This is a genomic window from Ornithinibacillus gellani (assembly GCF_003730295.1).
Lineage (GTDB): Bacteria > Bacillota > Bacilli > Bacillales > Amphibacillaceae > Ornithinibacillus_A > Ornithinibacillus_A gellani.
Genome location: NZ_QTSZ01000051.1, coordinates 57,672 through 173,014, shown reverse-complemented (window position 1 = coordinate 173,014; position 115,343 = coordinate 57,672). Strand labels below are relative to the sequence as shown.

Annotated in this window: 99 protein-coding genes and 1 pseudogene (2 of these 100 cut by a window edge); 77 read left to right on the top strand and 23 right to left on the bottom strand. The window is 41.3% G+C overall.

The window, feature by feature from the left end:
• The 5 genes from DX933_RS16570 to DX933_RS16550 form a co-directional block, all read left to right on the top strand.
• Positions 1–779, top strand: partial view of a sensor histidine kinase gene (locus DX933_RS16570; protein ID WP_123317538.1) — the 3' portion only. It extends 637 nt beyond the left edge of the window; only the last 779 of its 1,416 coding nucleotides appear in the window; the start codon falls outside the window, past its left edge; the stop codon is at positions 777–779.
• A gap of 42 nt (positions 780–821) precedes the next feature.
• Positions 822–2,246, top strand: coding sequence for a response regulator transcription factor (locus DX933_RS16565; protein WP_123317537.1), 1,425 nt, complete (start codon positions 822–824; stop codon positions 2,244–2,246).
• A gap of 200 nt (positions 2,247–2,446) precedes the next feature.
• Positions 2,447–3,712 carry an ABC transporter substrate-binding protein gene (locus DX933_RS16560; RefSeq protein ID WP_123317573.1) on the top strand — a complete coding sequence of 422 codons (1,266 nt, stop codon included), beginning with the start codon at positions 2,447–2,449 and terminating at the stop codon, positions 3,710–3,712.
• Positions 3,713–3,797: 85 nt separating this feature from the next.
• The gene (locus DX933_RS16555) at positions 3,798–4,739 is read left to right on the top strand and encodes a carbohydrate ABC transporter permease (RefSeq protein WP_123317536.1); all 942 of its coding nucleotides are present in this window, start codon (positions 3,798–3,800) and stop codon (positions 4,737–4,739) included.
• Complete coding sequence (locus DX933_RS16550) at positions 4,736–5,557, top strand: carbohydrate ABC transporter permease (protein WP_123317535.1); 822 nt, start codon at positions 4,736–4,738, stop codon at positions 5,555–5,557. Before DX933_RS16555 ends, DX933_RS16550 begins: the two co-directional genes overlap by 4 nt.
• A 116-nt stretch (positions 5,558–5,673) precedes the next feature.
• Here the strand turns inward: DX933_RS16550 and DX933_RS16545 are convergent, their stop codons facing one another.
• Positions 5,674–6,024, bottom strand: a complete 351-nt coding sequence (locus DX933_RS16545) for a DUF4181 domain-containing protein (RefSeq protein ID WP_190279570.1) — start codon at positions 6,022–6,024, stop codon at positions 5,674–5,676.
• Positions 6,017–6,511, bottom strand: a complete 495-nt coding sequence (locus DX933_RS16540) for a GNAT family N-acetyltransferase (protein ID WP_190279569.1) — start codon at positions 6,509–6,511, stop codon at positions 6,017–6,019. The genes DX933_RS16545 and DX933_RS16540 overlap by 8 nt, the downstream gene beginning before the upstream one ends.
• A 343-nt stretch (positions 6,512–6,854) precedes the next feature.
• On the opposite strand from DX933_RS16540, the gene DX933_RS16535 reads away from it, so the two are divergent.
• Complete coding sequence (locus tag DX933_RS16535; protein WP_123317533.1) at positions 6,855–7,535, top strand: phosphatase PAP2 family protein; 681 nt, start codon at positions 6,855–6,857, stop codon at positions 7,533–7,535.
• Positions 7,536–7,939: 404 nt separating this feature from the next.
• Here the strand turns inward: DX933_RS16535 and DX933_RS18275 are convergent, their stop codons facing one another.
• Positions 7,940–8,233, bottom strand: coding sequence for a hypothetical protein (locus tag DX933_RS18275; RefSeq protein WP_145962292.1), 294 nt, complete (start codon positions 8,231–8,233; stop codon positions 7,940–7,942).
• A 376-nt stretch (positions 8,234–8,609) separates the two neighbouring features.
• Here DX933_RS18275 and DX933_RS18830 point away from each other — a divergent pair, with 376 nt between their 5' ends.
• The 3 genes from DX933_RS18830 (at position 8,610) to DX933_RS16520 (ending at position 9,816) form a co-directional block, all read left to right on the top strand.
• The gene (locus tag DX933_RS18830; RefSeq protein WP_317843100.1) at positions 8,610–8,849 is read left to right on the top strand and encodes a P-loop NTPase family protein; all 240 of its coding nucleotides are present in this window, start codon (positions 8,610–8,612) and stop codon (positions 8,847–8,849) included.
• 18 nt (positions 8,850–8,867) lie between these two features.
• Positions 8,868–9,140 (top strand): P-loop NTPase family protein, encoded by a 273-nt coding sequence (locus tag DX933_RS18825; protein WP_317843099.1) that lies wholly within the window; start codon positions 8,868–8,870, stop codon positions 9,138–9,140.
• A gap of 217 nt (positions 9,141–9,357) precedes the next feature.
• Positions 9,358–9,816, top strand: a complete 459-nt coding sequence (locus DX933_RS16520) for a GNAT family N-acetyltransferase (RefSeq protein ID WP_397316787.1) — start codon at positions 9,358–9,360, stop codon at positions 9,814–9,816.
• Between the two features lie 67 nt (positions 9,817–9,883).
• Here DX933_RS16520 and DX933_RS16515 read toward each other — a convergent pair whose 3' ends face one another.
• From DX933_RS16515 to DX933_RS16500, 4 genes are read right to left on the bottom strand one after another with little or no spacing between them, the layout of a single operon-like run.
• Positions 9,884–10,939 (bottom strand): aldose epimerase family protein, encoded by a 1,056-nt coding sequence (locus tag DX933_RS16515; protein WP_223806014.1) that lies wholly within the window; start codon positions 10,937–10,939, stop codon positions 9,884–9,886.
• A gap of 1 nt (position 10,940) precedes the next feature.
• Positions 10,941–12,446, bottom strand: a complete 1,506-nt coding sequence (galT, locus tag DX933_RS16510) for a UDP-glucose--hexose-1-phosphate uridylyltransferase (RefSeq protein WP_397316802.1) — start codon at positions 12,444–12,446, stop codon at positions 10,941–10,943.
• The gene (galE, locus tag DX933_RS16505) at positions 12,436–13,428 is read right to left on the bottom strand and encodes a UDP-glucose 4-epimerase GalE (RefSeq protein WP_123317530.1); all 993 of its coding nucleotides are present in this window, start codon (positions 13,426–13,428) and stop codon (positions 12,436–12,438) included. Before galE (DX933_RS16505) ends, galT begins: the two co-directional genes overlap by 11 nt.
• A gap of 25 nt (positions 13,429–13,453) precedes the next feature.
• On the bottom strand, positions 13,454–14,638 hold the full coding sequence (locus tag DX933_RS16500; protein WP_123317529.1) for a galactokinase: 1,185 nt from the start codon (positions 14,636–14,638) through the stop codon (positions 13,454–13,456).
• A gap of 941 nt (positions 14,639–15,579) precedes the next feature.
• Between DX933_RS16500 and DX933_RS16495 the strand changes: the two genes are divergently transcribed.
• The 11 genes from DX933_RS16495 (at position 15,580) to DX933_RS16450 (ending at position 30,181) form a co-directional block, all read left to right on the top strand.
• Positions 15,580–16,590, top strand: a complete 1,011-nt coding sequence (locus tag DX933_RS16495; RefSeq protein WP_123317528.1) for an extracellular solute-binding protein — start codon at positions 15,580–15,582, stop codon at positions 16,588–16,590.
• Between the two features lie 99 nt (positions 16,591–16,689).
• On the top strand, positions 16,690–17,799 hold the full coding sequence (locus DX933_RS16490; RefSeq protein ID WP_123317527.1) for an ABC transporter ATP-binding protein: 1,110 nt from the start codon (positions 16,690–16,692) through the stop codon (positions 17,797–17,799).
• Positions 17,789–19,447, top strand: a complete 1,659-nt coding sequence (locus DX933_RS16485) for an ABC transporter permease (protein WP_123317526.1) — start codon at positions 17,789–17,791, stop codon at positions 19,445–19,447. Before DX933_RS16490 ends, DX933_RS16485 begins: the two co-directional genes overlap by 11 nt.
• A gap of 93 nt (positions 19,448–19,540) precedes the next feature.
• Positions 19,541–21,244 carry a sensor histidine kinase gene (locus DX933_RS16480; RefSeq protein WP_123317525.1) on the top strand — a complete coding sequence of 568 codons (1,704 nt, stop codon included), beginning with the start codon at positions 19,541–19,543 and terminating at the stop codon, positions 21,242–21,244.
• Positions 21,237–22,046, top strand: coding sequence for a response regulator transcription factor (locus DX933_RS16475; protein ID WP_123317524.1), 810 nt, complete (start codon positions 21,237–21,239; stop codon positions 22,044–22,046). The genes DX933_RS16480 and DX933_RS16475 overlap by 8 nt, the downstream gene beginning before the upstream one ends.
• Positions 22,047–22,088: 42 nt before the next feature.
• On the top strand, positions 22,089–22,334 hold the full coding sequence (locus DX933_RS18270) for a hypothetical protein (protein WP_145962291.1): 246 nt from the start codon (positions 22,089–22,091) through the stop codon (positions 22,332–22,334).
• A gap of 1,251 nt (positions 22,335–23,585) precedes the next feature.
• A complete protein-coding gene (locus DX933_RS16470; RefSeq protein WP_145962290.1) occupies positions 23,586–23,993 on the top strand; it encodes a type 2 periplasmic-binding domain-containing protein in 408 nt (135 codons plus the stop codon).
• A gap of 96 nt (positions 23,994–24,089) precedes the next feature.
• Positions 24,090–26,066, top strand: coding sequence for a right-handed parallel beta-helix repeat-containing protein (locus tag DX933_RS16465; protein WP_190279568.1), 1,977 nt, complete (start codon positions 24,090–24,092; stop codon positions 26,064–26,066).
• A gap of 54 nt (positions 26,067–26,120) precedes the next feature.
• Entirely contained in the window at positions 26,121–27,389 is a 1,269-nt protein-coding gene (locus DX933_RS16460; RefSeq protein ID WP_123317521.1) for a Gfo/Idh/MocA family protein, read from the top strand.
• Positions 27,390–27,828: 439 nt separating this feature from the next.
• The gene (locus tag DX933_RS16455) at positions 27,829–28,818 is read left to right on the top strand and encodes a LacI family DNA-binding transcriptional regulator (RefSeq protein ID WP_123317520.1); all 990 of its coding nucleotides are present in this window, start codon (positions 27,829–27,831) and stop codon (positions 28,816–28,818) included.
• A 598-nt stretch (positions 28,819–29,416) separates the two neighbouring features.
• A complete protein-coding gene (locus DX933_RS16450; RefSeq protein WP_123317519.1) occupies positions 29,417–30,181 on the top strand; it encodes a sulfite exporter TauE/SafE family protein in 765 nt (254 codons plus the stop codon).
• 80 nt (positions 30,182–30,261) lie between these two features.
• Here DX933_RS16450 and DX933_RS16445 read toward each other — a convergent pair whose 3' ends face one another.
• The 3 genes from DX933_RS16445 to DX933_RS18520 all read right to left on the bottom strand — a co-directional run bounded on the left by DX933_RS16445 (position 30,262) and on the right by DX933_RS18520 (position 31,695).
• The gene (locus DX933_RS16445) at positions 30,262–30,747 is read right to left on the bottom strand and encodes a TspO/MBR family protein (RefSeq protein WP_223806012.1); all 486 of its coding nucleotides are present in this window, start codon (positions 30,745–30,747) and stop codon (positions 30,262–30,264) included.
• 31 nt (positions 30,748–30,778) lie between these two features.
• The gene (locus tag DX933_RS16440) at positions 30,779–31,099 is read right to left on the bottom strand and encodes a hypothetical protein (RefSeq protein WP_145962289.1); all 321 of its coding nucleotides are present in this window, start codon (positions 31,097–31,099) and stop codon (positions 30,779–30,781) included.
• Positions 31,100–31,479: 380 nt separating this feature from the next.
• Complete coding sequence (locus tag DX933_RS18520) at positions 31,480–31,695, bottom strand: hypothetical protein (RefSeq protein WP_190279567.1); 216 nt, start codon at positions 31,693–31,695, stop codon at positions 31,480–31,482.
• 184 nt (positions 31,696–31,879) lie between these two features.
• Between DX933_RS18520 and DX933_RS16435 the strand changes: the two genes are divergently transcribed.
• The 7 genes from DX933_RS16435 to DX933_RS16405 all read left to right on the top strand — a co-directional run bounded on the left by DX933_RS16435 (position 31,880) and on the right by DX933_RS16405 (position 42,584).
• Positions 31,880–32,566 (top strand): GntR family transcriptional regulator, encoded by a 687-nt coding sequence (locus tag DX933_RS16435; RefSeq protein WP_263363205.1) that lies wholly within the window; start codon positions 31,880–31,882, stop codon positions 32,564–32,566.
• Between the two features lie 71 nt (positions 32,567–32,637).
• A complete protein-coding gene (locus DX933_RS16430; RefSeq protein WP_123317516.1) occupies positions 32,638–33,813 on the top strand; it encodes an SIS domain-containing protein in 1,176 nt (391 codons plus the stop codon).
• A 51-nt stretch (positions 33,814–33,864) separates the two neighbouring features.
• Positions 33,865–35,013, top strand: a complete 1,149-nt coding sequence (gene nagA, locus DX933_RS16425) for an N-acetylglucosamine-6-phosphate deacetylase (protein ID WP_123317515.1) — start codon at positions 33,865–33,867, stop codon at positions 35,011–35,013.
• A 22-nt stretch (positions 35,014–35,035) separates the two neighbouring features.
• Positions 35,036–35,995, top strand: a complete 960-nt coding sequence (lacD, locus tag DX933_RS16420; protein WP_397316800.1) for a tagatose-bisphosphate aldolase — start codon at positions 35,036–35,038, stop codon at positions 35,993–35,995.
• A gap of 90 nt (positions 35,996–36,085) precedes the next feature.
• The gene (pfkB, locus tag DX933_RS16415; RefSeq protein WP_397316780.1) at positions 36,086–37,051 is read left to right on the top strand and encodes a 1-phosphofructokinase; all 966 of its coding nucleotides are present in this window, start codon (positions 36,086–36,088) and stop codon (positions 37,049–37,051) included.
• A 1,033-nt stretch (positions 37,052–38,084) separates the two neighbouring features.
• The gene (locus tag DX933_RS16410; RefSeq protein ID WP_123317512.1) at positions 38,085–39,944 is read left to right on the top strand and encodes a DUF2207 domain-containing protein; all 1,860 of its coding nucleotides are present in this window, start codon (positions 38,085–38,087) and stop codon (positions 39,942–39,944) included.
• Between the two features lie 150 nt (positions 39,945–40,094).
• Positions 40,095–42,584 carry a copper-translocating P-type ATPase gene (locus DX933_RS16405; RefSeq protein WP_123317511.1) on the top strand — a complete coding sequence of 830 codons (2,490 nt, stop codon included), beginning with the start codon at positions 40,095–40,097 and terminating at the stop codon, positions 42,582–42,584.
• A 51-nt stretch (positions 42,585–42,635) separates the two neighbouring features.
• Here DX933_RS16405 and DX933_RS16400 read toward each other — a convergent pair whose 3' ends face one another.
• The 3 genes from DX933_RS16400 to DX933_RS16390 all read right to left on the bottom strand — a co-directional run bounded on the left by DX933_RS16400 (position 42,636) and on the right by DX933_RS16390 (position 45,333).
• Entirely contained in the window at positions 42,636–43,427 is a 792-nt protein-coding gene (locus DX933_RS16400; RefSeq protein WP_123317510.1) for a FixH family protein, read from the bottom strand.
• A gap of 24 nt (positions 43,428–43,451) precedes the next feature.
• Positions 43,452–44,048 carry an SCO family protein gene (locus DX933_RS16395; protein ID WP_123317509.1) on the bottom strand — a complete coding sequence of 199 codons (597 nt, stop codon included), beginning with the start codon at positions 44,046–44,048 and terminating at the stop codon, positions 43,452–43,454.
• 709 nt (positions 44,049–44,757) lie between these two features.
• Positions 44,758–45,333: a DeoR family transcriptional regulator gene (locus DX933_RS16390; RefSeq protein WP_123317508.1), complete on the bottom strand. Its 576-nt coding sequence runs from the start codon at positions 45,331–45,333 to the stop codon at positions 44,758–44,760.
• Between the two features lie 297 nt (positions 45,334–45,630).
• On the opposite strand from DX933_RS16390, the gene DX933_RS16385 reads away from it, so the two are divergent.
• From DX933_RS16385 to DX933_RS16345, 7 genes are all read left to right on the top strand, one after another.
• A complete protein-coding gene (locus DX933_RS16385) occupies positions 45,631–46,596 on the top strand; it encodes a nuclease-related domain-containing protein (protein WP_123317507.1) in 966 nt (321 codons plus the stop codon).
• A gap of 451 nt (positions 46,597–47,047) precedes the next feature.
• Entirely contained in the window at positions 47,048–47,641 is a 594-nt protein-coding gene (locus DX933_RS16375; RefSeq protein WP_190279566.1) for a TetR/AcrR family transcriptional regulator, read from the top strand.
• A 120-nt stretch (positions 47,642–47,761) separates the two neighbouring features.
• The gene (locus DX933_RS16370) at positions 47,762–49,048 is read left to right on the top strand and encodes a purine-cytosine permease family protein (RefSeq protein WP_123317504.1); all 1,287 of its coding nucleotides are present in this window, start codon (positions 47,762–47,764) and stop codon (positions 49,046–49,048) included.
• Positions 49,049–49,066: 18 nt separating this feature from the next.
• On the top strand, positions 49,067–50,161 hold the full coding sequence (locus DX933_RS16365; RefSeq protein WP_123317503.1) for a DUF917 domain-containing protein: 1,095 nt from the start codon (positions 49,067–49,069) through the stop codon (positions 50,159–50,161).
• Positions 50,161–51,720, top strand: coding sequence for an ROK family protein (locus DX933_RS16360; protein WP_123317502.1), 1,560 nt, complete (start codon positions 50,161–50,163; stop codon positions 51,718–51,720). The genes DX933_RS16365 and DX933_RS16360 overlap by 1 nt, the downstream gene beginning before the upstream one ends.
• A 667-nt stretch (positions 51,721–52,387) precedes the next feature.
• Positions 52,388–52,798 (top strand): YugN family protein, encoded by a 411-nt coding sequence (locus DX933_RS16350; protein WP_123317500.1) that lies wholly within the window; start codon positions 52,388–52,390, stop codon positions 52,796–52,798.
• Between the two features lie 130 nt (positions 52,799–52,928).
• Positions 52,929–53,213, top strand: coding sequence for a DUF378 domain-containing protein (locus DX933_RS16345; RefSeq protein WP_123317499.1), 285 nt, complete (start codon positions 52,929–52,931; stop codon positions 53,211–53,213).
• A 59-nt stretch (positions 53,214–53,272) separates the two neighbouring features.
• Here DX933_RS16345 and DX933_RS16340 read toward each other — a convergent pair whose 3' ends face one another.
• Positions 53,273–54,001 carry a DUF6904 family protein gene (locus DX933_RS16340; protein ID WP_123317498.1) on the bottom strand — a complete coding sequence of 243 codons (729 nt, stop codon included), beginning with the start codon at positions 53,999–54,001 and terminating at the stop codon, positions 53,273–53,275.
• Between the two features lie 90 nt (positions 54,002–54,091).
• Between DX933_RS16340 and DX933_RS18925 the strand changes: the two genes are divergently transcribed.
• Positions 54,092–54,172, top strand: a complete 81-nt coding sequence (locus tag DX933_RS18925; protein WP_123317568.1) for a superinfection immunity protein — start codon at positions 54,092–54,094, stop codon at positions 54,170–54,172.
• A gap of 165 nt (positions 54,173–54,337) precedes the next feature.
• On the opposite strand, the gene DX933_RS16330 is transcribed toward DX933_RS18925, so the two are convergent.
• The 3 genes and pseudogenes from DX933_RS16330 to DX933_RS16315 form a co-directional block, all read right to left on the bottom strand.
• Entirely contained in the window at positions 54,338–54,580 is a 243-nt protein-coding gene (locus DX933_RS16330; RefSeq protein WP_123317497.1) for a hypothetical protein, read from the bottom strand.
• 162 nt (positions 54,581–54,742) lie between these two features.
• A complete protein-coding gene (locus DX933_RS16325; RefSeq protein WP_123317496.1) occupies positions 54,743–55,762 on the bottom strand; it encodes a hypothetical protein in 1,020 nt (339 codons plus the stop codon).
• Between the two features lie 18 nt (positions 55,763–55,780).
• Positions 55,781–57,397, bottom strand: a pseudogene (locus DX933_RS16315) (TcaA NTF2-like domain-containing protein).
• A 255-nt stretch (positions 57,398–57,652) separates the two neighbouring features.
• On the opposite strand from DX933_RS16315, the gene DX933_RS16310 reads away from it, so the two are divergent.
• From DX933_RS16310 to DX933_RS16255, 10 genes are all read left to right on the top strand, one after another.
• On the top strand, positions 57,653–58,591 hold the full coding sequence (locus DX933_RS16310; RefSeq protein ID WP_190279564.1) for a DUF3298 and DUF4163 domain-containing protein: 939 nt from the start codon (positions 57,653–57,655) through the stop codon (positions 58,589–58,591).
• A gap of 36 nt (positions 58,592–58,627) precedes the next feature.
• Entirely contained in the window at positions 58,628–60,739 is a 2,112-nt protein-coding gene (locus DX933_RS16305; RefSeq protein ID WP_190279563.1) for a TcaA NTF2-like domain-containing protein, read from the top strand.
• Between the two features lie 348 nt (positions 60,740–61,087).
• Positions 61,088–61,390, top strand: a complete 303-nt coding sequence (locus tag DX933_RS16300; RefSeq protein ID WP_223806011.1) for an AbrB/MazE/SpoVT family DNA-binding domain-containing protein — start codon at positions 61,088–61,090, stop codon at positions 61,388–61,390.
• A 1,362-nt stretch (positions 61,391–62,752) separates the two neighbouring features.
• Positions 62,753–63,487 carry a polysaccharide deacetylase family protein gene (locus DX933_RS16285; RefSeq protein ID WP_123317489.1) on the top strand — a complete coding sequence of 245 codons (735 nt, stop codon included), beginning with the start codon at positions 62,753–62,755 and terminating at the stop codon, positions 63,485–63,487.
• A gap of 408 nt (positions 63,488–63,895) precedes the next feature.
• Entirely contained in the window at positions 63,896–64,246 is a 351-nt protein-coding gene (locus tag DX933_RS16280; RefSeq protein WP_123317488.1) for a hypothetical protein, read from the top strand.
• A gap of 33 nt (positions 64,247–64,279) precedes the next feature.
• Entirely contained in the window at positions 64,280–64,759 is a 480-nt protein-coding gene (agaV, locus tag DX933_RS16275) for a PTS N-acetylgalactosamine transporter subunit IIB (RefSeq protein ID WP_123317487.1), read from the top strand.
• A 117-nt stretch (positions 64,760–64,876) separates the two neighbouring features.
• Positions 64,877–65,641, top strand: coding sequence for a PTS N-acetylgalactosamine transporter subunit IIC (agaW, locus tag DX933_RS16270; protein WP_123317486.1), 765 nt, complete (start codon positions 64,877–64,879; stop codon positions 65,639–65,641).
• A complete protein-coding gene (locus DX933_RS16265; RefSeq protein ID WP_123317485.1) occupies positions 65,631–66,449 on the top strand; it encodes a PTS system mannose/fructose/sorbose family transporter subunit IID in 819 nt (272 codons plus the stop codon). Before agaW ends, DX933_RS16265 begins: the two co-directional genes overlap by 11 nt.
• Before the next feature lie 85 nt (positions 66,450–66,534).
• On the top strand, positions 66,535–66,954 hold the full coding sequence (locus DX933_RS16260) for a PTS sugar transporter subunit IIA (RefSeq protein ID WP_123317484.1): 420 nt from the start codon (positions 66,535–66,537) through the stop codon (positions 66,952–66,954).
• 188 nt (positions 66,955–67,142) lie between these two features.
• Positions 67,143–67,859 carry a GntR family transcriptional regulator gene (locus tag DX933_RS16255; protein ID WP_123317483.1) on the top strand — a complete coding sequence of 239 codons (717 nt, stop codon included), beginning with the start codon at positions 67,143–67,145 and terminating at the stop codon, positions 67,857–67,859.
• A gap of 99 nt (positions 67,860–67,958) precedes the next feature.
• Here DX933_RS16255 and DX933_RS18515 read toward each other — a convergent pair whose 3' ends face one another.
• Together DX933_RS18515 and DX933_RS18510 are read right to left on the bottom strand one after the other, a co-directional pair.
• Positions 67,959–68,198: a hypothetical protein gene (locus DX933_RS18515; RefSeq protein WP_190279562.1), complete on the bottom strand. Its 240-nt coding sequence runs from the start codon at positions 68,196–68,198 to the stop codon at positions 67,959–67,961.
• 17 nt (positions 68,199–68,215) lie between these two features.
• The gene (locus DX933_RS18510) at positions 68,216–68,356 is read right to left on the bottom strand and encodes a hypothetical protein (protein WP_190279561.1); all 141 of its coding nucleotides are present in this window, start codon (positions 68,354–68,356) and stop codon (positions 68,216–68,218) included.
• 358 nt (positions 68,357–68,714) lie between these two features.
• Between DX933_RS18510 and DX933_RS16250 the strand changes: the two genes are divergently transcribed.
• Positions 68,715–69,050: a hypothetical protein gene (locus DX933_RS16250; protein WP_123317482.1), complete on the top strand. Its 336-nt coding sequence runs from the start codon at positions 68,715–68,717 to the stop codon at positions 69,048–69,050.
• Positions 69,051–69,337: 287 nt separating this feature from the next.
• Positions 69,338–69,505 (top strand): twin-arginine translocase TatA/TatE family subunit, encoded by a 168-nt coding sequence (locus DX933_RS16245; RefSeq protein ID WP_123317481.1) that lies wholly within the window; start codon positions 69,338–69,340, stop codon positions 69,503–69,505.
• Positions 69,506–70,765: 1,260 nt separating this feature from the next.
• Here the strand turns inward: DX933_RS16245 and DX933_RS18765 are convergent.
• Positions 70,766–70,900, bottom strand: a complete 135-nt coding sequence (locus tag DX933_RS18765) for a hypothetical protein (RefSeq protein ID WP_263363204.1) — start codon at positions 70,898–70,900, stop codon at positions 70,766–70,768.
• A 1,214-nt stretch (positions 70,901–72,114) separates the two neighbouring features.
• Between DX933_RS18765 and DX933_RS16230 the strand changes: the two genes are divergently transcribed.
• The 3 genes from DX933_RS16230 (at position 72,115) to DX933_RS16220 (ending at position 77,721) form a co-directional block, all read left to right on the top strand.
• Entirely contained in the window at positions 72,115–76,245 is a 4,131-nt protein-coding gene (locus DX933_RS16230; protein WP_123317478.1) for a discoidin domain-containing protein, read from the top strand.
• 208 nt (positions 76,246–76,453) lie between these two features.
• The gene (locus DX933_RS16225; protein ID WP_123317566.1) at positions 76,454–77,191 is read left to right on the top strand and encodes a GntR family transcriptional regulator; all 738 of its coding nucleotides are present in this window, start codon (positions 76,454–76,456) and stop codon (positions 77,189–77,191) included.
• Between the two features lie 134 nt (positions 77,192–77,325).
• Positions 77,326–77,721 carry a hypothetical protein gene (locus DX933_RS16220; protein ID WP_123317477.1) on the top strand — a complete coding sequence of 132 codons (396 nt, stop codon included), beginning with the start codon at positions 77,326–77,328 and terminating at the stop codon, positions 77,719–77,721.
• A gap of 359 nt (positions 77,722–78,080) precedes the next feature.
• Here the strand turns inward: DX933_RS16220 and DX933_RS18670 are convergent, their stop codons facing one another.
• Positions 78,081–78,398: a hypothetical protein gene (locus DX933_RS18670; protein WP_223806010.1), complete on the bottom strand. Its 318-nt coding sequence runs from the start codon at positions 78,396–78,398 to the stop codon at positions 78,081–78,083.
• A gap of 242 nt (positions 78,399–78,640) precedes the next feature.
• On the opposite strand from DX933_RS18670, the gene DX933_RS16210 reads away from it, so the two are divergent.
• The 9 genes from DX933_RS16210 (at position 78,641) to DX933_RS16170 (ending at position 89,670) form a co-directional block, all read left to right on the top strand.
• On the top strand, positions 78,641–80,293 hold the full coding sequence (locus DX933_RS16210) for a peptide ABC transporter substrate-binding protein (RefSeq protein WP_123317476.1): 1,653 nt from the start codon (positions 78,641–78,643) through the stop codon (positions 80,291–80,293).
• A gap of 142 nt (positions 80,294–80,435) precedes the next feature.
• Positions 80,436–81,827: a Sapep family Mn(2+)-dependent dipeptidase gene (locus DX933_RS16205; RefSeq protein WP_123317475.1), complete on the top strand. Its 1,392-nt coding sequence runs from the start codon at positions 80,436–80,438 to the stop codon at positions 81,825–81,827.
• Positions 81,828–81,829: 2 nt separating this feature from the next.
• Complete coding sequence (locus DX933_RS16200) at positions 81,830–83,098, top strand: M24 family metallopeptidase (protein WP_123317474.1); 1,269 nt, start codon at positions 81,830–81,832, stop codon at positions 83,096–83,098.
• A gap of 30 nt (positions 83,099–83,128) precedes the next feature.
• The gene (locus tag DX933_RS16195; RefSeq protein ID WP_123317473.1) at positions 83,129–83,671 is read left to right on the top strand and encodes a helix-turn-helix domain-containing protein; all 543 of its coding nucleotides are present in this window, start codon (positions 83,129–83,131) and stop codon (positions 83,669–83,671) included.
• 69 nt (positions 83,672–83,740) lie between these two features.
• Complete coding sequence (locus tag DX933_RS16190; RefSeq protein WP_123317472.1) at positions 83,741–84,658, top strand: dihydrodipicolinate synthase family protein; 918 nt, start codon at positions 83,741–83,743, stop codon at positions 84,656–84,658.
• Positions 84,659–84,670: 12 nt separating this feature from the next.
• Positions 84,671–85,852: an NAD(P)/FAD-dependent oxidoreductase gene (locus tag DX933_RS16185; RefSeq protein WP_123317471.1), complete on the top strand. Its 1,182-nt coding sequence runs from the start codon at positions 84,671–84,673 to the stop codon at positions 85,850–85,852.
• A 38-nt stretch (positions 85,853–85,890) separates the two neighbouring features.
• Positions 85,891–87,654: an FAD-dependent oxidoreductase gene (locus DX933_RS16180; protein WP_123317470.1), complete on the top strand. Its 1,764-nt coding sequence runs from the start codon at positions 85,891–85,893 to the stop codon at positions 87,652–87,654.
• A 547-nt stretch (positions 87,655–88,201) separates the two neighbouring features.
• Positions 88,202–89,227, top strand: coding sequence for an amidase domain-containing protein (locus DX933_RS16175; protein ID WP_123317469.1), 1,026 nt, complete (start codon positions 88,202–88,204; stop codon positions 89,225–89,227).
• A 47-nt stretch (positions 89,228–89,274) separates the two neighbouring features.
• Positions 89,275–89,670: a hypothetical protein gene (locus DX933_RS16170; protein WP_123317468.1), complete on the top strand. Its 396-nt coding sequence runs from the start codon at positions 89,275–89,277 to the stop codon at positions 89,668–89,670.
• A gap of 377 nt (positions 89,671–90,047) precedes the next feature.
• Here the strand turns inward: DX933_RS16170 and DX933_RS16165 are convergent, their stop codons facing one another.
• The gene (locus DX933_RS16165) at positions 90,048–91,160 is read right to left on the bottom strand and encodes a C40 family peptidase (RefSeq protein ID WP_190279560.1); all 1,113 of its coding nucleotides are present in this window, start codon (positions 91,158–91,160) and stop codon (positions 90,048–90,050) included.
• Positions 91,161–91,680: 520 nt separating this feature from the next.
• On the opposite strand from DX933_RS16165, the gene DX933_RS16160 reads away from it, so the two are divergent.
• The 18 genes from DX933_RS16160 to DX933_RS16075 all read left to right on the top strand — a co-directional run bounded on the left by DX933_RS16160 (position 91,681) and on the right by DX933_RS16075 (position 113,541).
• A complete protein-coding gene (locus tag DX933_RS16160; RefSeq protein WP_123317467.1) occupies positions 91,681–92,451 on the top strand; it encodes a YveK family protein in 771 nt (256 codons plus the stop codon).
• On the top strand, positions 92,423–93,121 hold the full coding sequence (locus DX933_RS16155; protein ID WP_123317466.1) for a CpsD/CapB family tyrosine-protein kinase: 699 nt from the start codon (positions 92,423–92,425) through the stop codon (positions 93,119–93,121). The genes DX933_RS16160 and DX933_RS16155 overlap by 29 nt, the downstream gene beginning before the upstream one ends.
• A gap of 242 nt (positions 93,122–93,363) precedes the next feature.
• Positions 93,364–94,128 carry a tyrosine-protein phosphatase gene (locus DX933_RS16150; protein WP_123317465.1) on the top strand — a complete coding sequence of 255 codons (765 nt, stop codon included), beginning with the start codon at positions 93,364–93,366 and terminating at the stop codon, positions 94,126–94,128.
• Positions 94,129–94,222: 94 nt separating this feature from the next.
• Positions 94,223–94,879: a response regulator gene (locus DX933_RS16145; RefSeq protein WP_145962288.1), complete on the top strand. Its 657-nt coding sequence runs from the start codon at positions 94,223–94,225 to the stop codon at positions 94,877–94,879.
• 180 nt (positions 94,880–95,059) lie between these two features.
• Entirely contained in the window at positions 95,060–96,886 is a 1,827-nt protein-coding gene (locus DX933_RS16140; RefSeq protein WP_123317463.1) for a polysaccharide biosynthesis protein, read from the top strand.
• An 88-nt stretch (positions 96,887–96,974) separates the two neighbouring features.
• The gene (locus DX933_RS16135; protein WP_123317462.1) at positions 96,975–98,192 is read left to right on the top strand and encodes a DegT/DnrJ/EryC1/StrS family aminotransferase; all 1,218 of its coding nucleotides are present in this window, start codon (positions 96,975–96,977) and stop codon (positions 98,190–98,192) included.
• Between the two features lie 14 nt (positions 98,193–98,206).
• Positions 98,207–99,322: an ATP-grasp domain-containing protein gene (locus DX933_RS16130; RefSeq protein ID WP_123317461.1), complete on the top strand. Its 1,116-nt coding sequence runs from the start codon at positions 98,207–98,209 to the stop codon at positions 99,320–99,322.
• Between the two features lie 19 nt (positions 99,323–99,341).
• Positions 99,342–100,256, top strand: coding sequence for an NAD-dependent epimerase/dehydratase family protein (locus DX933_RS16125; protein WP_223806009.1), 915 nt, complete (start codon positions 99,342–99,344; stop codon positions 100,254–100,256).
• Complete coding sequence (locus DX933_RS16120; RefSeq protein WP_123317460.1) at positions 100,237–100,836, top strand: sugar transferase; 600 nt, start codon at positions 100,237–100,239, stop codon at positions 100,834–100,836. Before DX933_RS16125 ends, DX933_RS16120 begins: the two co-directional genes overlap by 20 nt.
• A gap of 54 nt (positions 100,837–100,890) precedes the next feature.
• Positions 100,891–101,889, top strand: coding sequence for a UDP-glucose 4-epimerase GalE (gene galE, locus DX933_RS16115; protein WP_123317459.1), 999 nt, complete (start codon positions 100,891–100,893; stop codon positions 101,887–101,889).
• A gap of 37 nt (positions 101,890–101,926) precedes the next feature.
• Positions 101,927–103,186 (top strand): glycosyltransferase, encoded by a 1,260-nt coding sequence (locus tag DX933_RS16110; RefSeq protein ID WP_123317458.1) that lies wholly within the window; start codon positions 101,927–101,929, stop codon positions 103,184–103,186.
• A gap of 93 nt (positions 103,187–103,279) precedes the next feature.
• On the top strand, positions 103,280–104,437 hold the full coding sequence (locus DX933_RS16105; RefSeq protein WP_190279559.1) for a glycosyltransferase: 1,158 nt from the start codon (positions 103,280–103,282) through the stop codon (positions 104,435–104,437).
• Positions 104,438–104,440: 3 nt separating this feature from the next.
• Positions 104,441–105,688: an O-antigen ligase family protein gene (locus tag DX933_RS16100; RefSeq protein WP_123317456.1), complete on the top strand. Its 1,248-nt coding sequence runs from the start codon at positions 104,441–104,443 to the stop codon at positions 105,686–105,688.
• Positions 105,673–107,127 (top strand): lipopolysaccharide biosynthesis protein, encoded by a 1,455-nt coding sequence (locus DX933_RS16095; RefSeq protein ID WP_123317455.1) that lies wholly within the window; start codon positions 105,673–105,675, stop codon positions 107,125–107,127. The genes DX933_RS16100 and DX933_RS16095 overlap by 16 nt, the downstream gene beginning before the upstream one ends.
• A gap of 71 nt (positions 107,128–107,198) precedes the next feature.
• Positions 107,199–108,494 (top strand): nucleotide sugar dehydrogenase, encoded by a 1,296-nt coding sequence (locus DX933_RS16090; protein ID WP_123317454.1) that lies wholly within the window; start codon positions 107,199–107,201, stop codon positions 108,492–108,494.
• A gap of 21 nt (positions 108,495–108,515) precedes the next feature.
• Positions 108,516–109,655 carry a non-hydrolyzing UDP-N-acetylglucosamine 2-epimerase gene (gene wecB, locus DX933_RS16085; protein ID WP_190279558.1) on the top strand — a complete coding sequence of 380 codons (1,140 nt, stop codon included), beginning with the start codon at positions 108,516–108,518 and terminating at the stop codon, positions 109,653–109,655.
• Positions 109,656–109,865: 210 nt separating this feature from the next.
• Positions 109,866–110,597, top strand: a complete 732-nt coding sequence (locus DX933_RS16080; RefSeq protein WP_123317453.1) for a nucleotidyltransferase family protein — start codon at positions 109,866–109,868, stop codon at positions 110,595–110,597.
• Between the two features lie 298 nt (positions 110,598–110,895).
• Positions 110,896–113,541: a sialidase family protein gene (locus DX933_RS16075; protein WP_123317452.1), complete on the top strand. Its 2,646-nt coding sequence runs from the start codon at positions 110,896–110,898 to the stop codon at positions 113,539–113,541.
• A 1,006-nt stretch (positions 113,542–114,547) separates the two neighbouring features.
• Here DX933_RS16075 and DX933_RS16065 read toward each other — a convergent pair.
• Positions 114,548–115,343: the end of a CDP-glycerol glycerophosphotransferase family protein gene (locus tag DX933_RS16065; protein WP_123317450.1), read on the bottom strand. The gene runs 1,136 nt beyond the window's last position; 796 of the gene's 1,932 nt are visible here — the last part of the coding sequence; the start codon falls outside the window, past its right edge — the gene reads right to left on this strand; its stop codon occupies positions 114,548–114,550.

Genomic DNA, 115,343 nt, shown 5'->3' with positions numbered 1-115,343 from the left:
AAGTGGCTGCTGGTAATCTAGTCGGGGAGCCGGTGCAGATTGAATCCAATGATGAGCTGAAGCTGCTGGGCGATACGTTTAATAATATGCGGACAGATATTCATGAACTAGTGAAAGAGATTCAGGATCAATCCGAGCTGGATCGGCTTGTGAAAGAAATGGAACTGAAGCAATTGCAAAATCAAATCAATCCGCATTTTTTATTCAATACCTTAAATACGCTGTCGAAAATGGCATATTTAGAAAATGCCAAAGTGACATCGAATTTGATTGATTCGGTCGCAACACTGCTTCGGCATAGTCTTGGTGATATTAATAAAAGTGTCACCCTAGGTATGGAGGTAGAAGTAGTAAAGGATTATTTTCAAATTCAAAAAACCCGTTTTTCCGAACGTGTCACATTTGAAATGGACATTGATGATGCTTGTCTGGATGTGCATATTCCGCGGCTAACCCTGCAGCCATTGGTCGAAAATGCGTTTATTCATGGAATAGAAGAACGGGAAGAAGGTGGACATATTTGGCTGCGTGTGTATCCACAACCAGCAGAGATCGTGGTTGAGGTTACAGATGATGGAGCAGGGATGCGTCCGGAAAGAATGGAAGAAATACTGTCACTGGCAGATGCAAAGGAAGCACATGTCGGACATTCGACAGGAATTGGCTTACATAATGTGATCAGGCGTCTGCAGCTGTTTTATCAAACACAGCATATTGTCGAATTGGAGTCGGAGCTTGGAGAAGGAACGACGATTCGGTTATTATTGCCCAGGAAATAATACCTAATCATATCAAGCTTTTGTGTAAAGGGGGAAGTTTTCATGCGCATCGTCATTGCTGAAGATGAATTGATTGAGCGGAAGGCATTGCGTAAATTTATTGAAGAGCATTTTTCAGATTTACAGGTAGTGGGGGAGGCAATAAATGGGCGAAAAGCGATAGAACTTGCCAAGACACTCCAGCCGGATTTGATGTTTATGGATATTAAAATGCCTGGGATTAATGGCTTAGAGGCAATTGAACAAATCCAGGCTATTCAGCCAACAATCAAATTTATTCTCGTTTCGGCCTATGATTCGTTTGACTTCGCAAAGGAAGCCATTCGCTATGGGGTGAAGGATTATATTTTGAAGCCAGGTAAAAAAGAGGAAACTGTCCAAGCGATTCTTCGGGTGAAAAAAGAGCTTGAGGCAGAGGCGCTCCGCGAGCAGGAGGAAGCCAGTAAAGTATCGGTAATTAAGCAGCATTTGCTTCATCATCTCATCCAAGGACAATGGACGGATGAAGCAGAGCGCATGTGGACACAGCATTTTCCTGCGATTTCACATGGTTGCTTTTTCGTTCTAAAAGGGAAAACGCCCTTGCATGCCGAAACAATCGAACCAATACTTGCGCAACAATCCTATACGTGGCTATTGCAAACAGCAGAGGATTCAGCGATGATTTGTTTACTTGCGACGGAACCGCTGGAAAATCCTGCATTGCTCCAACTGGCAAGGTCGCTCCATCTCGCACTTGGGGATACAATCTATATAGGGATAGGTACACAGCAAAAACAGGTGAAGCACTTTGCCCATTCCTATCAACAAGCCTTTTCTGCTTGCATGCAGCTCTCAGCGCAGGGGAGCAGAAGGTATGGGTTTTGGCAGGTAGAAACAAATCGTGAAGCGAATGATGTCTTTCCAGCACTATTGCAAGCAATTGAAAAGGGGAATGCCGAACAAGCACGCCTGCTTTATCAGGAAAATAATCCGCATTGGAACAGCTTTGATAGAGAAGAATTATACGTTCAAATTCGTAATCTGTTGCATCGCAAGCGGCTGACCTCAGACATGACATCGATTCAATCCTTGCAAAGGGATCAGGATTGGTTCAATTTTATAGAGCTTTGCTGTATGAAATTGAAAGCATTTCATGAGTCCCATCAATTTGCTGAAAAAGTGAAAAGCTTTATTAACGAACATTTTCAAGCGGTGATTACATTGGAAGCAGCAGCCCAGGCCGTTCAGCTCAGCCCGAATTATTTTTCCAATCTATTTAAGCAGGAGTTTGGGCAAACCTTTACCGATTACGTCACGACCGTTCGCATGGAAAAGGCGAAGCAGCTCATTGAAGAAAATCAATATAGCTTGAAAGAAATTAGTTTTCAGCTCGGTTATCGTGACCCGAATTATTTTAGCCGGGTATTCAAACGCCATTTCTCCGAGTCACCGACAGCATTTCAGCGGGGACTATATCAGAAATAATAAATAGAAACGGAATCGGCATTTCCGGTTCCGTTTTATATTGATAGCCAGAAAGTACAGAATCTTTAAATAGTGAAGAAAAACAGTAAAAAGTACAGAAAAAGAAGACGCGGTTTGCGGGAGATATTTTTTATAATAGAGACTGAAAGCGTTATCAATACTTGAAGGGGGTTCCTGTTTTGAAAAAAATATATGGACTGATGGCATTATTAGCACTCATGCTTGTAGTGGCGGCTTGTTCCAATTCCGGAGAAAAATCGGATGGAGATAAAAAGGATAAAGGCGGTCAGGCAAGTGGGCAGGTAGAAATTTTTAGCTGGTGGACAGGTGCAGGGGAAGAGGATGGCTTACTCGCATTAATAGACTTATTTGAAGATGAACATCCAGATATTTCAGTAGAAAATGCGGCGGTAGCTGGTGGTGCTGGTACCAATGCAAAGGCAGTTCTGGCAACGCGTATGCAAGGAAATGACCCACCATCCACGTTCCAGGTGCATGGCGGGGAAGAATTGAACAAAAGCTGGGTGGCAGCAGATAAAATGGAGCCGCTCAATGATTTGTATGAAGAGAACGATTGGATGGATAAATTCCCGGAAGACTTAATTGATTTAGTAAGTGATGATGGCAATATTTATTCTGTGCCAGTCAATATTCACCGTGGTAATCCGATTTTTTATAATAAAAAAGTATTTGAAGACAACGGCATTGACGTACCAACGACAATGGATGAGTTCTTTGCGGCCGCAGATAAATTGCAGGAGGCTGGCATTACTCCTCTGGCTTTAGGGGATAAGGAATCCTGGACAGCGACACAAATTTTTGAAAACGTATTGGCTGCAGAGCTTGGCGTCGATGATTATAACAAACTATTCGCAGGCGACATCGCATTCGATGATGAACGTGTAGTGAAAGCGGCTGAAACCTTTGGGAAAATGCTGGATTATATCAATGAGGATCATGCTTCCCGTAACTGGCAGGACTCGGCTCAGCTTGTAGCAAGTGGGGATGCTGCCATGATTAATATGGGAGACTGGGCAGTAGGCTATTTCGTCAATGATCTTGATTTGGAAACCAATGTCGATTATGGCTATTTCACTTTCCCTGGTACAGAGGGTGACTTCGGTGTCATCACCGATACGTTTGGCTTACCAAAAGGTGTCGACAATGTGGATGATGTAAAGAAATTCTTAACAGTGCTCGGTTCTGTAGAAGGGCAGGATGCGTTTAACCCACTGAAGGGCTCCATCCCGGCACGTGTCGATGCAGACCCATCCAAGTACAACGACTATGGCAAGGATACCATCGAAGACTTTAAGGAATCACGTTTATATCCAAGTCTTGCACATGGTTCAGCCGCATCGGAAGGTTTTCTCACGAAGGCAAACCAAGCGGTCAATATTTTCGTCACCCAGCGTAATGTAGACAACTTTATTCAAGCACTACAAAACGCGGCGCCAGATATGTAAGCAGGTAGAAAGGTTCGGGGCTGCCAAAGCTTGGCGGCCCTTTGTATTGGAGAAAGGTGAACCTCTATCGAAGGAGGATGTACAGATGGCAAAGGAAATACAAATAAAAAATAAAAAGAAAATATCCCGTGACCATTGGACAGCAATTGCTTTCTTAATTCCATCCTTTATTTTAATCCTCGTGTTTGTGTACGGATTTATCGGTTGGACAGGATATGTATCCTTGAGCAATTATAATACGATTGTTCCTGATTTTTCATTTGCTGGACTAAAAAACTATCTTTACTTGTTTAAGGACTTCCGTTTTCAGGCGGACCTACGAAACACATTATTTTTTACTGTGTTATTTATTGCCCTTGTCATTGTACTTGGGCTCGGACTTTCCATTTTAATCGATCAAAAATTAAAAGGAGAGTCGATTTTCCGTAATATTTTTCTTTTTCCGATGGCATTGTCTTTTATTGTGACAGGAGTTGTGTGGCAATGGCTGCTCAATCCATCTACCGGCTTTAATCATTTTTTAAAGTTTTTTGGAATTACACCGAAATGGTATACCGATACGAATATTATCGGAGGCTTCCAATGGGGCAGCATTGAATTTGGGCTTCCCGTCGCCATTATTGCCGTCGTAATTGCGGCAGTCTGGCAAATGACAGGATTTTCGCTTGCCATGTATTTAGCTGGCTTGCGGGGAATTGATGAATCCATGCGTGAAGCAGCTCGGATGGATGGAGCAAGTGAATTTCAAATCTATCGCAAAATCATTCTGCCGATGCTGATGCCGATTACGATGAGTGTCGTTATTATCATGGCACATATTTCCTTGAAAATATTTGATTTAATCTATGCGATGACTGGGTCAGGAGCGAATTTTGTTACCGACGTGCCTGGTGTATATATGTTTGAAACAACCTTCCGCGGGAACTACTACGCGAACGGAGCAGCAATTGCAATTATCATGCTCCTGCTTGTGGCCGTCTTCATTGTGCCATATTTATGGAGCAGCAGAAAGGGTGACAACTCATGACGGCATCTCATATTGGAAAGCTCATCAAATACTTGATTTTGATTGTCTTTGCCATCATCTTTTTAACACCGGTCTATGTCATGATTGTCACAAGCTTGAAGCCGCTGGACGAAGTATCTCTAGCGGACATGTGGACCTTGCCAAGTGCGATTGATTTCAGTTCATATGCCCATGCATTTAAAAATTTGGCACCCAACTTGATGAACAGCATTTATTTGGTCGTCCCGGCAACCTTATTATCTGCACTGCTCGGTGCGATGAATGGCTATGTATTGTCGAAATGGAAATTTAAAGGCTCGGATCTCATTTTTACGGTTATTTTATTCGGGATGTTTATTCCCTATCAAAGTATCCTAATCCCGATGATTCAATTTTTACGGACAATTGATTTGTACAACACCATACCAGGACTGATTCTTGTCCATGTCGTATATGGTTTGCCAATCACAACGCTCATGTTCCGTAATTTTTACGCAAATATTCCAGATGAAATGATCGAATCTGCGAAAATAGATGGCGCCAGCTTTCTTGGTGTATTTCGCCATATAATTATTCCGCTGTCGATTACCGGGTTTGTCGTAGTCGCCATCTGGCAGTTTACGAATATTTGGAATGAATTCCTATTCGCGGTCACCATCACGACATCTGATAAACAACCAGTCATGGTCGCCCTGCAAAATCTTTCCGGCAGTCAAATCGTGCAATGGAACGTACAAATGGCCGGCGCCTTGCTAGCAGCCCTGCCAACATTGCTCGTCTACATTTTTCTCGGAAAATACTTCGTCCGTGGACTGCTCGCCGGCTCTGTAAAAGGATAGGGAAAAGCGATTGTTAACGTGGAAATATTTATGCTGAAACATCAAGATGCAGGCTGACCCATTTCAGCCTGCATCTTTGTTATGGGCGTATGTATTGGCATGACGTAGCTGCCCGCTTACCCCAATAATACGGCATATATCATGCCAGTTGAAAACAGCATTAATATAAATTCCAATCGATATTCCTTGGCTGCACGATTATATATTCTTTCAAAAATGAATTTAGACCCATACAGTATCCCAAAGAAAACGAACCAAAACCAATATAATGCTGTTTCACTTTCAGGCCCTTCGTATAAAAACATAACGACGATCAACGACGCCATCGCTAGAATGATACTCCATCGGATGAAGAGTTGTTTTGCTTTTGTATTTAGAATGTTAGATTTGACATGACCAAAAAGTATTTTGCGCAGACATAGTTCTAAAAGAAGAATAATAAGCATCAAAATTGTTAATTCATTCATCACATGTAGCCTCCAAAGCATAAACAATTTGTTTGGCACCGAATCGCTCTACTTGATATTCCGGCCGCATGCCTATTCTTTCCAATAGCTGGCAAGAGCGGGTATTGGCGATTTGTGTTTCAGCAAGTATTTTACTTTCACCAAGTATGGTTCGTGCATACGCACAAATAAAAGCAACCACTTCGCTTGCATAGCCAGCTCCCCACCAATGTGGCAAAAATTGATAGGAAACTTCTATCTGTGCACCATCATGATGCGGATTCAAGGATACAAGCCCCATAAATTGATCTTGCTCCACGTGAAAAATGAGCCAATGGTGAGTAGGTGGTTTTGCTACCAGCATATCGGAAAAAATCGCTTGGATGGTCTGATCATGTCGTGGCCCGCCCAAATAAGCACGAACCATTTCATCTTGAAATAATAATCGAATTTGTTCGTAATCAGCGAGTCGTGGTTTACAGAGCCTACAGCGCTCGGTTAACAACAAGGAATCAACTCCTTTTGTCCTGTTCGTATTTCTAGCATATATGAAAAAAGTTGCCCCTGCCAGAGGTTGTCGATTGAAATCCATCAATTTAGTAATTATTTTCGGAAAGTTAAGCTTTTTTAATAAAAAGTTGATAAAATCTATTGTGAAAGGGCCTGCAACAGTTTATAATTATTTTCTTAGGACAAAAGTTTCAGTACAAGTGGAGCGGGTATGTACTAACATATACGTCAGCAATTGTTCTGAGGTTTCGAAAATTACAACGTATACATGGACGATGTTTGATAAAGCCAATGGAACAATTGACTTGTCATGCTTGTATATATTGAGGAGAACAGAAATAATGAACCAGATAAAAAATAGATGGATTCACTTGCTTTGGTTATTGGTTTTCCCAGTACTGGGACTTTCGTATGCCTTACTGAATGTGCATAATGGTTCTGTGCTGCAGCTTGGAAGTGTCATCGATGACCGCATTCCATTACTACCTATTTTCGCAGTCCCATATCTCTTCTGGTATGTGTATATTTTAGGATATCTTGTCTATTTTTGGTGGAAGGATTTAAAGGTATATAAGCACACGCTGATTACGATTGTTATTGGCGAGGTCATTTGCTTTACCTGTTACTATTTCTTCCAATCTACCGTTGTTCGCCCAGCACTTCAGGGAGATGGCATATTTGTTTCCATGGTGCAATTTATTTATAATCATGATGAACCGTTCAACTGCTTCCCAAGTATCCATGTGCTGACAACCTATGCGATTATGCTTGCTTCCGTTCATATTAAGGATAAACATATGCTGCATGCCGGTTTCGTACAGTTAATGGGAACACTTATTATTCTATCAACGGTATTCACGAAGCAGCACGTTGTAGTAGATGCTGTTGCTTCCATCTTAATTGTATCCATGAGCTATAGCACGATTCGCGTTCTGTCCAATGTCCACAATATGCGGCTGGCCAAGCAACGCGTCATTATGAAGACAAATGCCATCCGCAAAAAGCGTGCATTTCGTCTGTAATCTATGACAATATAACGTTTCATATCGTACCGATTGTATAAGCAATCGGTGCTTTTATGCGTTTTTAGCGAGATGCAAAATCAATTATGTTGGAGTAAGTATAATAGAAAGGGAGAAAAGATTATGAATAGAATAGGGAGGTTTCCAAACGTATGCTTTTGGCGTAGATATTGGTGGAACAAAAACAGCACTGACACTCATTTCAGCAGATGGAGTCATCGTTGAAAAATTAGTTCTTCCAACAAATCAGTCAATCAGGCCCACCCTCTGGCTCCAAAACCAATAGAAGCATAGGAAGAAATCAGCCGCTGCCGATTTCCACAACATGGAGGGGAAGGATGGAATCGGTATTCCGATTCCTTTCCATTTAAGTTGCACGCCACTCGGTAGAAGTCGAGCACCAATCAGCATAACTCGCGCACCGAACGCCGGAAGTCGAGCACCAAGCGGTAGAAGTCGAGCGCCGAATGGTAGAAGTCGCGCACCGATCGAGTGAAGTCGAGCACCGAACGCCAGAAGTCGCGCACCAAGCGCCAGAAGTCGAGCACCAAACGCCGAAAGTCGCGCACCAAACGCAGGAAGTCGAGCACCAAGCGGTAAAAGTCGCGCACCAAGCGGTAGAAGTCGAGCACCGAACGCCGAAAGTCGCGCACCAAGCGCCAGAAGTCGAGCACCAAACGCCGAAAGTCGCGCACCAAGCGCTAGAAGTCGAGCACCGAACGCCGAAAGTCGAGCACCAACTCAACAGGTGCTCAAATAAAAATAAGAAGAAATCTTGGCCACTGCCGATTTTTTTTATCCTATCCAAAGATAAAAACCACATACCTAAGCCAGAAAATTGCCTCATCCTGTGTCGGCATTTACACATCATCGCTAACATCTCACATAACTACTGTAACACGCACATCATGAATACCTCATAAATACCATCAGGCATTTGGATGAAATCAGCCGCTGCCGATTTCCACATCATTATGTAGTAACGGATGGAATCGAAGAACCGATTCTTTTCCATATCAATCATACGAAAGAAATTGGCGTACGCTGATTTCAACAGTTACGAGGGGGGATTTCATGGAGCGGATTTTGATTTTGGGAGTTTCAGCAGGTGTTGGAAAGTCGACGTTTGCCAGACAGCTGGGGGAGCGGCTGCAATTGGAAGTTTGTCATTTGGATCGATTATTTTGGTTGCCGGGCTGGGTCCAGGCTCCAATGGAAGATTTTGCCCAGAAGCAGCTTGATTTTATGAACGAGCATCAGCGCTGGATCATGGAGGGAAATTATACAGGTACGTATGAACCGCGCCGTGATTAGGCGGATACGATCATCTATTTGGAACTACCTCTTCTTGTATGCTATTTTCGTGTAATCAAAAGAAGAATTCGATCACATGGCAAAACGCGTCCAGACATGGCGCCGGGCTGCCCGGAAAAATTGGATTGGGCATTTACGAAATTTATTTGGACCACCTATCGCCGACGAAAATCACGCATGCGGGAGCGATTGCGTGAATTCGAAAAGCTGCATCCGAATAATAAAGTCGTGCTGTTAAAAGGTCAACGCGCCATCTGCAATTATCTGGAAAGCGTTCATCCGACAAAGTGAACCGCCAGGCAAAACGCGTCATTGCCACTAGTTAGGAAAATACCAACCCAAAGAACAGGCTACGAGACAAAGTATACCAGGCCAGAAAAACGAATCCCAAAATAGTCATGCCGATTGATCTCAGGTATCAGCAAAACCAATCGCTAGGGATAACAAAGCGGTATCTCTACCATACATGTCCTTCTGCTACACTTATCAGTAGGAGGAGGGGATGCATATGGATATTTTAGTAAGAACGGCGACGGCGGCAGAGCTGACGCAAATGGTGGCATTATTGGCGGAAGATGTGCTTGGGAAAACACGGGAGCGTTATGAGAATCCGCTGCCTGATAGCTATAAGCGGGCATTTCAGGCAATTGATGCGGATCCGAACAATGAATTGCTGATTGCTTGTCAGGGAGAGGAAGTAGTTGGTGTTTTGCAAATCACGTTCACACCATTCCTTACCCATCAAGGCGGTTGGCGCGCGAGCATCGAAGGGGTGCGGGCAAAAGCATCGATGCGTGGTAAAGGCGTTGGCAGCATCTTAATCAAGGCTGCGGTGGAGCGTGCGAAGGCAAGGGGCTGTCATTTGGTGCAGCTGACGATGGACAAACAGCGCGCGGATACCGCGTTACCGTTCTATCGTACATTTGGCTTTCAAGCGACACATGAAGGTTTGAAATTAAAGCTATAACCAAAAAACTGGCAGCGAATCGACATGCAATCGATTATCTGCCAGTTTTTTATTTGTATATTTACCTCTATAAATTGCCGAATGTAAACACAGTCTTCTTCTCATAGCGTTCCCCGGCTGCGAGCTTCACAGAAGGGATGGTATCCAGCTCGAGGGAAGCAGGGGATGCTTGTGTTTCAAAGCATACACCTAAGTAATTTTTGGAAGTGCCACCTGCAAGCGGCATTCCTTCTGTCAACGCATTTGCCGTATACATAACCATGCCCGGCTGATTCGTTTCAATCGTCATCGTTCTTCCACTTTGCTTCTCCGTGACCAGCACTTGCGCTTGAAAAGCAGGGTCACGGAACAAGAAATAATGATCATAGCCATTGCCGACCGTCACGTTTTGCTCGTGCGCTGCAGCAATGCCATCCGCGAGGTAATGTCCCTGCTGGAAATCAAACGGCGTTCCAGCAACAGGGAGTACCTGACCAGTTGGAATCAAATCAGCGTCGAGCTCAATGAATTTTTCACTGTTTATCGTAACCTGATGCTGATGAACAGTATCTTGAAGGTTGCCGGATAGATTAAAATAGCTATGATTGGTCAGTGCCACGACGGTATCCTGGTCGGAAACCGCCTCATACGTTATGGTAAAAGCATTGTTTTGATCCAATGTATACGTAACAGCTACATCCAAATTGCCTGGATGTCCATCAAGCCCGGCAGGATGGCGATGGGTTAGGCGTACGCCAACCGTTTGGGCTGTTTCAAACGGCGCTGCCTGCCAAATAACCTGATGAAAGCCATTTGATCCACCATGTAAATGATGGTTCGCTTCGTTTTTTTCCAATGAATACGTTTGGCCATTTATTTCAAAGGCAGCTTGAGCAATTCTGCCGGCAACGGGACCAACGAGCGCCCCTAAATAATTGGTGTTATGGCTGTAGTCACTTACTTGTTCAAAGCCAAGGACGACATTTTCCAGCTTACCATTTCGATCCGGAACTTGAATCGAAGTAATAATCCCGCCATAATCCAGAAACTGAACGACCATTCCTTGATCATTTTCCAGGGTGAATTGCTGCCAGCCATTGTATGTGCTTTCTTGTGTGCATGTCATTTTTTTCAATATCCCCATATTATATATTCACCTGCTGGATGAATCGCTTGAATGCAGCGATTCCTTCATCTGTCTGTTTAAAGACACCAGCATCCTCCAACACACGAGCAAATTTATTGCCCAATTCTTTTTCAATCAATGCATCGACCGTATCCGATGTTGGCTGGTGTTGCTTCAGTTCCTCCAGCCATGGAAGATGATAGGCGGCCACATCAGCAGGCTGACCTAGCAAGGCTTGTTTGATTTCTGCCAGTTCTTCCTTCAGACGTGCCGGTAATACGGCAAGACCCATGACTTCAATAAGGCCGATATTCTCCCGTTTAATATGATGTACATCCGCGTGCGGGTGAAAAATGCCGAGCGGATGCTCCGCGGTTGTTCGATTATTACGAAGCACGACATCAAGTTCAAATTTTTCTCCACGACGGCGGGCAATCGGAGTAATCGTGTTATGCGGTGTATCACCAGTTTTGGCAATAATATCTGCTGCTTCATCCTGATAGTTGCGCCATACCGATAAAATATGATCGCCTGCATCAACGAGGGATTGCAAGTGATCACTTTGCAAACGAATGACAGATAACGGCCATTTGAGGATGGAAGCAGACACCTGTTCAAAGCCTGCCAATTCAAAATCAAATACAGATGCCGCCTTGGTCATGGCAAAATCATATCGACCGGCCTGATAATGGTCATGTGTCAAAATTGATCCACCAACAATCGGTAAATCCGCGTTGGAACCGATAAAATAATGCGGAAATAATTCAGTGAAAGTAAGCAATCGCTGTAATGCATGGCGATCAATATGCATGTCGCGATGCTCCTCCGCAAGTAGGATACTATGCTCATTGTAGTAAACATATGGTGAGTATTGGAGATACCAATGTTCACCAAGTAATGGCACCTGAACAATGCGGTGATTTGCCCGCGCCGGATAACCGGTTCTGCCGACATAGCCTTCATTTTCCACACAGAGCACACAGGATGGATATTGAATTTTAGGCTGCTTCATTTCCTTTTCCCGCTTAATTTGCTCGGGGTCTTTTTCCGGCTTGGATAAATTGATCGTAATATCCAGTGCACCGTAATCTGTTTTTGCTTTAAATTGAATGTTTTTTTGAATCCGATTGCTTTGAATATAATTGCTATTTTTACTTAGTTCATAAAAATAATCGGTTGCCGCTTGAGGTCCGTCTTCTTTCATATGCTGCCAAAAAAGCTGATTCACGGTTGATGGACGAGCAACGAAGCAGTTCATCACATTTGCCGCTAACATTTCTTTTTCATCAAAAATATCATCAATAACGCCTTCTGCTACAGCATAGGCAATGATTTTTTCAACGAGGTTGGGAATCGTGTCCTGTTCCGGTTCTGTGATGTCTGCAGGAAAACTGGTAAGCTGCAACTGAGCGAGCACCTGGTTACGTGCATAATTTTGATCGCTCGGTTCGATGAGCTTCACCTTCACTGCTTGGTCGACGAGTCCTTGTATCGTTTGAAAAATGCTCACGTTCTCACTCCCCATCATAGCCATGTGGATTGGCCTGATGCCAATTCCATGCATCCTGAATGATTGTATTGATTTCGGTGCGTTTCGGTTCCCAACCCAAAATATGCTTCGCTTTGTCCGAGCTAGCAATTAACACACCCGGATCCCCAGCACGACGTTCGCCAATTTTGGCTGGAATGTCCTTGCCAGTTACCTTCCGTGCTGCTTCAATGATTTCTTTAACGGAGAAACCATTGCTGCTGCCAAGGTTGAATACATTGCTGCGTCCGCCTTTTTGTAAATATTCCAATGCAAGCAGATGTGCCTGGATTAAATCCTCGACATGCACATAGTCGCGAATGCATGTGCCATCCGGTGTGACATAATCATCCCCAAAAATGGTAATATGCTCCCGCTGCCCTAAAGCAGTTTGCAAAACAATGGGAATCAAATGTGTTTCTGGATCATGATCTTCACCAATTTCTCCGGAAACACGTGCACCTGCCACGTTAAAATATCGTAAGGATACATATTTTAAATCATGTGCCTGTTCGGTCCAATGCATCATTTTTTCCATCGTCAGCTTCGTTTCACCATATGTGTTTGTTGGCTGTGTTGGCATATCCTCGCCAATGGGCACCGTGTTCGGCTCTCCATAAGTCGCTGCTGTAGAGGAAAATACGATATGCTTCACCTGGAATTCCGTCATCATTTCCAGCAGCACCTGTGTACCAAATACATTATTATCGAAATACTTTAACGGTTTTTCCATTGATTCCCCAACGAGGGAGTTGGCCGCAAAGTGAATGACTGCATCGATTTGTTCTTTTTCAAAAACAGAACGCAGAAAATCGCGGTTGCGAATGTCTCCTTCATAAAATACGGCATCTGGATGAACCGCCTGTCGATGTCCTGTCTCCAGATTATCGACCACGACAACCTGTTTTCCGCTATCGACCAATTGATAAACAGCATGGGAGCCAATATATCCAGCCCCACCTAACACTAAAATACTCATGTGCAGAACCTCCCGATTTTTGTAATTACTTTGCTGATTGTGTGTCCTCTGTAATTTCTTTCGCACCGTCACCGATAGCTGCTAAATAAAATGTCGCATCATAGCCAATCCGTTCCCGATAAATCGCATTCACCTGTTCTTCAAAATTCGCAACCTGATTTTTTTCGACAATTGCAATGGCACAACCGCCAAAACCGGCACCCGTCATCCGCGCCCCCAGAACACCTGGCTGCTTCCAAGCTGCCTCAACAATTGTATCCAATTCGATTCCAGTCACTTCATAATCCTGTTGCAAAGATTCGTGGGATGCATTCATGAGCTGACCAAATGCGACCAAATCATTTTGCTGCAGCTTTTCCAGTGCCTCCAGTGTACGTGCGTTTTCATAAACGGCATGCTTGGCGCGCTTCCGATGAATCGGATCGGAAATTTGCTCACAATGGGCATCAAACTTTTCCACAGTAAGCTGACCAAGACTTGTAATATCAAGCGTTTTTTGCAAGTCAGCCAAAGCCTGTTCACATTGCGCACGTCGTTCATTATATTTCGATCCAGCAAGCGTCCGACTTTTATTTGTATGAATGATGATAATATCATGATCCTGCAAAACAATTGGCGCATACTGATATTCTAGCGTATCACAATCCAGCAGCATAGCATGGTTTTTTCGTCCCATGCCAACCGCAAATTGATCCATGATGCCACTATTGACTCCGATGTAATTATTTTCAACCTGCTGGCCCAATTGAACCATCCGAATCCGGTCGATATCGAGTTCAAATAATCCTTCCAACATCACACCAGTCACCAACTCAATGGAAGCAGAAGAGGATAGCCCCGCAGCATTAGGTATATTTCCGTAAAATAATATATCCATACCTGCATCAATGGTGTATCCATCTTTGATAAGCGCCTGAATCATCCCCTTTGGAAAATTGGACCAGCCATCTTCCTCCTTGTAGTCCAAATCATCCAGTGAGCTTGTGTGGATGCCGTCCTGTTCAAAGTTCATCGAATAAAAACGCAGCTGCTTATCTGAACGCTTTTTTGCCAAAGCATAAGTGCCATAAGAAATAGCAGCAGGGAAAACATGCCCACCATTATAATCGGTATGTTCACCAATCAAATTAATCCGTCCCGGAGCAAAAAATAACCGCGCCAAATCCGTGCTGCCAAATACCTTTTGGAATGCCGATTTCAGATTGTCCATATTGTTTCTCCTTCCAATGATATCGCTATTTGTAGAAATTTATTAATTAATTTAACTAAGTCTTATTTTACGTGACGTATCCCGTAAATTCAAGAGATTTTTTGTATGCCCTTTCTTTTCGGCAAAGTGCACAAAATCAACGGTTCCCGTTACGACAGTTTGACCCGAAAAACAGCCCAAAACAGATCGAAAATAGTGCTTTTAGCCGTCCGAAAATAGAACTAGAAAAGAAAGTTGATTCACCGTTTTGTCTGTGGTGAATGTAAAGGATGTGACTTAGGCTGAATCTATGATTACGAGACAGTTAAGCGTGATTTAAGTTATCTGACTTAGGTTCATTCGCCATTACGAGGTAGATAAACCCGATTTAAGTTATCTGACTTTGGTTCAATCACGATTACGAGGTAGATAAACCCGATTGAAGTTATCTGACTTTCGTTCATTCGTGATTAGGAGGCAGTTAAACCCGATTTAAGTTACCTGACTTTGGTTCAATCACGATTACGAGGTAGTTAAACGTGATTTAAGTTACCTGACTTTGGTTCAATCACGATTACGAGGCAGTTAAACGTGATTTAAGTTATCTGACTTAGGTTCATTCGCCATTACGAGGCAGTTAAACATGATTTAAGTTATCTGACTTAGGTTCAATCACGATTACGAGGTAGTTAAACATGATTTAAGTTATCTGACTTTGGTTCATTCGTGATTAGGAGGCAGTTAAACGTGATTTAAGTTATCTGACTCTGGTTCAATCACGATTACGAGGTAGATAAACCCAATTTAAAGCACGTGACTTTGGCCGATTCCACCATTAGGAGGTAGTCAAGCCTCATCATACGTGTTCAATAGTAGACAATTGTGTTGTTTTGTGGCATTGTAACCGCTTACCCGCGCTTTTATAATAAAGGAGCAAGTGATAAACATAGGGAGGTCAAAGCATGAGAAAGTTAATGGGCTTGGTTGCAATATTGGGGTTAATGGTTGCGCTCGCAGCTTGTGGGGGAGACAAGGCTGATGAAGACAAGTTGGTCATTTACTCTCCGAACAGTGAGGATATTGTCAATACGATAATACCGATGTTTGAAAAGGAAACAGGAATTAAAGTGGAGCTCATCTCCGCTGGGACAGGGGAATTGATCAAACGAATACAGTCGGAAGCGGATAATCCGTATGCGGACGTGATGTTTGGTGGAAGTAAGGCACAAGCACTTGGTTACCCGGAATTATTTGAAGAATATGTTTCTGATAATGATAAAGAGATGGAAGATGGTCATAAAAATGATAGCGGATTCTTGACGCCAATTATTGCCGATGGCAGTGTGCTGCTCGTCAATACAGATTTGATTGGTGACATTGAAATCAATGGCTATGCGGATTTATTAAACCCGGAACTAAAAGGAAAAATTGCTGCGGCAGATCCAGCAAGCTCCAGCTCCGCATTTGCACAGCTGACGAATATGCTGCTGGCAATGGGTGGCGATTATGAATCCGATGCTGGCTGGGATTATGTCGCAAAGCTTGTTGAAAATCTGGATGGAAAAGTCGCAAGTGGCTCTGGTGCGGTGCACAAAGGAGTAGCTGACGGAGAGTATGTAGTTGGTTTAACCTATGAGGATCCATCTGCAAGCTATGTGCGTGATGGAGCGCCAGTCGAAATTATTTATCCAGAAGAAGGAACGGTATTTTTGGATGCAGGGGTCGAAATTGTGAAGGATGCACCAAACATGGAAAATGCGAAGAAGTTTGTTGACTTTGTTATCGGTCAGGAAGCACAGGACGCATTTGGTACCGAACTAACAAACCGCCCACTTCGTAAAGGGGTAAAACTTGGTGATCATATGACACCACTATCTGAGATCCATGTCATCGAGGAAGATGAAGATTACGTAAAAGAAAATCGTGATGAAATTATTGAAAAATACATCGACGTGTTTACAGATGCACAGTAATGCAAAATTTTAAATAATCGACAAACAAACAGGGGGTTCGATACCGATGTTCGGGGTCGGACCCTTATCAAAATAGCAGCATGGGAGAAGGGGATTGCAGTGAGTATTTCAATTGATTTTAAAAATGTCGTAAAAAAGTATGGGGATGTCACTGTGATTCCAGGGCTGTCCTTTCAGATTAAGAAGGGTGAATTTTTCACATTGCTTGGTCCATCAGGGTGCGGTAAAACGACCCTTTTGCGGATGGTCGCTGGATTCAACAGTATCGAGGGGGGAGAAATTAGCTTTGATGACAAAGTGATCAATCAAATTTCTCCTCAGCATCGAAATATTGGGATGGTTTTCCAAAACTATGCGATATTTCCACATTTAACTGTACGAAAAAATGTCGCCTTTGGTCTGGGCAATCGCAAGGTACCAAAGGATGAAATAGATAAACGTGTGAACAACATGCTTCAAGTGGTGCAAATCGAACAGTTTGCCGACCGCCTTCCAGAAAATTTATCTGGTGGTCAGCAGCAACGTGTCGCGCTGGCGCGGGCCATTGTCATCGAGCCGAGCGTATTGCTGATGGATGAACCGCTTTCTAACCTCGATGCCAAGCTGCGGGTGGACATGCGGAATGCAATCAAAGATATTCAGCATGAAGTAGGGATTACGACGGTTTATGTAACCCATGACCAAGAGGAGGCCATGGCGGTTTCAGACCGAATTGCCGTCATGAATCTTGGCGAGATTCAGCAAATTGGTACGCCGCAATCGATTTACCAACGACCAGCGAATATCTTCGTCGCCAGCTTCATCGGTCGCACCAATATTTTAGAACGGGAGATTACTGGGCAAGCCGATCGGCATGTTCTTCATTTAGATACCGATTATCAGGTGGACATCGACCATTTAACCATTCCGAAAGACAGTGGCAAGGTTTCGGTTAAGCTTTCGATTCGTCCGGAAGAATTCATTATTGATCCGGATAATACGGTTGGCATGGAAGCAGAGGTATTGGAAAACATATTCCTCGGTCTCAATGTTCATTATTTTGTGCGGTTGAAATCAGGTGAAAAAGTCGAAGTCATTCAAGAATCGATGATTGGTGAAACAATCGAACCAGGTACAAAAGTGAAGCTGCAAATCAAGAAACAAAAAATCAATATCTTTGATTTTGAAACGGAAATGAATGTGATTGAAGGTGTTGACAATGGTATCTAATCTAGCGAAAAAAAGAGACATGTGGTCACTCATTACGCTGGGAATAATTGTGATTTATGCCTTTGTACTCGTATTTCCGCTCATTGCCCTATTGAAGGAAAGCTTTACAGCGGGAAAAGACGGCGCCTTCTCTATGGATTATTTCTTCAAATTTTTTGGAAAAAAGTATTACTATGGTGCTCTATTTAATAGTATGAAGGTAACTGTTGCGGTAACCATCGCCTCAGTTATTTTGGCAACACCGCTCGCCTACATTATGACAACGGTGAAAATCAAAGGGAAAATCTATTTACAGATTTTAATTTTGATTTCTTCAATGGCACCACCATTTATCGGCGCCTACTCGTGGATTTTATTGCTCGGTCGTAATGGGGTAGTGACCAACTTTATGCGCGATGTATTCCATCTTGGTACACCAGATATTTATGGTTTTCTTGGAATTACCCTTGTGCTCACCTTACAGCTGACTCCATTGATTTATATGTTTTTAATGGGCGCGTTGAAAAGCATTGATAATTCCTTACTCGAGGCCGCCGAAAGCATGGGCTATACCGGGATCAGCAAGCTGGTCAAAGTAGTCATGCCTTTGATCGTACCAACAATTTTAGCGGGTGCCTTGATGGTATTCATGCGTGCTTTGGCAGACTTTGGTACACCAATGTTAATTGGGGAAGGCTTCATGACGCTGCCAGTGCTGATTTTTAATGAGTTTATTAGTGAAATGGGTGGAAATGACGGCTTTGCAGCAGCAATCAGTGTCATCGTCATCATTATTGCGCTGACCATTTTCCTCATTCAAAAATATATTTCCAATCGCAAGTCCTTTTCAATGAATGCCTTGCATCCGATTAAAGAGAAAAAGGAATCCGGCATGAAAAATTTCCTCTCTCATGTATACGTGTATGGCTTCATTGCGCTGGCTATTTTACCACAGCTTTACGTTGTGTATACGGCCTTTTTGAAAACATCGGGGCGGATTTTTGTCAAAGGCTATTCCTTGGACAGCTTCCGTCAAGCCTTCGACCGGGTGGGCGATGCGATCCTGAATACATTTATGCTCGGTTTGACTGCAATCGTCTTTGTCGTCATCATTGCCATTTTCATCGGGTATGTTACGGTAAGGAAACGAACCTCGGCAACGAATGCACTTGATGTCATTTCCATGGTGCCGTACATCGTGCCAGGCTCGGTCATGGGGATTGCGCTGCTCTTAGCTTTCAATAGCAAGCCATTATTATTAAGCGGAACAGCAGCAATTATGGTCATCTCCTTTGTCATCAGGCGACTGCCCTACACGATTCGATCAAGTGCGGCAATTGTCCACCAAATTAGCCCAAGTGTCGAAGAAGCATCGGCAAGCCTTGGTGCATCAACGTTAAAGACATTTACCCGCATCACATTACCGATGATGATACCCGGCGTTATTTCCGGGGCAATATTAAGCTGGGTCACGATTATTAGTGAATTGAGTACGTCAATTATTCTCTATACAGCAAAAACAAGAACGATGACGATTGCTGTCTATACAGAGGTTGTCCGCGGAAATTATGGCATTGCTGCAGCACTTTCGACAATCTTAATCGCCATCACCATCATTTCCCTGCTCATTTTCTTCAAGCTTACCGGGCAGAAGGAAGTATCGATATAAACATGCATAAAGGGAATAATGTATCTGCAGGCTCAGATGCATTATTCCTTTCGCTATCCATAGTATAATAGCTTTAGAAGAGGAGGGGATGGGATGAAACCCCTGCAAGGGAAAAACTTCAAGGATGCGACGAGGGCATTATTTTTAAAATATACCGTCATCCCCATCCTGCTCATTATTATCTTGTTTCTTGTGTTCACCGTTTTCGTCTTCAAAATTAAAGCGATACATGACACGAAGCAGTCCGCACAGCAGGTTGAATCAGAAATCATGACTGTGTACCAAACCTATCTTGATGAGCTGGAGTACATGGCGAATGCATCAGCAGTAAAAGAAACACTGCGCTCCAGCAGCAAAAATCATTATGTGTACGAGGAATTTTATAATTTTAATAATCAACAAACAGTGAAGAGCGCCTTCCATTTTGTCGATAAACGGGATGTTTTTTTGGCCCAAACGATTCCATCGGATCATGAGCTGAATAAGAAAATTATCCGTGATATCCTGCCCTGGATTGATAAAAATCCGGAAGAAATTTATATGGATGCCAACCGAACTGAATTTATCAATGGCAAGGTAGCGTCATTTACCATCGGCAAGGCAGTCATGCAGGAGGGACAAGTGGCTGGTTATTTAATTTATCAGCTGTATGAGGAAGATTTGGAGCGGCTCATATTTGGCAAAAAGGCAGATATCATCGTGCTGGCGGATGACTATGATTATATTATTGCTTCGACCAACAGCATCGTCGTCGGCTTAATGAATAAATTCAGTCCCGAGCATTACCATGATCACTATGTCAAAATCAAAGATGATAATTATTATATGAGTAAAATTGCGGCAGGCGATTTTTCCATTTATGCATTAAAAAATATGAAAAATGATCATCTCGTTTTTTATTTATACGTTATTTTTCTCGCCTTAATCGGTGTTCTATTATTTTTCCTGTTGAAAAATTTAGCCGAAAAAATGTCCTCCCAAAATGCAGCCTCCATCGATAAACTCATGCAGGCGGTCACTAAATTGGAAAAAGGGGATATGACGGCTTACGTGCACATCCAGACGGGTGATGAATTTGAGATGTTGGCGCAGCATTATAATAAGATGCTTGATAATTTAAATGAATTAATGGAGAAAAACCGTGAACTATCCAATATTCGCCGTATCAAGGAAATTAAATTGTTGGAAAGCCAATTCAATCCGCATTTTATGTTTAATGTACTGGAAACGTTACGCTATACGATGTTTATTGACCGGGAACAGGCACAGGAAATTATTTTTTCCTTGTCACGGCTTTTACGTTACAGCATTCATAAGGATGATCAGCTCGTTCCGTTCGAGCAGGATTTAAATTATATCGTCGATTATTTGCAGCTGCATCAATACCGATTCCAGGATCGACTGGATTATGAGCTGGACGTTGCTGATACCGTACGCCCGATTTTCGTACCGCGCTTACTACTGCAGCCATTAATCGAAAATGCAATAAAATACGGCTATCAAACAAAAACACATCTGCATATCTTAATCAGCGCCAAAATTAAGGGTAATCAAATCGTGTTCTCCGTTCAGGATGATGGCCCTGGTATCGAAGCCGAGAAACTTGCAGCCATCCGTGAAAATTTAAAAACGATGGACAGCACCAATTTGGATATTGGTATCGGATTGTACAATACGCACCGCAGAATGGTGCTGCAATATGGTGAGGATTATGGGATTCAAATCGACAGCTCAATCGGCGTCGGCACCACTGTAACGATAAAGATGCCATACAAAGGAGCGAAAATCGATGTATAAGGTATTAATTGTGGAAGATGAAGATATGATTCGCAATGGACTGCATTATATGATGGACTGGACGGCGCTCAATTGTGTCGTAGCTGGTGAAGCAAGCAATGGCAAAGAGGGCTTGGAACAAATCGCAGCGATTGAACCAGACATTGTCCTGCTTGATATCAACATGCCGATCATGAGTGGGTTGGAAATGCTCGCAACCTACGACGAAGAGCCACCTTTCAGCATCATCATCCTGTCCGGCTATGATGATTTTCAATATGCTAAGCGTGCTATCGAATATCGTGTCATTGAATACTTGCTGAAACCAGTCGACCACCGCGAGCTGCGGGCAGCGGTGGAACATGCTAAAGAAAGGGTTCAGCAAAAACAGAAATTACAACTGCTGCAAACATCCGCCAAACAACCAGATGAACTGCATGTACTCGACATGCACGTATGGAATAAACAACAGCATCCATCCAGCCATGTCGCGCAGATGATTGCCTATGTACAGGAAAATTATGACCAAAAAATTAGCATGAACGACCTGGTGGAAGCGCTCGACCGCAGCGCCACCTACTTAAATAATAAATTCAAGGAAAGCACCACCTACACCTTTAATGAATTCTTAAATCGCTACCGCGTCCACCGCGCCATCGAAATGCTGCGCCAAGGCGACTGCAAAATCTCGATGCTCGCACTCGACGTCGGCTTCAGCAACTATCGTTATTTCATCAAAGTATTCAAACGCTACACCAACGTTCTACCAAGCGACTTCGCCAAATACTACCAGCACCACAACGAACCAAAAGAAATCACATGAAGGAATCGGTGAACCGATTCCTTTCCACTTGAAGAGATTCTATTGGCAGGAATCGACACATCGATTCCATTTTTTATGTCGGTAGAAATCGGCTGGCCGATTTCATTCTCATTCGGGGTGATCGTTAGGGAGGTGGAGTTGGTGCGCGAGTCGATGCAATCCACGCTCGAGCTGCCGTGGTTGGTGCGTGAGTTCGTGTGGTTAGTGCGTGAGTTTGGCTGGTTGACGCTTGACTTCGTGTGTTCGGTGCGCGACATTGAAATGTGGGCATGCGACTTTCGAGCATAGGCATGCGACTTTGAGGTCAAGGCATGCGACTTTCGAGCATAAGCATGCGAGTTTGGGGTCAAGGCATGCGAGTCTGCCACCAACCCATGCGACTTCCGCCAAAAGGCATGCGACTTCATGCCAAACTTATGCGACTTTCCAGCGAAGGTATGCGACTCCCGGCCAAACCCATGCGACTTTCACTTTTAGGCGAAGTCGCGGACATTATATTGGGTTTATCTACCTTGTAATTGTGAATGACTCAAAGTCAGATAACTTAAATCGTGTTTATCTACCTCGTAATCGCAAATGAACCAAAGTCAGATACATTAAATGCAGTTTAATTACCTCGTAATCGTGAATGACCCAGAGTCAGATAACTTAAATCGTGTTTATCTACCTCGTAATCGCAAATGAACCAAAGTCAGATACATTAAATGCAGTTTAATTACCTCGTAATCGTGAATGAATCAAAGTCAGATACATTAAATCGTGTTTATCTACCTCGTAATCGTGAATGACCCAAAGTCAGATAACTTAAATCGCGTTTATCTACCTTGTAATTGTGAATGACTCAAAGTCAGATAACTTAAATGCTGTTTATCTACCTCGTAATGGCGAATGACTCAAAGTCAGATAACTTAAATCACGTTTATCTACCTCGTAATCGTGAATGACCCAAAGTCAGACACATTAAATTGATTTAATCCACCTCTTTTACCAAAGTAAGCAACCCTGGACCAAATCTATACGACTTCACTGTAAATCCTAGCGTCACCCAGCCATAAATCGTCTTCCCAATAAAAAAATGCAGTAGGAATCGGCGCGCCGATTCCGTCCTTACTAAAAAAAATCCAATGATGTGGAAATCGGCAGCCACCGATTTCATCCCATTAATTGTCGGAATTCATATAGACAGAAAACTCACTCTATGCTAGGATGAAAACAATTAGTAAAAGTTTTATTAAATTTTTTCAACGTGAATTTACGAGTAAGATGAACAACAGGGAACACACGGAAAAAGTTGATGAAGCAGCGCATAGCCAATAACGACAGTTTTGGAATCAAAAAATGGAAACGGTATCAGAGGCTCACAACCTTGTGAACCTGGCTGATGCTTCAATTGATTCCAGTATGTACACTGGAACGGCTTTGCGTCATATAAGGGAGGGGAGAACCTTATATAAATTAAATTAACTTTCATCAAATGTGCGTGAAGCATCAACCGGTGCATCCCACGCCAAGCGCCGCACGTCAACAGAAGATGGCGAGTTGAAATATCTCGATAAAATTACCAAAAGTGAAGAAGGACTTTCCTTTGAACAGGAATTGGCTAAATATTTGACATGGCCTGGTGGCGGTTACCCAGGATATGTGAAGGCAGAACTGTTCCAAGGTCTGGAAAACTCACCGAAATCGGCTGAATCTGCGAAGAAATTGGAGCCATATATGATTGAGGAAGCATGGCCAACTTTCACCCATACAGCGGAAGAAAATCGTGTGCTTGCATCGACTGGTGCTGATATTGAAAAATATGCACTGGAAATGCGTGACAAATTCATTTCCGGCGACGTACCTTTTTCAGAATGGGATAAATATGTCGATACCATTGAAAAAATGGGATTGGAAGAATATATGAAAATCAAAGAACAAGCCTTGGAGCGTTATGAAAAAAATTAATGCCAGCAGCGTATAGAAGCAAAAAATTCGGGGGAACGTTCATGTTTCCCCTTTACGCTTCTTAAAAAGGAAGCACTGGTGACGGAGGGAACACTTTTGTCGAGGAAAAATATAAAAGCTGCCATCCAAGCATGTCAGCACACCATCTGTGTCACGGATTTTGGAGCGGATCCAACCGGTAAAACAGATAGTACAACAGCAATTTGGCAAGCATTTGAAGCGGCTAAGCAAGTTACTGAATTAGTCGTGATTGATTTTCCAACAGGTACCTATCAATTGCAAAAAGGCACCGCGCAGCAACGGGAGTACCATACATCGAACACGAACAGCATTGAATTTCCAATCAAGCACATCGCACTGCTTCTCGAGGAACAATCAGATGTCATCATCAATGGAAATGGTTCACTGTTTATGATTCATGGCGATTGCATGGCATTGGCCGTTGTCAAATCGAAAAACATTCATTTATATGATTTTTCCTGGGATTTTGCCGATCCGACAACGATAGAAATGACCGTGTCAGATGTAGGCACTTGGGAAGGTGGAGAATATACCGACTTTTACATGCCAGCCTGTTTTTCCCATGAGATTGCCGATAATGAAAGGGACGTTATTTGGAACAGTGCCGTGGATCCGACCAGTCAGACCTATTATTGGCAGGATAAGAATCATAAAAACGGTTGGACCTTGGTCGCGTACCATCCTGATCGAAATATCACAAGGCGCTATGCGTTGGAACTCGGCCCATTTGCGGAGCATCGTACAAAGGTTGAGCAGTTAGACGACACTACCATTCGCATTTATTATGATCAAAACAGACCCCACTTGCATAAGCAAGGGCTTGTATTTGAATTTTGCTCGACGCCAAGAAGGGAAACGGCGGGGGCATTTATTTGGGAAAGTGCGCACACCGTCATCGAACAGGTTCATGTGCATTATATGCATGCGTTTGGCTGGCTAACCCAAATGTCGCATCATGTTTCCTATTATGATTGTACGTTCCAAACGAGACCGGAATCAGAGCGCCATACGTCAGGTTATGCGGATTGCATTCATTTTTCCGGTGCCGGCGGACATGTGCATATCGAGGGCTGTACTTTTAAACAAGCCCATGACGACCCAATTAATGTGCATGGAACCTTTACGCGCGTAGAGGAAAAAATCGATGACCACACCTTGCTTTTAAAATATATCCAGCGTCAGCAAGGGGGATTCCCACAATATTATGTTGGGAACCAGGTGATGTTTTATCGCCGGGACCTGCTTGTGCCTGGGGAAGACAATGGTCAAATATATACCGTAAAAAAGGTCGTTCACCCTGGTGAACAAGGCAATGATATGCGATCGATGCGCGTCACATTTGAGGAGAAATTGCCAGATGATCTTGCTACGTATTTGACGGACAAAGAACCGATGTTTGTCGCAGAAAATATTACGTTTACGCCGTCCGTTTGTATCAAGGACAATCATTTTGAGACCATCTCCACACGTGGGATTCTTTGCACGACGAGAAAAAGTGTACTCATCGAAGGAAATGTGTTCAAGCATATGGCGATGGATTGTATTTATTTATCAAATGATTCCCATTTCTGGTATGAATCCGGCCCGATTCGTAATACGACGATTCGCAATAATACGTTTTATGTGACCAAGGTTGGCGGCGCACCATGGCGTAACGCTGCCATTCGAATTGATCCCATCACCTATGGAAATACATTGCCACCGGTGACGAATACGATTCATAAAAACATTCGCATCGAAGAAAACACTTTTTATATGGAGCATGAATCTGTACTGGCAGCAAAAAGCGTGGATCATTTAACCTTTGTTAATAATGAAATTTATCCGTATACGCCAGCGAGAGACACATCGATACCAGAAACCATTGTCGGCGAAGCACATGAAACAGAGCGCGAGACAGCTACCTTTGAATTGATTGCCTGCCAGCACGTGCTGATTGCAAATAATCGCTATGCAGCAGACATCGAGCCAACACTATACTATGCACAGATGACGAAAGCGGGCCTCCTGCAATCGGATGTGTTGAACATAAAGGAAACCAAATCATCGTAAAACATACAAACTTGAAAAATATCATACAAGAATAGACAGAAAGGAAGTTTTCGCATGACAAAAACAAAAGCAATTCTCATCGGAGCCGGTGACAGAGGGGCCAAGGCATATGCACCATATGCTAGAAACTATCCCCATGAGCTGGAATTTGTAGCCGTTGCCGAACCAAATAAGGATAGACGTGACATTTTTGTAGAGCAGTATGACCTGGATGAAAGTCAGTGCTTCGACACATGGCAGGAGCTGCTCGCAGCGGATGTGGAGGCGGATGTTGCCTTCATTTGCACATTGGATAAGGGACATTATGAACCTACCATGGCCGCAATCGAAAAAGGCTATCATATTTTACTAGAAAAACCGATGTCACCCGATCCCAAAGAATGTATTGAAATGACAGAAGCAGCGAAAAAGCATGACCGCATGCTGACAATTTGCCACGTGCTGCGCTATACACCGTTTTGGCGGGCCATTAAAAAGGTCATTGAATCCGGCGATATTGGTGAAATTGTTTCGATACAACTGAATGAAAATGTGGAAATCATGCATATGTCACACAGCTTTGTACGTGGAAACTGGAATAATAGTGATGTCACCAGCCCGATGATTTTACAAAAATCCTGCCATGACATGGATATTCTGATGTATTTGATGGACCAGCGCTGTAAGCAAGTCAGCTCATTCGGTTCGCTCATGCATTTCTGCGAAGAAAATGCACCAGAGGGCGCACCAGAGCGTTGCTTGGACGGATGTCCCGTGGCAAATGAATGCCCATTCCATGCCGGCAGATATTATTTAGGCGAAGGCCGCGGCTGGGCACGCAAATTTACAACTGACGACTCCCGCGAAGGCATTATCCATGCGCTGAACACAACACCATACGGCAAATGTGTGTATCGTTCAGACAATAATGTCGTGGACCATCAAGTGGTCAATCTGGAATTCGAAACTGGCGCAACCGCCACCTTCAGCATGTGCGGCTTCACTCGTGAACAAACAAGAATTGTCCAAATCATGGGAACAAAAGGAGAAATCCGCGGCAAAATGGATGAAAATGAAATCTCTGTTTTTGACTTCCTAACCAAGCAAGAAAAAGTAACCAAACTACCAACAACAATGAGCGGACACGGCGGGGGAGACGAAGGTATCGTTAGCGACTTCCTCAGCGCAGTCAGAAAAGAACCAGGCGCAGCAACAAGCTCATCCGCAGCCGTGTCTTTAGAAAGCCACCTGCTCGCATTCGCCGCAGAAGCATCCCGCGTCGAAGCAGGAAAAGTAATCGAAATTGACCAATTCTACCAAGAACAGCTAGCCAGAAAAGCATAACACCGAAATCGGAGACAGCCGATTTCAACCACATGAATAAGCAACCCAAGCAGGACAGAAGGAATCGGCACGCCGATTCCTTTCTAATATGGTGGGGAAGCTGATGCGCGAGACGGGGTGGTTGGCGCGCGAGTTCCGTCGTTCGGCGCTCGCCTTTGTCTGGTTGGTGCTCGAGTTCCGGCGATTGGTGCTCGAGTTCACCATGCTTGCGCACCATCTCAACCGATCTCCGTGGGCACCCTCCATGCACACCAATAAAGAAATGTAGAAATTGACTGTGGCCAATTTCATCATCATTCATGAAGTTATCGGTTTCGTTTTTGTGGCAAGGCTGAACTTGAGTGGGTCGTTTGTATGAAACAAAAAACATTCAACACCATTATAGTAAAAACATGGTAGAATAGGATTAGACAGATGTATATTTGGGGTGGATAAAAAAGTGGCTACAATTAAAGATATAGCAAAACAAGCAGGGGTATCCCCAGCAACTGTATCACGCGTGCTGAATTATGACGCCAGTTTGTCTGTTTCCGATGAAACGAAGCGACGGGTTTTTGAATCTGCAGAGGCACTCAACTACAAGAAGAAAATCAACCGACAGTTCACTGGCAAGAAGATGGCTGTCGTGCATTGGTATACAGAGCAAGAGGAACTAAATGATTTATATTATTTATCCATTCGACTTGGCATCGAGCGGCGATGCAAAGAGTTGGATATGAATATGGAAATCTTTTTCTACGATAATATTGATGATATTATTCCGAATGAGGTGGAAGGAATTATCGCCGTCGGTAAATTTGGTACTAAGCAGGTCGAGGCGCTTGTGAACATAAATCCTCGTGTTGTTTTTGTGGACCATAAACCAGATGTCGAGGCATTTGACTCCGTCGTCATCGATTTTAACCATGCGACTAAAAAAATTCTGGATCACTTTTTGGACACAGGTCATCAAAATATCGGCTTTATCGGCGGGAAAGAACAGCCGCGTGGGGAACGAACTCCGAAAATCGATCCGCGCGAACATACTTTTGTTACCTATTTACAGGAAAAAGGTTTGTACAATGAGGCCAATGTGTTCAGCCGTGGTTTTTCTGTGAAAAATGGTTACCACTTAATGAAGCAAGCAATTGAAGAATTAGGTGACGCGCTTCCAACGGCATTTCTGGTCAGTAGTGACGTCATGGCGGTCGGAAGTTTGCGCGCTTTGCATGAAGCGAATATCAATATACCAGGACGCGTCAGCATTATTGGTATCAACGATATTTCCATTTCCAAGCATATGTACCCGCCACTGAGCACAATCCGCGTACATACCGAGCTCATGGGTGAAACAGCAGTGAATATGCTGATTGAACGTTTGGAAGGTAGAACCATCGCAAAAACAACCTATATTGCAACGGAATTAATCATACGCGACAGTACAAAATAAAAGCATCCAAACAGCTGGAGGATGGCTATTGCAAAAAATGAATGATCCTATGGGAAAAGATAGGAGATGTTTAACATCTTTTATCCTTTCTCTTTTTTTGAAACAAAAAAGATTTTAAAAATGAGAAAACCACCCAACGCCGTCAGAAGCAGGGTGGTTCTCATAGAAAATAAAATTGTGACAACCACCGCCTGTACGGCTGAGGCAGCAAGAGGGAGGATTGCAGTCCTTCCTCTTTTTTAATCTATATCCATTTTAACGTAAAAACATGCAAAAATCAATGGATTTTGCTTTTTGATGTCCAATAGAACACCCTAATGGCAATGCAAAAATCGTTTCGGGAAATTTTTGTGAACAAGTAGTAATTTCTTTATGGAATGATGGATAAAACCAATCATTGTCACAAAATTTTTATAAAAAAAACATATGGCATCATTTGCAAAATCACGTTATCCGCGGTAAGCTAGAAGTAGATATGATGTTGTCGAACCCTGCTCGGGTTCTTTTCTTTGGTAGTTGATAAGTTGGAAAATAGATGACATCAGACAACGGCATACGCCATGTATGTCAACCGAATTCGATAGAGAGCGGTGTGTGAATGGAAGGAATTATACTATTATTAATTGGACTTTTCTCTGGCGCATATGGAATTATGGTTGGAGCAGGTGGAGGGTTTATATTTGTACCAGCATTGCTGTTGATTATGAATATGCCACCACATCTTGCGGCAGGAACCGGGCTAGTGATAGTAATGGTAAACTCCCTGTCTGGTGTGGCGGGCTTTGCAAAGCAAAAGCGAATCGATTACCAGCTGGCAATCTTCCTAACCATTGGTGCATTTCCTGGGTCATTTCTCGGTGCATATTTAACAAAATTCGTATCCACAGCCCAGTTTTACACGATTTTTGCCTGTGTATTGATTGGACTAGGAATCTTTCTGCAAATTAAAAATCGCAAAGGTGCATCTTCCGCGCCGAAATCGGAGCTGGAAGTGAAGCAATATCATTCACCAGGTTACTGGGCAGGTATTTTGATGCTCGGTATTTTTATGGGAACCGTTTCGACATTTTTCGGCATTGGCGGAGGCTGGCTGATGGTACCAATCTTGATGTATCTTTATAAGGTTGTGCCACACCGTGCGACGGCGACTTCTGTATTTGCTTTATGCCTATACTCTTCGTTCGGTGTTGGAATCCATATTTTCAACGGGAACGTCGATTGGTTAGCAGCATTCTGGGGAGGATTAGGTGCAATGATCGGTGCACAAATCGGTGTATTCGTATCGAACCGCATGTCCGGTCGTTTAATTGTGCAGCTTCTGTCCTTACTCTTAATTGGATTAGGCATTCGAATGTTATTTTAATTATCTTAATTAAGAAATATATTTAAAAAATTTCAACAGATACCCGTATACATCACTGTACAGGTATCTGTTTTTATTTCCTATACGTCTTGATTATCCTTCCAAACAACATAATTTAGAGCCAGCGCAAAGGACACCCATGCAATATAAGGAATCATTAACGTACCTGCAAGGCGACTTTTTCGGTAAAAATAATACGTATTCAAGGTAACCGCAGACCAGAGCATGGCAGCTTCAATGAAAGCAGTGCCACGTAAATTCCAACGAAAAAATAAAAATGACCACAAATAATTGAGCCCAAGCTGCACAGAGTAAGTCATGTTCGCTTGCTGTTGCAAGGCAGCGGGCTTTTTTTCCTTGTCAAAAAGATATTTAGCAGTTCCCATCGTTACATATAAACTTGTCCATGCAACCGGAAATACCCAAGAAGGCGGTGAAAAACGAGGCGTGTCCAACCGATGATATTTTCGCTTCGCTGATTTCGTTGCGAGCGTTCCGGCAATCGTGCCTCCAATCAGCGGCACTGCAACTGAAGCAGCCAGCCGCCATTTATTCGAAACGACCATCATACCCAACCCTTTCCCCGAAGTTTGTATACTACAAGCCTTCCCCAAACACCCAAAATAAAACGACATTAGAGAAAAGAAGATGAAATCGGGCGTCGCCGATTTCTGCATCATGGATATAGGGAAGGGATCGTCTTGAGGCGATTTCAATGATATTTTTGTATTTTACAGGATGGAAAAATTCTAGCTGCGATGTAGTTGCGTTCATGGGGAAGAAATCGGCACCAGCCGATTTCAACATCGTTGGAGTTTCTGTAAAGTCGCACATCGCCTCGCGAAGAAAATTGAAAAAGAAGGAATCGGCGAATGCCGATTCCATCCGCATTTCAACTAATAAAACTTCTTCTCCCAATTAGACCAGAAACCCGTATGGATTTGGCAAGAAGTCGCTTATCTTGGAAATGAAGTGAATTAAGTCGGTTTAAAGTATCTGACTTTGATTCATTCATGATTACGAGGTAGATAAACCTGATTTAAAGTATCTGACTTTGATTCATTCATGATTACGAGGCAGTTAAACCCGATTTAAGTTATCTGACTTTGGTTCATTCGTGATTACGAGGTAGATAAACCTGATTTAAAGCATCTGACTTTGGTTCATTCATGATTACGAGGTAGTTAAATCCGATTTAAAGTACGTGACTCCGCCTAATAATGAAAATCGCATGGGTTGGTGGTGAAATCGCATGCATATAGAGGGTAGAAATCGGCACGGGCCGATTTCAACATCATTTAAGAAACCCAAACCCTGGACCCCCTGCAAGGTCGCGCATGGAACACCCAAACTCGCGCGCCGAACGCCCCAACTCGCGTGCCACGCACCCCAACTCGCGCGCCGAACGCTCCAACTCGAGCACCACCCACCCAAACTCGCGCGCCGAACGCCCAAACTCGAGCGCCACGCACCCCAACTCGCGCGCCGAACACCCAAACTCGAGCGCCACCCACCCCAATCCCACTGAAATCGGCTCGTCCCGATTTCTACGTTTTTCCTTTTCAATTGGCTTTACATTTGGTGAAAAAGGGTCTATACTCGGGGTAACTGGTTATAACCAGTTGAACAGAATGCATTTTTATATTTGGAGGGGGGTTGGGGGTTATATTAGATAAAGCGAGCAGGGTGCCGTTGTATTTGCAGCTGACGCAGGTATTGGTGAAGAAAATGAATGCGGGTCAGTATCGCGAATATGAGAAGCTGCCGTCTGAGCGTGAGCTATGTGGGATGTATGAACTGAGCAGGATTACGGTTCGGCAGGCATTGCAGGAACTGGAGCGCGAGGGTTACATCTATAAGGAGCATGGCAAGGGGACGTTTGTTGCGCCGAAATCGTATAATCAGCGTTTGGTGAAGCTGTATAGTTTCACGGAAGAGATGAAGGCGATGGGCAAGGAACCGTCCACGAAGGTGCTGTCGTTTCAGCGGCTGGCAGTGAATGAACGGCTGGCAGAAAAGATGGGGCTGGATGATCAGGAGGATGCGTATCAGGTAACGCGGCTGCGGTTAGCGGATGGCGAACCACTCATGTATGAGACATCGTATTTGCCGGCGCGATTATTTCCGAATTTGACGGAGAAGGCCCTCACTTACCGACCAATGTATGATGTGTTCGCTGATGATTATCAGATTACCGTGACGAAGGCTGTGGAACGATTTGCGGCGACAGCGGTACGCGCGCAGGAGGGAGCCTTTCTGGAGATGCGCGAGAATCAACCGGCAATGCTGATTAAGCGTTTTGCCTATCAAAACAAGCAATTATTGGAGTACACCGTCAGTGTCGCACGTGGGGATAAGTTTGATTACACGGTTGAGCTGACGTAAAAACATTTGAACAAGCGCCAACTGGTCATAACCAATATGGCGATTATAAATATCATAATGGAGGTTGTCACATGTTTAAACTAACAGAAGAACAATTACAAGAAGGCATGGCAGGACATACGGCTCGCGAGATTTACCAGCAGCCTGGTCTATGGCAAAAAACATTATCCGAATTATTTCAGCAGCGCGAATCAACGCGTGGTTTCCTGGAGGATGTCTATGCGAAACATGATCGCGTCCGCGTTATTTTCACAGGTGCAGGTACTTCTGCATTTGCGGGTGACACGATTGCACCGGCACTTTCCGCACAGCATCAGAAAAATGTTCATTTCGAATCGGTTCCAACGACAGATATTGTGTCCAATCCGACGAACGTTTTCATGAAGGATGAGCCGACGATTCTCGTATCATTCGCTCGTTCTGGAAATAGCCCGGAAAGTGTTGCAGCAGTGAAGCTAGGTACGAAGCTTGTAGATGATTTTTATCAAGTTGTTATTACTTGTAATAAAGATGGTCAGCTTGCAAAAAATACTCAAGGGGACGAGCGCAGCATTACGTTCTGCACACCAGAGGAAGCAAATGATAAATCGATGGCAATGACAAGTAGCTTTACGAGCATGATTTTGGCTGCATTTGCATTATTTACGGTACATCCATTTACAGGCAATACTTCCTCTAAAGTGATTGCAAATGGCGAGCACTTACTGGATAAAATGACTACACAAATTGATCAGCTATTGGAATTTGATTTTGAACGGATCATTTATCTAGGGTCTGGTTTGCTTGGACAGCTGGCACATGAAGCAGCGTTAAAAATGCTCGAGCTGAGCGCTGGACAGGTTGTAGCGGTTCATGAATCTTCTCTAGGCTTCCGTCACGGTCCGAAGTCGATTTTGAATGATAAATCCGTTGTCGTGTTATTCATGTCACAGGATCCATATACACGCAAGTATGATATGGATATTTTACGCGAGGTTGCAGCGGATGAGTCTGGTCTTCAGGTCGTTGTATTGACAGAACAGGCAGATGAAGAAATTGAAAAACTAGCAGATGTAACGGTAGCCGTTAACTTCGGCCAAGAAAGTCTAACGACGGACTTCCAGTTGGCACTTTTATACATCCTATTCGGTCAGGCATTGGCATTGAAAAAATCAGTACAGCTTGGCATCTCACCGGATAACCCAAGCCCAACCGGCCGTATCAACCGTGTTGTAAAAGGGGTAACCATTTACGATTACGAAGGCTAATCTGACAGCCTTTTTACCAAACGATAAACCATCAAAAAGGAAGCGATACGTATGAAGTATGCAATCCACGCAGCTCGATTTTTGCTCGAGCAGGAGGAAGCAGGTCCGGGATACCTTATTGTAGAGGATGGGCGCTTCGGTGAAATAACAGCCGAAGCCCCGCCGGAAATGGACATCATCGATTATAGCGACTATACGATAGCACCAGGACTTTTTGATACCCATATCCATGGCATCGGTGGCTACGATATCATGGATGGTACGGTCGAGGCTGTTCAAGAAATATCGAAAGCTTTGCTGCCACTTGGAGTCACGAGATTTTTACCAACGACATTGACGTCCTCGCCAGCGGATTTAGAGCAAGCGATTGTTTCGATCCGGAAAGCGGTGGAAACCGGATTGTCAGGTGCACAGTCAGCGGGGATTTTTCTTGAAGGTCCTTATTTTACCGAAGAGCATAAGGGCGCACAAAACCCGGCCTATTTCCGTGATCCAGACGTAGCGGAATTTCATAAATGGCAGGAGCTCGCAGATGGCACGATTGTAAAGATCGCCATCGCACCGGAGCGTAATCAGGCTGCCGCATTTACTAAGGAAATGAGTAAAGAGGTTCTTGTCAGCTTAGGCCATACAAATGCGACCTTTGATTGCTGCCAGGAGTTAGTAGATGCAGGTGCGCGGGAATATGTGCATTTATTTAACGGCATGCGCGGTCTACATCACCGGGAACCAGGTGTTGTTGGTGCAGCATTGACCGATTCCCGAGCCTATGCGGAGATGATTTGTGACGGGCATCATGTTCATCCACAGGTTGCCACGCACGCTTACGCAACCAAGCAGGACAAGCTTGTGCTCATCACCGACTGCATGCGAGCAGGCAACATGCCGGATGGTAATTACATGCTAGGGGAATTCCCGGTTGTGATGCAGGACGGTATTGCTCGTACCGAAGCAGGTTCACTGGCAGGCAGTACATTACTTTTGAAAAATGGTGTGAAAAATTTACAAGCCTGGAGCGGCAGCCCGCTGTATGATGTGTGGCATCGCGCCTCCTTATCACCGGCAGCAAGCCTCGGCTTGGAAGAACAATTTGGTAGCATCGCATCAGGTAAAACAGCAGATTTCGTAGCGATGGATGACAGCTTTAACGTACATGCTACTGCAATCGCTGGAGAAATTCGTTTTGAGTCAAAAAAATAACGTAATGTGAAAAGGAGTTCTTATCATGGGTGAAAATTTGAAACAGCAACGTTTGCAAAAATTAATGAATGACAGTGGTTATTTCAGCGCATTGGCAATTGACCAGCGCGGTGCTTTGAAGCGAATGATGGGCCAAGAAACAACAACAGAACAAATGGAAGCTTTTAAAACACTTGTATCCAGCGAGTTAACGAAATATGCTTCTGCTATTTTGCTCGACCCAGAGTACGGTTGGCCAGCTGCAGCGGCAAAAGATGCAGGCTGCGGATTACTCGTTGCCTATGAAAAAACTGGCTATGACACAAGTGAAAAAGGACGTTTCCCAAGCCTTTTACCAGAATGGTCTGTAAAACGCCTTGTTGAAAAAGGTGCAGATGGTATCAAGGTGCTATTGTATCATGACATCGATGATGAAAGTGGCATCAATGAGAAGAAGGATGTTTTCATTGAGCGCATCGGTTCTGAATGTCAGGCAGAAGAAATTCCATTTTTCTTGGAAATCATTACGTATTCTGAAGAAATCGAAGACGTAAAAGGTGCTGCATATGCGAAAGTGAAGCCACAAAAAGTGATTTCCTCTATGAAACATTATGCAGATCCACGCTTCAACGTTGATGTTCTTAAAGTTGAAGTACCTGTCACCATGGGCTTTGTAGAAGGCTATGCAGACGGCGAAGTATTGTATACGAAGGAAGAAGCAGCTGCATACTTCAAGGAGCAAAGTGAAGCAACAAATATTCCATACATTTTCCTAAGTGCTGGCGTATCTGCACAGCTATTCCAGGATACCCTTGTATTCGCAAAAGAAGCTGGTGCTAAATTCCACGGCGTGCTATGCGGCCGGGCAACATGGAGCGGTGCAGCAGATGCGTATAAAGAAAGCGGCGAATCTGCAGCAGTACAGTGGTTACAGGATACTGGTAAAGCAAACATTACAGAACTGAATGGTGTATTGGAAAAAACTGCCTCTGCAGTAGAATAATAGAACGGTAGCCTGCCCGTGCACGGTAATGCTACAATAATATGACATGCTTAAACAGCGAAGAGAATACCTCAAGCATCATGCATGGAAATGCGGATAGAGGAGTGTTTTTTGAAAATGATTGCAACGGTTACATTGAATCCATCAGTAGATATAAGCTATAAGCTGGATACATTTGAATTGGATACAGTCAATCGCGTATCCGACACATCCAAAACAGCTGGTGGAAAAGGACTAAATGTGGCTCGCGTACTGAAGCAGCTTGGAGAAGAGACAGGTGCAACCGGCTTTTTAGGCGGTAGCCTCGGATCCTTCATTCGCACAGAGCTATCAGGAATGGGCATTCAGGACCAGTTCATTGAAATTTCCGGGGAAACCCGCAACTGCATCGCCATTTTACATGAGGGCAAGCAGTCAGAAATTCTCGAGAGTGGTCCGAAAATTAGCGAATACGAAGCTAATTTATTTCTGGAAAAATTCGCCAAGGTCGCCGAAAAAAGTGATGTGATTACAATTTCCGGTAGCCTGCCAGCAGGTCTTGGCAAGGATTTCTATCAACAGCTCTTAAAAATTGCCAAAGAAAAAGGCAAGCGCACCCTCTTGGATACGAGCGGTGACGCATTGGAAAAAGCACTATGGGGCGATGACAAGCCATTTCTCGTAAAACCAAATACAGAAGAGCTTGCCGCACTCATTTCAGCTGATTTCCAATCCAAGGAATGCATCGTGGAAGCCATTCAAGCATCCATTTTTGACGATGTCGAATGGGTCGTCGTCACACGTGGCGGAGATGGTGCCATCGTCCGACACCAGGACCGAATCTATGACGCTACCATTCCATCCGTAGACGTCGTCAACCCAGTCGGATCAGGTGATTCCGTCGTAGCAGGCTTTGCTGCCGCATTTCAACGTGGCTACGACACCGAACAATCTATCAAATTTGGCCTCACCATGGGCACACTCAACGCCATGGAAGAAAAAACCGGCCACATCAATCCCGACAAAATCGACTGGTGCACCAACGCAATAACAGTCAAAGAAATCAACATCAACTAACAAAAAGAAGCTTGCCGAAACGGCAAGCTTCTTTCTTTTGGGAGGAATCCCAGCGGAGGAAATCGGGCAGTGCCCGATTTCAATATCATCTAAGAAGGATGGAATCGGCGCGCCGATTCCAATTCATGTAGATAAACTTGTTTTAAGTTATCTGACTTTGGTTCATTTGCGATAACGAGGTAGATAACACGGTTTTAAGTTATCTGACTTTGGTTCATTTACGATAACGAGGTAGATAAACCTGATTTAAGTTATCTGACTTTGGTTCATTCACGATTACGAGGTAGATAAACTTGATTTAAAGTATCTGACTTTGGTTCATTTACGATAACGAGGTAGATAAACCTGATTTAAGTTATCTGACTTTGGTTCATTCACGATTACGAGGTAGATAAACTTGCTTTAAAGTATCTGACTTTGGTTCATTTACGATTACGAGGTAGATAAACTTGCTTTAAAGTATCTGACTTTGGTTCATTTACGATTACGAGGTAGATAAACCTGTTTTAAGTTATCTGACTTTGGTTCATTCACGATTACGAGGTAGATAAACTTGATTTAAAGTGCGCTTCTTCACCAAAGAGTGGTAATCGCATGCATCTGGCCAGAAGTCGCATGCCTAAAAAAAGAAGAAATCGGTCTACACCGATTTCAACATCATCATCTAAGGATGGAATCGGCGTATCGATTCCTTTCCACCATCATCAGACCATAAGGACGAAATCGACCCACCCTATTTCTACATCCATCTCCATTCCCTGTAATCGGCCGAGCCGATTACCACCCTTTTTCCCTTGATTGATGCGCAGCGTGATTGGGTAAACACAAACAAGCATAAAGTGAAAATTTAATCTGTCGAGGTTTTCGCACCTCTCTCACTGATGGTTAGTTGAACGAATCAGACTTTTACTGGCTGTTGCTCCCCCCCTTACAATTTTTGTTATCTTTTGAAGTGGGGGGCTTACGTGATAAAATTGAAACGTTTTTGCAGGTTCTATCGTATTACGTATTAACGGACTAGGGAGGTTACTTCATGAAACATACGAGAGTGATATTATTTGGTATATTTATTTTTAGTTTATTGATTGTTGCTGGCTGTGATGGGGATCGTACTTTTACCATCGATGAGGTTGGCATTGATGCGCAAATAGATGAGGCTGGCAATATGCAGGTTACGGAGGTATTTACATATACATTTGATGGCGAATTTAAGGGGACGACTCGTGTGATAAATGCCGATGTTGAAAATTTCAGGGCCTATCTGACCGATAATCCGAGTCCGACGCAAGCCACGGATAACCTGGATGCATTGAAGGTGGAAGCGGATGACGGGGAGTTTGAAATTCATACGAAGTCGAAGGATGAAACGAAGTCTGTCGTGTATACCTATACGGTTGAGGATCAGGTGAAAAAATATCAGGATGTCGGCGATATGACGTATGCATTCTTTGATGATTCCAACGAAACGGATTTACAGCATGTATCCATAGCTGTGACGACGCCTGGGCCGGGTAATGATATACAAGTATTTTTGCAGCCTGGTGCGACAGGAAATGTAGAGGTTGCGCAGGGCAAGGTGCAGTATGATACAGATTTGCTGCAGGCGGGGGAATCGACGTCGTTTCGGCTTATTTTTCCAGCCGACCAGCTGACAAAGATGAAAACGAAAGAGAAGCTGGTTAAGGATGATATTATAAAAACGGAACAGGTGCTGGCGGAGCGGAAGGCACATTATGAGGAGAACTTTGCCAAAGCAGTGCCATACTTGATTGCGGGCATGGTGTTTGTACTTCTTTTTGGGATTGGGTTATATATCGTCAATCCAAATCGAAAAGGAAAAAACACGGAGATCGACCAAAAGCTGCAAATCTTCGAGGAAACTGATCCATTGCTGGCACAATTTATTGTCAAGGGAGAGTCACTGCCCTATGAATCATTTTTAGCTGGGTTATTTTCCTTAAAGCGCCGTGGTATCGTTACGATGGAAGAGGTACCTGCGACGGTAACGGATCAGGAAGTGAGCTATCGTTTTACACTTACTGGTAATGTAGCGGATGGCGATCAGGCAGATCATTATTTGATTTCTTGGTTGTTTACCGAGGAGGATGAGCGCGGCAGCTATTTTCTACTCGAATCCATTATGGAAAAAGCTACCGATTCGGATGAAGAGAAGGAAGAAAAAGCAGAGCATTTCCAGAACCATTTTACCATTTGGATGGAAATGGTAAAAGAACGCGAGGCGTATCAGGATACGAAAAAACGTCATAAGATTTTTGGGCTGTTTTCCCTCGTGACGACACTGCTGACTTATGGGCTCTATTACTATTTTATACAGTTTGAAATTTTGACACCGACGGAACAAACCGTTCTACCGCTTGTTGGTGGTGGAATAGCGCTTATCGCGATTCTTTTCAATCGCAGCAAATGGGTGGTCGGCGGATTTTACTTATCATTATTTATTATTTCAGCAATCCTGTTTACCGATACATTAAAGCTTGGGCTGCTACTGCTTTATTACACGATTGCTGCCGGCATGGTATTGCTCGTACCGAATCGAGTTTGGCGGGAAGGCACCCGTGCGATTAAGCAGGCAGGAAGCATTATGAGAAAACAAATCAAACAGGGCAATTATCCTGTTGGAGAAGATCCAAAACGTGTAGAAGCCCGCTTGGAATATGCGATTATTCTCGGAGTTGGTGAAGCATATGCGGAGCAGTGTGGTAAGCAGCAATTACCAGCGTACACCAATCTGCCATTGGTGCTCAATCCTGTGATGGCCGCTGTCGCATTACAGCAAACCCCTTCGCATATGTATGTGACAACGATGGCAGCATCAACTTCAACTAGTTCCAGCACCAGCTCTGGTGGAGGCGGTGGAGCAGGCGCATTTTAAAGGACCGTTGATTCGTTCAAAATAGGAAATCTCTTATGAGGAGAGGTTTCCTATTTTTTTGTTGAAATGGATGTGTGATTTGTAAAAAATGAGGGAAGAGTTGTTAACAGAATGATGATTCACGGTAGAGAAAGAAAGGAGCAAGTAGCCATGTCCAAGCAGCACGATGAGAAAAATCACAACCATCAAGATGCTTCTGACACGCAGCAAACAGATTATACAACAGCGGATTCCGCAAGCGATAAACAGCATGACCAGAGTGCGCATGAATCGAGTCGCGCCAAGGATTCGGGTCACAGCGAGCATTCGGATCATGCCGCTCACGATCACGACGAACAAAATCACGACGAGCATAAATCGAATCACGATGCACACGAGCACGACGCGGACGATTCCGGTCACGACTCAAATGGGTCAGATCACGGCGCTAACCATTCGGACCACAGTGACTACGCCGACCACGCGGGTCATGCCAAGGATTCGGGTCACAGCGAGCATTCGGATCATGCCGCCCACGCGCACGACGAACAAAATCACGACGAGCATAAATCGAATCACGATGCACACGAGCACGACGCGCATGATTCCGGTCACGTCAATCACAGTGACCACGCCGGCCATGCCAATCACAGCGAGCATTCCGGCCACAGTGACCACGCCAATCACAATCATTCTGGTCATGGGCATCATGGTCACCATGATCACGGGGATATGGTAGCGGATTTCAAGCGACGTTTTTTCATCTCGCTAGTGGTGACGATTCCAATTTTGGCATTGTCACCGATGATTCAAAGCTTCATCGGTGTCGATTTTCATTTTCCATATGACACATACATTCTCTTTGCTTTGGCGTCCTTTGTGTTCTTCTATGGGGGCTGGCCATTTTTGACTGGTGCAGTCGATGAACTCAAAGAAAAAAATCCTGGCATGATGACGCTCATTGGCCTCGCCATCATCATCGCGTATGGCTATAGTGCGCTGACCGTGTTTGGCTGGCAGGGGGATGACCTGTTTTGGGAGCTGGCGACACTCGTTGATATCATGCTGCTCGGTCATTGGATTGAAATGAAATCCGTAATGGGCGCGTCGAATGCGCTCGAGGAATTGATTAAGCTCATGCCGAATGAGGCGCATCTGTTGGATGAGGATGACAATGTCACCGATGTACCGCTGTCCAAATTAAAACAAGGCGACCACGTACTTGTGAAACCGGGTGAAAAAATCCCTGTTGATGGAACGATTGTCGATGGAAATTCAGCCGTCGACGAGGCAATGGTCACGGGAGAATCAATTCCTGTCGAGAAGAAAAAAGGGGAAGAGGTCATTGGTGGCTCCGTTAATAAGGAAGGATCGTTAACGGTCAAGGTGGAGAAAACCGGTAATGACTCGTATTTATCCCAGGTCGTCAACCTTGTCAAAGAAGCACAGGATTCCAAATCGAAAACCCAGGACCTAACGAACCGCGCGGCCAAGTGGCTGTTCTATCTTGCCCTGACAGTCGGCGCGCTCACACTGGTCATCTGGATGCTTGTCGGCTATTCCTTTGACGTCGCGGTGGAGCGGATGGTGACGGTTATGGTCATTACTTGTCCGCATGCACTTGGACTCGCGTCTCCACTCGTAGTCGCTGTGTCGACGTCCATCTCTGCACAAAAAGGTTTACTCATTCGTAACCGCGCCAATTTTGAAAATGCCCGCAATCTCAATGCCGTTATTTTTGATAAAACCGGTACATTAACAGAAGGCCGGTTTGGCGTGACGGATATCGTACCGAGTGAGGGCCATCAGGAAGAGGAAGTGCTGGCGCTTGCTGCTGGACTCGAACAAAACTCCGAGCACCCGATTGCATCCGGTATTTTGCAGGCAGCAAAGGAAAAAGATTTAAAGCTTGGCAAAGTGTCCGATTTTGACTCGATTACTGGAAAAGGAATTGAAGGAAAAGTAGATGGGGAGGACGTGCTCGTTGTCAGCCCAAGCTATATCAAAAATCAATCCCACACCTATGATAAAGAATTGTTTGACAAGCTGTCCAAAGCAGGAAAAACCGTCGTATTCGTACTAAAACAAGATGAACTAATTGGGATGCTGGCACTCGCTGATATCGTCCGCGATACCGCGAAAGAAGCCATTGCGGACCTGAAGGAGCAGGACATCCATTCCATCATGCTCACCGGTGACAATAAAAAAGTCGCCGAATGGGTGGCAGACCAGCTGGACATGGATGAGGTCTATGCCGAAGTGTCGCCGAATGACAAGGCAGACCGCGTCAAACAGGTGCAGGAAAAAGGCTGGCGCGTAGCCATGACCGGCGATGGAATCAATGATGCCCCTGCACTAGCGACTGCTGATTTAGGCATCGCGATTGGCGCAGGGACAGATGTGGCAATGGAAACGGCAGACGTAGTCCTCGTCAAAAGTAATCCAAAAGACGTCGTTTCGCTCATCGATCTATCACGAAAAACATATCGAAAAATGATTCAAAACCTATGGTGGGCAAGCGGCTATAATATTCTTGCCATCCCGCTCGCAGCCGGGGCACTCGCGCCATTCGGCATTGTACTCAGCCCAGCAGTCGGTGCCGTACTCATGAGCCTAAGCACCATCATCGTTGCCATCAACGCCAAGCTGTTAAAAGCATAAAGCATCTAAAAAAATCCGCATGTCAGCGCGACATGCGGTATTTTTTTGCCATTATTTTTCTACAACAATTTCAAATTCTTGATGCTCATGCAGCTCTTCATCGTCCTCCACATGAACCTGTACTTTATAGGTGCCAGCTTTTTCAAATGTGTGGGATGCAGTATACTCGCCATCCTTACCTTCTTCCGCATCCACCCAGGCATGCTGCTCCTCATGAGAAGCCTCATCCCAAATTTCATAACGTACATTCAAATCAGCCAACGCCTCTTCATGCAGCTGAATATGCGTCATCAAATCAACAGCCTCACCGACCTTCACAGCCTCAGGATCCATGAAATGCATGCCAAATCCCTCTGTGTGAAAATCACCATGGTCACCATGCTCAGCTTGGGCATCTGCGCTCGCTTCTTCCGCCTCTTCATAATGACCGCCATCGCCAACGGTCACTTCCTTCAATGGCATGGTGTGCATATCCCGCGCCGTCACATGCACCTGAATATGAAACAATCCATCATGGTCAAAATTGGTCTCTGCCGTATACGTACCATCCTCATGATTGGTCGCATCAATCATTTCCGAGTCGGATTTCTTCCCTTCTTCCCACACCTCGAAAACAACCTCATCCGCATCCTTCACTTCCTCGGAACCAAACGTAACCGTCGCTTTCATGTCGACACGCTCATCCACAGCCACTTCCTCCGTTACCTGCAGATCAACCTCCAGCATTTTAAGTTCTTCCTCATCCCCAGAGCCTGACGCATTTTTATTATCAGACTTTGCACCACAAGCAGCCAACGCACCAAGCATCAACACCAAGAACAATATTCCGACTTTCTTTCGCATTGAAAATTCCCCCATGAATTGAGATTAATTGAGATCGAGTTGCTTCAAATCTTCCATAATGATATCCATATCACTCGCAGTCGTACCACCATACTTCTTGATAATCTTGCCCTCCGGATTCACAAGGAAAAAGCTCGTCACATGTGTCACCTGATCAGAATCCTCCGGCGGCGCCTCCAGCAAACTCATGAACGACTTCACAGACAACTCCTTAATCGTCTGAAAATCATACCCAGTTAAAAAAGTCCAATTACTCAAATCCGCATTATACTCCGCCGCATACTCCGTCAACACCTCAGGCGAATCATAGTCCGGATCCACACTAAACGAAACCAACTGAATATCCATGCCTTCCTCATTAATCCGATCCTGCAAAGCCGACATATTCGTCGTCATCGGCAAACAAACCGTCGTGCAATTCGTAAAAATGAAATCCGCAATCCAATAACTACCCTTCAAATCCTCCAACCCAAACTTCTCATTATCCTGCGTCGTAAACTCAAACGCACCAACATCCTTATCCATATTCGTCTCAATCTTCTCTTCCACATCACCAGAACCAGAACCACACGCTGCCAAAAATAACATCAAGCCCAACAAAGGCCCAACCAAATATCGCATACCAATATCTCCTTATTCACAGTAGTTGAAGGAATCAAACAACCATTCCCATAATCATGTTAAGCCAGTGTGCCACTTCACATAGCCCATGTACACCCGCTGACTTACGCACGAGCTAGTCGAAGTCGCATGCTTTAGCGCGAAGTCGCATGCCCAGGCCCCGAAGTCGCATGCATCTGGCCCGAAGTCGCATGCCTAGGCCTCAAAGTCGCATGCCTCTGACCCGAAGTCGCATGCCTCTGCCTCAAAGTCGCATGCCCTTGGCTCGAAGTCGCATGCCCTTGGCTCGAAGTCGCATGCCTCAGCCTCGAAGTCGCATGCCTTTGCCTCGAAGTCGCATGCCCTTGGCCCGAAGTCGCATGCCTCTGGCCCGAAGTCGCATGGACTTGGCTCGAAGTCGCATGCATCTGGCCTGAAGTCGCATGCCTCAGCCTCGAAGTCGCATGCCTTAGCCTCAAAGTCGCATGCCCTTGGCTCGAAGTCGCATGCCTCAGCCTCAAAGTCGCATGCCCAGGCCCCGAAGTCGCATGCCTCAGCCTCAAAGTCGCATGCCCAGGCTTCGAAGTCGCATGCATCTGGCCTGAAGTCGCATGCCTCAGCCTCGAAGTCGCGCTCCTATCAATAGGTTTGAATTGGGTTACCCAATTCATTCCACTTCAAATTCAATGGTTTGGATGGAATCGGCGCGCCGATTCCTACCTCACATTCATTAATGACAACCTTCTTGCCCATTCATCTTGTTGTGCATTATTTCAAGTGCTGTCTCAAAATCATATACCTCTCCGCCAAATCCGAGCACGAATTTCTCTGCATGCTTTTTGTTGGCAAAGGTGAGCACCTGCGGCTGACAGCAGCCAATTTGCAATGATGTATCCATCACATACCAAGCATACGGTGCGCCAATCGTTGTGTGTGTGAAAAAGTCATGGCAAAGCGCCTGATTCATTTCACTACCAAGCTGCCGATGGCGAATCAACCCGCAATGCGCACAGCATGCGGTTTCAATTTGATTATCGGGCAGAATAATCCGATAAGCCAGCTGTTCCTTCACGCCGCGACTACAAATAATGCATGAATCTGTCTGCTGCTTGGTCTCGGCTACATCGGATGCCAATGTAATGCCGCCAAACGTTTTATGAATCAGGCCCTCTTCCAGAAGCGGACGCAAATCGCGATGAATTGTCATCTCAGACACACCAAGCAGTTCACTAAGCTCCGAAATTTTCATGTTCTGCTTCGATTGGATCAGCGCCTTGATACGGCTTCGTCTTTCAACCGGAAGCATACGCCTTCATCCCCCTCCATCCAATGATTCACTCTAACAACTTTAAACATATTCTAACAACAGTGTAGCCGAACACCCCTTGATAAGCAATGAACGTTATGTGAACGATTTAATTACTGCCCACATAAAAAAGCTTTTCTAAAAGGATGACAGCTATATTATTCAAATTCTCACAATGGAAATGATAAAAATACCTTTATAAACGCACTCAAAACAGCAATTTTACACGGAAAAGCCGATTTGCAATCCCTGCCTAAAGCTACTATATTTATAGCATATAGAAGGGAGAGGACCCATTTGGAAAGAAAAAAATCACTACAAATACAAGCCCTGGAAGCGCTGGTACCAAGATTATCCCATCGTTTTCCCCGCTATCAAGATATCCAGACCGACCTCGCCAAGCGTATGAAAGGCTATATTGGCGAAAAACAAATGGATTACCACTTAACAACGTTGGACGGACCGTACCGAATCATCCCCGATGTCCACCTCACCGTAAACGGCGACTATTTTCAAATTGATACCATCATCCTATCGCAGCACGCCATTTATATGATCGAATGCAAAAATTTTGACGGCAGCATCCACTTTGACACGACACTCCGACAGTTTACCCGCAACGATGGACAAGCAACCAAAGGCTATCGCTATCCACCAACCCAAGCAGAAAAACAAAAACTTCGACTACAAAATTGGCTCCTGCATCACCAGCAACACCAAGCCATACCCGTATACTATTTCATCGCAATCGCAGAACCGTCCACCATCATTGAAGTCACTGGAGACGAACAATCCATCGCAAGACTTATCGCACACAGCGAACATATTCCCACCATGATCGCAAAAGTAGAACGACAACTATCCGAACGCGGTGTCCGAAAAATCGACACCATGACCCTATACCGCCTAATCACCCAAGCAAGTAGAGAAAAACCATCACATATTTTGACCTACTACGACATCAAGCCAGCAGACATTATGCCAGGCGTCATCTGCCCCAACTGCAGCACCCTCGGCATGCAACGAAACTACGGCATCTGGATCTGCCTCAGATGCAAGCACCGATCGAAAAACGCACACCGCCGGGCAATCGCTACATATCAAATGCTTATAAAACCCGAAATTACGAATCAGGCCTTACGAGCATTTCTAAAAGTAAAATCCTCATTTGTAGTTACTCGCCTGTTAAAGTCAAGTGGATACCACTTCAACCATGTCAAACGCACATGGAGTAAAATCAACGATGTGAGCAAACGGCAGTAGCCGTTTGCCTCCATTTAAAATAAGCACCTAACAGCGAAGTCGCATGCCTCAGCCTCGAAGTCGCATGCCTTTGCCCCGAAGTCGCATGCATCTGGCTCGAAGTCGCATGCCCTGGCATGAAAGTCGCATGCCTCAGCCTCGAAGTCGCATGCCTTTGCCTTGAAGTCGCATGCCCAGGCCCCGAAGTCGCATGCTTCGCGCACCACCCACCCCACCCCCGCCACCCCTCAGAATTGGGGAACCCCAATTCTTTCCCCTATCACTTGGAATCGGCCCACCGATTCCGACCTTTCCAACAAAAATAAATTTCATTTGCTAGTAAATACTGATAATTCAATATTGGTGGCGCTTACGGAAGAGTTAATTTTTACTAAATTGTCTAAAAAATCATTGACTTGATGGATAAAAAGTCATATAATCCAACCTAACACTTATTAGGTGGTGGTGGGGATTGCGTAAGAAGCTGATTAAGGCTGCGGTGAAGCAGTATGCGTTGCATGGTTATCAAGGTGCGACGATGAAGAAGGTTGCTGATGAGGTGGGGATTAAGGCGGCGTCGATTTATTTTTTTTATAAGAATAAAGAGGAGTTGTTTATTGCTGCTTTTCAACAGCTTTTGGATGATCACTTTTGGAAGATGAAGCGGATTGTTGAGGAAACGAAGGGAAAGCCGATTGAAGAGGTGTTGACGGCGATGTTTGCGGGGATTGCGGCGCACCATAAAGGGGATATGCAGGCAACGAATGCGTATATTTCGCTTGTTACTTCGCCGATTTCCGAAGAGGTTTCGAAGGATCTTCATCACCATATGGCGCGTTATAATGCTTGGCTCGTCGAATCATTGGAATCCATGCTTCAGGAGAGCTATCCCGGAATCACTGCGGAAGAAATGGATCGCGTGATTAAGCAGTTTGTGTTGATTGGGAATGGCATCTTTTGGGGGATCAAGTTATACGATCAGCAAGATTTCGATGAGCAGCTGCGGCTGGCCAATCATATTATGTATGCGTTGCTCGAGGATTTGAACAAGGCGTATAAAGGTTAACATCACGCGTTGGACAGCGTGTTCCTTTGGTTACGTTAAATATACAGAATATTTCAATATAGGTGGGTGTGAATCCCCATGTATGGCATACATGACAAACAACAACAGGAGGGAAGGACAATGGGGAACAAAGCAAATATTGGCGATGATTATTCGCTAACAAGGGTGCCGATGTCGGCGCGACAATCGCTATGGAGTATTACGATTATTCGAGTTGGGGCGTTGGCGACGATTTCTCAATTTATCCTCGGTGCTTCCTTGGGTTACGGAATGACTTTTTGGCAGGCCGTTTGGGCGACCATACTCGGGAGTGTCATTTTACAGGTGATTAGTTTTCTGCTCGGATATGCTGGTGCGCGGGAGGGGCTGTCGACCAGTCTATTATCCAGGTGGACAGGCTTTGGTCGCTATGGTTCCAGTATTATCGGCGGTGTGATTGCGATTTCCTGTATCGGCTGGTTTGGCGTGCAGAACTCCGTATTTGCGGAGGGAATTGTTCAAGCAACCGGTGGAAAATTATCGCTGCCAATCGCAGCAACGATTACCGGCTTGAGCGTGACGATTCTTGTTATATTTGGGTTTAAATTATTAAGTATTGTCGCATCGATTACCGTTCCAGCATTCCTGCTGGCGATCAGCTTTGGTATTTTTCACGTGCTAAGCGAGCATTCGCTGCCGGATTTAATTGCGGCGACTCCAGCTGGGGATCCTTTATCCATGGGCGCAGCAACGACAATGGTTGCGGGTGGCTTTATTATCGGAGCAGTGATTACACCAGACTTTACCCGATTTGCGAAAAGTGGAAAAGATGTATTTTGGATGGCGACAATCGGTGTTCTTATCGGTGAATTAGGAATCAATTTGATTGCCGTATTGCTGGCGCTGGCCGCTAGAACGAGTGACGTTGTCAGCATCATGGTCCAAACTTCGGGCTGGTTTGGCGCGCTCGTCGTGATTCTATCAACGGTAAAAATTAATAATTTAAACTTATATTCTTCTTCGTTAGGCTTTACCAATATTTTTGATTCTATTTTTAAGGTGAAATTGAACCGCGGTATGGTGACGCTCGTCATTGGGGTCATTGGTACGCTTCTTTCCATCCTTGGCATACTGGATTACTTTGTTGATTTTCTCGTATTCCTAGGGGTGCTGGTTCCGCCAATTGCCGGGATTATCGTAGTGGAATACTTCATTTTGCGCACCCATCGCAAGGCATTGGATGAGTCGCGAGCAGAGGGGAAATTACCGGAGCATGTGGAGGGCATTCATCCGGTGACACTGATTGCCTGGGCGGCTGGATTTGTAGCCGGATATACGATGACAATCGGTATTCCTTCCATCAATTCACTGATAATCAGTGGGGTCATTTATTATGTCGGTATCAAAGTTTTCAAGAAGAAATCATAGCAGCATGGAGGTTTTAACATGAGAAAAGTTGGCAAACAAGAAATTGAAGATATCGCAGTTGGAGCGGCATTACTTGGAACAGGCGGTGGTGGTGATCCGCACATAGGCAAGCTGATGGCGCTGCAGGCCATTGAAGAATTCGGTCCAGTCACCGTATTGGATACAGACGAGGTTCCAGATGACGCACTCGTCGTGCCGTCATCCATGATGGGGGCGCCGACGGTCATGCTGGAAAAAATTCCGAGTGGCGAAGAGGCGATTTTAGCATTTAATCAATTGGAAAAATATTTAGGGGAAAAAGTTTACGCGACTTTCCCAATTGAAGCTGGTGGTGTCAACTCGATGCTCCCATTCGCACTTGCAGCAAGACTCGGCATGCCAGTTATTGATGTGGATGGCATGGGACGGGCTTTTCCTGAGCTGCAAATGGTGACCTTTTATTTAGATGGCATTTCGGCGACGCCTGCTGTCATTGCCGATGAAAAAGGAAATACATCGCTCTTATCGACAATTGATAATGTGTGGACGGAGCGAATTGCAAGAGCAGCAACGATTCAAATGGGTGGCTCCGTCATGAATGCGATGTATTCCATGCGCGGAAAAAATCTAAAGGAAAGCGGCATTACGAATATTTTGCAGCTGGAAGAACAGATTGGAAAAACCATTCGTGAAGCAAAAGAAAATAATGTTAACGCAATTGAAAAAGTATTGGAAACGGTGGGCGGATTTGAATTATTCCAAGGAAAAGTAACGGATATTGACCGTAAAACAGAGTCCGGCTTCGCTCGTGGAATCGCCACTTTTGAAGGTACAAATGATTATAAAGATGAAACGCTCGAGCTTCGTTTTCAAAATGAACATTTACTCGCACAAACGAAAAATAAGCTCCTATGCGTCACGCCAGATTTAATTGCCGTTCTCGATGCGGAGACAGGCTTGCCAATTACGACAGAAGGAATCCGATACGGCTCCAGATGTGTTGTGATCGGAATTCCATGCCATCCAAAATGGAGAACAGAAAAAGGAATCGCAACCGTTGGCCCAGCATATTTTGGCTATGACGTGGACTATACACCAGTCGAGGAGCTTGTGAACGAGGGAGGCAGAAAATAATGGCAGCATATCGAATCGGAATTGACGTTGGGGGAACCCATACAGACGCTGTATTACTAGATGAAAACAATCAGGTCCTATCTGAAACCAAATCATCCACCACTGCGGATGTCATGACAGGCATTTATCAAGCGATGCATGAAGTCATCACTTCAGCAAACGTTGCATGCGAAAAAATTAAATACGCCATGCTTGGGACGACACATTGCACCAATGCGATTGTTGAACGAAAAGGGCTTAATAAAATTGCCGTCATTCGTATCGGCGCTCCGGCAACATTGGCAGTGAAACCACTCGTTGGCGTGCCCGACGATTTGCGCGCGGAACTTGGCAAATATGTCTATCTCGTTGAGGGCGGTCATGAATTTGATGGACGTGAAATTGTCCCACTCGATGAAGCACATTTGTATGAAATAGCCAAGGAACTCAAGGGAAAAGTAGACTCGATTGCAATCACATCCGTATTTTCTCCCGTTTCGCAAGCACATGAAGAACGGGCAAGAGATATTTTCGCAGAGGTCCTCGGCTCAGATATGGCCATTTCTCTATCATCTGAGGTCGGCTCTGTCGGCTTATTGGAAAGGGAAAATGCAACCATCCTGAATGCCTCTGTCGTAAACGTAGCAAAAACTGCGGCAGATGGATTTATCCAAGCGTTGAAAAATGAAGGAATCGAAGCAAAAGTATTTTTCGGTCAAAACGATGGCACGCTCATGTCTGTAGCATATGCCGTAAAATATCCCATTTTCACAGTAGCATGCGGGCCAACCAACTCCTTGCGCGGCGCCTCGTACTTAGGCGACCTATCTGATGCCATTGTTGTAGACGTCGGCGGGACCACTTCTGATGTTGGCGTATTAATTCATTCCTTCCCGCGTGAATCATCATTGGCAGTCGAAATCGGCGGCGCAAGAACGAACTTCCGCATGCCTGATCTAATTTCAATTGGACTCGGCGGCGGCACCATCGTCCGCATCGATGAAAATGGAGACTTCTCCATTGGACCAGACAGCGTCGGCTACCGCCTGCCGGAAAAAGCGATGATTTTCGGCGGCGACACGTTAACAACGACAGACGTCGCTGTCGCACTAGGAAAAGTGGAACTAGGTGACCCGGCAAAAGTCGCCCATCTGGACCGCGCATTACTAGAGCAGGTCTATGCAAAAATGGTAGTACTCGTCGAAGAAGCAATCGACAAAATGAAAACAAGCGCAGACCCGATACCAGTCATTCTCGTTGGCGGCGGAAGCATCCTCTTCCCAACAGAATTACAGGGCGCATCAACCGTCATCCGCCCGGAACACTCAGGCGTAGCCAACGCAATCGGATCCGCCATATCCCAGGTCAGCGGCCAAATCGAAAAAATTTACCTACTCGACGAAATCGGCAGAGAAATCGCCCTACAAGCAGCAAAAGAAGAAGCCATGTCCGAAGCAACCCAAGCAGGGGCAAACAAGGACACCCTCGTCATCGTCGACATAGAAGACGTACCACTCGCCTACCTGCCCGGCAACGCAACAAGAGTCCGCGTCAAAGCAGCCGGCGAACTCAAACAATAACAAACAAGAAATCGGTAGCGCCGATTTCTTTTTGTTTATAAGTATGGAATGGGAAGGAATCGGCTGATGCCGATTCCAGTGGATGACTGCGTGTTGCTGGTAGGGAAGGAGGGGAGTGGTTGGCGCGTGACCTGGTCGGGGTCGCGCGCCAACCACCGCATCTCGCGCCCGCCCACGTACAAGAATTTTAATAAAGGAAGGAATCGGCGCGCAGATTCCAATCAAATATATTCTACTAATTGTCAAACCTCCGATAATTGCCGGAAGTCGCATGCCTTGAGCTAGAAGTCGCATGCCCTGGCCGTGAAGTCGCATGCGTTTGCCTCAAAGTCGCATGCCCTGGCTCGAAGTCGCATGCATCTGGCTCGAAGTCGCATGCCATTGCCTCAAAGTAGCATGCATCTGGCCTGAAGTCGCATGCTTCAGCCCCGAAGTCGCATGCCCCAGCATGAAAGTCGCATGCCCCAGCGCCAAACTCGCATGCTCCACAGCCAACTCCCCACGTACCAACAACCAATACATAAGGAAGAAATCGGCATCCACCGATTTCCCCCTCTCCAATTCCAGTGCAGTAGGAATCGGCCCGGCCGATTCCCTCCCATCCCTGCTGTATAATTTTTCCACCATCGTCCATACTACTACAAATGCTTATTTGGAGGGGTTTTGGATGTTGCATTTGGATACGGATATGGAAGGGAAGCAGATGTCCTTCGGTGATGCGCAGCGGGAGTTGAGCAAGCATGGTTTCACGATGGGGAGTAGCTGGGATTATGATCGGGGTATTTTTGACGGCGTGATGCACCGGGAGGATGGCGAGACGTTCTACCTGCGCATGCCATTCCAGGTGATCAAGGGTGTTCTCGATAGAAGTGATGCTATGATTGAGTTCGAGAAGCCTTTCGTGATCAAACATGTCGTCAATCTCGGCCTGGATAAGGACGAGAATTCACTCGCCTCAGCCACTGGATTCAATCAATTTCAGAAGCCGCTGGACACAGACGGTTACATACACGACAAAAGTATGTGGGTCGAATTTGGCGAGGAAGCGATTGGAGATATTCTGGATAAATGGAAGTAAGCTGCCGCATATAAACACAAGCCTCAAACATCCGCATGCATGAAATAATTTTTTCTTGGAAGAATATAGATATGTTCAGCAGTTTAGCTGAATGCCTTGTATCATCATGACAGCAGGAGGTGGGAGCAGCATGAGAACGCTACAGCATATCGCGCTGGCATTGGTCATCATTGGGGCACTTAACTGGGGCCTCATCGGTCTATTTCAATTTGATTTGGTTGCAGCAATATTCGGAGGACAGGCTTCAGGCCTATCACGAGTCATCTACACACTTGTTGGGCTCAGCGGACTATTTAGTTTATCGATTTTCATAAGAATAGCTGAAGACGGTCCGTATGACGCACGCAGAATTGATACACGAAATGCAGCCTATCAAACAGAATTTGCCGAAGACGATGATCCAAACAACAGATAAACGACCTTCTCTCATACAAAAAAGATGCCATCAACACGTGGCATCTTTTTGTCGGTTTTTTACCAATCAATGGAATCATAATCTGGATATTCTGTATCATATGCAATTTCAGATTCGGTTACACCGTATTCGATGGCAGCCTCTATAATTTCTTTTTGTGCCCTTATATATTCCGCATCCTTCACGGCAATTCGTTTCACTATAACGGAAATGTTTTTCAGCCGCTTTTCAGCATCCCAATTCAAATAGCGGATATTCAATGAATCCAAATACTGTGTCATATACCTGAAGGAAATGAATTTTGCGCTTTTCATATGACTAATGATTGACCTAAACATGGACGGTTTAATCTCATCACGAAGCGCCCTCACCACGGATGCTTGAAACAGACGAACAGCATTTACATGGATATCCCAATTTGGATGGGTCTTATTGGATTTTTGATATTCCTTAATAAAGTCTTCCAAACATAAATGTATGAAAATCATCTCAGGATAATACGTGTTAAAGGATAACAATAAATTTTTCTCCGGACCAACAATCCCCATCCACTTCATGGTGTCACTATCTAGACCATGATTCACATATTCATATTCCCGATGCCCCATCATGGCATGCCGTAAATCGTAGCAAAGTCCAAGCACACGTAACCTTGCATTTTGCATAGAAGGATATTCATCCTCTTCACCGACAACAAAATGAAGCGATTCATACAGTAGTTCAAAATCATCACGAGTCCCAACCATTTCCATTCCAGCATAATTTGGTGTTAGTTTTATCTGTATCATGAGAACACTCCCGAATATTATTGCAGTAATTATAGCATGTAGACTAGTAAAGTACATGGATTTGTATGGGTGGGTATATAGAACTACTCAATTCTCGTCCTTAACTTATTTCTAGGCTGGTCACTCGTCGGCTGGGTTGTCTCACTAGTGTGGGCTGTGAAAAAAGTATAACCATACATAGAAACGGTCATTCGCCTGATATGATGGACGACCGTTTTTCATATTTTTAAATTAAGTAGGAATCGGCGAACCGATTCCAACAGCATTATTTTAAAAGCATTTATTCATGATGAACGAAAGTCGCGCGCCACCGAGCAAAAGTCGAGCACCAACGCATCAAAGTCGCGCGCCAACCACCCCAACTCGAGCGCCAACGCGCCAAAGTCGAGCACCAAGCACCCAAACTCGCGCATCAACGCACCCAACTCGCGCGCCACCCACCCCAACTCGAGCGCCAATCACCCAAACTCGAGCACCGAACAGCCAAACTCGAGCATCAACCCACGCCAATTCTCCCAAAGGAATCGTCCCCGGACGATTCCAACCATTCCCCGAAGCAATCCCCGCCAATCTCCCCAAAGAAATCGTCCCCAGACGATTTCCACCATCCAAATAGAATCAGTGCAACCGATTCTTTCCATCCAACAACCAGCTCCACCAAAAAAGACCGGGGTCACCTACACATCCAAAGCTTGCTTTGGGTGCAGCGTTCTCCCGGTCTTGCTCAAATCATGCCTTCAGTTAAAATGGAAAGCGTGAGAATCCATTTATCAAATTCTCAACATTAGCTAGCAAATCCAGCACAAAGGATTTTCCGAAAATGTAAAAGACGATGCTGATCACTGCGAATGTTGCGAATGCAAAATACACTCTTTGCCCGTTGTTGTCGACAACTGTAGCCTTTTCAAATACGAATAAAATGGGCACATACGAAATGGCCAAGGAAGTGGCAAGGATTAATGGTGCAATTGTTAATCCAATCGAACCGATCAAACCGCCGAGTAGGGCAATGACGTTCAATGCGACCAATGGCACAAACAAGCTACCATATTGTGCAAGGATAACTGAAAATGAATCCGCATTTTTGGCTAGTTTTGCAATTCCGAAAGCAACAAAGAATGTGATCGCAAGAACGATAAGCATGTAGAAAACTAACCTGGAATTAATTTGGAAAAATGGTAAACTAGCCGATTCATCCGAATATAACATGAAGGGCTTTGCCAAGGAATTAACGAGAAAATAAATACTTAATGAAAATGTGATTGCAAATAAGGCAATCGTAACTAGTCCGTGTATGAAAAATCTGTCGTTCGATTGCAGTCCCTTGGTTGGATTTTTAATCATTTCCACAATAAATTGCCAGTAGGATGCCAAGCCATTTTTGACGGATTCCGTTGTATCGGAGCCGCCCGCCGCCTGTACTGTTGCAACAGGTGCAGCGCTCCCAGCTCCAGCTTGCGCACCAACTGTTGCTGCTGCCTCCTGCACCGCTTGCTGCTGTGCTACTTCCCCGCTCCCCGCTGTTTCAGCCGAGGCACTTCCATCAGCGCCACCACTTCCCGCAGCGCTTGCGTCACCACTCGCCACGGCGCTACCGCCAGCTGAGGCACCATTTCCGCCGGTCCCGCCAGCGCTACCAGCCCCGGCACTTCCACCAGCAGCCGCTCCGCCACTTCCTCCAGCTTCCTCCAATGGGCCGCCACATATGCCGCAGAATTTTCCTGATTCTTGTTCGTTTTGACAATTTTTACATACTAACATGCCGCCATTCCCCCTATATTAATAGTCTCTATTCGTTTCCACATAATCGATATGGGTGATTTGATACGCATCATCTGCCCACACGAGTGTGTAAATTTTTTCGCGATCATAATTTATCGTTTCGTTTTTGTGGTTCGTAAATGTAAAAATTTCGTTGGTCGTGATTTCTAATTTGTCTTCATTGACCACATCCACATGGAGCACGGTGTTTTACTCGAAATCATAATGATATTTCGTATCCTTTAAATCACCGATGTATACCTTCAACTCCTTGTAGGCAGTGCTTCCATCCTTCAGATATGGTGCAATCAAGTCGAAATCCTTGTTGTTCAATGCGGCTTCATAATCATCGCGAAAATTCAATACGATATCGCCCGGATCTCCATCGATTTTTGCAGAAGCAACCTTTGAATCCGCGTCGTCTGCATCCTCTACGTCCACATCCTCGGCCTCATCGCCATCTTCTGTATCTACGTCGTCTTCAGATTCGAAATAAAATGAATAGCCATACCAGTCGGTGTCATTCAGCGATAACTTTTCCGTTTGGATTTTCTTACCATCTGGGCCTTCCCATTCCGCATACATTTCCATGTCGGCTCCCTCAGGAATCGGGCCAATGTATTCCAGTTCACCAAGTGTTTTTCCAGTGCTTTCCCCGTTTATAAATAAGATAGCATTTGCTTGATCGGTATCAATAGGAATCGTTTCACCAGAAAAATTCACGCCTTGCTCGATTTGCTCGCCAGGATAAACGACCAATTCATCCTCGTAGGAAAAGGTGCCGAATAGGTTTTTCGCTGCTCCGGTAAGCGTATATTCCCCCGGATAAATGAGCACAGTTTCCTTCGCATCTTCATCGGCAAGCTTGGCCGTATGCTTTTGAATGGCCAGGTCCGTGTCCGCCATGTTGGCGTGAATCACGAGCTTAGTCGGTGTTGCACGAATGATATAAGTGGAATAAAGTACGAATTTCTTTTGCTTATCGACCGTGAACAGGGCATCGCCACCATCCGTGGTGATTTTTTTACTAAAGCTGTGTTTCACCGATTCCTGCTCTTGAAAGTAGGTGAGCAACTGGTCCTTCACGTTGTCCCATTCTTCCTCCTGTATGTATGCAAAATAACTCTCCCGGTCCAAAATGGCTTTGTCATCAAAATGAATGTAACTGAGGAATTCCTCCATATTATTGCCATTCATCGCCTGGTCCATCTCCTGCAAGCTCTTGACAGGGTCAAATAGGGAGGAGACGTATTGATGTGCCCCGAATAACACCAGCGCTAAAACCGCCGCAACCCCAATCAAAATCTTGGTCAGCTTTTTCATCGGCTTTCTCGGCGGACTTTTCGCATGCGCACGTTTGACCGGTTGTGGTGGAGCGGCTTTTCCAGACCCGGAATTCGTATCACTCGCGGCATCAGCACTGGTACCTGACACAGTTTTGCTCACGTCCCCAGCACCAGCATCACCCGACACAGTCTCACTTGCGGCACCATCCCCAGCCGGCTTCGTTCCACCTTCATCTGCAGCTACATCTGATACTTCTTCAGCGGAATCAGCTGCAATCGGTGTGCCGCACTCCGTACAAAATCGTAAGCCGTCCTGCAGTTTGGTTCCACATTCTGTACAAAATTTCACGGTAAAAATCTCCTTTCTATTAAAATTTGGAAAGTGCTTAAAGCTATCATGGCATATTTTGTAGAATATTCCAATAGAAAAATGAAACTTTTGACCTATAAATGCAGTGGGGTTTTAGTAAAAACATTGATTTTATAGGAAAATAGTATTGAATAGAAAGAATTGGTTGTATATACTTATAATTATTACGACTGGAAACGACTGGAAGAGAGGGGGCGAAAAAAGCAAGAATCATACTAACCAAGGGGGCAGATGATGAAGAAATTAGCCATTTTATTATTTTCTATTATTCTATTAGCTGGCACATCCGCTTGCGGCATTACAAAAAGTGCCCCAGCAGACAAGATACCATCCAAGCCTGCGACTGAGCCGAAAAAAAACGAAACGGACAATGCGGAAGCAGCGGATGAAAAGAAAGCAGACGACAACGACGCATCGGAAAGTCAAGAAAATACCGAGGAAACATCATCAGACGACAAGCAAGAAAAATCCAACTCGTTCAACACCGATGCAAAAAATGAATCTGATGAAGCGAATCAAAAGGATGAACCAAAGCAATCTCTCAAAGAAGTAGCGATGAATTACGAGACAGTAGAGCTGATCGAGGAAAAAGAATCGTATAAAATTACCTTTTCCTTTCCACGCTTTTCCATTCCCGAAATCGACGCGCTCGTAGCGGAACCAATGCAGAAGGAATTTGAAGAGGAAGTAAAGCGAATCAAAGAAAATGCGGAAAACCTTTCAGAAGAGGAAAAAGAACTGGAATCACAATATCAATCTTTGTTTGATGTGTCCTTTTCCGAACCAGTCATTACGGATGAGTTTATCTCTATTTTATTCAATGATTATATTTATGGCGGCGGGGTTCACGGAGATTACGGGGTAACTGGTTTTAATTTCGATATCCAAAAAAAGCGCGTCATCCAGCTGGAGGATGTGATCCAGGACATGAACAAGCTCGACAAACTGGCTGAAAAAACGCTGGAAAAGCTCATTCAAAAGGAAGTAGTCATCCCGAATGGAAGCTATTTCGACATTGCAGAAGAAAGCACGAAGCCAGACCCTAAGAATTACGCCAATTTTACCCTGACAACAGATGGCATCATTTTCTATTTCAATCCTTATGCGGTTGCGCCATATGCGGCTGGGCTTATCGAGGTGACATTCAGCAACAAGGAGCTTGCCGATTTATAAAAAAAATATACAACTAAATAAAAAGGTGGTCATATCGTGAAGTTTTGTAAGGAATGTGGTCATGAAATAAAGGATGGGCGCATGCAATTTTGTACGAATTGCGGGCATGAAATTGCAGCCTCCAAATCGGAATCAACAGAAAATAAGCAAGTACAAGGCAATTCCAATCAGACACCAACCGGGAAGGCACCAACTCATCAAGCCCCCGAGCAGGCGCCAACCCATCAAGCCGCCGAGAAGGCACCAACTGGGGAATCGGCGACAAATCAAGCTGTCAATCAGACAACTGGTCAAGCACCAGCTGCGCAAATGAAGCCGCCAAAACAGCCCATGTCGAAGAAAAATAAGAAAAAATTAATTCTCTTATCCGGTGTAGCAGCTCTTTTAATGGTCTTATATTTTATCGGATCTTATTTCACTTCGCATGAGCGGGTTGTGGACAAATTTGCTAAGGCAATCGAAGACAAAGATGCAGCAGCCATTGCCAAACAGCTGCATTATCGCGACATCGATACAGAAATTGAAAAAGTAGATGCAGAGGGCTTCCTCGCTTATTTGGAGGAATACCCGGAAGATGCCGAGGAAATCATTGAATTTCTCGATCAGCAATCTGCCGTATTAAAAAAGGGCAATGCCAATAAAAATAATTTACAAGGAAAATGGGAAAGCATGGTCGACACCATCTTTGGCAGTTCAGATGCAGGAGTAGTGACGCTCGAAAAAGCAGGAAAATTCCTTTTCTACGATACATACGAGCTGACCATCGACCCTGTGTACGTAACAGTCTATTCCAATCTGGCCAATACAAAACTGTTCATCAATGATGAAGAAAAGAAGACCTTAAAGAAGGCGGAAGAAGAGCTGAGGCTTGGACCGATGCTGCCAGGGCGATATAAACTCGCCGCAGTTTTCAAAGGAGATTTTGCCGAATTACAAAAAGAAGAAGAAATGCTATTGACAGGCTCGGACGAATATGTGAATTTCGATTTCGAAGTCGCTTATTTAAATTTTAACCTGCCAGAAATTCCAGACGCAGAAGGAAAAGTTGTCCTAAATGGTAAAGCAGTCGATTTCAATCCATTTAAAACAGAAAACTTTGGACCCGTGACAGAGGATGCGGTAGAAAGCCTTGCCGTTTCCATAAGCTTCCCGTGGGGAGACATGCAATCCGAGGACGTTGACAACATGAATTGGGGCTATGACAATGTTCCCGTTCGCTTCCATGTGACCGACGAGCTCGTGCAGGAAATAACCAATACCCTACAAACCTATAGCAACACATATATGGAAGCATGGGCAAATAATGATATCGGCAAGCTTGGCAATATTCATGCCGATTTAAAAGAGGAATACAAATACGATTTTGAAAATGCACATGAAGGTTATTACTTCCAGGAAAAGAAAATCAATGGCATGGAAATGGTCAAAGAAATTGCCGGAATCACGTACGAAGACAAGGCTTATTACGTAGATGTCAACGTTTTGGAAACATATGAATCAGATCGCTATTATGATCTCGACGATCGCGATCCAAGTGAGCAGGAAAACTATTACCAGTATACGCTCCGCTACGATGATGACGGCTGGACAGTCTACAATAAAAAGCAACCTTTCTATTACGACCTGGAAGCAGATACAAAACTAGATATCCAAACCGATCTGTATACAGTCAAAGGCGCGAAGTATGAAGGTAAAGTTAGAAAAGTGGATACCAAGAAAAAAGACTCCAGCAAAAAAGAGGATAAGAAAGATGACAAGAAAAAGGATGCAGAAAAAAGTGACGACACCGCCAAAGCAGCAAGCAAATCTGACATCCAAAGTACCACTTTAAACTACATCGAATATCTAGTCGAAGCCATAAACGAAAATAATTACGACCTGGTCCAGCCCTACATTATAAAAGGCAGCGCATTAGACGACATGCAAAAAGACCTCGTCAAACGCCTAAACAAAAACGGAACAACCCAGGAAGTCATCAGCGCCGAAGTAGTAGATATCGCAGAAAAAGGCGACAAATGGATCGTCACAACAAATGAAACCATCCGCATCATCGACAAAGATGGCAACGAAAAAACAAAAGACTACGTCTGGAAATACACCGTCGAATCAGACGGAGAAAGTATCGGTCTCACCAATATTGAAGAATAAATTAGGAAGAACCGGGAAATCCCGGTTCTTTTTACAAAATAGCATCGTTTAATTTTTAATATTTTTATAGGAGGGGAAACATTGGAAGGGCAATTGATAACTAAAAAGCAGCGAGCAAAGAATAATTTGTAAATCAATTTTGTACTTGATAAGTAATGTAATTGCTTATCAAAATGAATACCTCGAACTAAATTAAATAAAATAAATTCTTGATTAACCCTTTGTAAAACGCTTCATTAATTGAAATTAGGGATAAACAGGATATAATGAAAGTATGAATATCAGAAAATCGGAAATAGTGAGGAGTATAAACATATAATGATAAAAACAAAAGAAGGAAGGAAAAACATGAAGGAACAGGTAACCATTCGCAAAAAAGGCCAGATAACCTTACCAAAGTCAATTTTGGACAAATTTGGGTTGGAAGAAGGGGACTCCTTAGTTTTGGAAGTAGATGATTTTGGAGAAATCAGTGTTACTCCAATGATTCAAATTCCTGCGAACCAAAAGTGGTTTTGGTCAGAAGAGTGGCAGAAAGGCGAAAAAGAAGCAACCGAAGACATAAAAGCCGGTAGAACAAAAAAGTTTGATGATGTTTATGATCTAATTACTGACCTAGAAAGTGAAAATGAAACAGATGATGAACATTGAAAGAACAAATCGATTTAAAAAAATGTATAGAAAACTAGATCCACAATCACAAAAGATAATAAATATAGCCCTAATTATGTTAGTTGAAGACTCGTCTCATCCTTCATTACGTGTAAAGAAAATGAAAGGTTATAATAACCCAGAAATATGGGAAGCTAGTGCCAGCATGGATATTAGGATTACATTTGAATATAAAAAACCAAATACACTCATATTACGAAACTGCGGCCATCACGATTCCACATTGGGTAATCCCTAACAAGTTTCTTTTATAGATAGATCCACAAATATTTTAAAATGAAAAGGAATGATTAAATACCAGCATCGTGATTGATGCTTTTTTTGTTCTTACAGGACATATCCTCACGAACCAAACACCCAAATAAGATATAAAACGAAAAAATTCGCCCACCGATTTCAACATCATTTAATAAGCCCAAACCCTGGCCCACCTTGCAAACCTGCGTACCCCCCATCCAAACTCGAGCGCCAACGCAGCAAAGTCGCGCACCAAGTGGCCCAACTCGAGCGTCAACGCAGCAAAGTCGCGCATCAAATGCCCCAACTCGAGCGCCAACGCAGCAAAGTCGCGCACCAAATGCCCCAACTCACGCAGCCATAGTCAAGGAAAAATATCAAATGAAGGAATCGGTCCCCCGATTCCAACCACATTTCATCTAAAAAATCTATTCCACCAATTTGACCAGAAAGTCGCATGGGTTTGGGTAGAAGTCGCATGCCTTTGCCTTGAAGTCGCATGCATATGGTCCGAAGTCGCATGCCTCAGCCCTTAACTCGCATGCCCCTGGCTCAAAGTCGCATGCCTCAGCCCCAAAGTCGCATGCACTTGGCCCGAAGTCGCATGCCTTTGCCTTGAAGTCGCATGCATATGGCTCAAAGTCGCATGCCCCAGGCTCAAAGTCGCATGCCTCAGCCCCAAAGTCGCATGCACTTGGCCCGAAGTCGCATGCCTGAGCCCCAAAGTCGCATGCCTCAGCCCCAATCTCGCATGGGTTTGGCCCCAACTCGCATACCTTTGCCCGGAAAAAGCATGCTTCAAGAAGGAAGAGATCGGCTCCAGCCGATTTCAACCATATATAAAAAGCCCAAACCCTGGTCCACCTCGCAAACTTGCGCACCCCCCACCCAAACCCGAGCACCACCAGCCCCAATAAAATACAAAACGAAGGAATCGCCGCGCCGATTCCATCCTCATTTCACTAAAAAATCTCTGCACATCAATAGAAAAGAAATCGGCCCCGGCCGATTTCCCCCTTATCATCAAAAAAATCCTTCAATCAATCATAATTCCTCTAAAATGTCGCAATATAATAAGACGACGAATAGATGGGGGACAGGGGCATGAAAAGATTTCTGGCTTTAATCATTGTGATGGGATTTGGTGTAGTGGGTTTGCATCACGCTGCTGCGGAGCAGTCGAGTCGTCCGGTGTATGAGAAGACTGGCAATGTGATTTGGGATCGGGAGACAGATGAAAAAATGATTGCACTGACGTTTGATGATGGGCCGGATCCGCAGTATACGCCGGAGATATTGGAGGTGCTGGCGAAGCATAATGCGAAGGCTACTTTCTTTGTGCTTGGCATGCATGCGAAGCAATTCCCGAACATTGTTCATCGGCAAATGCTGGAAGGGCATGAAATTGGCAATCATACGTATCATCATATCTATTCGATCAAATCCAAGAAAAAACTGCAGGCGGAGCTGGATGCGACTGCAGATGTTATTGAGCAGATTACGAAGCGCCGTCCCCAGTTATATCGCCCGGTTGGCGGGGATTATAATGATCTCATCATTGACACCGCGGTGGAAAATGATTATCTTGTGGTGCTCTGGTCCTGGCATCAGGATACGCATGATTGGAAAAATCCAGGCGTGGATAAAATTGTGGATCACGTACTTTCCGGCATCGGCCCAGGAGATGTGATCTTATTTCATGACTCTGGTGGAGACCGAAGTCAAACGGTTGATGCATTGGACAAAATTTTAACGGAATTGGATAAGGAGGGTTACGAATATGTAACCATGTCTCAGTTGCTGGCACGTTCAGAAACACCGAGCAGAATTATGAAATAAGCGCTTCGAAGTTTGAAAAAGAAATCGCAAGAAAAGCCATCAGGACAGGGCTTTGCCAATAATTAAATTCATTGATAATTGCATTTTTCGTGAAACCCTTTACAGTAATTTCATTTTGATTTATACTTGAGTAAAGTGGTCATAACCACTTGGTGATTATTTTTATTACTTGTTTGTAACCTTAGATAGATACTTCAAGGGAGGAGGCTTATTTATCTGGTTATGACAACATAACCACCGAAGAACAAAACTCGAGCGATGAGCTATTCTCGAGTAACACATGTAACCGCCCGAGTGCTAAACCCGAGTATTACATGTAATCACTCAGGGAGCCAAACGCTAACGTTACATGGCACATCGAGAGCTCAAATGTTGCATCACGCAACCTAGCGCTAGACTTCCCAACTGTTGCAAACCGCATCAAGTGTCCAGCGCATCAGTTTCACGTTTCAAGTGCATCTCAGTCAGCATCGTGAACCCGCGATTCCGAAGCATTCACCACGTGAAGCAACGCAGCATCGTGAACCCGCGATTCCGAAGCATTCACCACGTGAAGCAACGCAGCATCGTGAACCCGCGATTCCGAAGCATTCACCACTTGAAGCAACGCAGCATCGTGAACCCGCGATTCCGAAGCATTCACCATGTGAAGCAACACAGCATCGTGAACCCGCGATTCCGATACATCCACCACGTGAAGCAACGCTGACGGAGCATCACAGGCTTCACCCAGCTTCACCGGCGGTAACGCCAAATTAAAATTCATAGTACGTATTTTGGAGGAGAGATAGTATGTCAGGTCCAAACATTTTATTAACAAGAATTGATAATCGATTGGTTCATGGTCAGGTAGGAGTTACCTGGGTTAACCATCTTGGTGCTAACTTACTAGTAGTGGCGAACGATAAGGTTTCTGAAGACGAAGTGCAGCAAAACCTGATGGACATGGTTTTGCCTGATACCATTCAAGCGCGCTACTTCTCAATACAAAAAACGATTGATATTATTCATAAAGCATCACCTAGACAAAAGATTTTCCTAGTGGTCAAAGATGTTCAAGATGCATTGCGTCTGAAAAAAGGCGGGGTGCCAATTGATGTACTAAACGTTGGAAACATGCATTATGAAGAAGGTAAAAAACAAATTTCTTCTACCGTTTCCGTAGACGATCAAGATATCGCTGACTTTAAAGAGCTGGATTCACTAGGTGTAAAACTGGATTTACGTAAAGTTCCCAATGACAGAGGACAAAATCTACTAGATTTACTATAAGATTTTGAGACGGGCAGACCCTTTATCGGGCCCACCCGTTTGTAAAAAACCTGCTTTGAGGCTTCTCGCACATCGCGGAAGCTTCAAAAATATAACCTTTTTAAAGGGGGTATTTTCATGTTAATGGAAGCGATTTTAATCGCGCTCTGGGCCGGTATTATCGGGATTGACCTGTATGTCGGTTTGACCCACATTCACCGCCCAGTAGTAAGTGGATTAGTAGTTGGTTTAATTTTAGGAGACGTTACAACCGGTTTAATTGTCGGTGGTACATTGGAACTGATTTGGATGGGAATGGTACCACTTGCAGGTGCCCAGCCGCCTAACGTTGTAATCGGTGGGGTTATCGGTACAGCATTTGGTATTTTGTCCGGTCAGGATCCAAACGTTGCAGTTGGGGTAGCAATCCCGTTTGCAGTAGCAGTTCAAGCATTGATTACACTATTCTTTACAGCATTTTCTCCAGTTATGCATAAAGCAGATGAATATGCTTTAGATGCGAATTATCGAGGGATAGAGAGGATAAACTATCTCGGTGTCACCATACTATTTGTATTTAACGCCTTAATTGCATTTTTACCTATTTATTTTGGTGCGAGCCAAGCGGCAACTATCGTAGAAACCATTCCAGAATGGATTATCGACGGACTGGGAATTGCCGGTGGTATCCTTCCAGCAATCGGTTTTGCGATGCTATTGAAGATTATGTTGAAAAAAGAATACGTTATGTTCATGATTGTAGGTTTCGTACTTGCTGCATACTTGAATATGCCAATTCTAGCAATCGCGCTTATTGGTCTATCCATTGCATTGTATGACTTCTACAAGAGCAAACAAGATCCACCTGCACCACGAGAGGAGGAAATAACAGATGGTATCTAACTATGAATATCAAGATCCGACTCCAAGTGAAAGATTAAATCCGAAGCAGCTTAGAATGCTAACATTCAGATCCTTACTATTACAGGCTTCCTTTAACTATGAAAGAATGCAAGCAGCTGGTTGGCTATACTCGATTCTTCCAGGTTTAAGACAAGCCCATAAGAATAAAAAAGACTTAAGTAAAGCCATGAAAGACCATATGGAGTTTTTCAACACACACCCATTCCTGGTCACATTCATCATGGGGATTATCCTTGCGATGGAGCAAAACAAGGAAGACAGAGAAGCAATTCGCGGAATCAAGGTTGCTACGATGGGACCATTGGGCGGAATTGGGGATGCCCTATTCTTCCTCACCTTGCTCCCAATCACCGCAAGTATCGGGGCCTCCTTGGCTATCGAAGGAAATATATTAGGACCGATTATTTTCGTGGTCATGTTTAATATCATTCACTTCGGTACCCGTTTTGGCTTAATGAAGTTCGGTTACGAAGCTGGGGTAAGTGCAATCGCAAAACTAAAAGAAAGCACACAGCAAATCTCCCGTGCAGCTTCTATCGTTGGTTTGACAGTTGTCGGTGGACTAATCGCGACATATGTTGCATTTAACATTGACTACGTATGGGTATCTGGTGATGCAGAATTGGACATCCAATCTGAAGTTCTAGATGCGATCATGCCAGGCCTACTACCAATTGCATATACACTATTAGTCTACTGGCTATTGAAAAAAGGACGCTCTCCTTTAGTGCTAATCGGACTAACAGTTGTCGTTGGTTTACTAGGATCCTTCCTAGGAATTATGTAAAAAAAACAACACGGCGCTGGAATATGCTCATCCCATAGAGGGGTGAGTATATTCCAGCAAATGATAGACAGAAAGGGTCGTTAAAATGATTGGATTAGTTTTGACAGGACACGGCGCATTTCCAACAGGTATGTTAGAATCCATTCAATTAATTACAGGTGAAATTGATCAAATTAAAGTCATCCCATTTGAAGATGATCAAGACAAATTGAGTGCAGATATCGAGAAGGCGATTGAAGCAGTCGACAGTGGACAAGGCGTTGTTTGCTTCACAGACCTGGCTGGCGGCACACCTTTTAATGTGAGCAGCAGATTAGCAGCCCAAAAAGACAATGTACGCGTGATCGGCGGAACGAATTCCCCGATGCTTCTATCCGTTGCCTTTCAACGTGAACTGGAACTGGATGCTTTTGTAGAGCTTGCTTTAACAGAAGGAAAAAATAACATCAAAGCATTCGAATTGAAAAAGGCAAAAGAACAAGAAAGCGATGACGACGGAATTTAAAATAGGTTTTTAAGTAGATGTAAAATCAACGTTTCGTACATGATTTACATCTTCTTTTTTTCATGATTTTAAGGGCCCAAGAAGAAAATGGCAATCTAGTTCGAATATACTAGATTTAAAATTGTTATTTTTTTCGCTTAAATATATAATGAGACCTACTATGCATCGAGGAGAGGTGAAGGATTCACATGGACAAAACGAGTAAGATTCCTTTGTATTTGCAGTTAATGAGGGAACTCATCCAGAAAATCAATGAAGGAACTTACGAAGAGCATCATAAGCTTCCCTCTGAACGTGAACTATGTGATATATATGATCTGAGCAGAATTACCATCAGACAAGCATTTCAAGAGCTAGAAAGAGAAGGATATATTTATAAACTTCGCGGCAAAGGTACATTCGTCGCACCGAAATCATATAATCAAAAACTAGTTAAACTATACAGCTTCACGGAAGAAATGAGCAAAATCGGCAAAGAACCAACTACCAAAGTACTATCCTTTAACAAAATAACAATCGACGAACGATTAGCCGAAAAAATGGAGCTCGCGCCACTGGAAAACGTCTATCAAGTCACACGCCTACGTTTAGCAGATGGCGAACCACTCATGTATGAAACCTCATTTCTACCATGTCGGTTTATCCCAGATTTAACAGAAGAAGAACTCGTCCATAAACCAATGTACGATATCTTCTCCGAAAAATATGGCATCGTCGTCACCAAAGCAACCGAACGCTTCTCGGCCACCACCATCCGCCAAGCAGAAGCCAAACACCTCATGGTGCGCGAAGACCGCCCCGCCATGCTAGTCAAACGCTACGCCTACTACAACGAAACCCTAATCGAATACACCACAAGCGTAGCAAGAGGCGACAAATTCTACTACACCGTAGAATTAAACTAAAATACAACATACGAAAACAAACAAAGACGGAAAATGCCTCTTCGCATTTCCGTCTTTATTTATATGATGATGGAATCGGCTAGCCGATTCCAAGGGCATTTATTGGAAGGGGAGAAATCGGCGTGGACCGATTTCAACATCATGATTTACAACCCAAACCCTGGAACGCCTACGAAGTCGCGCATGGAACACCCAAACTCGCGCGTGAACGAGGTAAAGTCGCGCACCGATCCCCAAGAGTCGAGCACCAACAAGGAAAAGTCGAGCACCGATCGCCCAAAGTCGAGCGCCAATCAACCTAACTCGCGCACCAACAAGGCAAAGTCGAGCATCAACCACTCAAACTCGAGCGCCAATCAGCCTAACTCGCGCGACCCCCAGTCAAATAACATCCAAAAGAAGGAATCGGCGCGCGCCGATTCCTCCCATATTTCATCTAATAAAATCTCTTCACCAAATTTGACAGAAACTCGCATGGGTTGGGGTAGAAGTCGCATGACTTAGCCTCCAACTCGCATACCTTTAGTCCAAAGTCGCATGCCCCAACACTAAACTCGCATAGGTTGATGCCAAACTCGCATACCTTTGCCCCGAAGTCGCATGCATCAAGGGGCAAGAAATCGGCCCATGCCGATTTCACCCATATAAATCCAACCCCAACCCTAGATATCCTGCAAAGTCGCGCATCATTCAGCCCAACTCGCGCAGCCCCAGCCAAAGAAAATATAAAATACAAACACAGCGTAGTATTTAAATGAAACTTGTATAAGTAAATTCTAAAAGATGCTTTAAAAATAGATTGTACGAAATCCTAATGTATAATAATATGGAATAAAGAAAGGAGGTCTGTTAGCAATGAAAAAGTGTTTACTAGCCAGTATGTTATTAATGTTAATTTCTTTCTCACTATTCATAGGCCCTTCGGAAGAAATGACACATCACTCATTTAAACATACAGATGAACCAGCTATCTCTTCTGTTTATAAAATCGCCAGTTCTGATGTAATTACTGAATCAGTCCAGACGATAATTTCAAAGTGGCAGACTGAATTTCTATTCCCTTCTACTGATGATTTACAGGTTTTAAAAGAAAAACTTAATCCAAATATATTTATGAATCATCTGTTTCATCCTAGAGAAATAGCTGGTTTTATTTGCGCTGTGCAACACCAATCGAATTACCTCTCCTAATATAACAAATATCCCAATTTTTATTTTTTTAAAACAATTTATTTTGAATGTTATTTTCTTGTTTGGCAAAAATAAGAAGTTTTTTTCTGATGTATTTTTTTAGAGCATGGGGGTTTGGATACCCTTTTTTAAACATGCCTAATAGTCGATTCTGTGTAAATATTGTAGGTTCAATTATTAAAGCAACTAAATTTATCATAGATTATCTGGCTTGAAGTTTAACTTTATTGTAATGGACGACCTTATAAATAAATGAAAGTAAAAAATAACCCAAGGAGTGTTGATTTATGTTGGGTAATATTGGTTTACCCGGTTTCATTTTAATTTTCGTAACTGCCTTAATTGTATTCGGTCCTTCAAAGTTACCCGAAATAGGAAAATCGGCAGGCATGGCCTTAAAGGAATTTAAAAATGCTACAAAAGATATGATGAACGACGACGGAGAAAAGAAATAATCGGAAGAGGGGTAATCAAATGACTGAAAACAAAGATAAATTTAACAAAAAAGATGATGAATTGAATAAATTGGATTACATTATAGTAATTACATTTGTAGTCGCGTTAGTAATAGGGCTGCTAATTGCTGGTCTAGTAATAATGAAAATAGCATATTGATAAATACGGCAAAAAAAACGTATGCAAAAAGAGGGGAGAAATCGGGCCACGCCGATTTCTTCCTTATTGTTTTCACCCCAAACCCCGGCTTTCCTGCAAAGTTGCAGACCCCAGCCAAAAACCATCCAAAAGAAGGAATCGGCACACCGATTCCAACCCCATTTCAATTAATAAAAAACTTTCACCCAATTTGGCCAGAAACTCGCATGGGTTTGGGTAAAAGTCGCATGACTTGGCCTCCAACTCGCATACGTTTAGTCCAAAGTCGCATGCCCCAGCACTGAACTCGCATAGGTTGATGCCAAAGTCGCATATCTTTACCCTGAAGTCGCATGCATCAAGAGGGAAGAAATCGGGCCATGCCGATTTCCCCCTTATCGATCCAACCCCATATCTCCTGCCAAGTCGCGCACCGATCGCTCAAAGTCGAGCGCCAACGAGCCCAACTCGCGCAGCCCCAGCCGAAGAAAATGTCAAACGAAGGAATCGGCGCGCCGATTCCACCCGCACTCTATCCATTAAAATCTCTTCACCCAATTTGGCCAGAAACTCGCATGGGTTTGGGTAAAAGTCGCATGACTTGGGCTCCAACTCGCATGCCTTTAGTCCAAAGTCGCATGCCTCAACACTAAACTCGCATAGGTTGATGCCAAAGTCGCATACCTTTGCCCTGAAGTCGCATGCATCAAGAGGGAAGAAATCGGCCCATGCCGATTTCACCCTTATCGATCTAACCCCAACCCAAAATATCCTGCCAAGTCGCGCACCAACCACCCAAACTCGAGCGCCAATGAGTCAAAGTCGAGCATCAACCACCCCAACTCGCGCAGTCCCCCAGCCAAAAAATATTCAAAAGAAGGAATCGGACCACCGATTCCACCCCCATTTCAACAAAAAAACTCTTCGCCTAATTTGGCCAGAAACTCGCATGGGTTTGGGTAAAAGTCGCATGACTTGGCCTCCAACTCGCATACCTTTAGTCCAAAGTCGCATGCCTCAACACTAAACTCGCATAGGTTGATGCCAAAGTCGCATACCTTTACCCTGAAGTCGCATGCATCAAGAGGGAAGAAATCGGCTCAAGCCGATTTCCCCCTTATCTATCTAACCCCAACCCTAAATATCCTGCCAAGTCGCGCACCGAACGCCAAAACTCGCGCAGTCCCCCAGCCAAAAAACATCCAAAAGAAGGAATCGGCCCCGCCGATTCCAACCCCAACCCAACCCCACTCCATCCATTAAAATCTCTTCCCCTAACCTGGTAGTATCACCAACAATCGCACCCCATCCCACCCATCAAAGACATAGAAATCGGCCCCCGCCGATTTCATCCTCATCCCTTCCAAATACCATCCCCCAACTTGTAAAAACTGTCACACCAGTAGTCCATATGTAGTAGTTCCATCTTCGGACAAGGTACTTTATATGGACGATAAATAAGGCATTGGTCGGGTTGACCCATCAACCCCATAATCATAAACTAGAGATGATAGGACGGTAGATGGAATACATATGCTACTTTAATGACAAATTTCACCAAACCGGTTTTAAGCAGCTCAATCACCATCAAACTCATAATCCGGCACAGCGCCAGCTTATGAACCACAAGCTTAAACCGGCCTTCATTTCAAACAAAGCGCTAAATCTGGTTGCCAACCCAGTTAAAAATTTGTCTTTGAAGTGCGCTTAGAAAGGAAGTGATGGAACATCACCTGAACCGCCCAGACTACCCGGCACCCCGGGAACACGTAAACGGGCAGAACCGCCCAGACTACCCGGCACCCCGGGAACACGTAAACGGGCAGAACCGCCCGAACCACCCGGCACCCCGGGAACACGTAAACGGGCTGAACCGCCCGAACCACCCGGCACCCCGGAAACACGTAAACGGGGAGAACCGCCCGAACCACCCGGCACCCCGGGAACACGTGAACGGGCAGAACTTGCTCGAACCACCCGGCACCCCGGGAACACGTAAACGGGCCGAACCGCCCGAACCACCCGGCACCCGGGAACACTTGAACGGGCAGAACCGTCCGAACCACCCGGCACACCGGAAACACGTAAACGGGCAGAACCGCCCGAACCACCCGGCACCCCGGGAACACGTAAACGGGCAGAACCGCCCAGACCACCCGGCACACCGGAAACACGTAAACGGGGAGAACCGCCCGAACCACCGTTACACTGGGAACACGCGAACGGGCAGCAACACCCAAATCACTCGTTACCCGCGGAACGCACAAACAGCCAGAACCACCCAATACACGCGGAACACGTGAACGGGCACGCAAACACCCAGCATAACCAGCATAACCAGAACCACCAGCAACACCCGAACACCGAAGCCATTCGAACCACCGAAGACAATGCAAACACCAACCAAAATTTACCGGCCTAGAATAAGCACAAAGCAGAACATAATGACAAAATTCATGTGGAGGTTTATATGTTACGAAATCGTATGAGTAAACTTAATTCCTCAAAAAAATTAGTAATGATTTTTGCCTTTGGTTTACTGCTCATGGTGATTCCCATCGTAGCACTTAGTGGGGACAGTGTGAACGCAGATCAAGAAGAGGGCGTCATTGGTACAGTAGATAAGATTACCCAGGAAGATGGCGATGTCTATATTGATTTGTCCACTGGTGAAGGGATCAAGGTTACTTTCCTAAAGGATAATCTATTCCGACTTCATTTAGATCCGGAGAAGAAGTTCCCTGATACACCGAAACCAAATAGTGAAGACCATGACACAACCATTATTGATAAAAATGAAAACGAATACAAAGAAGAATATGGCGATATCGCTGTTGAAATCACTGAAGACGATGAGACCCATAAGATTTCCACAGCAGCGGTCGAGCTCCAAATTGATAAAGCAACCTCAAAAATGAGCTTATATGATAAAAACCAATCGAAAGTGCTTTGGGAAGAAGCAATTCCACTGAAGCATGAAGGCAATAAAACCGTACAAACGCTAGCTACAGACAAGGATGAGTATTTTTATGGTGGTGGTCAGCAAAATGGTTACTATTCCCATAAAAATGAATCTATCAACATTTCTGTCGGTGGCGGCTGGGATGCGGGAGCAGCATCCAGTCCCGTGCCATTTTACATGAGTACAGATGGCTATGGCGTGATGCGTAATACATTCAAAGCCGGTTTCTATGATTTTTCCGAAACGGCAAAATTTGAACACTATGAAGATCGCTTTGATGCGTATTACTTTGTCGAAGATTCTCTTCCTGAAATTATTGGGGAGTACACAGAATTAACCGGTAAGCCGGCCATGCTGCCAAAATTCGCTTTCTATCTTGGGCATTTAGACTGCTTTAATGGCAAGCATAATGGACATGGCGACAATAGAACGCTCATGGAAGATGGCTTGAATTACTTAAATCGCTATGTTGACAATGATATGCCACTAGGCTGGTTCGCGCCGAATGATGGCTATGGTTGTGGGTATAGTGGCTTGGACAATCTTGAAGACTTTACAACTGCAGCAGCAGAGAAAAATGTAAAAACAGCACTTTGGACAGAGAGTACGCTTGAGCCAGATCCAAGCCTTCCGGAAGATGATCCACTACGTCGTGATTTAGATGGTGAAGTACAAGCTGGTGTAAGAGGTATTAAGACAGACGTGGCATGGGTTGGCCCTGGTTATTCCATGGCTTTGGATGCCCAGCGCATGGCTGCAGAAGGAATTCAAAAAGTTGAAAACTCTGGTGGAGACCGTCCATTCGTTGTTTCCTTGAACGGTTGGGCAGGTACACAGCGCTATGCAGGCCTATGGTCAGGTGACCAGTACGGCGGAAATTGGGAATATATCAGGATGCATATCCCAACATATATCGGTGCAGGATTATCTGGTAACCCGAATATCGGTTCAGATATGGACGGTATTTTCGGTGGAGACAAAGTCATTCAAACGAGAGATTTCCAGTGGAAAGCATTCACACCATTACAGCTGGACATGGATGGCTGGGCTTCTGGTGGAGATGATTATACCCATGAGAAGAACCCTTGGAACTATGGCGAGCCATATGCATCCATCAACCGCATGTACTTGAAGCTGAAAGCAGAAATGCTGCCATACAACTACACACTTGCAGAAGAATCTACGACGGATTCCATGCCAATGGTGAGAGGTATGATGCTGGAATACCCTGAGGATGCCTATACGTATGGTACAGAAACACAGTACCAATACATGTGGGGACCTAATCTGCTCGTGGCACCTGTTTACAAGGAAAGCGACCATGAAGCAGGCGTACGTAACGAAATTTATCTGCCAGACGAAGATCAGGTTTGGATTGACTACTTCTCTGGTGAACAATACAAAGGTGGCGCGGTGGTTCATAACTTTGAAGCACCACTATGGAAGACACCTGTATTTGTAAAAGCTGGCGCAATTATTCCGATGGCACCGGAAAACAACTCACCAGGCGAGCTGGATGGCTCTGAAAACAGAATCTTTGATGTCTACCCATCCGGTGAATCAGCATTTACATTGTACGAAGATGATGGCGAAACCGTAGCATACAAAGAAGATAAGAACATGAGGACGAACATTACTTCTGTAGAAGCAGATGGCACAGCTACCATTACGGTGGATCAAGCAGAAGGAAACGGCTATGACGGTATGGTAAAAGAACGTGGCACAGAGTTTATCGTCAATACACTGGAAAAGCCTGAAAATGTTACCGTAACAATCGGTGGTGAAGAAGTGGAATTGACTGCTGTGACATCTGAAGAAGAATTTGCAGCTTCAGATAATGTGTACTTCTATAATGAAGCACCTAATCTGAACAAGTATTCCACAGAAGGCTCGGAGTTTGAAGAAACAGAAATCATTACCACACCAAAACTATATGTAAAAGTAGGCAAAACAGATATTACCGAAAATCAGGTTACTTTAACAGTGGATGGCTTCAGCAACACGCCGGCAGACGAAGTAATCGATGAAGAAGTACCTGCAACTCCTGCTAATTTGCAAGCAGATGAAGCAGCAATCACCGCTGACCAGATTAAGGTACAGTGGGACGAGGTAGAAGGTGACAATGTTCAGTATGAATTAATGATTGATGGGATGATCCATCGCAATGTGTTCACGAAACAGGATGAAACACCATTCTATCTACACACGAATCTGAAATATGATACGGAATATAGCTACAAAGTAAGAGCCGTGAATACGAAGGGTGCCTCGGAGTGGAGTGACGAATTAACGGTCAAAACAGATCTCGACCCTTACCGAAATGTTCCCGAAAACATGACGGCTAAAGCGACAAGCTATCAGCCAGGTGAAGAACCGGAGAAGGCAATCGATGGGGATGAAAATACACAGTGGCACTCAGACTGGAACGACCCAACCTTGCCGATGGACTTTGAAATTGACATGAAGCTCGCCTATGACCTGGATAAGTTCGAATATGTACCACGAACAGGCGCAGCAAATGGAACGATTCTGAAATACGATTTGGACGTCAGCCTAGACGGGAAAACGTATAAAAACATCGTCAAAGACGGCACCTTTGCCCGTAACGACGAAACGAAAACAATCGATTTTGACGAAACCGTCTATGCAAGATACATCAAAATAACGATTACCGACAGTGTAGGAAAATTCGGTTCCGCCAGGGAGTTCCGTCCGTATAAGAAAGACAAGACAGAAGGCTGGGTAGTCGGTAAAAACATTTCCGATGGGGCAGGAGGAGCAATCGGGGAGGATGACCTGAACTTCTTCGCAAGCTACATGGGAGTCGATGAATCTGACAGCGCTTGGGATCAAGTGAAAAAAGGTGACATCAACTATAACGGTGTCATCGATGCCTATGACTTGATGTATGTAGCTGGTCAATTAGGTGATGAACCACTCGAAGCAACTGGGGAAGATATTCAAGGCTCCTTGGACGTTCGACCAGACAAGCTGGAGCTGAAGAAAGGTGAGCAAGTCACCGTAGACATCCTTGGGAATGACCTGCATGACATCAATGCCTTTGGTTTAGAGCTAACCGTTGACACTAGCAAATTCAAATTAGTGAGCGATGGAATTCGTGCAACAGATGCGACAGAACATATGTTGAACTATTCCAAACGTAATGGCCAACGCATCATGGCGGCATTCTCTAACAAAGGGAAACAAACAACACTTGAAGGAAATCAGGTCGTCGCAACGATTACATTGGAAGCAAGAGAAGATGTAACATTTGACGGAGAGATTACGAGATCTGTTCTATTGAATACATCCTTTGATACCAATGAAGAGATCGGCAATGTGCTAGACCCCGATGATGGAGACAGCGAAGACATCAGCGCATCCGTCATCAAGTCAAAAGTAGAAGAACTAGCGGAAGCAGGCGCAATCGATCAAACTGCAGCCCGTGCACTAACGATGCATTTGACAGCAGTAGAACACTATGAATCCAAGGAAGATGCGAAGAAAGTCATCAAGCATATGAATGGATTTAAACAGCTGATGAACCACTTCCAGGAAGAAGAATCCATCACAGCCGATGCATTCGACACACTGGACAGCCAAGCAAATGATTTAATCGCGAAGTGGGAAGCACAATAACATCCCATCATCATGAATCAAGACCTCCCTGTGGTAAGCCGCACACAGGGAGGTCTTGCTATATCCAATCGCAAAAACAACTTCATCATAGCTTAACAGTAGGCGCTCATAGGCATCCTGTACTATACTATAATTTAAAGTAATACATCGGTGAAGAATTGCCCGCAGCATGGAAAACAAGAATATGGATGAAGGAGAACATAATAATATGGATAAATTCCAACTAGATCCCTCGAGTTTTGTGCCGCTCTACCAGCAGCTAAAAGAACATATCATCGAGAAAATAGATAAAAACATCTGGAAACCTGGAGACAAGATTTACTCGGAAAACCAATTATACGAAAAATTTGATGTCAGCAGAAATACCGCCAAAAAAGCAATTGAAGACCTGGTTCAGGAAGGAACGCTCTACCGCATCCAAGGAAAAGGTACCTTCGTCAGCATGCCGAAAATAGAACAATCCTTATCCGCCTTTTACAGCTTTAGCCAAGTCCTGCAAAAGAAAGGCTTAAAGCCGCATGATGTCGTCCTGGATGTGAAAACCATTGAAGCATCCCATAAGGTCGCAAAAGAATTACAAATCGAAAAAGGCGAACCAGTCGTCACCCTGCAGCGACTCCGCTACGCCAATGAAGAACCAATTATTTTAGAAGTATCCTATTTACCAAAAAGCATGATTGATAACGAAGCAAAACTACAGCTCGTCAGCCAAACGCCATTATATGATATATTGCATACCTATTTTAACGTCATCGTCAACTCCGCAAAAGAAACCTTTGAACCCATCCTGATCCGGGAAGAGGAAAAACAGTATCTGGAGGTAGAAGTTGGCTCACCCGCCTTACTACTGGAAAGAGTAGCCTATGATGCTGACAAAACACCCGTAGAATTCTGTAAATCCATCGTACGCGGAGACCGCTGCAAATTTTATACGGAATTGATTTAGGATGTAAACAGGAAGAGACAAACGACGACGAAGTCAAATAACGTTGCTTAAAAAAGCCTTTCAGCATGGAGCGGCATCGGTTATTCTGTTCGTTCAAAATAAAGATAGGATTCCCATTCGAAAAGGGGCATGACATGAAAAAGATAATCGTCGGTATCATCGCAATAGCTGCCGTCCTGGCATTATCTAGTGTGGCAATCTTCTCTGCTTCTGAAAAATGGCAAGGCAAATCAGCGGACAAGCAATGGAAAGTGATCTATGCACCAGCCGGCATACCCAACGACAAATGGGTAGGAACGTTGTACTGGAAGGGCAAAGGAGAAGTCACTTTACGAAATATCCAATTCATCATCAACGGGCAATCCGTACTTGGCTTTGCAGAAGATGAGGTAATGGATACCAAGATTGAAGACGATTGGACATTCGGCGACTTCGGAGACAAACCAAAAGAAAACAGCGAAGTATACGTAAAAATCACCTGGGAAGAAGCCAACCAATCCCATACAGAAAAGATATATTTAGAACCATAAGGACCATGAGCGCTCTTATTATAGTAGACAGGGAAATCTATTAAACTGTTTATTGTATGGGGGTGTTTTTTATTGTTTTTTTAAAGCAGTTAGTATAAATAACAATTGCTTTCAAAAAAATAAGCACCTCATGTGAGATGCTAATCTATAAAATCGAAAATAACTACTTCATTATTTAGATTCAAGTCGGGATACTTTTTTAAATAATGATTTTCAACTACTGCACATATCTTTTTACAAAAATCTTCTATACCAATTTTCACTGTTATACTGGGAGCCTTTTCCTTATCTTCTTCTGCCCACAACAGGCTATAACTATTAAAATTATTTGTTAAAATGAACTTATAACTTTGGTAATTTTAAATTTTCTTTTTCTCAATTACTTCTTGATTTATATCAGTAGAACCATCATGCAAAAGATTACAACGTAATTTATATACCGCAAATCCATCCATAACCCATTCTTTGTAGGGGTTATTTTCTATTGGACATAATTCATATGGATAGATAAATTCATTATACCATCGTTCGTATCTCTTGCGATTATACTTCCCACCTATTAGTTCTGGGTACTCTATTTTTGCACAAATATCTGGGAGTATTAATGTCAACGCCAAGGCTGATAAATAATTTTTGTTTGATAAGTTATTATTAATTTCCTCTATCAAATTTTTCATTAAAACCCTCCTTATTTCCAATACATTTATATTCGACTAAATTGGTGGAAATCCTTTTTAAAAGAATTAATGGATAAATAACCAATAATATAGATTATTATATTTAGTAATTTAAGTGATACTTAAAAATATAAAATAATATTTAAGTATATTGAAATTATTGTTGGTATGTAGTAAGATGTCCTAAATAGATAATTTTCTGTAAAGTCAATTATTTATAAAAAATTGTAGGAGGGGTCGAATTGAATAAAAAGAAGTTTTTTGGATTATTATTTTCCATTTTGATTTTAAGTTTTTTACTTGCCGCATGTGGCGGTAATGATAAGGATGGAAAGTCAAAAGAAACAAATGAGAATGGAAAAAATGGGAAAGGTTCTTCTGATGAACAGGTATTAAACATGAATATTAGAAGTGAACCACCATCCTTGCATCCAGGACTTGCAACAGATACTACTTCTACAGCTGTGCTTAACCAAATCTTCGAAGGGTTAACTCGGATTAATCAAGATGGTGTCGTAGAAGAAGCAATGGCGGAAAAAATTGATGTATCCGATGACCAAACAACATATACCTTTACCATTCGTGATGGTGCCACTTGGTCGAATGGAGATCCAGTTACTGCGGGAGATTTTGAATATGCATGGAAATGGGTACTAGATCCTGATAATGCCGATACGGATTATGCATATCAGCTTTATTATCTTAAAAATGGAGAAGCAGCAAAGAATGGTGAAGTTTCTACTGAAGAAGTAGGGGTTAAAGCAAAAGATGACAAAACATTGATTGTTGAATTGGAACAGCCAACCCCATACTTTTTAGATTTAACAGCGTTTCATACGTATTATCCAGTGAATCAAAAAGTGGTCGAAAACGCACCTGACTGGTCATTAGATGTTAGTGATGATTATGTAACAAATGGTCCGTTCCTTTTGGATTCATGGAAGCATAAAGACCAAGTCGTAATTAAAAAGAATCCGGAATACTGGGATGCAGATACAGTAAGTCTTGAAACAATCAACTTTTACATGATTGAAGACGAGAACACGGAATTGAACATGTATAACAATGGAGAATTGGATTGGGCAGGTTCACCAAACGGTAGTCTACCTTTATCGGCTATTCCTTCTTTAATGGATAGCGGTGAGTTAAATATTTCTCCGCAAGCAGGAGTTTATTATTATGTTTTTAATCTAAAGGAAGCCCCATTTGATAATGTAAATATTCGTAAGGCATTTACCTTGGCAATTGACCGAGAAGGTATTGTTCAAAATATTACGAAGGGTGAGCAGCAACCAGCAATGGCATTTGTGCCACCATCTATCTGGGAAGAAAATCAAACAGGATATTTTGAGGATAAAGATATAGACAAAGCAAAAGAGTATCTGGAAAAAGGGTTGAAAGAGTTAGGCCTTGATGAACTCCCTACTATTAAACTATCCTATAATACAAGTGAATCTCATGCTGCACTAGCACAAGCAGTACAAGAAATGTGGCGTGAAAATCTAGGTGTTGATGTAGAATTGGACAATACCGAGTGGAATGTATTTCTTGATAAAATGACCAACGGAGACTTTCAAACAGGACGTATGGGATGGTCGGCTGATTTTAATGATGCCATTAACTTCTTGGAAACATTCCGTACTTTAGGTGGCAGTAACTTCTCTCAATGGGTAGATGATGAATATACAGCATTGTTAGACGAATCCAGAACAGAAACAGACGCAACGAAGCGAAAAGCAATATTGCGTGATGCTGAACAAATTCTCATGGATGCGATGCCGATTGCCCCGGTTTATTTCTATACTAATGTATGGATTAACAAGGATTATGTCAAAGACGTCGCAGTAACAGCATTGGGAGGTATTCAATTTAAGTGGGGTTCTATTGAAAAATAAAATATACCAAATGGAGTAGTCCTTCATTTTTTAACTGTAGTAGGGCTGACCTAAAACATTCATGATGTAAAAAGGTCAGCCTGATTTTATTCGTAACAGTAGTAACAGTAATATTAAAGTTAACAAATAAGGAAGTGCAATAATGAAAATCCAAGTGGATGATACGCTTTTTTTAGCATGTCTGAATGATTTACAGGAGTTAATCCAAATTCCAAGTGTTAAATCGGCACCTACTGCACACGCACCGTTTGGTGAGCCAATAAAAAAAGCATTGGATTATTTTTTAGAAAAAGCAAAAGATCTAGGTTTTCAAACACGCAATCTAGATGGATATGCAGGCATTGTGGAAATGGGTACTGGTGTTGACGAGTTAGGAATACTTGTTCATATTGACGTTGTTCCACCTGGTGAAGTGGACAGTTGGACATATGCACCATTTTCAGGACATATTGCTGATGGATCAATATGGGGTAGGGGGACATTGGATGATAAGGGGCCAGCAATTGCAGTATTGTATGCGATGAAATTACTCCAGAACCTATCTGTGTCCTGGAATAAACGAGTTCGTCTAATTATTGGCACGGATGAAGAAAGTACTTGGGAAGATATAGATTACTATAATAAATATGAAAAAGCCCCAACATTTGCTTTTACTCCAGATGGCTGTTTTCCAGTAACCAATAGTGAAAAAGGGATTGCAACCATTCGTTTTCATAAAAAAATGGACGCGCCCTCTGTTGTTTCATTAGTCAAAGCGGGTGAGAAATACAACATGACACCTGGTAGTGCAACTGCATATCTAAATACGAATCAAATAGATGGGAAAAAGCTTTTTGAAAGAAGTGGTCCATTTATTCAAGTCAGCACAGACATAGATGGGAATGCTATGATAAAAGCAGTAGGTGAAGATGGACCAAGCAGTGCACCTGTGGCTGAAAAAAATGCAATTCATATATTAATAAAGAAATTGAAGCAGATATTGCCTGAAACAGATGGTTTTTGGGAAGTCATTCATTTTTATGAAACCTTTTTAGAAGATACACTTGGGAGCGGCTTAGGGAGTAAAGTGTCTGACGAGGTTTCGGGTGAACTTACACTGGCGACATGTGTATTGGAGTGGGATGGTACTCAAGCTACATGTATAGCAAACGTTCGTTATCCCTCCACCTACACGTTGCAAAGACTAAGTACGAAATGGAAAGAAACTCTAAGTGCAACATCATTCAATTGGAAAATTATTGATCATAAAGACCCAATCTATATTCCAGCCGATAGTACATTTATTCAGCAGCTACTATCCATATATAATGACTACTTTGATAGTAATGAATTACCTCAGTCCATTGCAGGTGGAACGTATGCCCGCGCATTTCCGAATACCGTGGCATTTGGTGCACTAATACCTGGTAAGCCGCTAAATGCGCATGAAGTAAACGAACATGTCGAGCTAAGCGTGATAAGAGATTGGATTAATATATATGCAAAAACTATCCATAGATTGGCATCTACAAATAATGGAGGAAGGCAGGGATAATCATGTTCAATGCTCATCAAGCGAATCGGTCACTTAATATTTTACCTTTGAAACAGCAAGAAAATATACAAGATGATTGGCTAGGACAACGTTTAGATACAATATTATTCGAAGCTATGGAAAAGGCTGGAATCCCTATGTGGATTGTTGTCAGCAAAGAATACAACGAGGACCCTGTTGTTAAGTCAATTACGCCTTGTATTCACGATACTTCTGGAAGACTAGCTATCTATATTTTTTATTTAGAAAAAACTTCGGGTCAATTGGAACGTTATTTTATTGGATCTACCCATCCAGATATGAATACCCTTTATAAATTCATCTGGAACAGATCAAGTGAAACACAATGGGAACGATTACGTAAGCTTATTGAAGAAAAACAACCTGATAAAATTGCAATCAATCATTCCAATCACATTGCAGTTGCTGATGGTTTAACGCATAGTCTTCATCAGAAGCTGATAGAAGAAATAGGGTCATACTCCGATAAATTGGTTTCTTCGGAATATATTGTTACGCACTGGTTTTTGAAAAGAATAGAAGAAGAAATGACGGCCTATCCATTTCTTGCTGATTTAACGAATAATCTTGCAAAACAAGCAATTTCAAACGAAGTGATTGTCCCAGGTATTACTTCTACTGATGATGTCGTACATTGGATTAGACAAAGCGTACGTGATCTTGGTTTAAATACATCATTCTATCCTACTGTCGATATTCAAAGGCAGGGATGCGAAGTGGATCGTCTAAGTCCAGCGATCATTTTACCAGGAGACATTGTACATCTGGATTTTGGACTAGAATATCTTGGACTGTCGACGGATACCCAGCAGCTTGCTTATGTACTAAAGCAAGGGGAAACGAATGCGCCACAGGGGTTATTAGATGCATTTAAGCAGGCACTAGAGATGGAAGACATTGTACTTAAAACCATGGTCGCAGGTACAACTGGTAACGAGGTATTTGAAACTAGTATTACAATGGCAAAGCAAAAGAATATCCAGGCGATGTTGTATTCACATCCAATTGGTGTGCATTGTCATGAAGCGGGACCCTATATCGGTTTATACGATCAGCAGAAAAGTATTCCATTTAAGGGAGATTTTGAAGTTGTAAGTAATTCTGCATATGCTTTGGAATTTAACATCAAAGCATATATTCCGGAGTGGCAACAAGAAACCTTTATATACTTAGAGCAGCCAATCGCTGTTTATAATGATGGAGCAGATTATCTAACACCTAGACAAGAAACATTCTATTTAATTCGGTAAAAGTTTGTGTAAACCGAAAGGAGTAAAGATATGAGTAATATTGGCATACGCATGAAGGAATTAAGAAAAGGGAAGAAAATGACATTAAAACAGGTTGCCGAAAAAACAGATTTATCCATTAGTTTTCTATCTCAGGTAGAACACTCCAAATGTTCGATAACGATTGAATCATTAATGAAAATATCAGAGGCATTAGATGTTAAACCTAGTTTTTTCTTTTCAGAGACAGAAGATAGGAACATGAAGCAGATTGCAATCAATAAACAGGGTGCATTAGAGGAACGAAAGGTTGTTTCAAATTTTTCTTATGAAGATCTTTCGGGGAAATTCCCAAATCAAACATTTTTGCCTACAATGGTTACCCTGCAACCACGAAAAGAAGGCGTTAGGCCAATGCCACATAGTGGACAAGAATTTATATTTGTTCTTGACGGGGTACTAACTGTCATTTTTGAGAAAGACGAAGTTTCATTAAACAAAGGTGAAAGTATTCATATGGAATCAACTGTTCCACATAACTGGATTAATAAAACGGACGAAGCAGTCCAATTTTTATATGTAAGTTCTCGGTAATTGCTTGAATTGAAAGTAAATGATTTGCAGCGTTGTACACAGCATATGTACATATGAGGGGATGATTTTTTGGATAGACACACGGTTAATTGGAAAGGATATATGCCTGCCATATCAACACCATTCCACGAGGATGGGACAGTTGATTGGGATGGGTGGAAGTCATTATTAACGTGGCTGGTTGATGAGGGAATGCACGGATTAGTTATCAATGGAACAACAGGAGAATGGTTCAGCCAAACCACTGAAGAAATGGAGGAGTTATTTCGGGTGGCTGCCGAGGTAGTAAATGGTGATATACCGATTATAGCAGGATGTACAGCTTACACTCCAGAACAAGTGGTACGTCATGCAGGATTGGCGGAAAAAGCCAAGCTGGATGGGATTCTGGTGGCGCCTCCACCCTATATTGTACCGACAAATGAGGAGTTAGTAGCCTATTATCAATACATAAGCGATCATGTTCCATTACCGATTTGTGTATACAATTGGCCAAGAGGAACCAATGTGGATATGAATACGGAATTGATAGGACGTCTAGCAGATATTGATAAGGTTGTCGCTATCAAAAACTCTACACCAAATATGAATCAATTTCTTGCTAGTTTTTTTGCTGTTAAAGATAAGATTCGTTATTTTGGTTTTCCTATGAATGAATTGGGTATCTCTATGACGGTAGATCATGGTGCAGATGGAACAATGGGAGCAGGAGCCGTACTCGGTCACGTGCATCCGGGTTTCTATAATTCTATTTGGGATGGAGATTATAAGCAGGCAATAAAATATGGTAGACAGGATCAATTTCTTTTTCAATCCTGGTTTAACACTGATTTTTCTGCAAAGTATGGCTCTCCGCAGGCAATTGTGAAAGCCGCACTAAATCTTCAGAACTTGCCAGGAGGCTATCCGCGTTCTCCAATTCTACCTTTGACGGGAGAACAAGAACTACGTGTGAAAGAAACATTGGAGCAGGTTAAGCGCTTATAGGGGGCGTTTTGAATGACACAACAAACAGATGTATTTGTAATAGGTGGAGGCCTTGTCGGTTGTTCCACTGCATATTATTTATCGAAGAAAGGAATCCAAGTTGTACTAGCTGAGAGTGGTCAGTTGAACCGTCAGTCTTCTGGTCAAAATGCTGGTAGCCTCCATTTTCAACTGGAATTTCGAATGATTACTTTTTGGAAAGAGCTTGAAAAAGAAATGAACGCACTCATACCATTATCTATTGCATCACAAAAAGTATGGGCTAATTTAGAAAATGAATTGCAAGCTGATATGGAAGTGATACAGCATGGCGGTTTTATGGTCGCAGAAACCGAAGAAGAGTTAAATTTACTTAAAAAGAAATATGAACTGGAAAAGAAGTGGAAGCTCAACACCTATTTATTGTCTGGGGATGAAGCAAGGGAGATAGCCCCATATTTATCAAAACGTATCATAGGTGCTGCTTATTGTCCAGAAGAAGGACATGCCAATCCTCGGCAGGTAACACCACAATATGCATTACGTGCAACTGAACAAGGTGCAACCATTCTAACCCAATCAAAAGTAACAGAGATTACTCGGAAAGGGGAAAGATGGCTTGTTACCATTAATAATGAAGATAAATACGAGGCCTCACATGTTGTAATAGCTACAGGAGCTTGGATAGGTGAGACTGCCAAAATGATTGGATTGCATGTTCCAATGTTTCCGGTACCGCTGACAATGAATGTAACAGAACCAGTACCTGGTTTTATAGATCATATGATTCAGCATGTGGGTAAACGTATTACCCTGAAGCAAGTCAGGGATGGGAATATATTAATTGGAGGTGGTTGGTCATCCAAGTTTGTTACAAAAAATGGCCAGCTTGATTTCAATCAATCACCAATTATCATACCAGAAGCCGTTCAAGAAAATTGTAAAATTGCAGCAGAGCTTGTTCCACATATTGGACGACTTCGTTTGTTAAGAAGTTGGCCTGGTGTTACTGGGATTACTTCTGATCAATTGCCTATAATAGGAGAAATGACGGAAAGGCAAGGAATATGGGTTGCTGGTGGTGGCTCAGGCTTTACGTTTGGACCTTTATATGGTTCTATGTTGGCCGATCTTATTACTTCCGGTTCAACTGAATTTGAAATAGATGCATTTATTCCAAAAAAGCTTTCACATTTAAATTTATTTATGGCATAGCTTTCGATTTGAATGCGCTTCAGGAGGGGGGATGAATAATGACGGATGAGAAACAGAAGGAAGATTTGCAAGATCTCATTACATTGGAAATCGATTTTAAAACGTATACTATTCCAAAGGGATACACACTGGCAACAGCAATTACATATGCAAAGGAAATCGGTTATCGACAGACGAGGTATGGAGACAGAAGAGGTCCCGTCTGCAACATGGGAGTTTGTTTTGAGTGCTCGGTATTGCTTGAAGGCAGAGGGAATGTCCGTGCCTGTATGATAGAGGCCATGGAAGGGATGGTCGTACACACTTCTCTAAACTATGATGAATCACATTCGCCAACGGAAACAAAAGTAATTGAAGGTATGTCAAGTAATGAAACCATGTATGATGTTGCAATTATTGGCACAGGGCCCGCGGGGTTAGGTGCTGCGGAAGAATTATCAAGGTCGGTTTTGCATGTTGTTATGATTGATGAACAGCAACATGCAGGTGGTCAAATTTATCGCCATGTATCAGATGCAATGAAAAAGACAAAACCGATAGATCTAGTAAATCGGATTCGTGGAATAGAAAATGTGGAGTGGATACAAGGGAATTCAGTTTGGTCAATTATACCTTTTACAAAAGATGGCCAGGTTTCATTGGGTAGGCAACAAACGGACAGCTACCATATTTATCTAGAAGGAAATAAAAAGATCTATGCGAAACAATTAATTATTGCGACTGGGGCCTATGATCATATGATACCTTTTAAAGGTTGGAATAAGCCTGGAGTGATGAGCGCAGGTGGACTTCAAATCTTCGCGAAAACCCAGCACTTCTTACCTGGAAATGAAATTGTATTGGCAGGTAGTCATCCATTCATCTTAATTGTTGCAAAACAAATCTTAGAGTCTGGAGGTACAGTTAAAGGGATTGCCTTTTCTCAACATTTACCTCATATAAAAGAATTTTTTCAATTTGGAATGCATGGTTTAAAAAGATGGAATAAAAGCAAAGAGCTAGTCGATGCACTTGTAGCTATTAAAAAAGAAAAAGTTCCCATCTGGTTCCATACAGTTCCAATAGAAGCACACGGAACCAAACGAATTAGTGGAATTACATTTGGAAAAGTAGATCGTGCTGGAGATGTAGTGAAAAATAGTGAATTTAAAGTAGATACGGATACTATAGGGATGTGTTATGGATTTATCGCTTCCAGTGAAATACCCCGTCAATTAAAATGCGAGACAATTTATGATGAACTGAATGGTGGGCATTTGACAATAGTAGATCAGCAGATGAAAAGCAGTAAGGAACACGTTTATATTGCCGGAGAATTAACTGGTGTAGGTGGTGCAGAACTGTCGGAGATAGAGGGGAGAATTGCCGGGCTAGCTATATGGAAAGATACGTGTCCAGATACATTCGCCCCCTACAGGAAAAAATTTAACAGCTTAAAAAAAGAGAAACAATCATGGGCTTCTTTTGTAAATATGCTTGGGAAAGCTTCCATGCCAAATATAGAGTATGTAAAGATACTAGACAAGTATCCGAAAACATACGTCTGTCGTTGTGAAGAAGTCAGCTATCAACATATAAAAACATTAATACAAGAAAATCCGCACCTTACTTCCTTAAACGCAATAAAGTTGATGTCCAGATGTGGTATGGGACTTTGCCAGGGAAGATATTGTGAGCGCACGTTAAGGAAAATAGTCGAATCACTTTTACCAGAGGTATCCTCTCCTATAGATGAACTTACAGTGCGCTACCCACTTAAGCCTGTCATAATCAATGAACTGATTACACAGAGTGATGGATAGCTGAAAAAAACAATATAAACACCTTTATTTTTCAAACTAAAAATTACACCTTCAATTGTTAAATGATATCTAACAATTGGAGGTGTAATTTACTTCTAGAATCTTTTAGGTTCACTTAAACATAAAATAGCCTGTATATGAAAATGATGTGACAAGGATGAATTCAGCCTGCCGAAGTCTACAACCATTGAAAGCTTCTTGGCGTGGGATAAGAATCGCATGCCAGTCATGAAACCCGCATGCCTCAGCCCCAAACTTGCACACCCCCATTCCCAAACTCGCATGCCGATCCAAAAGAGCCCACTTACTCCAAATCACTTTTAAGGGGGGGGACTTTCAAAGAGGGAATCGAAATAAGCAGCGCCAAACAAAAATGGAAAAAACTAGTTGATTTCTAAACTAATTTCGATTATTATAATTTTAATATAGATAAATTAGAATTGTATGAATATAGTTGGGGTATTAAAGTTTTGCACTAGCGTATGTTTCACTCATAACATCTATGAAATTACACATGTAATGCATTAATTTCATATTGGAGGATGGGATGAATAATTTAATAAGGGTTTTAGCAGGTATTGTCATTTTTTTCGCATTATTGATGTGTGGAGATTTATCATTTCAGGCGGAAGCATTGAAAAAGAATGATGATTACACACTTGAAGAAATACAAGAAATTTTGTTTGATTACTTTAACAATAAGAATTTATCCTATGAATTAGGATCTGCAGAATTGCAGAATTACTTGCTTGAACAATTAATTGATGGTGCTGATGCCGAATTAAAAGAACTTCCTGCGTATGAATTAATCCTTGCTTATGCTGCAGAATATCTTTATGAATTGGATCAGAATAATAATGTGGAAGAATCGCAATTTCAAATTTCGCTACAGCAATTGGATGGAAATGATAAAAAACCATTTAATTTAAATCATGTGAAATCAAAAACAATTGGACAAATAAAAGACGAAGTGAAACAAGAAGACAGCATACATGAACAGCAGGCTGCAGCATTTAGGCAACATAATCCCAACTTTACTCCTTTCGCAGGATACAGTGGAAGTAACGCCGCCAAATATGCTAGAACCTGGGCCAAAAAGCGAAACAAATTATATAACAGATGGAGCTTGGACTGTACTAACTTTTCTTCGCAGGCTGTATTGGCAGGCGGTAAAAAGAAGAAAAAGCCAAGCAAAGTTCCTACCGGCGTTAAAGATACAACCAGTTACTGGTATAGCTATCGTTATGAAGACTGGCGCACTAATCATTTCGTTTATCGCTGGAAAGAAGCAACACCTTGGATTCGTGTTGTAGATTTCTATTCATATTGGAACAAAAGGGTACCGTATAAAAATTATAACTCAAGAAAAAGTACCATTACTTATGCGAGAGTCGGAGATATCATCCAGCTTCGATCTGCTTCAACTGGGAGAAGGTATCATACTACAGTTGTAACAAAGAAGGCAAACAGCACCATTTACTTGTCGTATCACACGACTGATACATTAAATAAAAACATTAAAAACATCAATGATAATACCAATAACTGGACAGTGTTAGGCTTTACACGTTAATTGTTGTTCTTACAAGTAAATAAAAACCTTTTGAAAAGGAGTACGACATGAAAAAAATGGTGGTTGGTTTAATAGCCGTTGCTTTGATCATTGGCCTGTCTAGTATTGTGATATTTTCTGCCTCTGAAAAATGGGAAGGGAAATCTGCTGATAACAAGTGGAAAGTAACTTATAAGCCAGATGGTACGCCTCATGATACATGGGCGGGGACACTTAATTGGAAGGGAAAAGGGGAAGCTGTTTTACAAAACATCCAATTGATCATCAATGGCGAATCCGCATTGGGCTATGACGAGGACGAAAATATGAATCAGAAAATCAAAGAAAAATGGACATTTGGAAATTTCAGTGCAAAACCAAATGAAGACGATAAAATATATGTTGCATTAAGATGGGAAGAAGGGGACCAGACCTTTACTGAGAATATTGTTTTGACGCCGTGACGTGATATATATCTTGTGAGCATTTAAAAACATTGCTTCAAACGCACCCACATGTATCATCAGTAAATACATTAAAATTAAAGTCCAGATGCGTGAAAGTACCCTGCCAAAGGAGATATTGCGAATGAACATTCGTTCATATGATTAAATCCTTTTCAGCGGATAACCCAATGGATCATGAGAAGTTTACATTAATGTGAGTACTTAAGCGAGTAATAATTAATGCGTTCAAGTGGTAAATAGCGATTTGAAATGAATAGAAGTATTTTGAAAGAATACATCGTGGCTCACTTTATGTTCATTAAAATCTCTCAGAATCCAACTAAAAAAGCCTTTCAATGAGGTATTCCCCCTGAAAGGCTTTCAATCTGCTATGCTCAATAAAACCGCTTATATCCGTGAAAATGCTTCTTCCAATATGAGCTGTTCACGCTAGAAATTTCTACGCCGTTGTTGCCTGCGTGGATGAATTGGCCGTTGCCAAGATAGATTCCTAGATGTGAGATACCAGCTTTATAAGTGCCTTCAAAGAATACGAGATCTCCAACCTGTGGGGAGTTCACGTAGAAGGAGCGGTCGAAATAGCCTGCACTGGAAGTTCGGCTATGCTTAAATCCTGCTTGATTATACGTATAATAGATAAATCCACTACAATCGAATCCTCCTGGAGTTTGTCCACCCCATACATAGGAAGTTCCCAGCTGTTGTTCAGCAACTCGAATCAATGTATTTACATTATAACCAACATCTGTTGCTGGCTTATCCACTTTATCCTTGCCGCCATTATCATTGCCAGGCTTCTTACCAGTATCTTTATCATTTACATTGCCAGCACCAATCTTTAGCTTCTGGCCAATTAAGATTAAATCAGACTTCAGGTTATTCCATTTCTTTAAATTAGAAACAGTAACCCCATGACGAAGTGCGATTCCACTTAACGTGTCACCAGACTTAACCACATAAACCTTGGCATCACTGCCTGGTTTGGAATCATTAGAGCCGTTATTTCCTTTATCATTATTGGTGTTATTATTGCCCTTATCATTGGATGGTGCATCTGTATTACCTGGTTTAACAATAAATACATTACCAGGGAAGATAAGCGTGGATTTGAGGTTATTCCACTTCATCAAATCGGCAATGGAAACCTTGTATTTAAATGCAATTCCACTTAATGTGTCCCCAGACTTCACTGTATAGGTGACCTGATTACCAGGCTTTGATACATTCGATCCTTTGTCCGAATCTGTTTTTCCATCGTCTTTCGTAGCCGATGTTCTTAATACTTGATTTGGATAGATCACATCGCTTTTTAGTTTATTGATAGATTTGAGATCCAATACAGTTGTATTGAATTTCTGTGCGATAGACCAGAGAGAGTCTCCTGGCTGCACCTTGTAGGATGCGGCCGATGCTTCTTCGGCACCAAATGCGATAGTAGCGAGTGCTGCAGTGGCAGTAACCGACATGACAATTTTCTTATTGGACAATCTTAGGTTCTCCCTTCCATTCTGTTGATAATCTATTATAAATAATTTTATAAACAATGATTAAAAAATGACATTCTTGAAAAACACTTTACAAAAAAATAAATATGTACGATAGTAATAACGGGGCAAGAAGTCATACTTTAGTCCCGAACGCTTACATATAGCAGTGCCAAATACCCAAGACAAGCGGATAATATTACAAATTTCGCCAAGGGTCTCCCTATTATACCATTTATTACAAGTGAAAGTGATTTTTCATGGAAATGTAATAGATTTGTAATATAACTAATGGAATGTCATAGAAATAGGGCTTTAGGCATGCGGGAAACATAACAAAATAGTCTGGAGGCGACCACCCTATATTAAAAATTTAACAGAATACTAGCAAAAACGAGCTTTCCCAATGAAAATTCCCTATACATTCCAATTAACTATGGTATAATTTGCGAAGTAATGGTAAAATTTTATCGGTTATTTATTTGAACGTCATATTATTATTTTTTAACACGGAGGTAAGACCATGGAAGAAACGATTTCCCTCAAGGAAATTTACGAAGTGATTAAAAAACGATTTTCATTAATCGTTGGATTTGTTATTGGTGCAGCTATCATTGCTGCATTGGTCAGTTATTTTGTATTAACTCCGACCTACCAGTCTAGCTCGCAGTTTTTAGTGAATCAGGGGCAACAGGACCCAGCACAACAATTTAGTGTCAATGACATTCGTACAAACGTCGAACTTATCAATACCTATAATGTCATTCTTCGTAGTCCGGTTATATTGGACGAAGTTGTTGAAGAATTGAATCTACCATACAATACGAATGTTTTACGTGATAAAATAAAAGTTTCTAATGAACAAAACTCTCAAGTAGTTGCTGTTACTGTAACAGATCCGAGCCCGGAAATGGCTACTACCATTGCAAATGCAACTGTAGAAATTTTTCAAAGGAAAGTTCCGGAAGTGATGAACGGAGTTGATAACGTTCATATTCTATCCGCTGCAGTAACCCCACCTGATCCAGTACAGGTAGCGCCAAGGCCACTATTGAATATTGCGATTGCAATTGTGTTAGGTGGTATGGTTGGAGTGGGAATCGCCTTCTTACTTCAGTATATGGATAATAGCATTCGCACAGAGGAAGATATCGAAAAGAAATTGGAATTACCTGTTTTAGGCGTTATTTCACATATATCCAATGAAGATATTCGTAGTGATCAATTTCGCTTTCAACAAAATCGAGTGACAAGGGGGGCATATGATGTTTCGCCGCAGAAGAAATCAATCTAAGCCTAGTAAAATGAGAACGTTAATTACCAAGTTAAACCCAAAGTCGCCGATTTCGGAGCAGTTTCGTACAGTTCGTACAAATTTACAATTTGCCGCTGTAGATGAAGAGTTGCGTAGCATGCTTGTTACTTCATCAAGTCCAAGTGAAGGGAAGTCCATGACAACAGCAAATCTAGCAGTTGTTAATGCTCAGCAAGGAAAAAAAGTTCTACTCATTGATGCAGACATGCGTAAACCGACAGTACATTATACCTTTCGTTTAGATAACCTTCATGGATTAAGTAATATTCTTGTAGGAGAGGGTACTTTACAAACTGCAACATTTGCTAGTGATGTGGATAACCTTGATATTCTATCTTCTGGACCAATCCCACCAAATCCTTCCGAGTTACTTGGATCGAAAAGAATGGCGAGATTATTACAAGAAGCACTGGAAATCTATGATTTAGTGATTTTTGACACGCCACCAGTATTGGCCGTAACAGATGCACAAATTCTTGCTAACATAGTAGACGGAACATTACTAGTCATTCGCAGTGGCCAAACAAACATTGAAGCAGCAACACGAGCGAAAGAAGCATTATTACCTGCAAAGGCAAGGTTGTTAGGGACTGTGTTGAATGATCGTGAAAAACGAGCTTCGAATTATTATTACTACTATGGAACCTAATTAAAAAACTCCTTAACAGGAGTTTTTTTCATGGATGCGTTTTCACCGCTTACATTATCATAATTTATAATGGAATAGCTCTGGTATGCATGAACCTCCTGCCATAGCTATTCAATGGTAATCATTTCAACAATTCCCAATGGGTAATACTGTAATATTTTGTCGGATTACCGTATAATATAATCATTATTGATAATGATAGGATAAAACTGGAAGAAACATAGAAATGGGATGTGAGTAAAATGATAGATATTCATTGTCATATATTGCCTGGTGTTGATGATGGAGCTCAAACAGAAAAAGATAGTATTAATATGGCATTATCTGCTTTGGAACAGGGGATTCATACCATTATTGCTACACCACATCATAAAAATGGCAAGTACGAAAACGATTGTGAAACGGTAAAAAAACAAGTAGCCATTTTACAAGATTTATTTGTTAATGAGAATATCCCTTTGACTCTGCTTGCAGGCCAAGAAGTACGAATTAATGGCGATGTGATTTCGGATATACGAACTGGTAATATTCTTTCCTTAAATGAAACAAAGTATATATTTATAGAGTTTGCTTCTAATCATGTTCCACGCTATGCGAAACAAATGTTATTTGATATCCAGGTGGAAGGCTATATCCCAGTAATTGTGCATCCGGAGCGAAACAGTGATCTGATACAAAACCCAGACATGCTTTATAAGTTCGTTCAAAATGGTGCATTAACACAGGTTACAGCTGCGAGCATGATTGGGAGATTCGGTAAGGCTATTCAAAAATTTTCTTATCAACTTGTTGAAGCAAATCTAACACATTTTATTGCTTCGGATGCCCATAACACAACAACCCGAGGTTTCTGTATGAAAGAAGCGTATCAGGAATTGAGTAGCCGATTCGATAATGAAACGGCTTACTTATTCATGGAAAATAGTCAGCTCTTAATTGATGGTCAGAATGTAAACAAGTTAGAGCCGGAACCGATTCGTAAGAAAAAAAGATTTGGACTCTTTTAAATAAACCAACTCGTACGTGGCTAAACAAATATATGTATAGGCCCTGTGGTATATTTGGGGTTGAAAGAAGATTTTTAGATTGGGGGTTGTTGAATTGATTCGTGTTTTAATCGTGGATGATGAACTTTTGCTTCGGAAAGGAATCCAGGCACTTATTGATGGGGAATCCGATATGCAAGTGGTTGGGATGCTAGCGAATGGAGAGGAAGTATTGAAAGAACTCGATGCAATAAAGCCGGATATCATCCTTATGGATATTCATATGCCCCGATTGGACGGAATTAAAACAACTGTAAAATTAAAACAAATGAACTCCAATGTGAAGGTCATTTTTTTAACTGCCAATATTTCAGAAGAAGAAGTCATTCGCGGAATATCTGCCGGGGGAGACGGATTTTTAGTGAAGGAGATATATCCTGACGATCTGTTTCGGTCTATTCGGGATATCCATCGTGGTCAGCATGTGTTATCTTATGACGTTGCCAAAATACTAGTAAAAAGTATACGGAAGCTTTCACTTAATAAATGTCAGTTATTAGCTAAAAGGTTGGAAAATCATGGTCTGTCATTTACGAAAAGGGAATTAGAGGTTGCGTGCCATCTAGTAGAAGGTTTGGATAATCGACAAATCGCACAAAAGCTTTATTTAGGTGAGGGTACAGTAAAGAATTATATCAGTGAAATTTATCAAAAGCTAAACGTTCGTTATCGTGATGAAGCCATACAATTTATTGAACGATTATTAAGATAGGTATTGTCGAATATTGACTCTTTATCATGACTTTTATCCTATTAAGTCACTTAAAACATGACTGGGTATTTAGTATCATGATATTTGCTATGGATTTTCCATTAATTACTAATGCAATCTGTAACAAACCTTTTGGACAATAAAACAATTATTTAATGCATTTAAAAGGGAGCGAAAATCTTGACTTACAAGAAGCGGTTGACATTATTAATTATTTTAGATTCTATCATTGTCTCCTTTGCAATTTTTGCAGCTACTTGGATCGTGTATCCGGGAGCAACACAGAAAATGGACATGAGCATTATATTAATTACTGTAATATCTTTACTAGCGTTCCATCACTTATTCGCATTTATATATAAGTTATATAACAAAGTGTGGTCTTATGCTAGCGTTGGTGAATTAATGGCGATTGTAAAGGCTATTACACTGTCAATTATTGGTGCAGGGATTGTTCAGTTTTTAGTAAATGATTTTAGTATATATAAACGAGCCCTAATTGTGACGTGGCTGTTGCATATCATTTTAATTGGCGGCTCACGTTTTATGTGGAGGGTACTGCGGGATCGCTATCTTGTATCTGATAAGGGGAAGAAACGTACCCTTATAGTAGGTGCAGGTGCAGCAGGGACTATGATTGCTAGGCAACTACATAATAGTCACGATGACTCCGAACTATTGCCTGTAGCCTTTGTTGATGATGATTTAACGAAACAACGTATGGAAGTCTATGGAGTACCTGTACTGGGACGGATTAAAGATATTAAAAATATCGTAGAAAACCATAAAATTGATCATGTTGTGATTGCAATTCCATCGCTGAGGAATGGCGCTCTAAATGATATTATTATGAAATGTAATGAGACTAGTGCAAAGGTTAAGTTAATACCTAAAATTGAAGATTTAATGACTGGTCGTGTGACGGTTAGTAGTTTAAAAAATGTAGAAGTAGAAGATTTACTTGGACGAGAGCCTGTTGAATTAGATATAAACGCTATATCAGAATATGTTACTAAAAATACTGTCATGGTTACTGGCGCTGGGGGGTCTATTGGATCTGAATTATGTCGTCAATTAATGCGTTTTTCTCCTAGTAAAATAGTTCTTGTTGGACATGGTGAATTTAGCATTTATTCCATTGATATGGAACTAAAAGAGAAATATTCACAGATGGATGTGGAAATAGTTCCCGTAATCGGTGATGTACAAGATCGCCAACGGATGTTTAATATTATAGAAACACATAAGCCAACAATAATATATCATGCTGCTGCACATAAACATGTGCCATTAATGGAATATAATCCTCATGAGGCTGTTAAGAACAATATTATCGGTACACGAAACGTTGCGGAGGGAGCTGATGCATTTGGCGTTAATACCTTTGTACTTATTTCATCTGATAAGGCTGTGAATCCCACAAATGTTATGGGTGCTACAAAACGAGTGGCTGAAATGGTTATTCAGAATTTAGCGAAGAAAAGTAATACGAAATTTGTGGCTGTTCGTTTCGGAAATGTTCTTGGTAGTCGTGGTAGTGTTATACCGTTATTCAAGAAACAAATTGCCAAGGGTGGCCCAGTAACTGTAACACATCCAGAAATGACAAGGTATTTTATGACGATACCGGAAGCATCACGGCTTGTTATACAGGCTGGAACCCTTGCTAAAGGTGGAGAAATATTTGTGTTAGATATGGGTGAACCAGTAAAAATTGTTGATTTAGCAAGAAATCTAATTAAATTATCAGGTTACAGTGAAGATGAGATTGGAATTAATTTTTCTGGTATACGTCCGGGAGAAAAAATGTATGAAGAATTACTTGGGGAAGATGAAATTTTACCAGGAGCAGTTTATGAAAAAATATATGTTGGTCGGACGGTAGAGGTTGACGATAGTTTGGTATTAAGGTTAATACAAAAATATGAAGATTATTCAAATGAAGAATTAAAAGAACAAATGATGAAAATTGTATATATGGAAAGAACATTACTGGCTATTAAATAATGATTAAAATTAATATTTACACAAATTCTTTTAAAATTGAATTATATTTTTTGAATTTATTATTTTGAAATAAGAAATGAGGATAAAAATGACTGATATGAAAATGAGAACAATACCATTTTCACCACCTGATATTACTAGTGAAGAAGTCGAAGAAGTTATAAAAACTATGAATTCCGGTTGGATTACAACAGGTCCCAAAACAAAGAAATTAGAGAAGGAAATAGCGAAATATGTAGGCACTAAGCTGGCGGTTTGTGTAAATTCAGCTACGGCTGCGATGGAACTTACGTTACGAATTTTGGGTGTAGGGCCTGGAGACGAAGTAATAACAACAGCTTATACATATACTGCTACCGCTTCGGTAATAGAACACGTGGGGGCAAAAATCGTATTAGTTGACACAGCACCAGATTCTTTTGAAATGGATTATACAATGCTTGAGAAATTAATTACAAATAAGACAAAGGTAATTATCCCTGTCGATCTGGGCGGAAAAATGTGTGATTATGATACTATCTTTAAAATAGTTAAAAAAAAGAGAGAGTTGTTTAATCCAAATAATGATTTACAAAAATACTTTAATAGATTAATTGTAATGGCTGATTCAGCACACGCGTTTGGTGCTCAAAGAAATGGTAAAAGATGTGGACAAGTTGCTGATTTTACTTGTTTTTCATTTCATGCTGTAAAGAATTTAACAACTGCAGAAGGCGGAGCCGTTGTTTGGAGTAATAAAGAGGAGTTTGATGACAACTGGTTGTATAACCAATATATGCTTTTTAGTTTACACGGACAGTCAAGAGATGCTTTATCAAAATCACAAAAAGGTGCATGGGAATACGATATTCTATACCCAGCATATAAATGTAATATGACAGATATAATGGCTAGCATTGGCCTAGTTCAACTTAAAAGATACAATTCATTATTAGCACGGCGCAGGGAAATTATTGAGATGTATGACGAAGTTATTAAATCGTTAGGACTCGAATCATTAAAACACTTTGGAAAAGACTATTCTTCATCGGGACATTTATATTTAACACGAATACCAGGTTTAAGTGAAAAAGATAGAAATAAAGTTATTGATAAAATGGCTAGTTTTGGTATATCTTGTAATGTTCACTATAAACCTTTGCCGATGTTTACTGCATATAAGAATATGGGATTTGACATTAAAGATTATCCTAATGCTTATAATCAGTATGCAAATCAACTTACGTTACCTTTACATACTTTATTAAGTGATGGTGATGTTAATTATATTTGTAGTAAACTAAATAAGTCATTAAAATTAAGTTGAAGGGCAGATGAGAAATGAAAAAGAAAATACTAATTTTGGGTGTTGCCTCTGTCCAAATGGATGCAATAATGGAATTAAAAAAAATGGGTTATGAAACGCACGCATGTGCTATGAAAAAAGATGGCCCAGGTGCAGATGCCGCGGATTACTTCGTCATTATAAATATATTAAACATTAATGAAATTATAGAATATATTGAAGAAAATAAAATATCTGTAGTTTATTCTGTTGGGTCAGATTTGGCAATGCCAATTGCTAGTCAAATTAGTGAAAAATTAAATCTTCCTCATTTTGTTTCAGAAAAAACAGCACGAATTTGTAATAATAAAGATTTAATGAGAAGTTCATTAGGGTCAAAGTTTAATGGAAATGTAAATTATCAAGTGATACATAATGTGAGCGAAAAAGTTGAATTAAGCTATCCGTTTATATTAAAGCCTACAGATTCACAAGGACAAAGAGGAGTAAAATTAATTAATTCCCAAGAGGAATACCTGAAATATTTTAAAAAAGCCAAGGATTATTCACGTTCAGGTAATGTTATTCTGGAACAATATATTTCAGGACCTGAAATTTCAGTCAACGGTTATGTTGTAAATGGAGAAGTTGTATATTTGGAAACTTCTGATAGGGAGACCTGGTCAAAGTATACAGGTCTTATACATAAGCATGTGGTGCCTGCTAAAAATTGCACTTCACAATGTATGAATAAAATAAATAAAATTGTTAATAACGCTTGTGAAAAATTAGGTATATCCAATGGTCCTGTTTACGCACAAATGAAAATGGAAGGTGATACACCTTACATTATTGAAATAACTCCTCGATTAGATGGATGCCATATGTGGAAGATTTTATCCTACTACTCGGGAATGAATCTATTAAAGTTGACATTCAATCATTTAATAAATAATGATATCTCAGAATTAAACAAAGTAAATAATGTTACTAATAGTGAGCATGTATTAGAGTTTATTTGTCAGGAACCGAATACAAAAGCTAACTTTTCAAATTACCAAAATGAAATTTCAAATTCAATATATAGCTTTAATTATTATAATCCTGGGGATACAATTCGTGAAATAAACGGACAGTATGAAAAAATAGGCTATTTTATTTATAAAAATTAAAATATCTATGGTGGGAAGAGTGAAGGATAGTATGAAAGTAGCTATAACTGGTGGTACAGGATTCTTAGGTAAGCATGTAATAGACTCGTTAAAAACGGAAGGATATGTACCTGTGATTTTAACAAGATCACAGCAGCAGAATGAATTTATTGATTGTGAATTAAGATATACAGATTATAGTAATGAAGCTTTGGTAGAAGATTTGATTGATATCGACGCAGTTATACATCTTGCAGCAAAGAGGGGGAGCCAAGGGTTAATTTCGGATTTTCATGAAAATGAAGTCATGACACAAAATCTCTATACTACATGTTTGAATTTAGGCATTTCAAATATTATATTTGCTTCTAGTATTTCTGTATATTCAGATAAAAGTACAATCCCTTGGACGGAGAGAAATATTCCTTCTCCAAATTTAATGTATGGAATTAGTAAGCTTGCTAATGAGCATATTGGAAATATATATTCCACAAAAGGATTATTTGTGAAAAATATTAGACTAGCTCATTTATATGGTTTTAATGAAAAAAATAATTACATGATTAACTTGTTTTTTAGACAAGCGTTTAATAAAGAAAAGCTTGTTTTAAATACTAATAGTACAGCAAAAAGAGAATTCCTTTATGTAAAAGACGCTGCAAAAGCAATTATTTGTGCCTTACGAAGAGAAAAAGTGGCAGGTACTTTTAATGTTGGCAGCGGCAATGCATTAACAAATTTTGAAGTGGCACAGAATATAAATGAAGTCTTTTTAAATAACAATAATCTATTAATTAAGCATCCCGAAATGGAAGATAAAACTCAACCTTCTTATTTTGATAGTACCTATGCAAAAAACAAATTATACTTTTCATGCGATTATACATTCGTTTCAGCATTATCGGACATTTATAATTTAATGAGGGGGTTAGATCATGTACCGATACGGTATTAAGCGTTGCCTAGATATAATTGCCTCATTGATTTTATTGCCAATTTTATTTATTTTTATTGTTCCTGTTTTCATATTAATAAAACTTGAAGATAAAGGACCAGTTTTTTATAATGCATCTCGCTTAGGAAAAGATATGAAGGAATTTAAAATGTTTAAGTTTCGTTCGATGAAAGTAAATGCTGAAGATATTAGAAATGCAGATGGTAGTACATTCAACTCAAATAATGATCCAAGAGTTACTAGGGTTGGGAAACTATTACGGAAAACTAGTATCGATGAGCTACCACAAATACTAAATGTTTTAATCGGTGATATGAGTTTTGTTGGTCCAAGACCAAGCCCTTTGGGTAATAAGGACCTGTACCCAGAAGAATATTTCAAGAAATTTGCAGTTAGACCAGGTATTACTGGTTATAACCAAGCGGTTTTAAGAAATAAATCATCAATGGAACAAAGAGTCAAAAATGATTTGTTTTATGTAAATAAATTATCATTTTTATTGGACATAGAAATAATATTTAAAACCATTTTTTCCGTTATTTTCACTAAAAATATTAATAGAAATGATGAGTCAAAATAATTCTTGTTACTTAAATCTTTTTTAGAAACAGTATGATAATGAAAGGTGATTTAATTGAAAATACTCGTAACAGGGGGAACTGGATTTATTGGTAGCCATACTTCAATAGAATTAGTTAATGATGGGCATAATGTAGTTATTGTGGACAATCTTTGCAATAGTAATATAGATACATTAGATAGAATAAGAAAGATAACCGGTATAAAAGTGAAGTTTTATGATGTGGATCTAACAAATTACAAAGATTTGGAAAGTGTTTTTATAGAAAATAAATTTGATGCAGTAATTCATCTTGCTGGTGTAAAAGCAGTAAATGAATCCGTCCAGCGTCCATTAAAATATTTTATGAATAATCTTAATGGCACTGTTAATTTACTGACAATAATGGAAAAGTATTCTGTGAAGCGTTTAGTCTTTAGTTCATCAGCAACAGTATATGGAAAAATGAATGATTTACCATTAAAGGAAGATTCGACACTTGATGTCACAAACCCTTATGGACGTACAAAGTTAATGATTGAAGAAATGTTAGAAGACATTTTTAATAGCTCTCCTAATTGGGGAATAGCTTCATTAAGATATTTTAATCCTATAGGTGCACATTCAAGTGGATTAAATGGTGAAATACCAAGGGGAATCCCGAATAATATTATGCCTTATATTACCCAAGTTGCAGTTGGTAAATTAGATATGTTAAGTGTTTATGGTAATGATTATCCAACTCATGATGGTTCTGGAATCCGTGATTATATTCATGTTGAAGATTTAGCAAAAGGCCATATATTAGCGCTTGAAAAAGTATTAAAAAATAATCTTTATGAGGTTTATAACTTAGGGACAGGAAAAGGCTATAGTGTCTTTGAACTTATTTCTATGTTTGAAAAAACAACTGGAATTGAAATACCCTATAAGATTGTTGATAGAAGGGACGGCGATGTAGCTGCATGCTATGCTGATTCAACAAAAGCTTTCAAAGACTTAGGATGGAAAGCGGAAAAAAATCTAAGAGATATGTGTATAGATGCTTGGAAATGGCAAAATAACATAGGATAAGCATACACATTATAAAACAAACGAGAGGTACCTTATTTTGAATAATTGTTTAGTATTATTAACAAATTATTATCCGTTTTATAAAGGTGAAGAGTATTTGGAAACTGAAATGAATTATCTTTCGGAGAAATTTTCAAAAATATATGTTATTCCTTTAATGGTAGATAACAAGATGAAACAAACAAGAAAACTCCCGAATAATATTGAAGTAATTAAAAGTAATATTTCACATTCTATATTTGGAAAATTAATGATGGTTCTAAAAAAACATAAATTATCTAGAAAAAAAATAAAAGGTACTGCTTTACTACATAAAGATGGGAAAACTATTGCCACTAAACTTTTTAAACTTTATTTTGAAAGCAGATCCCAATATATCTACTTGGAAATAAAAAAAATATTAAAGAATAAAAGCTTCGATCAATACAATACAATTACAATTTATAGTTACTGGCTTTATATCACTGCTAGGGTGGCTGTTGAGTTAAAAAACGATTTTTTTAGTAATAAAACTGTCTATACATTTTCTCGTGCTCATGGCTATGATATTAATGAGGATGCGAATTTATTAAACTTTTTACCAGAGAGAGAATTCCTTTTACATGAATTGGATAATATATTTCCCGTTTCCCAAAATGGTGTAAACAAGCTTTTGAATAAGTTTCCGGAATATAGATCTAAAATTGAAGTTAGAAGACTGGGGACAGTAAAAAGAAATATCGAAAAGAAAAATTCTAACAACTTTTTACATATTGTAAGCTGCTCTACTGTTAGAAAGTTAAAACGATTAGACCTTCTAATACACTCATTAGAAATCCTTGAAAAAAAAGGTATTAAATATAAATGGACGCATCTTGGTGGCGGACCTGATTTTGATGATATTAAACGATTAGCTGATAAACATTTAAATGAGCAAAGCTATCATTTCACAAATCATATTAAAAACAATGAGGTATTAGATTGGTATGAAAACAATCAAACAACTTTATTTGTAAACACATCCACATCTGAAGGAGTGCCTGTATCGGTAATGGAAGCAATGTCAATGTCATTACCAGTTATAGCTACAGATGTTGGTGGTACAAAAGAGATAGTAGATGATAAAGTAACAGGTTACTTATTGAAAAAAAATTGTACTAAATTTGATGTATCCAATGCATTGTTAAGAATTTACAATATGGATAAAGATGAATATATGTCTATGTGCCTTTCGTCTTTTAAACTGTGGGATAAATTATCTAATGCTGATAGATTATACATGGATTTCGTCGAGGAAATAGCTTCAAAAAGTAAATAATTATTTAATGAACTTTGATTAAAGTATAATCAGGTTGGTTAAAAATTTATTACGTATTATCTAATTTACTAATTCTTGAAAAGGGTAATGTTTATGAATATATTTTATCTTACATTTGTTAGAAGTGATGTACCTAAAATGTCAGGTGTAATGAAAAAGATAAAGGGTCAATTAAAATCTTTTGATAATGAATTTAACAATTGTTATTACTCCTCTTTAGTGGAGGATGGTTTAAATATTTTTCACTTTCAGACCGAACGTATTGTGAAGTTAGAGAAAGTCCAATATGAAAAGCATTTTATAAAAGGAATTTCAAATAGAAAAAGTTTTTACAATGAAATCCTCACATTTTTAAATAAAAAAAATATATCTGTTCTCTATATTCGATATAGGACTTCCGATCCATATTTAATTAAATTTCTTATGGAATGTAAAAAACTTGGAGTGAAAATATATATTGAAATTCCAACGTATCCATATAAAAAGGAGATAACTAGAACACTTACTAAAATAATGGATAAGTATTACTCTGGTAAACTAAATAATTATATCGAAAACATTATCACTTTTTCAGATCATAATAAAATATTTGGAGTTGAAACAATCAAAATTAATAATGCTATTGATTTTGATTTGATTCCAGTAAAAAAAACCAGTGTTAAACAGAAAAGGATTAATTTACTTGGTGTAGCAAATGTTAGTATATGGCATGGGTATGACAGGGTGATAAAAGGATTAATTGAATATTATAATCAAAGAAGTGTTGAAAAAATCGTTACTTTTACAATTGTTGGTGAAGGCAAAGAGTTGAACAACTTAAAAGATATGGTATTACAAAACAATCTCTCAGACTATGTAATTTTCGCAGGTTTTAAAGATGGTCATGAACTTAACGAAGCGTATGATAATGCTGATATTGGAATTGCAAGTTTGGGTATTCACAGAATTGGATTGGAAAGTGTCTCCACACTGAAAAGTAAAGAATATTGGTCTAGGGGATTGCCATTTATAAAATCATACAGTGATAAACAAATAGATAAAATAATATCTGATTATGTATTAAATATACCTGCAAACGATTCAAGTGTTGATATTAATGAAGTAATTGAATTTTATACACAATATATAAAATCTAATAAAAATAATTTTATACTAAGAGATTTAGCAGAAAAAAATATATCTTGGAATAAAGAATTTCAACCAGTAATAAAGGCGATTAAAAAAAATGATTTAGTTACTGAAAGTGTGTGAACGATGAAAGATTCAATTAAGCTTAATTCTTATCTAGTATTTTTAATTATGATAATAATACTTGCAACTTGGAAAATAAGTGTAATGGATGTTTTCTTACAGGAATACATTCCATTTTCTATATCAAATATCATATTTGTTATTTTGCTTTTTTCACTCTATCTAATTTTACTTTTATTCTTAAATAGAGGAATTGGCTTAAAAAATATGTTTTCTATAAATGTTTTTGTTATTACTCTTTTTATGGTTTATATATATATTAGTTATAGTTACCTTTCATTTGATTATATATATGCAAATGACAAAATTAAACATGTGTTGCTAATTTTTTTATTTACTTTAGTACCTTTAATGGTGAATTTTAATAATAAATATCTATACAGATTCTTTTATATTATTTTCTTATTTAATTCTGTTTATATTATTTTATTTTTAATAATGTATCAAGATATTATTTTATCCTCTGCTTTTACAGGTGAAAGACTAGGCACGGAAGAAATTAACTCTATCTGGTTAGCAAGGGTTCTTGGTGAAAATATCTTGATAACATTTGTTATTTTGAAGAAAAAAGTAATGAAAATAGCTTTAATATTATTTCAATTGTTTTTGATTATTTTAACTGGATCTAAAGGACCCCTATTGGGTTTATTTATTATATTTGTATTATACAATATAAGTAATCTTAAATTTAAAATGAAATTTTCATATAAAAAAATATTTACAACTTTTATAAAAATTTCTTTTTATTTTATTGTTTTTGCTGTTTTTATGTTTCTTGTGTTCAAATTTATCGGTTTGGAATATATTTATTCAAGATTAAGTTCGGAAGACACTTACGCACAGAATAGTAGAATTTACAGATATCTGTTCTCTTTTGATTTAATACAAAATAATTTACTTTTTGGAATTGGATTTGGCAATTGGGGCTATTATTTTACTGGTGGTGTTTTTGGCAGGAATTATCCCCACAATATAATAATAGAAACTATTGTTGAATTAGGTATTATAGGTGCTATACCATTATTTTATTTACTGTATCAAGGAATGAAGAGATTTTTAAGTTATATGAAGAATTTATTTAATAGTAATGTGATCAATTTAATTCCATTGTTGTTTATTTATTTCCTGTTTAATAGTTTGTTATCGGGTGATTTGGGACTCTCGAATGTTGAAATGTTTATCTTTTTAGGAATGTTACTAGGTGTAGATAGTAGTATTCATAGTAGGAGTACAAAATGCAAAGCTCTATGAAAAATGACATCTTAAAAAAGTTTAGTAAAGATTCATTAATATATTTACCAGGTCAATTATTTATTGGAATTAGTGGGTTCCTTTGTATTATCATCTACACGAGATTGTTTAATCCTTATGATTTTGGAAATTATTCGCTTATATCTGGCGCTGTTGGATTCCTCATAACAGTATTAACTGGTTGGATGTCACAATCTGCATTAAGATATTATGATGATTTTTCTGATAAAAAAACTTTAATTTCTACAATAGCATTCACGTTTAGTTTAATTAATTTTTTTACTTTGCTTGTAGGTACATTCTTAATATTTTTATTTAAAGATTCAATGGAACAAAATTTATTAAAGTTAATATTTTTTGGGCTTATTTTATTTTCAGTCCAAAGTCTATATACAGTAATTAAATCTTTTTTGAGATCTGAAAGAAAAACTAAAGCATTTAGTTTCAATGATATATTTTTATCAATATGTCAGGTCTTTTTGGTACTTATCATTGTGAATAAATTACATTTAAATGTTGAAAGTATTTTAATCAGTTTAATCATTGGTTATTCCGTGTCTATTGTTGTAAGTGTATATATCTTAAAGTTGCATAAATATTATGACCCGGGAATATTTGACTGGAACATCATGAAAGAGTTGCTACGTTATGGTTTTCCGTTACTCGGAATAACTTTTACCACTTGGGTGCTAACTCTATCAGATAGATATATCATTAAGATTTTTGGTTCAACAGTAGATGTAGGAGTCTACACTATAAATTATTCTGTTGCGTATAACATTTTTAATTTATTTATTACTCTATTAATGATGGGTGCCTACCCATTAATTATTAAGACCTGGAATAGCTCAGGTAAAAAAGCTACCGAATTAGTCGTTTCTGACATGATCAAGTACTTTCTTATGATAACTATACCTGCTTTTTTCGGTGTTTTATCTTTATCAAAAGAAATAATGACTGTATTTGGTACTGAGGAATATGTAACAGGACACAAGATTATGCCCATTATTGCTTTGGGGATGCTTTTCTTGGGAGTAAGTCAATATGTAATAAAGATATGGGAACTACAAAAAAACACAAAAATAATTCTATATCTTAATATATTTATTGCTGTTGTTAATATTATTTTAAATATTATCTTGATACCTTTATATGGTTATATTTTTGCAGCAGTAACAACTACTATTTCCTATATACTTTATTTTATTGTTTCAATCTATAAGGCAAAAAGAATATTCAAACTACATTTAAGTATTTTTAATACATTAAATATACTTTTATCTTCCTTTATAATGTTTTTAATAATAACATTTATTGAAATAGAATTTGACAGTAAGCTCTTTTCTCTCATTTCAATTGTTATTATGGGGGTTATTGTATATTTATCTATTTTACTTTTCTTAGAGTTTATACGACATAGATATTCTAAGTTTAAATAGTTTATATAATAAATTGTTTAAAATAATTCATTTATATATAAAGTAAATTTAAATAAAATGGAGTGATCACTTTGAAAATCGTAACAATGGGTTTAGGGTATATTGGTTTACCGACATCAATAATGTTTGCAAAGCATGGTGTTGAAGTTATTGGGGTTGACATAAAGCCAGATGTTATTGAGTTATTAAATTCAGGTGAAATTCATATAGAAGAACCGGGATTAAAAGAATCGCTAAATGAAGTTATTAATAATAAAACTTTTAGAGCGTCATTAGAACCTGAGGAAGCAGATGTATTCATAATATCTGTGCCTACGCCTAATAATAATGATCAACATAAAAGCATGAATCCATCATTAGTTTTAAAAGCAGTTTCTGCAATTATACCGTATCTAGAAAAAGGAAATACAGTAATAATAGAGTCTACTATTGCTCCTAGAACAACAACTGATATCATTAAGCCTTTGATTGAGAAATCTGGGTATGTTGTAGGTGAGGATGTATATTTAGTGCACTGTCCAGAGCGTGTACTGCCAGGAAAAATTATGCATGAGTTAATTTATAACAATAGAATAGTTGGTGGAGTTACAACAACTTGTACCGAGGCAGGCTATGAGGTTTACAAAAAATTTGTGAAAGGGGAAATTATAAAGACTAATGCGAATACTGCCGAGATGTCTAAACTAATGGAAAATACATTTCGTGACGTAAATATTGCCTTAGCGAATGAACTAACCAAGATTTGTAATAGTCTAGAGATAAATGTGCTTGAAGTTATTCAAATGGCCAATAAGCATCCAAGGGTTAATTTACATTTTCCTGGACCAGGTGTTGGTGGACATTGCTTAGCTGTTGATCCATATTTTATCGTTTCTAAAACTCCGGATATTGCCAATTTAATTAATCTATCTAGAACTATTAACACTTCAATGCCTAATTACGTAGTAGAACAAATAAAAAAATTAATGAACCTTTCCGGCGGTAAAATAGTTAGTTTATTTGGTCTGGCATATAAAGGAAATGTGGATGATATCCGAGAGAGTCCAGCAATGGAAATTTATAAAATATTAAACGAAGAAGCTGATTTTGAAATTAGGGCTTTTGATCCACATGTAATGAATAGTTTTGTGACAAAAGATATTGAGGAAGCAACAAAGGATTCTGATCTTGTAGTAATACTTACTGATCACGATGAATTTAAAAAAATTAATTGGGATAATTTTTCCAAAATGAATAATATAAGAATTTTTGATACTAAAAATATCGTGCAAAATCATAATGATGAGAACGTTCAGTACATTAATTTTGGAAATTTATACAACTATATAGAAAATAAAACAGTAAACGCAGAAAAAATATTGGGATAGAAAAATGGGTAATTTCCTTGCATGAGTACCTATAGTCTGATTGAATGGGTGATTAAAATTATAAAAAAAAAGGTTATGGTAGTGTTTGGAACAAGACCAGAGGCCATAAAAATGTGCCCTCTAGTAAAAGAATTAAAAACAAGAAATAATATTGAAACTATTGTTGCTGTTACCGGACAGCATAAGGAAATGTTAGAACAAGTATTGCAAGCTTTTAATGTAGTGCCAGATATTAATTTGTCCATTATGAAGAAAAAGCAAACATTATTCGATGTATCAATAAATATTCTGGACAAGATGAAGTCTGTTTTAGAAGAGACTAATCCAGATGTGGTATTAGTTCATGGGGACACATCAACAACATTTGTAACTTCTCTAGCATGCTTTTATTTACAAATACCCGTTGGTCATATTGAAGCAGGCTTAAGAACTTATAATATTTATTCTCCATACCCGGAGGAATTTAATCGACAGGCTGTAGGACTTATTGCAAAGTATAACTTTGCTCCAACTATTAATTCAAAAGAAAATCTCCTAAACGAGGGGAAAGACAGTTCAAATATTTATGTGACCGGGAATACCGCCATAGATGCACTCCAAACAACTATAAAAAAAGATTATACACACAAAGAAATTGAGTGGGCTTCTGATAGTAGATTAATATTGATTACTGCACATAGAAGAGAAAACCTCGGAAAACCCATGGAGAATATGTTTAAAGCGATTAAAAGGATTGTAGATGAATATAAAGATATTAAGGTTATTTATCCAGTTCATATGAATCCAATAGTCCGAAAAACCGCTGCAGATATATTGGGAAACCATGAAAGAGTTAAGATTATTGAGCCATTGGAAGTATTAGACTTTCACAACTTTTTAGCAAAGTCATATCTAATATTAACTGACAGTGGAGGTATACAAGAAGAAGCACCAAGTCTTGGGAAACCAGTACTAGTCATGAGGGATACGACTGAACGACCAGAAGGTGAGGCAGCTGGGACCTTAAAATTAGTTGGAACAAATGAAGAAAAAATATATAGTAATTTTAAGGTTTTGCTTGATAATGAAAATGAGTATAATAAAATGAGTAAGGCAAGCAATCCGTACGGTGATGGTACTGCAAGCATAAGAATAGCCGATATTTTGGAAGGAAAACTATGATAAATGGAATAACTCTCATATAATATAGCTACTATATATTATACGGGAGTTTTTTTATAATCAATTTCGCAGTGGATAGATCTTTATAGTTTATAATAGTGTTGTATTTTCGCATTTTAAGTATTTTCTAGTTATAATGTGCTTATAATGATTTATAAAAAAATATATGATGAATTGGAAGTTCCTTCATCAACACAAAGGAGCATCCTCATGAAATGTATCATTCTAGCGGCTGGATATGCGACGCGTCTCTATCCGCTGACGAAGCATACGGCAAAGCCACTTTTAAAAGTGGGCGATCAGACGATATTGCAGCACATCCTGGATAAGGTCGAAAGGGTAGATGAGATAGATGACATTTATATTGTCACCAATGATAGGTTCTACCGGGACTTTTGCGATTGGGTAGCGACGTATGCGGGGGATAAGGCAATTGAAGTCATCAATGACCATACAACGTCGAATGCCAATCGTTTGGGCGCCATAGCGGATATCCAATACGTGTTAAGAGAAAAGGATATTCAAGAAGACATCATGGTGCTTGCTGGCGATAATTTATTTGAATTTGAGCTAACTGCATTTGTGGACTTCTACCATAAGAAGCAAGCAGACTGCATTACGGTACATGAATTGAATGATACAGAGGAAATCAAACGCTCTGGTGTGGTACAAGTAGATGGAAGCGGGAAGGTTACGGATTTTGAAGAAAAGCCTGCTGCACCGAAATCCAATCTTGCCGTACCGCCATTTTATATGTATCAAAAGGAAACCCTGCCCTTGATCAATCAATATCTTTCGGCGGGCAATAATCCAGATGCACCAGGAAACTTCATCCCATGGCTTATCCAGCATAAGGACGTCTATGCCTATACTTTTACCGGTATGCGCTATGATATCGGTACAATAGAGAGCTATGAAGCGGTGCAGCAGCTGTTTAGGTAAACTATAAAAAAAGCCAACCTATTTACGTGGAAGGGTTGGCTTTTAATTTTGGCCCTATATCATGAACTGACAGGGTATACGCCGTCCCATCGAACCCTCTCAATGGACTAAATAATCTAAATATTTAGCAATATCCCTAAAATAAACCACAATAACCCTATTGTGAAAGCGCTTTAATTTGATTATTTTAGGTTTAGAACCAGATGAATGCACCAGGGATATATGGCAATAAAAAGATGTTTGGAATACGATATTTTGTTCTTCGATTATCAAAGTATCTGTAAAGGAGAGGGAAAATTTGAAGAAAGCTTTTACAATGATAGTGATATTTTCAATGTTATGGATCAGTTTTACAAGTCAGTCATTAGCAGCAACAGAAAAGGATGATGATTTAGTTTTGCGTGAAGAAAACAAGCAAATCAGAAAGAACAACTTTACCAATTTAAATGATAAAGTGGATGAGCTGAAGGAACTTGATGAAGGAACAATCATTGTAAGATTTCGTTACACCGATAATAAAGATGTGATGTCTTTATTTTCGTTATCTAATAATAATCTAGCAAACGGTCATTTTCATCTATATATTACGCCGAATGCGATTGGAAGTGAAAATAGATATGAAAAGCCCGGAGAACCAGGAAGTAACATCCATCTTAAGGCCAATGTTAATTTAAAAGAAAATGAAATACATACACTGGCAATGGTGGTTGATAAAGAAGAAGGATATAAATATTTTTTAGATGGTGAGCTTGTACTTGAGGATTCAACAACGGAACGTAAATTTTTGAATCATATTTTTGCACCTAATCGTTCGCAATTAGGTCGCACGGAAAGGGCAGGCGGTGCAAACCAATATCACTTTAATGGAGACATTGATTTTGCCGAAGTATATCGTAAAGCCCTGTCTGATCAAGCATTAATGGATATTACTGGGGTGACCGCTAAAGATAAAGTAGAAAACCCATTACCGGATGATGCTTTCATCACAGAACCACATTCTGTTTTTTACCCTGGATTATATGATTCAAATGCTTATCGTATCCCAGCACTATACCATACGATGGACGGAACCCTGTTAGCGGGTATCGATAAGCGGATTAATCATGCGGGTGATTCACCGGCAAACATAGATATGATGATGAGACGAAGCTTGGATCAAGGTAACACGTGGGAAGACGAAGAAATTTTGATCAATGATTACCCAGGCTATGCATCAAACATAGACCAATTGTTGGTGCAAGATAAAGATACAAAGCGTATTTATTCTTTGGTCGTTGCTTTTCCTGAGGGTGGAGGCTTCCCAACTGCAGAACAGGGGACAGGCTTTGTAACGATAGATGGAAAGGAATACATGACACTGTACAATAGTGAAAAAGAGGAATATACGATAAGAGAAAATGGGATAGTATATAATGGAAAGAATGAGAAAACCGACTATACCGTAGACCAAAAAAGAAATTTATATTTGAATGGTCATAAAATCAGTAATATTTTCTTAGCGGATTCGCCTTTAAAAGTAGCCAATACTTCCTTTTTAGAATTGTGGCATAGTGATGATGAAGGAAAAACATGGGAAGGCCCTCAAGATATGAATCCAGGCATAAAGGAAGCATGGATGGCGTTTCTTGGAGCTGGTCCTGGAAGTGGTATCCAGTTAACAGAAGGAGAGCATAAAGGAAGATTGGTACTACCCATTTACTTTACAAATGAAAATAGACAACAAGCCAGTGCGGTAATATATAGTGATGATCATGGGGAAACATGGCATCGCGGTGAATCACCTAACCATGGAAGGGTGGTCGATGGGGAAATATTGGACGAAAGAACATTTACGGGGAATGAAATTACAGAATCACAGGTAGTCGAAATGCCGGACGGCCAACTTAAATTATTCATGAGGAATTTTTCTGGGTATGCTCAAATAGCTACCAGTTTTGATGGTGGGGAAACATGGGCTTCTGAAGTTGTCACTGAACAGGATCTTGTTGCACCATATTCCCAGATGACAGCGATAAGATATGATGGTCAGATAGACGGAGAGGAAGCGGTGATTTTTGCAAGTGCAGGTGATCATACGCAAAGAGTGAATGGAACAGTACGAGCTGGTTTAATTAAAGAAGACGGAACATACGATAATGGCAGGACAAAATATAAATTTGATTGGAAGTACGCGCAATTAGTTAAGGAAGGTTCATATGGATACTCAAGCCTTACCAATCTGAATGATGGAAATATAGGCTTACTTTACGAAGCAGGCTCCAATATGGATTTCATTAAATTTAATCCCGAATACTTGAAATGGGAAAGAGAAGCGGAAGCACCTGAACCCGAAATAGATTCTATTTACGTAGATTCTGAAGATGAAAACTTCTATGTGGGAGACAAGCTGGAAGTGAAAGTAGTATTTGATGATTTTGTTATGTTAAGCGGCGATTGGACGATGCATGCGACCATAGGAGATAAAGAAATGGTCCTACAGTTAAAGCAAAAAAATCAGCTTGGAACAGAATTTATATTTGAAGGTGAAATCCCTGAACTGGTACCTGGGGAATACAATTTGAGAGCTGAGTTTTCTCCATCCCTGGATATGATAAATGTTTATGGAAAAACATTAGACAAGTCATTAGAAAAAAATCAATTATCTACAATACTAGAGATTGAGAACGAGGACAGTTTGGCCGAAAGTGCATCAGATGTAAAGCGGATTGTAGAAAGTTTAGAAAAACAAGGTAAATTTGCAAATAAAGATGTATCTGATGCTTTACATCTCCATTTAACTACAGTGGAACATTTTGAAAACCAATCAAAAGATGCGAAAGTGCTAAAGCATATGAATGGATTTAACCATTTAATTGAACAGTACCAAAAGAAAGACTTCATATCGCATGATGCTTATCAAATATTGAAAAAGCATGCTGACCACTTGATAGAAAAATGGGGTTGACTATAAAAAGCTAAACAGCGGTAACCCAATAAAAGCCAGCCTTTTCACGTAGAAAGGTTGGCTTTTGGTATGGGTATGGATGCTTTTTTTGGTGGTCATGTGCGATTGAGTGCTTTGAAGGTTGTTGATGTTGAAATCGGCTTGAGCCGATTTCCTTCCCTTTTAACGCATGCGACTTTCACGCCCAGGCACGCGACTTCCAGGGTAAACCTTGTGAATTCGAGTTCAACGCATGCGACTTTGCAGGAGTTCCGAGGTTTAGGTATTTATATATATTGTTGAAATCGGCTAATGCCGATTTTCTTCCCTTTTAAGGGTATGCGAGTTCGAGCGGTTGGCATGCGAGTTTCCCGCTAGGGCATGCGAGTTTGGCCGGTTGGCATGCGAGTTTCCCGCTAGGGCATGCGAGTTGAGGCCAAACCCATGCGACTTCCGGGCAAAGGCATGCGAGTTGAGGCCAAACCCATGCGACTTCCGGGCAAAGGCATGCGAGTTGAGGCCAAACCCATGCGACTTCCGGGCAAAGGAATGCGACTTGGAGCCATGCCCAAGCGACTTCCGGGCAAAGGCATGCGACTTGGAGCCATACCTAAGCGACTTTCACCAGTTCAAACGCAACTTTGCAATAAATCCATAGTTTCGGTTTTTATATAATGTTGAAATCAGGTAGCCTTGAACTTTCCTGCTTAAACGGTGTAGATACGCATATCATTCAAACAGTCATAAGCAACATGTGCATAATGATTGTGGTCCACGTTTTTACCACACTGCCTTCTTTTGTACCAGTATTTGCCAAACCATTTACCAAGTGACGCCAACAGACTTTACCAAGCAGTAAAAGGCTTATGATGTTTTTTCCTCAAGCAGTAGGAATCCTATATTCCACTACCATTGACCCCTAAAAAAATAAACCTCATTGTTCTGCAAAACAATGAGGCTAGGAAGAAAACGATTTATAAAACTCTAGTATGATCTCCCATTAGCACGTCTACTTCGTACGCAATACTTATTCCAATATTGTGTTGATCTCTATAAACGTATTTTCCGTATTATCACCATTCGTGCACTCTACCATTTGATTGAACTTCTCAATGTGATGTTTCGCTTGTTGACGATTGTAGTTCTGTTCAATGGCTTGATGGAGCTCGTTAAAGCTATAGACCATGTCACCAAATGCGTTATGGGCCTGCAGGATATTTGGTGTGCCATATTCCTTCTCTGCGCGTTCCTTGTCCTCCCAATAAAACACAACATTGGTACCACCAGAAAAGCTCATGAACGATACAGAGGAATAATCCGATATCAATACTTTCGTTTTGAGCAAGGCATCTTTTATGTCATCCTCATAAAAGTATTGTTGGTAGGCATGATAAAAGTCTGGAAACTGTTCTTGCAGAATGATTTTTGCTTTCGGATGCAGGACAATATTGATTTTCTTATCTGCATAAAAATCATTATTTCGGATCAAATCGATAAATTGCAAATACCGATAAATATAGCTACCATCCTCTATATGCCCCGTCAAATCCCAAGGCCTCCAGGTCAGTAGAAAGGTAATTTCATCCTTCGTCTTATCCCTTGATTCTACATATAGATCCAGATTTGGAAGGCCAGTTACGATGAGTTCCTCTTCCTTGTAGTTCGTGCTTTTTAAGAAGGTGTCCTTTTCAAATTGCGAATTTACGATAATATAATCCGGTGAAATAGGCACTTTCTTATTATAATATCCTCTTTCAAACACATTCGTAGCGAGTGAAACGCCATGCTGCAGAAATATCTTATTTTCATTTTGCAACACTTTT

What these genes read in the sequence shown, in the direction of transcription:
- DX933_RS16565 (WP_123317537.1), top strand. Translation starts at nt 822, where the DNA reads ATGCGCATCGTCATTGCTGAAGATGAATTGATTGAGCGGAAGGCATTG.
- DX933_RS16560 (WP_123317573.1), top strand. Translation starts at nt 2,447, where the DNA reads ATGGCATTATTAGCACTCATGCTTGTAGTGGCGGCTTGTTCCAATTCC.
- DX933_RS16555 (WP_123317536.1), top strand. Translation starts at nt 3,798, where the DNA reads ATGGCAAAGGAAATACAAATAAAAAATAAAAAGAAAATATCCCGTGAC.
- DX933_RS16550 (WP_123317535.1), top strand. Translation starts at nt 4,736, where the DNA reads ATGACGGCATCTCATATTGGAAAGCTCATCAAATACTTGATTTTGATT.
- DX933_RS16545 (WP_190279570.1), bottom strand. Translation starts at nt 6,024, where the DNA reads ATGAATGAATTAACAATTTTGATGCTTATTATTCTTCTTTTAGAACTA.
- DX933_RS16535 (WP_123317533.1), top strand. Translation starts at nt 6,855, where the DNA reads ATGAACCAGATAAAAAATAGATGGATTCACTTGCTTTGGTTATTGGTT.
- DX933_RS18830 (WP_317843100.1), top strand. Translation starts at nt 8,610, where the DNA reads ATGGAGCGGATTTTGATTTTGGGAGTTTCAGCAGGTGTTGGAAAGTCG.
- DX933_RS16520 (WP_397316787.1), top strand. Translation starts at nt 9,358, where the DNA reads ATGGATATTTTAGTAAGAACGGCGACGGCGGCAGAGCTGACGCAAATG.
- DX933_RS16515 (WP_223806014.1), bottom strand. Translation starts at nt 10,939, where the DNA reads ATGGGGATATTGAAAAAAATGACATGCACACAAGAAAGCACATACAAT.
- galT (WP_397316802.1), bottom strand. Translation starts at nt 12,446, where the DNA reads ATGGGGAGTGAGAACGTGAGCATTTTTCAAACGATACAAGGACTCGTC.
- galE (WP_123317530.1), bottom strand. Translation starts at nt 13,428, where the DNA reads ATGAGTATTTTAGTGTTAGGTGGGGCTGGATATATTGGCTCCCATGCT.
- DX933_RS16500 (WP_123317529.1), bottom strand. Translation starts at nt 14,638, where the DNA reads ATGGACAATCTGAAATCGGCATTCCAAAAGGTATTTGGCAGCACGGAT.
- DX933_RS16495 (WP_123317528.1), top strand. Translation starts at nt 15,580, where the DNA reads ATGAGAAAGTTAATGGGCTTGGTTGCAATATTGGGGTTAATGGTTGCG.
- DX933_RS16485 (WP_123317526.1), top strand. Translation starts at nt 17,789, where the DNA reads ATGGTATCTAATCTAGCGAAAAAAAGAGACATGTGGTCACTCATTACG.
- DX933_RS16480 (WP_123317525.1), top strand. Translation starts at nt 19,541, where the DNA reads ATGAAACCCCTGCAAGGGAAAAACTTCAAGGATGCGACGAGGGCATTA.
- DX933_RS16475 (WP_123317524.1), top strand. Translation starts at nt 21,237, where the DNA reads ATGTATAAGGTATTAATTGTGGAAGATGAAGATATGATTCGCAATGGA.
- DX933_RS16460 (WP_123317521.1), top strand. Translation starts at nt 26,121, where the DNA reads ATGACAAAAACAAAAGCAATTCTCATCGGAGCCGGTGACAGAGGGGCC.
- DX933_RS16450 (WP_123317519.1), top strand. Translation starts at nt 29,417, where the DNA reads ATGGAAGGAATTATACTATTATTAATTGGACTTTTCTCTGGCGCATAT.
- DX933_RS16445 (WP_223806012.1), bottom strand. Translation starts at nt 30,747, where the DNA reads ATGGTCGTTTCGAATAAATGGCGGCTGGCTGCTTCAGTTGCAGTGCCG.
- DX933_RS16430 (WP_123317516.1), top strand. Translation starts at nt 32,638, where the DNA reads ATGTTTAAACTAACAGAAGAACAATTACAAGAAGGCATGGCAGGACAT.
- nagA (WP_123317515.1), top strand. Translation starts at nt 33,865, where the DNA reads ATGAAGTATGCAATCCACGCAGCTCGATTTTTGCTCGAGCAGGAGGAA.
- pfkB (WP_397316780.1), top strand. Translation starts at nt 36,086, where the DNA reads ATGCGGATAGAGGAGTGTTTTTTGAAAATGATTGCAACGGTTACATTG.
- DX933_RS16410 (WP_123317512.1), top strand. Translation starts at nt 38,085, where the DNA reads ATGAAACATACGAGAGTGATATTATTTGGTATATTTATTTTTAGTTTA.
- DX933_RS16405 (WP_123317511.1), top strand. Translation starts at nt 40,095, where the DNA reads ATGTCCAAGCAGCACGATGAGAAAAATCACAACCATCAAGATGCTTCT.
- DX933_RS16400 (WP_123317510.1), bottom strand. Translation starts at nt 43,427, where the DNA reads ATGCGAAAGAAAGTCGGAATATTGTTCTTGGTGTTGATGCTTGGTGCG.
- DX933_RS16395 (WP_123317509.1), bottom strand. Translation starts at nt 44,048, where the DNA reads ATGCGATATTTGGTTGGGCCTTTGTTGGGCTTGATGTTATTTTTGGCA.
- DX933_RS16390 (WP_123317508.1), bottom strand. Translation starts at nt 45,333, where the DNA reads ATGCTTCCGGTTGAAAGACGAAGCCGTATCAAGGCGCTGATCCAATCG.
- DX933_RS16370 (WP_123317504.1), top strand. Translation starts at nt 47,762, where the DNA reads ATGGGGAACAAAGCAAATATTGGCGATGATTATTCGCTAACAAGGGTG.
- DX933_RS16365 (WP_123317503.1), top strand. Translation starts at nt 49,067, where the DNA reads ATGAGAAAAGTTGGCAAACAAGAAATTGAAGATATCGCAGTTGGAGCG.
- DX933_RS16360 (WP_123317502.1), top strand. Translation starts at nt 50,161, where the DNA reads ATGGCAGCATATCGAATCGGAATTGACGTTGGGGGAACCCATACAGAC.
- DX933_RS16350 (WP_123317500.1), top strand. Translation starts at nt 52,388, where the DNA reads ATGTTGCATTTGGATACGGATATGGAAGGGAAGCAGATGTCCTTCGGT.
- DX933_RS16345 (WP_123317499.1), top strand. Translation starts at nt 52,929, where the DNA reads ATGAGAACGCTACAGCATATCGCGCTGGCATTGGTCATCATTGGGGCA.
- DX933_RS16340 (WP_123317498.1), bottom strand. Translation starts at nt 54,001, where the DNA reads ATGATACAGATAAAACTAACACCAAATTATGCTGGAATGGAAATGGTT.
- DX933_RS16325 (WP_123317496.1), bottom strand. Translation starts at nt 55,762, where the DNA reads ATGTTAGTATGTAAAAATTGTCAAAACGAACAAGAATCAGGAAAATTC.
- DX933_RS16310 (WP_190279564.1), top strand. Translation starts at nt 57,653, where the DNA reads ATGAAGAAATTAGCCATTTTATTATTTTCTATTATTCTATTAGCTGGC.
- DX933_RS16300 (WP_223806011.1), top strand. Translation starts at nt 61,088, where the DNA reads ATGAAGGAACAGGTAACCATTCGCAAAAAAGGCCAGATAACCTTACCA.
- DX933_RS16285 (WP_123317489.1), top strand. Translation starts at nt 62,753, where the DNA reads ATGAAAAGATTTCTGGCTTTAATCATTGTGATGGGATTTGGTGTAGTG.
- agaV (WP_123317487.1), top strand. Translation starts at nt 64,280, where the DNA reads ATGTCAGGTCCAAACATTTTATTAACAAGAATTGATAATCGATTGGTT.
- agaW (WP_123317486.1), top strand. Translation starts at nt 64,877, where the DNA reads ATGTTAATGGAAGCGATTTTAATCGCGCTCTGGGCCGGTATTATCGGG.
- DX933_RS16265 (WP_123317485.1), top strand. Translation starts at nt 65,631, where the DNA reads ATGGTATCTAACTATGAATATCAAGATCCGACTCCAAGTGAAAGATTA.
- DX933_RS16260 (WP_123317484.1), top strand. Translation starts at nt 66,535, where the DNA reads ATGATTGGATTAGTTTTGACAGGACACGGCGCATTTCCAACAGGTATG.
- DX933_RS16255 (WP_123317483.1), top strand. Translation starts at nt 67,143, where the DNA reads ATGGACAAAACGAGTAAGATTCCTTTGTATTTGCAGTTAATGAGGGAA.
- DX933_RS18510 (WP_190279561.1), bottom strand. Translation starts at nt 68,356, where the DNA reads ATGCGACTTCTACCCCAACCCATGCGAGTTTCTGTCAAATTTGGTGAA.
- DX933_RS16250 (WP_123317482.1), top strand. Translation starts at nt 68,715, where the DNA reads ATGAAAAAGTGTTTACTAGCCAGTATGTTATTAATGTTAATTTCTTTC.
- DX933_RS16245 (WP_123317481.1), top strand. Translation starts at nt 69,338, where the DNA reads ATGTTGGGTAATATTGGTTTACCCGGTTTCATTTTAATTTTCGTAACT.
- DX933_RS18765 (WP_263363204.1), bottom strand. Translation starts at nt 70,900, where the DNA reads ATGGAGTGGGGTTGGGTTGGGGTTGGAATCGGCGGGGCCGATTCCTTC.
- DX933_RS16230 (WP_123317478.1), top strand. Translation starts at nt 72,115, where the DNA reads ATGTTACGAAATCGTATGAGTAAACTTAATTCCTCAAAAAAATTAGTA.
- DX933_RS16225 (WP_123317566.1), top strand. Translation starts at nt 76,454, where the DNA reads ATGGATAAATTCCAACTAGATCCCTCGAGTTTTGTGCCGCTCTACCAG.
- DX933_RS16220 (WP_123317477.1), top strand. Translation starts at nt 77,326, where the DNA reads ATGAAAAAGATAATCGTCGGTATCATCGCAATAGCTGCCGTCCTGGCA.
- DX933_RS18670 (WP_223806010.1), bottom strand. Translation starts at nt 78,398, where the DNA reads ATGAAAAATTTGATAGAGGAAATTAATAATAACTTATCAAACAAAAAT.
- DX933_RS16205 (WP_123317475.1), top strand. Translation starts at nt 80,436, where the DNA reads ATGAAAATCCAAGTGGATGATACGCTTTTTTTAGCATGTCTGAATGAT.
- DX933_RS16200 (WP_123317474.1), top strand. Translation starts at nt 81,830, where the DNA reads ATGTTCAATGCTCATCAAGCGAATCGGTCACTTAATATTTTACCTTTG.
- DX933_RS16195 (WP_123317473.1), top strand. Translation starts at nt 83,129, where the DNA reads ATGAGTAATATTGGCATACGCATGAAGGAATTAAGAAAAGGGAAGAAA.
- DX933_RS16185 (WP_123317471.1), top strand. Translation starts at nt 84,671, where the DNA reads ATGACACAACAAACAGATGTATTTGTAATAGGTGGAGGCCTTGTCGGT.
- DX933_RS16180 (WP_123317470.1), top strand. Translation starts at nt 85,891, where the DNA reads ATGACGGATGAGAAACAGAAGGAAGATTTGCAAGATCTCATTACATTG.
- DX933_RS16175 (WP_123317469.1), top strand. Translation starts at nt 88,202, where the DNA reads ATGAATAATTTAATAAGGGTTTTAGCAGGTATTGTCATTTTTTTCGCA.
- DX933_RS16170 (WP_123317468.1), top strand. Translation starts at nt 89,275, where the DNA reads ATGAAAAAAATGGTGGTTGGTTTAATAGCCGTTGCTTTGATCATTGGC.
- DX933_RS16160 (WP_123317467.1), top strand. Translation starts at nt 91,681, where the DNA reads ATGGAAGAAACGATTTCCCTCAAGGAAATTTACGAAGTGATTAAAAAA.
- DX933_RS16155 (WP_123317466.1), top strand. Translation starts at nt 92,423, where the DNA reads ATGTTTCGCCGCAGAAGAAATCAATCTAAGCCTAGTAAAATGAGAACG.
- DX933_RS16150 (WP_123317465.1), top strand. Translation starts at nt 93,364, where the DNA reads ATGATAGATATTCATTGTCATATATTGCCTGGTGTTGATGATGGAGCT.
- DX933_RS16135 (WP_123317462.1), top strand. Translation starts at nt 96,975, where the DNA reads ATGACTGATATGAAAATGAGAACAATACCATTTTCACCACCTGATATT.
- DX933_RS16130 (WP_123317461.1), top strand. Translation starts at nt 98,207, where the DNA reads ATGAAAAAGAAAATACTAATTTTGGGTGTTGCCTCTGTCCAAATGGAT.
- DX933_RS16120 (WP_123317460.1), top strand. Translation starts at nt 100,237, where the DNA reads ATGTACCGATACGGTATTAAGCGTTGCCTAGATATAATTGCCTCATTG.
- DX933_RS16105 (WP_190279559.1), top strand. Translation starts at nt 103,280, where the DNA reads ATGAATATATTTTATCTTACATTTGTTAGAAGTGATGTACCTAAAATG.
- DX933_RS16100 (WP_123317456.1), top strand. Translation starts at nt 104,441, where the DNA reads ATGAAAGATTCAATTAAGCTTAATTCTTATCTAGTATTTTTAATTATG.
- DX933_RS16095 (WP_123317455.1), top strand. Translation starts at nt 105,673, where the DNA reads ATGCAAAGCTCTATGAAAAATGACATCTTAAAAAAGTTTAGTAAAGAT.
- wecB (WP_190279558.1), top strand. Translation starts at nt 108,516, where the DNA reads ATGAGTACCTATAGTCTGATTGAATGGGTGATTAAAATTATAAAAAAA.
- DX933_RS16080 (WP_123317453.1), top strand. Translation starts at nt 109,866, where the DNA reads ATGAAATGTATCATTCTAGCGGCTGGATATGCGACGCGTCTCTATCCG.